Origin of the sequence: Arthrobacter sp. OAP107, from assembly GCF_040546765.1 — a bacterium.
In the GTDB taxonomy this organism is placed as follows: domain Bacteria; phylum Actinomycetota; class Actinomycetes; order Actinomycetales; family Micrococcaceae; genus Arthrobacter.
Genome location: NZ_JBEPOK010000001.1, coordinates 1,418,586 through 1,533,928, shown reverse-complemented (window position 1 = coordinate 1,533,928; position 115,343 = coordinate 1,418,586). Strand labels below are relative to the sequence as shown.

Sequence of the window (115,343 nt, the reverse complement as noted above, 5' to 3'; positions counted from 1 at the left end):
GGGCAAGCGTCCGAACGGGAACGCCGCGGGCCTCGGCCAGCTCCGGGTCGACGCTGGCGAAGCTCAGCGGGCGCCAAATGAAGCACAGCGCCGCCATCACGGCCACCGCGGTCCCGGCCAGAACCTGGAGCTGGACGGTGTCCACCGACACAATCTGACCGGTGAGGAGCCCGAACTTGTTGGCGGCCCTGCCCTCGTAGAGCGAGAGGAAAAGAATCCCGAGGCCCAGGCCGAAGGGCATGATGACGCCGATGATCGAGTTCTTGTCCCGCGCCCGGACGCCCATGAGCCCGAGCAGCAGCGAGGCCGCCACGGACCCCACCAGGGAGCCGAACACCACATCGGTGCCGATGAGCAGCGCGAAGGCGGCGCCGGCGAACGACAGCTCGGAAATTCCGTGGACGGCAAACGCCAGGTCGCGCTTCATCACGAAAGTCCCCACCAGTCCGCCGAGGAGTCCAAGCACTGCACCGGCCCACAGCGAGTTCTGCACCAGTGCCAGCAGTTCGCCATAGTTCTCGAAGTTGAACACCGATTGCAGGATCGATTCCAGGTCCATCAGGAACCCTCCCCCGCAGCGGCGTGCGCGTCGTCATGGTGGTGCGTGGTGGCGTCGGGCAGGCCGACGACGACGATCCGGCCGTTGGCATGGATCACTTCCACGTTGCTGTCGTAAAGGTCGGAGAGGACCTCGGTGGTCATCACCTCATGGGGCGTCCCCACGCTGAACCTGCCGCCGGCCAGGTACAGGATCCGGTCCACGTAGTCGATGATCGGGTTGATCTCGTGGGTCACGAACACCACGGCGCTCTTCCGGTCATGGCACTGCTTGTTGATGAGTGCGCTGACGGCCTGCTGGTGGTGCAGGTCCAGCGACAGGAGCGGCTCGTCGCACAGCAGCACCTTCGGGTCAGTGGCAAGGGCCTGGGCCACGCGCAGGCGCTGCTGCTCACCGCCGGACAGCTGCCCGACCGGAACCTTGGCGTAGTCGCTTGCCCCGACGAGCTCCAGCAGTTCGTCAATCTTGCGGTTGGCCTTGGCGGTGCCGAGCCGGATTCCCCAGCGGTGCCCGTCGACGCCGAGGCCCACCAGGTCACGGGCGCGCATGGGGGTGTCGGGCGGGAACGGCTTCTGCTGCGGGATGTAGCCGATCATGTGGCTTCCCCGCTCCACGGGGTGCCCGCCGAGGTTGGCCTGGCCGGAGTGCAGCTCCTGCAGTCCCAGCAGAACCTTGAGGAAGCTGGTCTTGCCGCTGCCGTTGGGCCCCAGCACCGCGAAGAACTCCCCCGGATTGATGTCCAGGTTCAGGTCTTCCCAGAGCGCCCGGCGGCCGAACTTCAGCGACGCCTGCTTCAGGCTGATGACTGGGTTCAACGCTGGCTCTTCAGTGCGTTGCCGACGTTTTCCACGTTGTCCGCCATCCATTGGAGGTACGTCTTGCCGTCCGGAAGCGTTTCAGTGAAGTTCACCACCGGCGTTCCCGCGGCACTGGCGGCGTTTTTGACGGCCTGGGTCTGCGGGCCTTCCGTCTGCTCGTTGTAGGCGAGGAAACTGGTGTCCTTGGCGGCGGCTGTCGAGGTGGCCGCCCTCAGGACTGCCGGCGGAACGTCGGCGCCTTCCTCGACGGCGGCCGTGTACTCGGCAGGGGTGCGGTTCTCCAGTCCGGCCGCTTCCAGCAGGTACAGGGGCACCGGTTCGGTCACGGCGACGCCGGCACCGCCGTGCGAGGTCTTCATTGCCGAAATTTTACTCTCCAGCTTCGCGAGACCGGACTTGAACTCCGCTGCGTTTGCCTTGAACTGGGAGGCCGAGGCTGCGTCGAGCGCGCCGAGGCGGGCTGCCACGGCATCCGCGAGGTGCGTCATGGCGTCAAAGCTGTACCAGACGTGCTCGTTGAAGTTGCCGTGGTCATGGGAGTGCCCGTCCGCTGCGTGGGCAGTCTCCGAATGGGCGGGGGCGGTGGCTCCCGGTTCCGGCGCCAGTCCCGACACCTCAACGGCACTGATGATGTTTTCGTGCGGTACGTTGCTGTCGTCCGCCAGGGTGTGGATGAAGTCGTCATAGCCGCCGCCATTTTCCACCACCAGCTTGGCCTTGGAGACCGTCAGACGGTCCTGGGCGTTGGCCTCGTAGGAATGCGGGTCCTGACTTGGACGGGAGATGATGGCCGACACGTTGACCTTGTCCCCGCCGATGGCCTCAACAATGTCCCCGTAGACGTTCGTGGACGTGACGACCGCGATGCGTCCGCCGGCGTCTGCGCCCGCAGTCTGGGCCGCCGGCGAGCCACAGCCGGTGAGGAGCAGGCCGAAGCCGGCCACGGCGGCGGTCAAAAAAGTGCGCGCGTTGCTGGGCACGAAAATACCTCGGTTCTGGACAAGTCAGGTTGCGGGGAGGGGGCAACCCCTAGTCGAGTGTAACGCTAAATGGGAATGATTCCTATTTAGGATTTACGACGGCGGTTGGGCCGCCGGGCGCGCGGGCGGTTACTCGCCGTCGGGCCTGCCCAGCCGTCGGATGCCTTTGGCCTGGGTGGCGTCCCGGATCTCGCCGACAAGCTGCTCGATCACGTCCTCCAGGAACAGCACGCCTTCGGTCTGGCCGCCCGGTCCGATGACGCGTGCCAGGTGCGAGCCTGAGCGCTGCATCACGGACATCGCCTTTTCGATCTCGTCGTCGCGCGTGAGGTTGGCCAGTGAGCGGATGCGGCTCTCCGCGATGGGCAGCTCGTAACCGGATTCCGGGATGGCGAGCACGTCCTTGATGTGGAGGTAGCCGGCCAGCAGGCCCTCGTCGTCCAGCATCGGAAAGCGGGAGAAGCCGGTGCGGCTGACAGCCTTTTCAAACTCCAGCGGGGAAGTCGATGACCGCAGCATGACGAGCCGTTCCAGCGGCACCATGACATTGCCCGCGGTGTACTCCGAAAATTCGAGGGCACCGGTGATCAGGCCGGCATCGTCATCCACCAGGCCATGCCGCGTGGACTCCTGCACGATGGACTGCACCTCCTCCAGCGTGAACGTGGAGCTGACCTCGTCCTTGGGCTCGATCCGCATCAGCCTCAGGATGTGGTTAGCGGACCAGTTCAGTGCGGCGATGACCGGGTTGACGAGCCTCGCAATGAACATCAGCGACGGAGCCAAAAGCAGCGCCGCTTTATCGGCAACGGACACGGAAATGTTCTTGGGCACCATCTCGCCAAAGGTCACATGCAGGAACGTCACCAGCATCAGGGCCACGGCGAACGCCGAGACGTCGGCAATTTCGGTCGGCACGCCCAGCCCGGCAAGCGGCACTGCCAGCAAGTGGTGGATCGCCGGCTCCGCCACGAGCAGGATCAGCAGCGAACAAACTGTGATGCCCAGTTGCGCGCACGCCAGCATCAGTGAGACGTTCTCCATCGCCCGAAGGGTGGTCTGCGCGCGCAGGACCCCTTCGTCCGCCAGTGGCTCAATCTGGCTACGGCGTGCGGACATGACGGCGAACTCCGCGGCCACGAAGAAGGCGTTGCCCAGGAGCAGCAGCACCAGCCAGAGCAGTCCTGCCCAGTCGCTCATGACCGGCCGCCGTTCCCGGACCTGCCGTTGCCCGGCTTGCCGTTGCCCGATTTACCGTTCCCTGACTTACCGTTCCCTGACTTACCGTTGCCCGGCTTACCGTGGCTGGCTGCCCCGTGCTTTACCGGTGTGCTCCTGCCGGGCTGGTCCGCGGCGGCGCCGTCCTGCGGTTGGCGGTGCGGCCTGAAGCAGATCCGGTCGATGCGGCGGCCGTCCATCCTGGTCACGCTGAGCGTTCCGCCGCCCGCTTCCACCACGTCCCCCACCACGGGTATCCGTCCAAGCTCGCTCATGACATACCCGCCCACCGTCTCGTACGCGGCTTCGTCGGGAACTGTGAGGCCCGGAATCTGTTCAGAGAGCTCGTCCGGCCGCATCAGGCCCGGAAAGTACCAGTCACCGGAAGCGCTTTGCAGCAGCCCGGGCCGGACCTTGTCGTGCTCGTCGGCCACCTCGCCCACGATTTCCTCGACCAGGTCCTCCAGCGTGGCGATCCCGGCAGTGCCGCCGTATTCATCGAGGACGACGGCAAGCTGCAGGTTGCCCTCCCGCAATTCGGCAAGCAGGGCGTCGAGGTGGATGGTTTCGGGCACCCTCAGGACGTCAGTCATGATCGCGCCCGCCTCAAGTTTTCGCCGCCGGTTCGGAGGAACCGCAATGGCCTTCTTAACGTGCACCAGCCCGCGGATGTCGTCCGCCGATTCTCCGATGACGGGGAAGCGCGAATATCCGCTGCGGCGGGCCGCGTCGATGATGTCCGACACCGGCTGGTCGGCATCGATGGTTTCGACCCGGATCCGCGGCGTCATCACGTCAGCGGCACTGCGGCCGGAGAAGTTCAGGGTGCGGGCGATGAAGTTCGCCGTCCCCGGGTCGAGCGTGCCCATGGCCGCGGACCTGCGCACCAGGGAGGCAAGCTCCGCCGGCGTCCGCGCTCCGGAAATCTCCTCCTTGGCCTCCAGCCCGAAGACGTTCAGGACCTTGTTGGAAAAACCGTTCAGGACCACGATGGCGGGCTTGAAGATGGCGGTGAAGACCAGCTGCGGCCGCGCCAGGGTGCGGCCGATGCGGAACGCGAGGGCAATGGCCATGTTTTTGGGAACGAGCTCGCCCAGAAGCATGGACAGCCCGGTGGCGATCACCATGGCGATCACAAGGGAGACGGACCCGGCCACCGGCTCCGGGATGCCGACGGCGGCAATCGGCACCTCGAGCAGTGCCCCCACGGACGGCTCCATCACGTAGCCGGTCAGAAGCGTGGTCATGGTGATGCCGAGTTGGCAGCTGGACAGCTGGGTGGACAGGGATTTCAGGCATTTGAGCAGCGGCACTGCCGCTGCGTCGCCGTCGTCAACGGCACGCTGCACTGTGGGCTGGTCCAGTGCGATGAGGGAAAATTCGACGGCGACGAAGAAGCCGGTTCCGAGGATGAGCAGCAGGCCGGCGGCAACAAGGAGCCACTCCATCATGGGTGGATGCCCCCAGGCCGGCACCTGGATTTACCGTCCATGGCACCTATATTCGCTGTCCATAAGGATTGCAGTCTACAGGAGCAACGTGCTGCCAAGGAGGACCGAAGCTCCCCGTCCGGCCGGTCCGGACCGGCGTCCGCGCTTGGCGGAAATGACAGCTTTGGGGGCCCGCCCGGACGGCCATTTCGCCACAATTCGGGAGGTACATGATTTGGGTCACGGTTATTGGCAATTAAGCCGAAACGGTCACTAGACTGGCAATGGTCTGGGTTCATAGGACACAGAAAAAACTGGTTCGATCGTTGTGCCGTGGCACCTTAGGCGACCAGAGGGAAATCAAACTCATGGAAGAGGCGTATTTCAAGTGCCAGAGCAGCCTAGCCACCGTCTGCCAGAGGAATTTGGTGGAAACGAGTGGCTCGTTGACGAACTGTACGAGCGTTACCAACAGGACAAGAATACGGTCGATGCCAAATGGTGGCCCCTGTTCGAATCATTCGACAGCGGCAACGGTCCATCTTCCAACGGCGTTCCGGCCGTAAAGGCCCCGGAGGCCAACCCGGCCACCCGTGAGCTGCCCATTGTCACTCCCCCGGCGCCTGCGCAGGCACCGGCATCCGCTACTCCCGCGGCCAAGGCGCCTGCGGCAGCACCGGCACCGGCGCCGGCAGCAGCCCCCGCCCAGCCCGCACCTGCCAAGAAGGCTCCGGCAACGGTAGCCCGTGACGGCGCCAGGAAGACCGAGGCGGGCACCGGCGCCCAGCCCATTCCGGCCCAGCTGCCGAAGAATGTCAAGGCTCCCACCGCCCCCGAGGAAGACGTCGTGTCCGTCCTTCGCGGACCGGCCAAGGCCATTGCGTCCAACATGGTCACTAGCCTTGAGGTCCCCACGGCCACCAGCGTCAGGGCAATTCCTGCAAAGCTCCTGATCGACAACCGGGTGGTCATCAACTCCAACCTGGCCCGCGCACGCGGCGGCAAGGTGTCCTTCACCCACCTCATCGGCTACGCCGTTGTCCGGGCGCTCTCCCAGTTCCCCTCCATGAACGTGTACTACGACGAGGTCGACGGCAAGCCCGTGGCAGTCCAGCCGGCACACGTGAACTTCGGCATCGCCATTGACATGCCCAAGCCCGACGGCACCCGCCTTCTGATGGTTCCCAACATCAAGAAGGCCGAAACCATGAACTTCGCAGAGTTCTGGCACACCTATGAAGACCTCATCAAGCGTGCCCGCAACGGCAAGCTGACCGCAGACGACCACGCCGGCACTACGGTCTCGCTGACCAACCCGGGCGGCATCGGTACCGTGCATTCCGTGCCCCGCCTGTCGAAAGGCCAGGCCGCCATCATCGGCGTCGGTGCCCTCGACTACCCGGCCGAATGGCAGGGCGCGAGCGAGAAGATCATCGCGCAGAACGCCATCAGCAAGATCCTCACCCTGACCTCCACCTATGACCACCGCGTCATCCAGGGTGCAGGCAGCGGCGAATTCCTCAAGCTCGTCCACTCGCTGCTCCTGGGCGCGCAGAACTTCTACGACGAGATCTTTGAAGCCCTGCGCATCCCGTACGAGCCCGTGCGCTGGAGCCCGGACCTGCAGGTGGACCCGTCCGACCAGATCAACAAGGTCGCCCGGATCCAGCAGCTGATCCACTCCTACCGCGTTCGCGGCCACCTCATGGCGGACACCGATCCCCTCGAGTACGTCCAGCGCAAGCACCCCGACCTCGACGTCCTCACCTACGGCCTGACCCTGTGGGACCTCGACCGCGAGTGGCCCACGGGCGGCTTCGGCGGCAAGCCGATGCTCAAGTTCCGCGACATCCTCGGCGTGCTCCGTGACGCCTACTGCCGCACCACCGGCATCGAGTACATGCACATCCAGGACCCGGCCGAACGCAAGTGGTTCCAGGACCAGCTGGAGCACCCGTATTCCAAACCGAGCCGCGACGAGCAGCTGCGCATCGTCTCCAAGCTGAACGCCGCAGAGGCTTTCGAGACCTTCCTGCAGACCAAGTTCGTGGGCCAGAAGCGGTTCTCGCTTGAGGGCGGCGAATCGCTGATTCCGCTGCTGGATGCGATCATCTCCGACGCTGCCGACGACGGACTGGACGAGGTTGCCATCGGCATGGCCCACCGCGGCCGCCTGAACGTGCTGACCAACATCGCCGGCAAGACCTACGCCCAGGTCTTCCGCGAGTTCGAAGGCACCCAGGACCCGCGCTCCGTGCAGGGTTCCGGCGACGTCAAGTACCACCTCGGCACCGAGGGCACGTTCACGTCGGACAACGGCAAGGAGACCAAGGTCTACCTCGCCGCCAACCCGTCCCACCTCGAGGCCGTTGACTCGGTCCTGGAGGGCATCGTCCGGGCCAAGCAGGACCGCCTGGACCAGGGACAGTCGTTCCCCGTGCTGCCCATCATGGTTCACGGTGACGCTGCCTTCGCCGGCCAGGGCGTTGTGGCGGAAACGCTCAACCTGTCCCAGCTGCGCGGCTACCGCACCGGCGGAACCATCCACATCGTGGTCAACAACCAGGTCGGCTTCACCACGGCCCCGTCCTCGTCGCGTTCGTCCACGTACTCCACCGACGTCGCCAAGATGATCCAGGCTCCGGTGTTCCACGTGAACGGCGACGACCCCGAGGCAGTTGTCCGCATCGGCCAGCTCGCCTACGAGTTCCGCCAGCGGTTCCACAAGGACGTTGTCATCGACATGGTCTGCTACCGGCGCCGTGGCCACAACGAGGGCGACGACCCCTCGATGACCCAGCCGCTGATGTACAACCTCATCGAGGCAAAGCGCTCCGTGCGCAAGCTCTACACCGAGTCGCTCATCGGCCGCGGTGACATCACCGAGGAAGAAGCAGAGCAGTTGCTCCGCGACTACCAGGAACGCCTCGAGCGTGTCTTCGCCGAAACGCACGCGGCCCAGACCTCGCCCATTCCGATCATCACCGCCGACTCGGCAGCGGTATCGGACATCGAGCGGCCCCAGGCACAGCAGTCGGACATCGGAACGAACGCCCCGGCGTCGACAGCCATCTCGGCCGACACGCTTGCCCGCATCGGCAAGGCGCACGTGGAAATCCCCGAGGGCTTCACCGTCCACGCCAAGCTCAAGCAGCTGCTGGAGAAGCGTGAACAGATGTCCCGTGAAGGCGGCATCGACTGGGGCTTCGGCGAAATCGCCGCCTTCGGCTCGCTGATCATGGAGGGCGTGCCCGTCCGCCTTGCCGGCCAGGATTCACGCCGCGGCACGTTCGTGCAGCGCCACGCGGTGTTCCATGACCGCGCCAACGGCAATGAATGGCTGCCGCTGGGCAACCTGTCGGACAACCGGGCCAAGCTCTGGATCTACGACTCCCTGCTGTCCGAATACGCGGCCATGGGCTTCGAATACGGCTACTCCGTGGAGCGCCCCGACGCCCTCGTCCTCTGGGAAGCGCAGTTCGGTGACTTCGTCAACGGCGCGCAGACCATCATCGATGAATTCATCTCGTCCGCCGAGCAGAAGTGGGGCCAGCGCTCGTCGCTCGTGCTGATGCTTCCGCACGGCTACGAGGGACAGGGCCCGGACCACTCCTCCGCCCGCATCGAACGCTTCCTGCAGCTGTGTGCCGAGGAAAACATCATCGTCGCCAACCCGACGACAGCGGCCTCGCACTTCCACCTGCTGCGCCGCCAGGCCTACAGCCGGCCCCGCAAGCCGCTCATTATCTTCACGCCGAAGCAGCTGCTGCGCCTCAAGGCCGCTGCCTCGTCCGTGGAGGACTTCACCACCGGCGGTTTCCGCCCGGTGATCGGTGAACACGAGCTGCTGCAGGCGGACGCCGTCGAACGCGTGCTCCTGGTCTCCGGCCGTCTGTACTACGACCTGCTGTCCACGCGGCAGAAGACGGGCGACAAGTCGACGGCGATCATCCGCGTCGAGCAGCTTTACCCGCTGCCGCAGGCGGAGATCGAAGCCGAGCTGGCCAAGTACCGGAACGCGGAAGTTGTGTGGGCGCAGGACGAGCCCGCCAACCAGGGTCCGTGGCCGTTCATGGGTCTGCACCTGCCGACCGCCCTGGACCGGAAGGTGCGCCTGGTTTCACGCCCGGCCTCAGCTTCCACCGCGGCCGGTTCCATGAAGCGCCACGCTGCGGAGCAGGACGCGCTGCTGAAGCAGGCTTTCGCACGTAAGTAGCAGAAAAGCTGCCCGGCCGGACGGTGACATACCGTTCCAGCCGGGCAGTTCTGTTTAATCGGCGTGAGTTAATGGACCTTTAGTGTTGGCATGCAAACGGTCCGTATCCGGGACACGCCCTCCCAACAAGTGAAGAGGTAGTAGTGGAAGACAGGAAGCTGCGGATTGCAGCTGTTGGAGATGAACTGCTCGCCGGGCTCGGCGATCCCCGGGCGCTGGGGTGGCTGGGCCGGGTGCTCGCCCGCACTCCGCAGGACGGCGTCACAGTGGAGAGCTTTTCCCTTCCGTGCCCGCAGGAAGGCACCGAGGGCCTGTCTGCACGCTGGCTGGAGGAGGCCGGCCGCAGGTTCAGCGACGCCCACGAGAACCGCCTGGTCATCGGGCTGTCCGGCCGGGACATTGAGTTCGGCCTGTCCACCGCCCGGAGCCGGCTTAACCTCGCCAACATCCTGGATTCGGCCACCCAGAAGCGGCTGGAGGTCTTCGTCGTGGGGCCGCCGCCCACGCTGGATCCGGTGCAGAACCGGCGCCTCGGCGAGCTGAACACCGCCTTTGCCGACGTGACCACCCGGCGCAAGCACCTCTACGTCGACACGTTTTCACCGTTGCTGAACCATGAGCAGTGGCGCCAGGACCTCGCTGCCAACGGCGGCACCCCCGGGCAGGCAGGCTACGGGCTGATGGCCTGGCTGGTGCTGCACCGGGGCTGGTTCCAGTGGCTGGGAATGGACACGCCCGAGTAGGAAAATCTACTCGCGATATATCTTGATCTTCCGTCGCCGGCGTACTAGCGTGGCTTTCACAGTCACGATATATCGCAAGTGGAGGGGATCATGGAAGAGAACTCCTGGACCGTCACCGGCCCGCAGACCATAGATGTCGACGGCGTCTCCCACCTCAAGGTGGGCATCGTGCGGGGCAGGCTGGACATCGTCACGCACGACGAGGCGGTGGTCCGCATGGAGGTGTCGGAGGTGCTCGGGGATCCGCTCGCGGTCTCCGTGACTGGCGGGCGGCTCGAAGTCCGCCACCAGCTGCACGGACCGCAGGGCTGGTTCAAGAACCTGATGGAGTCGGTCAACAACAGCAGCAACAACTCCGTAGTCATCAGCATCGCGGTCCCTGCCGGCGTGGAAGTCGAGGCGGGCACCGTCAGCGGGGACGGCCTGGTCTCGGGTGTCCGCGGACGGACCCGGCTGAACACCGTGACCGGCTCGCTGCTGGCCGACGGGACCTCCGGTGAACTGCACGTCAACACCGTCAGCGGAGAAGTGATTGCCCGCAACCACAGCGGCGTCCTGACGGCCAAGAGCGTCTCGGGCGAGGTCACGGCGTCCGGCCAGTTCACCAACATCCGGGCCAACACCGTCAGCGGCGACATGAGCTTTGACCTGCACGGCTACACCCACGACTTCGGCGCGAACTCGGTGTCCGGCGACCTGACCGTCCGCGTGCCGCATGACGTCGGCGTGGACATCGTGGCCCAGTCGGCCAGCGGGCCGGTGGTCATCGACGACCGGAGGTACGGCCACCCGGGCGGCAAGGTGCAGACCATCTCGGGCCCGGACGCCAAACTCATGCTGGTCCGGACCAACTCGGTATCCGGGAAGACGTCCATCTTCCATGGCCACGCACCGGCCACCGAGGAACAGGCGCTCTGATGCCTCCCGTCTTTGCCCATGGCGCTCTCCGGCTCTATCTGCTGGCACTCCTGGAGGCGGGCCCCAAGCACGGGTACGAACTCATCAAGGAGCTCAGCGACCGGTTCGGCGGCACCTACTCCCCCAGTGCCGGCACCATATATCCGCGCCTCGGCAAACTGGAGGAGGAGGGCCTCGTGGCCACTGAAAGCCAAGGGCGCCGCACCAACTACCGCATCACCGCTGCGGGCCTGGCCGAACTGGACAGCCGGCGCGAGGAGCTGGAGACCGTGGAGAACGACATCTCGGCATCCGTCCGCCGGCTCGCCGACGACCTCCGCGCCGACATCCGCAGCAACATGCGCGGGCTGCGCGCGGACCTCGCCGCGACCGCCGAAGCCGCACGCACCGCTGTTCGATCGGCGGACCCGTCCGGCCACGGCCGCTACACAGCCGACGGGCAGCGCATGCTCAGGGAAGCGGAGATGCTGCTGCAGGCGTTCCGCGACGACATGCGCACCGAGCTTCGCCTGCACACCGGCGCCCGGCCCATGACGCCCGTCGCCCTGGAAACGGTGCGGACTGTCCTGGACCAGGCCCGCGTGTCCATCCGCAACTCGCTGTAGGGCAACCCGCCCGGTTCGCGGCCTGTCCGCTGATATGGGAGACTGGAGGGCAACTCTTTTGGGTAACGAAATTAAGGAGGCCAGCTATGAGCAAGCGTGCACGTAAGCGTCGTGACCGTAAGCGTGGCGGCGCGAACCACGGGAAGCGCCCCAACACCTAAGCCACGGCTTGAACCGAAGCTTAAACGCGATGCCCCCGCTACCAGCAAGGTAGCGGGGGCATCGCGTTTAAGCCGGGAACCCCGTCAGGCCTCCACCGGCCTGATGGCGTGGATCCGGTCCAGAATCGCGTTCTTCAGGTTCTCCGGCGCCGCCTCGGTGCAGGAGCGCTTCACCACTTTCCGGATGACGCACTCAAAATCGTACTGCTGCGCGCATTCCGGGCACTCGTCGAGGTGGTGCTTGATCTCCGCAAGGTCGCTGCGGGTCAAAGCTCCGTCCAGATACTCGTAGATGCGCTGCATCCTGGTGTCATCGCAATCGCCCAATCCCTGGCAGTCGCTCATTTCCCGTTCTCCTGTTTGTTGCTTTCCGTTGCCGCCGTGGCGTCTGCAGCAGCCTTGAATCCCCGTTCGGCGGCGTAGTCCGCCAGCATGTCCCGCAGCATCTTCCGGCCCCGGTGGAGCCGGGACATCACAGTGCCGATGGGGGTGTTCATGATGTCCGAAATTTCCTTGTACGCGAAGCCCTCGACGTCGGCGAAATACACCGCCAGCCGGAACTCCTCCGGGATGGCCTGCAGGGCCCGCTTAACGTCCGAATCCGGCAGGTGGTCCAAAGCCTCGGCCTCCGCGGACCGCAGACCGCTGGAGGTGTGGGACTCGGCACGGGCCAACTGCCAGTCCTCGATGGTGTCCGAATTGGACTGCAGGGGTTCCCGCTGCCGCTTCCGGTACAGGTTGATGTAGGTGTTCGTCAGGATCCTGTACAGCCAGGCCTTCAGGTTGGTCCCCGGCTTGTACTGATGGAACGCCGAGAACGCCTTTGTATACGCCTCCTGCACGAGGTCCTCGGCATCGGCCGGGTTCCGGGCCATGCGCATGGCCGCTGAATACAGCTGGTCCACGTACTGCATGGCGTCGCGCTCAAACCGGGCCCGGCGCGCTTCGGCACTCTCCGAGCCGACGTCGATAGCCTCTGCCGCTTCAGCGGCGGGTGACGTGCCATTGTCCGGGATGCCGTCGGCGGCGTCCTTCTGTGTGGCCTGTAAGGCCGGATCCACGGTGCTCATTGCCTTCAAGTCTACGTTGATCAGCGCCGTCCGCCCCTGACGGCGTGCCGTGCCGTATCCGGGGTCCGGGAAAGCACTCCCGGCCTCAAGCGCGTCGGCTTCCGGCACTACAAACGGCCCCATCCTGGCGGTACTTCGCACCCCCACAGCTTCCTTCACCAAAGTCAATGCTCCATCTCCACTCCGCCTGATAAGACCTGCCTGATGAGACCCGCGTTCGTGCGGCGGTCCGTGCTCGTGCCGGTTTCCGGCCATGCCCCAGCCGCCGCTGAACACCGGAAACTGCCCAGAACGCCCCCTGCAGACTGCTTCCGGCCTGATGTGCACAACGACGCACGGTGGGCAAATATTCCGCAAAAGTGCAAGACTAGAACCGACTCCGCCGCGGCCACCGCGGCTCGGCTATCCAGGAGGAAATTCATGTCCTTAGTCCGCTTTTTTGCCCGGCCGATGCTGGCCTCAAGTTTCATCCTCGCCGGAACGGACAAGCTCAGGAATGCGGACGACACCGCACAGCAGCTGTCGCCCCTCCTGCGCCGCGCCTCTGAAGCCCTGCCGTTCCAGACGGACGAGAAGGTCCTGGCCCGGATCATCGGCGGCACGCAGGTGGGCGCCGGCGTCCTCTTCGCGCTCGGCAAATCCGCGCGGCTGGCGGCTTCGGTGCTGGCCGTCATCTCGGCGCTGAACGCCTTCGTTGAATGGCGCAGCGCCGACATCAGCACCAAGGAGGGCCGCGAAGCCCGCCGCACCCAGCTGCTCAAGAACATCACCCTCACCGGCGGTGTGCTGCTCGCGTCGGTGGACACGGCCGGCAAGCCAAGCCTCGTCTGGCGCGCAGAGCACCTCGCTGCCGACGCACGGAAAACCGCCGGCCACCTCGCCGCCGACGCACGCAAGACCACCGGCAAGAAGCTGCACAGCGCCGACAAAGCAGTCCGCAAGGCTGTTGACCACGCGGTGGGGGCATAAACAGGAATGACAGCATCACCCATGGGCGCGTCCGTTGACACCTCCGGCGCTGCTCCGCACTGGCCCGCGCCGTTTGCGGAGCAGCCCGTAGACGCCACGATCCGCGTGCCGGGCTCCAAGTCGCTGACCAACAGGTACCTGGTGCTCGCCGCGCTGGCCGACGGGCCATCCCGGCTCCGGGCGCCGCTGCATTCCCGCGACTCAGCGCTGATGATTGCCGCCCTGCGCCAGCTGGGCGCGGACATCCGGGAGGTGCCGGGCGATGGCGCCTTCGGCCCCGACCTGGAGGTGACGCCGATTCCGGCCGACGCCGGCGGTGCCGAGGTCGCCATCGACTGCGGCCTGGCCGGAACTGTCATGAGGTTTGTTCCGCCGCTGGCCGCGCTCCGCAGCGGCTCCACGGTATTCGACGGCGATCCCCACGCCCGGGAGCGCCCGATGGGGACCATCATCGAGGCGCTAGCGGGCCTCGGCGTACCCATCAGCGGTGAGAACGGCGGAACGCCGGCTTCGCTGCCGTTCCGCGTTGAAGGCACCGGGCAGGTGCGCGGCGGGCACCTCGTCATTGACGCCAGCGCCTCCTCCCAGTTCGTCTCCGCGCTGCTGCTGGTGGGGGCACGGTTCACGGACGGCCTTCATCTGGAGCACTCCGGGAGCACCGTGCCGAGCCTGGACCACATCAACATGACCATCGCCACACTGCGCGGCGCGGGCGTGGCGGTGGATGACTCCACGCCCAACCACTGGATCGTGAGCCCCGGCCCGATCCGCGCCTTCGACCAGCGGATCGAGCAGGACCTGTCCAACGCCGGCCCTTTCCTGGCGGCCGCGCTGGCGACCGGCGGCACGGTGCGGATTCCGGACTGGCCGGAGCACACCACGCAGGTGGGTGACATGTGGCGCAGCATCCTCAGCGACATGGGCGCAACCGTCACCCTGCAGGACGGCACCCTGACCGTGACCGGCGGCAGCGAAATCAAGGGCGCGGACTTCGCCGAAACCAGCGAACTGGCGCCTACCGTGGCCGCGCTCTGTGCGCTGGCATCCGGGCCCTCGCGGCTGAGCGGCATTGCCCACCTCAGGGGCCATGAGACGGACCGGCTCGCCGCGCTCGTCACGGAAATCAACCGCCTCGGCGGCGATGCCGAGGAAACCGCCGACGGACTCCTCATCCGGCCCGCGGAACTGCATGCCGGTGTGGTGCACAGCTACGCGGACCACCGGATGGCCACCGCCGGAGCCATCCTCGGCCTGGCGGTCAGGGGTGGTGGCAGTGCAGGACATCGCCACCACGTCCAAGACCATGCCGGACTTCCCCAAGCTGTGGGCGGACATGCTCGGCCAGCGGGCCGGCGCTGTGACAAACACAGCAATGACCAACACCGCGGGGACCACCGGTGGCACGCAGCACTGATTCCTGGGACGAATCCGATGTCAGGATCCGGCCGAACAAAAAAGGTTCCCGGCCCCGGACGAAGGACCGTCCCAGCCATGAGGACGCCGTCACCGGGCGGATCATCACCGTCGACCGGGGGCGTTACACGGCAGTCGTCGGCGAGGACTCCGGGCATGAGCGGACGGTCATCGCCGCCCGCGCCCGGGAACTGCGCCGCTCCCCCGTCGTCGCCGGCGACTTCGTGTCCCTCGTGGGCGACGTGTCCGGCGAGCCGGACACCCTCGCCCGGCTCGTAAAAATCCAGGACCGCAAGACCCTGCTGCGCCGCAGCGCCGACGACACGGACCCCGTGGAACGCGCCGTGGTGGCAAACGCGGACCAGCTGGTGGTGGTGGTCGCCGCCGCCAACCCCGAACCCCGCACCGGCTTCATCGACCGGGCGCTGGTGGCGGCCTACGACGCCGGGATCGAACCGCTGCTGCTGGTCACCAAGGCGGACGTCAAAGACCCCACCGAGCTGCTGGCCAACTACCGCCACCTCGACTTCCCGGTCATCATCAGCCGCACCGCCGATTCCGACGCATCCGGCATCGACGCCCGGTCCGACGACGGCCTCTCCGCCCGGCTCGACGTGGCCGCCGTGTCCGAACTCCGCGCCCACCTGGACGGCAAGGTGACAGTGATGCTGGGCCATTCCGGCGTCGGAAAATCCACCATGGTCAACGCGCTGACCGGCGCCGAACGCGCCACCGGCGGCGTCAACGCCGTGACGGGCCGCGGACGGCACACGTCGTCGTCGGCCCTCGCCCTCAAGCTCGCTGACGCCCCCGCCGGGAGCTGGATCATCGACACGCCGGGCATCCGCTCCTTCGGGCTGGCCCACGTGGACCCGGACCGGATCCTGCATTCCTTCCCCGACCTTGAGCCTGGCACCGAGGCGTGCGAACGCGGCTGCAAGCACGACGCCGCCGCCGTCAACTGCGGCGTGGATGCCTGGGTCGCCGCCGGCCATGCCGGGCCCACCGGAGCTGCCAGGCTCGCGTCCCTGCGCCGCCTGCTGGGCACCGACCCGCGCGCGGAGGGCCAGGAAACCAAGGAACTCGGCAGCGTCGGCTAGCCTTCCGCGGCGCAGCCCGGCAGCTGCCTCCCCGCCCCGCCGGGCCTTTGAGGGTAGTTTGGAACCATGACCCAACCCGCTTCAACGTACAACGATGACCTGCGTCTGGCCCATGTGCTGGCCGATTCCGTGGACGACCAGACCATGAGCCGGTTCAAGGCGCTGGACCTCCAGATCGAGACGAAGCCTGATCTGACGCCGGTCACCGATGCGGACAAGGCCGCCGAGGAGTCCATCCGCGGCCAGCTGTCCCGTTCCCGTCCCCGCGACGCCGTGCTCGGTGAGGAGTTCGGAAGTTCCGGCCACGGTTCCCGCCGCTGGATCATCGACCCCATCGACGGCACCAAAAACTTCGTCCGTGGGGTACCGGTGTGGGCCACACTGATCGCCCTGGTCGACGAGGGCGAACCCGTCGTGGGCGTGGTCAGCGCCCCGGCGCTCGGCAAGCGCTGGTGGGCCGCCAAGGGCGCCGGTGCCTACTCGGGCCGTTCCCTGGCCGCCGCCACCCGGCTCAAGGTATCCAACGTGTCCAGCCTCGCCGACGCCTCGTTGTCCTATTCCAGCCTCGGCGGCTGGAAGGACCGCGGCAACCTCGATGAGTTCCTGCAGCTCACCGAGGACGTGTGGCGCACCCGCGCGTTCGGGGACTTCTGGTCCTACTGCATGGTGGCCGAAGGTGCGGTGGACATCGCCTGCGAACCGGAACTGAACCTCTACGACATGGCGGCGCTGGTGCCGATCGTCACGGAGGCAGGCGGCCGCTTCACCTCCCTCGAAGGCACGGACGGCCCGTTCGGCGGCAACGCCCTGGCCACCAACTCGATCCTGCACTCGGAAGTCCTGAAGCGGCTGAACCCGCAGCTGGACGATTTGCTCTAGCTTCCCCCCGGAGCCGGCCCAGCGCCTCTGGGCTGAATATAACGACGGTGGTCGCCTCCTTTTGGTGGCGGCCGCCGTCGTTTATTCGACCGAAAGCCAGAAATCCGGGTTGCGTAATATTCCGCTTAACATTCCGGACCGGCTTTTTCATCGCCCGCCCGGATGTCCTAGTCTCGTAACAGGTCACGAGTGCCAGCGCTAAACCCCGGTTAGCTGGCCGGCAACCCTCCATTCGCGGTGGGGTGCCCCGGGTGACGACCAGGCCGATCCGGAACGGACCCGGCAAGCGCGGATCCCCGTCACACGGGGTCCTTTCTCAGTGAGGTCCCATGACGACTGCAATCATTTCTTCCACCACCGACGCTGACGTGCTGGACGGCCGATTCGCTGCCGCCGGCCGTCCCCTGGCCGCCGTCACCGGCGCGGAAATCCAGGCTCCGCTGATCCAGGGCGGCCACGTCCGCTACGCCAACCTCGACTACGGCGCCTCCGCGCCTGCGCTGTCCGTGGTGTCCGCGTACCTCAACGAGATCCTGCCGTACTACGCGAGCGTGCACCGCGGCGCCGGCTACGCCTCGCAGATCAGCACCTCCGTGTACGAGAACGCGCGCGACATCGTGCGGCAGTTCGTGGGCGGCCGCGCCGATGACGCCGTCATTTTCACCAGGAACACCACCGATTCCCTCAACCTCCTGGCCGGCTGCCTGCCGGTAGAGGACCACCACCACACCGGTGAAGTGCTCTACCTGGACATCGAGCACCACGCCAACCTGCTGCCGTGGCAGGGAGTGCCGCACCGCAGCGTGGTGGCCTCGGAAACCCTGGAAGCCACCATCGGCAGCCTGCGCACCGAACTTGAGCATGGCGATGTCAGCCTCCTTGCCGTGACCGGTGCATCCAACGTCACGGGCGAAATCCTTCCCATCCGGCGCCTCGCGGCACTGGCCCACGAATACGGCGCACGGATCGTGGTGGACGCCGCCCAGCTCGCGCCGCACCGCCGCGTCAACATCGCCGCGGACGACGTCGACTACCTCGCCTTCTCCGGCCACAAGCTCTACGCCCCCTTCGGCGCCGGCGTGCTCATCGGACGCCCCGACTGGCTCGACGCCGGAACCCCGCACCTCGCCGGCGGCGGAGCCGTCAGCGAGGCAAGGCTCGACGGCGTCAGCTGGGCCACCGGCCCCGCCCGCCACGAGGGCGGCTCACCCAACGTGCTCGGCGCAGCCACCCTGGCCCGCGCAACCCAGGTCATCGCCGCCCTGGATCCGCAGAGCTGGCACGCCCATGAGGCTGCCATCCGGTCCTTCCTCGTCGAGGGGCTGCGCAGGATCGACGGCGTCACCGTCCATCAGATCTTCGAGGACAGCAACCCGGACGATGCCATTGGCGTGGTCAACTTCTCCGTGGAGGGTTACGACGCCGGGCTGGTGGCCGCCTACCTGTCGGCCGAGCACGGCGTGGGCCTGCGCGATGGCCGCTTCTGCGCGCACCCGCTGCTGAAGCGCCTCGGCCTGCCGTCCGGTTCCCTGCGCGCCAGCTTCGGCGTGGGGTCACGGCTGGAGGACGCCCAGCGGCTCCTCGCCGGCATCGAGGAGCTCCGCCGCTCCGGCCTCGGCTGGGACTATGTGGTGGACGCCGGGCGCTGGGTTCCGGAGAACGACTCCCGCACCTACCCCGAGTGGGCCCCGAACACCCCGGGCACCGCCGGCGCCGCACCCTGCATCCAGGACTAATCGGCACGCCGACGAAGCGCCACCCACGATCCCCTGCCAGCGGCCCCCGTACGGTAAATTCGAAAGGTAATTTCCGACGTCGGACTAAGGAGACTGTGCGTGGCACGGGGCGGCCCCAAACTTCATCACGTGCGGCGGCAGGAGCTCGGGCAGAGCTTCCAGGACGGCGGCGAGCACTATCACCGCGTCCGTCCCGGCTACCCTGACGATTCCGCGGACTGGCTCATTCCGGCGGAGGCCCGCACGGCCGCCGACATCGGCGCTGGAACCGGTAAATTCACGGCCCTTCTGGTGGAACGCGGGCTCAGCGTCAGCGCCGTGGACCCTTCCGTGGACATGCTGGACCAACTCAGCCGAGTGTTTCCAAGCGGCGCCTACCCCGGTGTCCAAATTCTGGAAGGGACCGCGGAGGCGACCGGACTGCCCGGGGCCGCGTTCGACGTCGTCAGCGTTGCCCAGGCGTGGCACTGGTGCGACCCACTGCTGGCCAGCACCGAGATTGCGCGGATCCTCAAGCCCCGCGGGGTGCTGGGCCTCATCTGGAACCAGCTGGACACCTCAGTGCCGTGGGTGCACCGGCTGTCCCGCATAATGCACGCCGGCGACGTCCACAAACCCGATTTCCGCCCCAAAATCGGCCCGGAATTCACGTCCCTGGAAAGCCACCTGACGCGGTGGGAGGATCCTGTCACCCCGGACGACATCCTGGAACTGGCCAAGTCGCGCAGCTATTACCTCGCGGCCAACGACGCCACCCGGGCCAAGGTGACCCACAACCTGACGTGGTACCTGCACGAGCACCTTGGGCATGCCGAAGGTGAACTGCTGCAGCTCCCCTACCTCACCCAGACCTGGCGGGCGGTTCGGGCTGAGCCCCGTGGCGGCAGCAGGTAGGCTTGAAGCTGTGAAGACCAGTACGCCCTCCTCCTCGATCGAGGACTACGTTAAGGTCATCTATTCCTTCACGGAATGGCAGGACAAGCCAATCACGTCCACCCAGCTTGCACAGCGCCTCGGCGTGGCCAACTCCTCCGTCTCTGAAATGGTGCGCAAGCTCAAGGACCAGGGCCTGGTCCTCCACAAGCCGTACAGCGCCATCACGCTCACGCCCCAGGGCGTCCGGCTTGCCGTCTCCATGGTCCGGCGGCACCGCCTGATTGAGACATACCTGGTCAAGGACCTCGGCTACAGCTGGGACGAAGTCCACGACGAAGCGGAGCAGCTGGAACATGCGGTCTCGGACACGTTCATTGAGCGGCTGGCGGCCCGGCTGGGCAACCCGTCGCGGGACCCGCACGGCGATCCCATCCCCGCGGCCGATGGAACTGTGCGGATGCCGTCCGCGCACCGGATGATCGAGCTCGACGACGGCCACACCGGCAGGATCACCCGGATCAGCGACGAAAATCCCGAGCTGCTGCGCTACCTCGCCGCGGAAAGGATCAGCCTGGACGCCGACGTGGAGGTGCGCGGCCGCAAGCCCTTCGGTGGCTCGCTCGTGGTCCGGATCGGTTCCCCCGGGACCAGCCGCGAAGTGGACCTCGCCGATGAAGTGGCCGCCGCGCTCTGGATCCACAGCGATTCGGCGCATCCCGGCTGCCGCATGGCCGGCCTGTAGGCACAGGTGCGCGCACCCCTCGCCGGCCTCACCGGCACCGCTTCCAAGCCGGGCTCCGGCTACGGCTGGCGGGTGTGGACGGCCGTGGCCGCCGGCGGGCTGCTGGGGACGGAACTCCGGTACGTGCTGGGACTGCTGGTTCCGGACCAGCCCGGCGACCTGCCGTGGGCAACGCTTTCCATCAACGTCGCGGGCAGTTTTGTGCTGGCGGCCCTCACCACCATCTGGATCGCGCGGCCGCACACTGCGTTCTGGCTCCGAGCCGCCATCGGGCCGGGCGTGCTGGGCTCGTTCACCACCTTCTCCGCCGTCGTATTTTCCACGGACCAGCTGGCCCGCGGCGGGGTCCCCAGCCTCGGTCTGCTTTATCTGGGGCTGTCCGTCGTACTGGGCCTCGCGGCCGCGGCCGCGGGCTGGCGGACCGGCAAGCTGCTCGGCGCTCCTTATGCTCTCGGCGGCACCGGCGGGGGGCGTCCGTGACGGCGCTCCTGGTGGGTTTGTTCGGCATCGCAGGAGCCCTTCTCAGGTTCGCCGTGGACGGCTGGCTGGCCGGTTTCCCGTCGCCGCGGCGGCACTGGCCCTGGGCAACACTGCTGGTTAATGTGGCCGGCTCATTCGTGATCGGCGTGTCCGTCGGCGTCACCGCGGTGTTCGGCCCCGAGTGGCACGCTGCCCTGGCCACCGGGTTCGCCGGCGGCCTCACCACTTTCAGTTCCTGGACCACCGCCACGGTGCGGCTGGCCAGTGAACGGCGCTACCTCGCAGCCGCTGCCAACATCCTCGCCAACCTGCTGCTCGGGCTGGCTGCGGCCGCGGCAGGAATCGCGGTCAGCGGCGGCTAGCCGGCAAGGGGTTGCGGATTCCGACGGCGGAACTGGCCGCGCCCAGCAGCAACAGCGCAGCCGTCGCCAACAGCGCGCGGTGCAGACCCGGCGTCGTCAGTTCCGGACCGACGATGAAGCCCGCGAACGCAATGCAGACCAGGCCGGCGATCCTCGAAACGGCGTTGTTCACCGCGGATCCCACGCCTGCCTGCCTTTCCGGGACCGATCCCAGGATGGCCGCCGTCAACGGTGCCACGGTCATGGAAAGGCCGAGGCCGAAGACCAGTTGCCCGGGCAGGACCTGCGTCCAGTAGTTCAGGGAGCCGCCAACGGACAGCGTGAGCAGGAAGCCGGCCGCACACAGCACCGGCCCGGCAGTCATGAACCACCGCGGCCCGTACTTGCCCGCGAGGCCGCCGAAGAAGGATGCCAGCAGCATCAGGATCACCGTTGAGGGCAGCAGCGCCAGGCCGGCGGTGGTCGCCTTCATGCCGCCGACCTGCTGGATATAGATGCCCAGCGCAAAGAACCCTAGCGAAAATCCGCCGTAGATCGCGGCCGTGGCAATGTTGCCCCAGCCGAAGTTCCGCACAGTGAACATGCCCAGGGGCAGCAGCGGCGCGGCGGTCCGCGATTCATGGAGAAGGAAAAGCACCGCGGCCGCGGCACCGGCGGCCAGCGGCAGCCAGACCTGCGGGCTGCCCCAGCCTGCAGATCCCTGTTCAATCAGCGCGTAGACCGGACCGCCCAGCGCGACGACGGCAAGGAGAGCCCCCGCAATGTCGATGCGGCCGGCAGCGTGCGGGTTGCCGTCGGCCTTCCGCAGCCTGGCCAACACGGGCCAGATGGCCGCCGCCGGCAGGACGTTGACGAAGAAGATGACCCGCCACGAAAGCAGGTCCACCGATACCCCGCCGATCAAGGGGGCCACAATGGCGGCGGCGCTTGTCCACGCCGACCATTTGCCGATGGCCGCCCCCTGGGCGGCGCTGTCGAAGTGGCTGACGATCAGCGCCAGCGAGCTGGGCACGAGGAGCGCTCCGGCCACTCCCTGCAGCCCCCGGCTGACCACCAGTATTTCGGCGGTCCAGGCTGCTCCGCAGAGAACCGAGGTGAGGGCAAACCCGCCCAGTCCCCACTGCAGCACGCGCACCCGCCCGAAGTGGTCCGAGAGCGAGCCGGCCGCCAGGATGAGTGCGCCCAGCGTCAAGAGGTAGGCGTCCACCACCCACTGCTGGATGCGGAGTCCGCCGCCGAGTTCCCGGCCGATGGCGGGCAGCGCCAGGCTGACGACAAAGCTGTCAAGGATCGCCATGAAGGAAGCCACGATCGCGACGGTCAATACCTGTCGCTGGAGGCGCGTGGGCGCGGTGGTCTGGCTGGCATCGCTCATGACTTACCGTATCGTGGACTGGATGATCAGCAGACGTGATGCGGCAATTGCCCTGGATGTACCACTGGAAATGGCCCAGCGCCACGGCATTCCGAAGCTTCTGACCGAAGCCGAGCTGGGCGAGCTGCTGGACAATCCCCCCGCCTGGCTCGTCCAGTCCCGCGCCAACCGGACCGGGAAAAGGCCGGTGTGGGTGCACCTCGTCTGCGCGGTCTGCGGTTATGAGGAGGCTGCCCGGCCCAAGAAGTGGTGGCCCGAGTTCACGTACGTCGTGTGCGGCCATCACCGCCCCTCCGAAGTTCCGCCGGCGGCACCCGGATTCATACGGAGCGAGTTCGACGGCGTGGGCACCAGGTTCGTCGGAATCGCCGACGTCGCGGGCTGACAGGGCAGTTACATTTAGGCTGCAACAGGCGTAATTTACGTAGGGAGGGGCACCCTCCTGCCCCTCGGACGAGGGAGCACGCCATGCCGGACAAGTCGCCGCACCAGCAGCAGCAGAAAAAAGCAGGCAAGACCATCAAGCAGAAACGCGCGGACAAGAAGGCCAAGGCCCCGCATGAGGGAGCTGCGGACCCTGTGGCGCATCTGAAGAAACGCTGATGGCCTAACAAACACCGGACGGGGTGGCCAGGGATTTCCTGGCCACCCCCTCGTTTATGCCTATCCCCAGTCCGCCATTTCGCCGGGCACAGCAGCGATGTCGGTTACGTGTCCGTCGCGCAGGACGGCGATATTCATCGGGACGCCGATGGCCTCGGCGAAGAGCAGTTTCTGCAGGCTCTCGGCATTGCTGACAGCGCGGGAGCCGGCCCGCAGCAGCACATCGCCGGTCCGGAGGCCGGCCTGCTCCGCCGGGGAACCGGACAGGACCTCCACCACACGCAGCCCCTCCCGCTGGCCCGTGCGGACCACATCACTGGCGCCCAGCCGGATTGGTGTGCTGACCACGCCGAGGTAGGCGCGGCGCACGCGGCCGTCCGACAGGAGCGCGGAGATGATCCGGCGCGACGTACTGTTGACCGGAACAGCCAGCCCCAGCCCGGCGCCGGCCACCGCGGTGTTGATTCCCACGATCCGGCTTCGCGAGTCGGCCAGAGCCCCGCCGGAACTGCCGGCATTCAAGGCGGCATCGGTCTGGATGACGTCCTCAATCACCCTGCGGTTGCGTCCGGCCCAGACCGGGATGGCGCGGCCCAGTCCGCTGACCACCCCTGCCGTCACCGAGCCGGAGAGCCCCAGCGGGTTCCCGACAGCGATCACCAGCTGACCCACCTGCAATGACTCGGCGTCCCCGAACTCCGCGGGGACGACGTGCGGTGCACGGCCCCGGACCACCGCCAGATCGGACAACGGGTCCGCACCCACCACCTCAAGATCGGTGCCGGAACCGTCTGCGAAGACAGCACGGCCCTTCTGGGTCCCGGCAACCACGTGGGCGTTGGTCAGGAGGTAGCCGTCCTCGGTGAACAGGACCGCGGATCCGGCGCCGACCCGGAACCGTCCGTTGCGCCGGTTCCCCGTCATCTCTATGGCGGCCACATGGGGTGTGACGCTTCTGGCCACCCGGATAACTGTCTCCGAATAGGAGTCGAGAGCCGCGCCGTCGTCGACGGGACCCGGTTCGTTTGCAGCCGCCGTGGACATGGAGGCCTCCTTAGCAATTAGTACCCGTGAATACCGGGTGTTATTCAACACAACAATCAGCTCCCGCTGCCTAGTCCAGCAGTGGCTACGCCTTGGGTGAACGGGGGGCATAGCCCTGGGTAACCGGAGGTGAAAGCGTCCGCCCCCCCATTTTGGGGGGAGGCGCCCCAACCTCGACCTGCTACTTTCTGTGCTCCAGGTCATGTCCGTGGCCGTGCGGAGCAAACGGAAGAGCTGTAACGCGTCACACGTTGCCAGGCGCTGGCGCCGTCAACAGGACGCAGTACGGGGGAAGCAAGAGATGTTAGTCGGACTACGCCCAAGGACTTTTATGGGCATCCTGATCGCCAGCGCGCTCGTCATCATTGGCCTCCCGTACCAAGCGCAGGCTGCTTCACCGGCCCTGACAATCGGCGTGTCCGCGCTTCAGGTGGGTAGCCGGGGGACCATCACGGCCACGCTCAGAAATGTTCCAAGCGGCCAAACTGCGCGAATCGCCGTCACCGGCCCATCCGGGACGACCTGCGCCAGCACCAGATGGACCTCCCCCGGAGTCGCGGTCACGTCCTGCACCGTTGTGCCACGCCTAGCCGGCGGGTACACGATCACCGCCAAGGCCACCCGCCTCTACAACGGACGGACCGTCGCTATCCAGACCACCTCTCTCCGGGTCGTGGCCAAGCCCGCGCCGCCTACCCTGACCATAGCCTCATCCCTAAAGGTCAACAATCGCGGAACCATCACTGCGACACTTACAAACGTTCCCGCAGGGCAATCTGTACGCATCCTGGCCAGCGGCCCAACTGGAATGACCTGCGGTAGCACCCTTTGGGTTTCCACCGGTGTTGCTAGGACAACCTGCACCTTCCTGCCACTCGCCGCCGGCGGCTATACGGTCACCGCAGCAGCCACACGTTTTTCCAATGGGCGGTCCGTCGCTACCCACACCGCCTCCTCCCGCGTTTCGGCGCTTGGCGTAACGGCGTTCGTTCCGGAGACAGTCCGCCGCGGCGAAGTGACCACTGTTCGGTTTACAGTCGGGGGCCCGTTGTGGTCACCCGGAGCAGTGCTGCGCATCGCTCCCGGTGTGGCCGGCGCCATCGGATGTCCTGCCGAATTACGAGTGGTGCTCAGCACGGACCGGACGGCATCAGCAACATGTAAGGTGACACCACAGCCCACCCGCTTCCTCACGGTGGCGCCCGACCTCTGGGCGGGCAAGAACCGCATTGGCGGCAGGTCCGTGACGGCAGGGATCGCCGACGCTCCTTTGCTTGACGCCACACTGGCTTCGACCATGTGGGATCAGGAGTCGGAAACGCTGTGGGAACTTGCTCAGGGTATGACCGCAGGCTCGCACGACGCTGCATCAACCGGCTTCGAGATCATCCTCTACGCGCACAGGGAAGGCTGGGCCGGGCCCACCGTTGCTTCGCTCGTACAGCATCTGCTCGACGTCCGAAAGCCTGACGGCGGGTGGGGCATTGAAAGTGCGTGGGACGCGTTCAGCGATGGAACAGTCAATCCAGAAAGCACAACCTACACCGTGTCTACCGCCGGGCATGCCGGTCCTGCGTTGCTTGCTGCCTGGCAGAACAAGCTCGTAACGGACGAGGAGTTGAGGGCAGCCGTCGACAGCCTCCTGAGCACGCCCCGGGTCAGCGTTGCCGGCGGAACCTGCCTCGCCTACTCGAAGTCGGGCAGTGACCTTCCTTGCGTCCCCAACGTCAACCTTGGCGCCGGCGCCTGGCTCAAGCAGGTACGCGAAGTCACGGGGTGGAGCATCCCCCTGCTCGATGACATCGTCGCCCAGATAACCGCGGCGGACCGGTACCTCTTCAATGCGGACACGGGCTACTGGGGCTACAGCGACCTGCCTTTCCAGCTCGGCAAGCCACAGGACGCGCCGCACCAGGGATACACGCTTCAGTCCGCCCTCATCCTCGAACCTGAATTCGGGAAGGCTGCAACGCTGCAGTTCCTCAGTAATCCCTGGTGGGACCAGGCCACGGGCGGAGCGCTGCGGGATTACGGGAATGGACTGTCCCAGGTGGCGTTCGCGGACTGTCAGGGGGCCGCCAGGTCCCCCAGCGTGCTGGAAGCGTTCTCAGCCATCAAGGAAACCTCGGCAGACCAAATGACCAAGTTCCTGGCGCTGCAGGGAACGCTCTACGGATTCCGCGCGTTGGGCGCCTGCTTCAGGGGCGAGACGTGGTGAGTCGCGTCCAGTTTCACGACAGAGTAGTCCACTTCGGGAAGGATGGAGTCACAGCTGAAACGCCGGGCATGGACTCCACCCGAAACTACTAATCCAGACAAAGAAAAACACCCCGGTCCGAAGACCGGGGTGTAACCGATGACCCGACTCATCCGTGAAGGATGTCTCGACTCATCACAGCGGTGGAGATGGGGGGAATTGAACCCCCGTCCGATGTCGTGTTGTCAGGGCTTCTCCGGGCGCAGTTTGCGTCGGACTTTCTCGGCCCCAGCCGTCCTGCAAACAGGCGGCTGATCCGGGCCCAGTCATCTAAGAGTCCCGTTTACTCCGATGACGGGAGCAAACAGCAGTGGCTATCTAAATGACGCCAGGATCCGGGGCGATAGCATCCCCGGGCTGACGGACTGAACTACTGCTTAAGCAGCGAGTTCGAAGTCAGTGCGCTTAGATTCGGCACTTATTGGTTTGCAGACAGCGTTTACGAGATAATTCTGCATCCTCGGCCCGCTTCACCTGTCGCGACTAACATCGTCGAAACCGATCATCCCCGTATTTTGTTACCAAACCGGCCAAGCGCAGGTTCACAACCTGATCCCTGCCGGACTACCAATCATAACGCATCAGGGCGGCAATTCATTCCAGCCGGCGCACCGCGCGTCGGACCTGCCGCACTAGCGCCGGTTGCGCTCCCGCATGACGCGCAGGGCCTCGCGCTTGTCCTGCTGCTCCCGCAGCGTCTGGCGCTTGTCGTAGTCCTTCTTGCCGCGCGCGACGCCAATCTCCACCTTGGCCCGGCCGTCCACGAAATACAGCTGCAGCGGCACAATGGTGAAGCCCGACTCACGGATCTTGTGCGAAATCTTGATGAGCTCCTCGCGGTGCAGCAGGAGCTTACGGCGCCGGCGGGCCGCATGGTTGGTCCAGCTTCCCTGGTTGTACTCAGGGATGTGGATGCCCTCCATCCATAGCTCGTCGTTGTAGAACGTGCAGAACCCGTCGACCATGGATGCGTGGCCCTCGCGGAGGGACTTCACCTCCGTTCCCATGAGCGCGATGCCCGCCTCGTAGGTGTCCAGGACGTGGTAGTCGTGCCGGGCCTTCCGGTTGGTGGCCACGACTTTACGGCCACTTTCTTTGGGCACGGTTCAACTCCTCAGTTCTCAGTACTGGCTGTTCCGGCGGCACCGGAACAAAGTCTTACTATTCTACGGCAGGTGCGCCGCCTGGCCCGCGTCGCCAGGCGGCAGGGCGGCAGGCGCCTCCTGGTCAGAGCAGGCGCATCGGGTCAACCGCTTCACCGTTCAGCCAGGTCTCAAAGTGCGAGTGGCAGCCGGTGGAGTTTCCGGTGGTGCCCGAGTAGGCGATGAGCTGGCCCTGGCTGACCTGCTGCCCCACCGAGACCACCACGCTGGTGTTGTGGTAGTAGATCGTGGTCAGCGAGTTGCCCTGCACCACGCCGTGCGAGATCTTGACGTTGTTTCCGCCGCCGTCGTCCGCCCAGCCCGCTGAGAACACCGTGCCGGCGGCGGCCGCGTACACCGGTGTGCCGCACGCGGCACCGAAGTCAATGCCCGTGTGCATGTAGCCGCCGGTGCCGTAAAAGTCGATGGTGCCTGGCGGCGTCGAACGCCATCCAAAACCGGAGGTGATGGGAACGCTGTCGGGGAACGGGTGGCGGAGGCCAAAGGCCGACGGCGGCCCCGCCACCGGCGGCACATAAGGCGCGGGCTGCTCCCCCTTGGCCTTCGCTGCCGCGGCGGCAGCGGCTGCGATCCGCCGCTGTTCGGCGAGCCACGCCTCGCGCAGCTTGCGGTCGCGCTCCTTGATTTCGGCGGCGACGGCGTCCTGCCGCGCCTTGACGCCAGCCAGTTTCTTCTGAATTCCGGGCCTGGCCGCCTCGAGTTCGTTGTTCAGGCGGGTGGTGTCGGCGATGAGCTTGTCCACCTTGGCCTTCTTGGCTGCGGCCTCGTCGCGGGCGGCCTTCTCTTTAACGAGTGCCGCGTCGGCCTTGGCCTTGAGGTCCTTGATCTCGGCTTCGACCGCCTGCAGCCGGGCCTGCGAGTTCACGTTGGTGGCGTTCTGCTGGGTGAGCTTGTCCATCGCGGAGTTCTGGCTGCGCAGCGCCTGGTCCGCCATGTCCATCGTGTCCGTGAGGCTGCCTGTGTTGTTGGAACCGAAGAAGAGGGTGAGGTCTGAGGGAACGCCGCCGGACTTGTAGGCCTGGGTGGCAATTTGGCCGATCAGCTTCTTCGTGCTGGCCATCTTCTGCTTGTCCGCATCCAGCTGCTGGGTGATCTTGGCCTTGTTCTGCTGGGCGAGATCCACCCGGGCGGCGAGGGCCTCCACTTCCTTGACGGCACTCGCCACCCGGCCCTGGGCCTCGAGCAATGCCTGCTGCGCGGCCGGAAGCTGTCCCCGGTAGATCACGAGGTCCCCGGCTGCTTTGGAAATTTTTGCATCGACGAATTCAAGCGATTCCTGGACCCGGGCGGCTTCAGCCTTCAGCGCGGCCTGCTGGTCCTCAAGGTCGTCCGCGTAGGCGGCCGGGGCCGACGCGCCCAGGCTCGCGGCCAGCACCAGCGCCACTGCGGCACTCAGAATCCTGCGCTGGCGCCCTGCCGGGCTCTTTCGCATGGGCCTGCCGGAACTCATCATGGGCATTCCTTCGGTGGGCATGGCCTACACCCTCAAGTATCGGCGGAGCGTGAGCAGAGATGAAGTGCCCGCCAGAACAACACCCAGCCCGACGAGGGCCGGGGCGAGGAGCAGGGTTTGTGCCGGCGAGATGAACGCTGTGTCAGGATACTGCTTGGACAGGTATTCGCCCAGGAAGAAGTGGGCCACGGCCCACAGAGTTCCGGACGCGAGGGCGGCGCCGATGACCGCTGCGATCACGCCTTCGAGGATGAAGGGCAGCTGGATCACTGTCTTGGAGGCTCCCACGAGCCGCATGATTCCGGTTTCCCGCCGCCGGCTGAACGCCGAGAGCCGGATGGTGGTGGCGATGAGCAGGATGGCGCACACCGTCATCACACCGGCGATGATTACCGCGACGAGGGACGCCGCGTTCATGACGGAGAAGAGCCGCTCCAGGACCTGCCGCTGGTCGATGACAGTTTCCACCCCCGGCTGCGAGGAAAAGGTCTCGCTGATGATCTGGTACTTCTCCGGGTCCTTCATGTTGATCCGGAATGAGGCGGGAAGCTGGTCCGGCGTCACCGAATCGACGATGGGAGAGTTCGAGAACTGCTCCTTGAAATGCTTGTAGGCGTCGTCTTTGGACTCGAACTGGAAGTCGTTGATGTACTGGGCCACTGCGGGCGATTGCAGCAGGGTCCGCACGTTGTCCTGCTGCTCGGCCGTCACCGGTCCCGAAGCGCAGCCGGCCGCCGTCGACCCTTCACCGCACAGGAAGATGGCCACCTGGACTTTGTCGTACCAGTAGCCCTTCATCTGGTTGATCTGCAGCTGGAGCATCCCTGCGGCGCCCACGAAGGTCAGGGACACGAACGTCACCAGGATGACGGAAACCACCATCGACAGGTTGCGCCTCAGGCCGCCGCCGATCTCGCCGAGGATAAACTGGAGCCTCACAGCCGGCCCTCCCCTGCCTGGTCGCGCGTTGCCTGGCCGGGTGCTGCCGCGTCATCGCGCCCGCTGGCGTCCTTGAGCCTTCGGGACTGGCCGACCACGGGGATCATCGACGTGTAGAGGGCCCGGGCTTCGTCGCGGATGACCTTGCCGTTCTTGAGCTCCACCACACGTTTGCGCATCTCGTTGACGATGTCGTCGTCGTGCGTGGCCATGACCACGGTGGTGCCGTTCTGGTTGATCTTGTCCAGCACCCCCATGATGCCCATGGACGTCGTGGGGTCCAGGTTGCCGGTGGGCTCGTCGGCCAGCAGGATGCCGGGGCGGTTGACCACGGCACGGGCGATGGCCACGCGCTGCTGTTCACCGCCGGAGAGCTCGTGGGGCATGCGCTTTTCTTTGCCCTCGAGGCCCACGGTCTTGAGCACCTCCGGGACTGTGTCGCGGATGACGCTGCGGCTCTTGCCGATGACCTGCATGGCGAAGGCGACGTTGGCGAAGACGTTTTTCTGCGGCAGCAGGCGGAAGTCCTGGAACACCACGCCGATGCCGCGCCGCAGGCGGGGTACGCGCCAGCTGGAGATGTTGGCGACGTTCTGGCCGGCGACATACACGGTCCCGGAGGTGGCGCGGTCTTCTTTGAGGACCAGGCGCAGGAACGTGGACTTGCCTGATCCTGACGCGCCGACGAGGAAGGCGAATTCACCACGGTCAATTTCAAGGCTGACAGAATCCAGGGCGGGCCTGGCTTTCTGGTCGTAGACCTTGGTGACATTTTCGAAACGGATCATGACCCTAAAACCCTGCAGGACACGGCTTTAGGGGCATGGTCTGCAACCGGTGCGGGGGCTTTCGCTAGGGGGAAGTAGAGCTCCGGCCTCTCGACTATACGCACGGGCTGCCATGCTCAGGCGGGAGTCAGAGGGGCGTGTCGCGGGATTGGGTCCCTTGCCTTGGCGCGTCTAGCGTTCGGCGTTGCGGTTGTCGGTGCGCCAGCGGATCCCGGCTTCGATGAAGTCGTCAATGGCGCCGTCCAACACGGCATTGGTGTTTCCCACCTCATGCTCGGTCCGGAGGTCCTTGACCATCTGGTACGGGTTCAGGACATAGGAGCGCATCTGGTCGCCCCAGGACGCCTTGACGTCGCCGGCGAAGGCCTTCTTCTCGGCGTCCTCCTGCTCCTTCTTGAGCAGCAGGAGCCGCGACTGGAGCACCCTCATCGCCGCCGCACGGTTCTGCAGCTGCGACTTTTCGTTCTGCATGGACACCACTGTGCCCGTGGGTATGTGGGTCAGGCGGACGGCGGAGTCGGTGGTGTTGACCGACTGGCCACCGGGGCCGGACGAGCGGAAGACGTCCACGCGGATTTCGTTGTCGGGGATGTCAATGGAGTCTGTCTGTTCGATCAGGGGAATGACTTCCACGGCCGCGAAGGAGGTCTGGCGGCGCCCCTGGTTGTCGAACGGGCTGATCCTGACCAGCCGGTGTGTTCCCGCCTCGACACTCAGCGTGCCGAACGCGTACGGCGCGTTGACCTCGAAAGTCGCGGACTTGAGTCCCGCTTCCTCCGCGTAGGAGGTGTCCATGACGGTGGTGGGGTATCCGTGGCGCTCCGCCCACCGCAGGTACATTCGCAGGAGCATCTCGGCGAAGTCGGCGGCGTCGACGCCGCCGGCGCCGGAGCGGATGGTGACCACGGCCTCGCGCTCGTCGTACTCGCCGGAGAGCAGGGTGACGACTTCAAGGTCCTTCAGCGACTTGCGGATGGACTCCAGCTCCGCCTCTGCTTCCCCCATGGAGTCGGCATCGTCCTCGTCCTGGCCGAGTTCCACCAGTACCTCGAGGTCATCGATGCGGGAAGCCAGGGTGTTCAGCCGCTCCAGCTCGGACTGGCGGTGCGACAGCCGTGAGGTGATGACCTGCGCAGCAGCAGGGTCATCCCAGAGGTCCGGCTCGCCAGCACGCTCGCTCAGTTCTGCGATCTCTTCCTTGAGCGCCTCGACATCGGTGACGTTTTCGATGGAGGTATAGGTGCCACGCAGCGCGCGGATTTCTGCAGCAAAATCAATTTGAGCCATGGTTGTTTAAGCGTACGCTATCCGCCCTAACCGGCTGCGCCGATGGCAGGTGCGGCGTCGACCGGCCGCACGGGGGAAGCGGTGGCTCGGGGGCGCCGGCGGACCGGGGCGTCGGCGACCCGGTCAGCGGGTCAGCCGCGAGCGTGCGCTGGATGAGGCCGCTATGGTGATGCCGTCCGGGATGAGGAAATTGACCACCGGCGGGTGCACGGTCGCACTGAGAACCACGACGGCGGTGGAACCGTCGGGCGTCCCCGTTCCGGCTGCGACGGCCAGCCCGGCGACCCGCCCGAAGGCCCCGTTGCGGCTGAGATAGTCGGCTGCGACGTTCCGGACCCTGTCACCGTTCAGCAGTGCCGAAGGAGTGCCGCCGGCGGTTTCAACCTGGCCGAGCGTGTAGGAGTCGGCGGCGGCCACCGAGGCGCCGTCCGCGAGCGACAGGAGTTTCTTGTGCTCGATGTAAAGGCTGGAGGCGGCCATGACCACGGTGCTGACCAGCAACGCCAGCATGACGAATCCGGTGATGAGGACCGTCATTTGCCCGGCCTCATCACGGCCCGTCCGCGCTGATACGGCGGAGGTGCGGCCAGCCACAGGAAGCATCAACGGAACCTGCCCACGACCTGGGTGGCCGAAGAGCTCAACTGGCCGGCGTTGAGCCGAAGCGCTTCCCCAAATGGCACGAAAGGCAGCGGCACCGTCAGCCGTACGGTGACGGTGACCGCGGAGCCTGCCGCCATGCAATCGCCGCCGGAGTCACAATGGATCTCGACGCTGGCGTTCCCAGCGGGATGGCCGTAATCGGCAAGGGCCACCATGGTGGCCTGCTCTGCTGACGCCCGGCCCGACGATGCATCGGGCCGGGTTACGAAGACCTTGGCTGCCTGGTCAGCTGCGCCCACCACGGCGAAGGAGCCGCCCTGGATCTGGCCAACCGTGATGATGAAATAGACCACGGGCACCATGAGGAGCAGTCCAAGGAACGTGAACTCGACGACCGCACTCCCCCGCTGCCCGTCGTCGTTCCCTACGCTTTCCGGGCTGCAGGCGCCGTGGGCGCCGGGAGTGCTAAGAGTGCCGGGGCTCCCCCGGCCGTCAAGGCACAGCGCCTCCCGGAGCCTGCCCGCAACGCTGCTGGTGAGGTGCCGCGGCTCGCGGTCAGCCGGTGATCGCTGCATGTCCGGTGACCTCCAGGCGTTCGCGGGGACCGATCAGACCGATGACCGGCAATGGCGCCCTGACGGTCACTTCCAGCGTCCGCAGCCCTTGGAATGTGACTTCGCGCGTTTCGATGTCGCGGGCAAAATCCGCGTTGAGCGCCGTACCGATGAGCTCGCCGGTGCGGCGTCTGGCGTCCTCCGCGTTGCGGTCGGCCAGGGTCCCGTACCGGGCGCCGGACGCCGCAGCGTCTATGAGTGTGTTCCGGACGTGCAGGATGAGCGCGAGCTGGATGATGGACACAAGAAACATGGTCAGCAGGGCGCCCACGAGCACAAAGTCGACCACAGCAGCACCGCTCTCGCGCCCGGAGGTGTCCGCGCCGGTCCCGTCCACAGGCTACTTTCCGACCGTGTCCATTGCCTGGTTGAACATGGCTTCCAGGGCAGGACCGGCCAAGGCCAGCAGTGCGGCAACAAGGACAGCCGACATCAGGGTGATCATGACCCAGCCGGGCACATCCCCGCGCTCAGGATGGTCCGCCAACGTCGCGATCTTCCGAGGGCGCGGGACCGCAGCCAAGGAGTGACCGATCAGCGCCGTCACCGCGGCGACAAGTGCTAGTCCGTGCCTGGCCATGAATGTCATGTGCTTTCCTTACCTACGAGTTTGTTTGTTATTGGGTATGGCCACTGCCGGCGGTTGCCGAAGCAGCGGGGTCAAAAATTCAAGCTGAGTGCCGCTATTCCGGGGAACACGGCAAACACCACCGTCAGGGGCAGCACGCCAAAGACAAGCGGCACCATCATTGCGATTTCCTTCTTGCCGGCGGACTCCATCAGCTCGCGCTTGGCCGTATCCCTGACGTCCTGGGCCTGGGCTCTCAGGACTTCGGCCAGTGGCGTTCCGCGCTGCACCGCCACGATGATGCCGTCAACAAACCGGATAAGCGGTCCGAGATCCGTGCGGGCGGAAAACTCCTGAAGCGCCTCCACCAGAGGCTTCCCCGCCCGGGTTTCGGCCAGGACCCTGCTGAATTCCTTGGAGAGCTCGCCCCTGGCAGCCCTGCACACGCGGTCGAGAGCGCCGGTGGCGCTTTCCCCGGCGCCCACCGCGAGCGCAATCATCTCCGCCAGGCTCGGGAACTCGGCCAGCATCCGTTCCTCCCGCCGCCGGATCTGCACGCCCAGCCAGTAATCACGGAAGAGAAAGCCGCCGATCCCGCTGCCGACTGAGACTGCCACGGCCAGGACGGGACTGAACCTCCCGGCCAGCGCTGCCACCACGATGATGCTGACGGCAGCAATGAACGCGCACAGTGCCCAGACGAGCTGCTGGGCCCTGAAGTCGAGCAGCGACTTGTCGATGCGTGCCTGAGCGAGCCTGCGGCTGAGGGCTGCGGAGCCAAGGTTGAACCGGGCCAGTTTGGCGGTGCCCTCACTGATCAGCGGGCGGAGTATGCGTTCGAGGGGACCAAACGGAGTGAGGACGTGTTCCTCCGCCCGCAGCAACCTTGATTCCAGGTTTTGGGACCTGAGCTGCGGTTCGATGCGTTCCACGAAACTGACGGACCGCATGAACGGGAGCCTGATAAGGAGCAGCCACAGACCGGCACCGAGGAGTGCGCCGCACACTATCGCGGCCGCCGGCACAGTGGTCATCGCAATACCCTCTCTTCCTCCGGAAGGGCTCCGATCTTCAGCATGACCGAGTAGCACACCAGCGACACCACAAGGCCTCCCAACAGCACAGCCGCTCCGACGGGGGTGTTGTACGCGGCCACGGCCTCCGGGCGGCTGACCAGAAGCAGCATGACAATCCATGGGGCCGCGACTGCCAGCCGGGCAGCGTTGACTGTCCACGACTGCCGCGCCTCAAGCTCGCTGCGGGTCCGGGCGCTTTCGCGCAGGAACTCTGCGAGCGTCCCGAGTAGCTTGCCGAGATCGGAGCCGCCCACTTCCCTGGTAAGCCGGAGTGCCTCGATGATGCGGTCGGCGACCGGGTCCGCGAGCCGTTCTTTGAGCCTGTTGAGGGATGCGTCGAACTGGCCGCCCGAGCGGTAATCCGAGCCGAAGTCGCGGAACACCTGCCGCAGCTCCTCGGGTCCCTTATCGCCCAGCTGTGTCAGTGCTTCAGGCAGTGACAGCCCGGCGCGGATGGCTGACCGCAGGTGATCGACGACGTCGGGCCACACCCGGCGGAGGACGGCGGTGCGTCGCTTGGCCCGCCATTTGACCACCACCACGGGAAGCCAGCCGCCGAACAGGCCAAAGCATACGGAAATGGGCCAGGAGCCGCTTACGGCGAAAAAGGCCAGAGTCGCAAAAGCGCCGAGGCCCAGGCAGCTGCCGATGAGACCGGCGCCGGTGACTTTTTCAATGCCGGCAGACAGCAAGAGGTCATGGAGACGGCTGGTCCGCGGTCCACGCCTGGCGCGCGCGGGCTGGTCCCAGGCAGACCACCAGATGAGGAACAGCCCGGCACCTGTCAGAACCCCCAGCAGCGCAGCCATCAGCGCGGGTCCAAAAGTGCCGCAACCTCATAGCCTGCCCTCGCGAATTTTTCCTCCGCCGGCATGGTGTTGGCCGTCGGTTCCAGCAGGCCGCCGATGATCGAAAAGATCATGGAGGACTCGATGATCCCGTTCTCGACCCGTCTGCCCAGGGAGAGGATTTCCGTGACCTGCCGCCGCCCGTTCGCGAGGCGGCTGCAGTGAACCACAAGATCGATGCATGAGGCCACGGTGGGAACCACAAACGCGCTGGAAATGTTGTCCCCTGCAAGCAGAGGGAGCGTGCACATCTTGGTCACGGCGTCATGCGCTGAATTTGCGTGGACGGTGCACATCCCCGGCAGACCGCTGTTAAGGGCGATCAGCATGTCGAGGCTCTCGGCTTCCCGAACCTCGCCCACCACCAGGCGGTCAGGCCGCATCCGGAGGGCTTCCTTGACCAGCCGGCGCAGCGGAATCTCCCCTTCGCCTTCCAAATTGGGTTGCCGGCATTGCAAGCCGACAACGTCGCGGAGCGGAAACTGCAGTTCGAAGATCTCCTCGACCGTAACGACGCGCTCCCGGCTGCCGATGCTGGCTGCGAGGCAGTTCAGCAGCGTGGTCTTTCCCGCCTGGGTGGCACCCGAGACCAGGATGTTGAGGCCGCTCGCGACGGCGGCACCAAGAAAGCGGCCGGATTGCGGGGTCAGGGTGCCGAGGTCCACGAGGTGATCCAGCCGGGTCGCCTTCACAACGAACTTGCGGATGTTGACGGCCCAGTGGCGCCTGGTGACGTCGGGGATGACCACGTGCAGGCGGGACCCGTCGGGCAGGGCCGCATCCACGAACGGCGATGAGATGTCCAGCCGTCTGCCCGAGCTCTTCAGCATGCGCTCAACCAGGTCCCGGACCTGTTGATCCGTCAGACTGAGTGATGTGAGTTCGGATTCACCGTTCCGCGCAACGTAGATCTCCGTTGGTGCGTTGATCCAAATTTCCTCGATCCCCGGATCATCCAGCAATGGTTGGAGGGCCCCGAATCCGGCAACGGCATCAAAGACAAACCGCCGTGCCGACTCCAGTGGCCCAAGCGGCGGAAGCGGACCCAGGAGGGCGCGCTCGTCATAGTCGGTCACGGCCGCTTCCACGAGCCGCCGGACCTCGGCAGCCTGGTGCAAAGGATCGAGACCCCGCCTCCGGATCAGCTCCCGGACTTCATCCTCGACAATGCGCACAGCATCCATGAAATTCCCCCGAACGACTGCCGGCCCCAGCGGAAGCAGTACATCTGGGTTAAAGCTAAGGGAAGCTCACCCGTGAGCCAAGTCACAGGTCTGAGGATGTGGATAACTTATTGGCGTTCCGGCGAGCTTACGTGGAAACGATCGTCGCAAGTTCGGCAGCTTCTGCACCGGCATAGCCGTAGGGATTGGCGCTCTGCCAGCGCCAGTGATCAGCGCACATCTGTGCCAGGTCACGGTGCGCGGACCATCCCAGATCCGCCAAGGCTGCGGAAGCATCGGCGTAGCTGACGGCAGCATCCCCCGGCCGCCGGGGTGCAAATTCGTAAGGCACAGGGTGCCCTACAGCCGCACCGAAGGCCTCGATGACCTCCAGGACGGACGAACCACGGCCGGTCCCAAGGTTCCAGCGGAACGCGCCTGTCTTCGTCTGCAGATAGTTCAGCGCCGCCAGGTGGCCAGCTGCGAGGTCCATGACATGGATATAGTCGCGGACGCCCGTGCCGTCGGGCGTGGGGTAATCGTTGCCGAATACCATGACCTTTTCGCGCCGTCCCACCGCGACCTGCGCAACGAAGGGCAAAAGGTTGTTGGGGATACCGTGGGGGTCCTCGCCGATGCGACCTGATTCGTGCGCGCCGACGGGATTGAAGTAGCGCAGCAGCGCGATACTCCACCGCGGGTCGGCGTCGCTCAGGTCGGACAGGATGTCCTCGATCTGCTCTTTGGTCCTGCCGTAGGGGTTCGTTGCGTCCAGCGGCGACTTCTCGATCAGGGGAACGTGCTCGGAGGCGCCGTAGACAGTGGCCGATGAGCTGAAGACCAGCCGCCGAACACCGGCCTTCTCCATGCTCTCAAGGAGATTGAGCGTGCCCACTACGTTGTTCTTGTAGTACCAGAGCGGCTTCGCCACGGATTCACCCACAGCCTTCAGGCCGGCGAAGTGAATGACGGCGTCGAACCCGCCCTCTGCGAAGACTTGGTCGACAGCCTCAGCGTCGAGCAGGTCGGCCTCGCGGAACTCCACCTTCTTACCGGCGAGCTCTTCAACACGGCGGACCGCCTCCAAGTTCGAGTTCATGAGATTGTCCAGCACGACGACGTCGTGTCCGTCCTCGAGCAGGCAAAGAGCCGTGTGTGATCCGATGTAGCCGGCGCCGCCGGTAACCAAAACCTTCATAGGCTCCAGTCTAGAGCCGCTACACTCTGGCCCGTAATCGACGTCTTAGCTGCTGGCCAGAACCCGGCGAAATCAGATACGCACGCTTCTCGCTGATTCATGCACAGGCTCGGATTCTCTCCGAACGGGCACACCCAGAAGGACTGGGGCAAGACCGGTTCTTAGAATCAGCAGGGCGAGCAGCCAGGGACCGGCCAGCGAACCGGCAAAGACCAGCCACGGGGCAAGGCCGAGCTTTGTCATCTCAGCCAGCACAACGGCGTGGGTCAGTACAACCATGAACCCGCAACTGGCCAGCGTGCTCAGCTCATTGTTGACGCGTGGCCCGAGCCGAGGAATGACATGCTCGGCAATCAGGAGCAGCGAGGCGCATATTCCAATCGCCACGAGGACCGTGATGACGGACGAACCAAGCTGCGCATACTTCAGGTCGAGATGGGTGGACCAGCCGGACAGTATGGCGGCGGCGCAGCCGCAGAGGATGACCAGTCCAGTTATTAGCGGCCGGCGGATCCTCTGGCGGTTGCGCCTAAATTCCCGGCCTGCCAGAACGAACACGACGCATGCGACCCCGATGCCGCCCGCAAGCGGGACCCGCGCCACGAAATCGGGCTCGCGCATAGTGACAACCAACGCGGCCACGGCCAACGTCCACTGAAGCCAGTTCGGGAAGCGCTGGATCGCGCGAACAGCGACTACAGCGAAGAAGAGGGCCGTCACAAACCAGAACGCCGCGAGGGGGCCGCGGACATACCAGCCCCCCAACATCAGCTTTCGAAGGTCAGCGCCGTGGATGACATCCATCTGCGATAGCCACCAGGCGCCTACCAGGACCAGCCAGACAATGTAAGGAAGGAGGAGCGTTCTTGCCCGCTTATTCATCTCCTGAACTACGCTACGGCCCTCAGACCACAGATAACCCGAAAGGAAGAAAAAAAGAGGCACATGCCACGTGTAGACAGTTTCCCGGACGACAGGCCCTGACCAGGCTCCTACGTGCCCGGCAACCACCGCCGCGATCCCCAGAATGCGCAGAAAATCAATAGCCCCGGAGCGCACCTGACGGGGGCGGTCAAGGGACGGTTGTGCAAGCAATGCTCATCGTTCCTTTGCTTGGTCGGTTGGGGATTCCCGAGGAGGGGCACGGGATCAGCCCCTCAGTCTAGCTCCGCACCACGACGGCCAGAAATCGGACGACATGTCCGCCCCAATAGTGCTCATACATCACATTGGTCACACAAGCACCTCCAGTGCTACACTAAACCGCTCACCCGTGCGGGCGTAATAGGGGGCCAAAACGGTGAACGACTCTGCCATCAAGCCACCGTCTGCCAGCAGTTCAAGGCTACGGAGTATGACATGAATCATTCCTCGAATAGCAGAATCGCCACGCCCCTTGAGCTGGGCGTGAAACGCCTAGGTCTTTTGGCCACAACCGCGTTATTGTCTGCCACACTTTCCATCGGCGGCGGGCTGCCTGCCCAGGGCGCCCCCATACAGCCATCGGTTCCCTCCCCCTCCGAAACCCCGGACCCCACAACGTCGTCCACGTCGGCGCCGGTCGACATGGATGCCCTTCGGGCCGAAATCGGAAAAGATGGCTCCTATATGGGCCAGGGTCTCAAGAGCCGCGAGTCCACCCTCGTCAGGAAGTCATCGCCGTCGTCGGCAGCTGCCATTACCGAAGCGGCCAACACATGGATGGCACCAGGCATCCAGGGCCTGGACGTCAGCAGTCACCAGGCAAGCGTCAATTGGGCCGCGCAATACAGTCTCGGTGCCAGGTTCGCCTACGTTAAGGCCACCGAGGGAACAACCTATGCCAACCCGCTTTTTGGCTCCCAGTACGGCGGCGCGCTGGGCGCCGGAATGATCCGTGGCGCCTACCATTTCGCGCTTCCCGGTGTTTCAACTGCAGCAGCCCAGGCCGATTACTTCGTCAACAACGGGGGCGGCTGGAGCGGGGACGGCAACACGATGCCGCCGCTGCTGGACATCGAGTACAACCCTTATGCGTCGCTGGGCAACACCTGCTACAACATGAGCCAGGCATCAATGGTCAACTGGATCGCGGCTTTTTCAAACCGTGTGCTGGCCCGGACCGGCCGGCTGCCGATGATCTACACAACCACCGACTGGTGGACAACCTGTACGGGAAACTCCAACGCGTTCAGCAGGCAGCCCCTGCATCTGGCCTCATATTCCCGTTATGTGGGTGCCATGCCCAACGGCTGGGGAACCTACAGCGTGTGGCAGTACAGCGCGACGGGTCCGTTCGCCGGTGATTCCAATGCCTGGAACGGAACGATGGACAGCCTGCGGCGGTTCGCGTCTCAAGCCGACGGCGCCGTACCAACGCCCTCCATCACATCCTTGGGCGACGTGGTCGCGGCAGACGCCTCGGGTATTCTCTGGGACTACCCGGCGACCGGCAGCGGGACCTTCCGCGCCCGCAAACAGATCGGGCAAGGCTGGACTAACCTGCGGTCGATCAACGTCATCGACTGGAACGCCGACGGCGTACTGGACATCGTGGCCCAATGGATGTCAGGCCGCGTAAATGCCTACCTCGGCCTCGCAACCGGCGGATTTTCTGCCGGTCCGGTTCTCGCAGAGTCCGGCTGGGAAAATTACCAACTGACAATCGGCTATTGGCTCAACAGCAGCTATTACCCCCACATCATCACCCGCGACTCCTCGGGCGGCCTCCGCCTGTGGCGCAACGCCTCAGGAACCGGCGTCAGCACCGGAACATCGGTTGGCCAGGGCTGGAGCGGATTGAACCTGACCATGATTGATTTCGACGGCGACGGCAACCAGGACATTCTGGCCCAGGACTCTTCCGGTGCGCTTCGGCTCTACAGGTCCAACGGCGCCGGCTCCTTCCTGGCGGAGGCACGCAAAACCATAGGCAACGGCTGGAACAAAATGACCAGCGTCACGGTAACCACGAACTTCAAGGGCGCCGGGACCAACGGCCTTCTGGCCCGCAACACGAGTGGCCAACTCTACTACTACCCTGTGCCCGGAAACGGCACCTGGGGCGTGGCCACTGCGCTCGGCGCCGGCTGGACCCCTTACCTGATTGCCGGCGGCGAAAACGTCAATCTGGTCCCTGCAACACCCGCCCCGCCGCCCCCGGGATCTCCGTCAATCCCCTCGGCCACAGACGTGGTCACCGTTGACGCCGCCGGTGGTCTCTTCCGCCGTTCAGCCAGTTCGGGAACTTTCGGCGCCGCCACCAACATCGGCGCAGGGTTCACCGGTCTTGCTTCCGTTCACGTCACCGACTGGAACGCAGACGGCGTCCAGGACCTCGCCACAGTCAGTACCGCGGGAGCGCTCGGCATCCGGACGGGCTTGGCATCCGGAGGTTTTGCCGCCAGCAAAACCCTCCTTTCCGGAGTGGCGGGCGCCGACGTTACGATTGGCCCCTGGCACAAAACGTCCAAATACCCGGGCGTCGTAGTGCGCAGGACCAACGGAGCACTGCAGTACTACGCCAACCCGTCAGGAGGCGCCTTAGGGACCGCCACGGGCATTGGTTCAGGATTTGTCCGAATGGACGTTTCCATGACGGATGCGGACGGGGACGGCAACCAGGACATCCTCGCTGTCGACTACCTGGGACGGATGTGGCTCTTCCGCTCTGGCGGTGCGGGCTCTTTCATCGCCGAGACCCGGAAAGTCGTGGGGAACGGCTGGGCCACGATGAACAGCATCAGCCCGTTGAACGGCTTCGTGTCCGCGTCCTCTACCGGAATTCTGGCGCGCGATGGTGCGGGCACAGTCAGCTACTACCCAGTGACCGGCGGCGTCGTGGGCACCAAATCCGTGGAAGGGACCGGCTGGGCCGGTGTCCTGATCTCGGGAAGCTCCCTCGTCACGCGCGGACGGGCCATCCCCAGCACCGCAGATGTCCTCACGGTGGATGCCGCGGGAGGGCTGTGGAACCACCCGGAAACCAATGCCTCCACAATCGGATCCCCCTATCAGATCGGTGTGGGCTGGTCAGGAATGAAGTCCCTGAACGTCGTTGACTGGAACAGCGACGGCATCGCCGACGTTCTCGCCCAAAAGTCCAGCGGCGCGCTCACACTCTATGCAGGCTCTGCCGCAGGCGGCTTCGCTGCCCCCATTACGGTCGCCGCCTCGGGTTTTGCTCAAACCAGGCTCCTGGCCGGCAAATGGATCTCAGGCGCCAAATACCCCGGAATCGTGGGCTACGGCGCCGACGGAGCGTTGAATTACTGGGCCAACGCCTCCGGCCGGGCGCTCAGCGCGCCGGTGCGGATCGGGAGCGGGTGGGCAGGACTGAAACTCGCCATGGTCGACTTCGACTCCGACGGGAAACAAGACCTGTTGGCGGTGGACGCGCGGGGCACAATGCTTCTCTACCGGTCCACCGGCACGAACAGGTTTGTGCCGGAAACCAGAAAGACGGTCGGCACCGGATGGCAGTCCTTCCGGCAGTTCGCGGCCACGGCCGGCTTCGCCGGCACGGGAAGCAAGGGCGTCCTGGCGCTCCAGACCTCAGGGCAACTGCGCTACTACCCCATCCTTGCCGGCAGCAAATGGGGCCCGTCTTCGACGGCGGGGGTGGTGGGCACGGCGCCACTGGTGGCTGCCTCATCAGGAGCGAACTAGAACACCGCCAGAATGCGCTGCCTGAAAACGACGTTTGACTGCCTTCACTATCCCGGCCCCGATGACAGCTTCGCCGTCGCTGGCTTGTATCCTGAACTCTTTGACGGAAACTAGGAGACTCGCCTGATGAGCTGGATGCAGACCATCCCAACGATCATTGTCGGCCTGCTGGTGCTCTTCATTCCCGGTGCGCTGTTGGCCCGGACTATGGGCGCACGCGGTCTGACACTCTGGAGTGCATCGGCGCCTTTGACCGTGTCCATTGCCTCTGTGGGGGCCGTGCTGCTCCAAATGCTGAACATCCGCTGGTCTGTGGCGTCCATGGTCCTGGTTACTCTCCTACTGACCCTCGCAGCTGCCGCGCTAAGGGTCCTGTGGTTGCGCCGCGCCTCCGGGCACTGGCCACGGCCAGAGATCGGGCGGCTGCCAGGAATCCTACGCTCCGCTGGGTACCTGATGGCCATGGGCATCCCCGCGGCAATCATTTCCGTCAGGTTCAGCAAGATCTTCGCCGGCCCGGAACATATCTCCCAGACGTATGACAATGTATTTCATCTGAATGCACTGCGGGTGATCGCGGACAGCGGCCGGGCCTCGTCGCTGACCCTGGCGTCACTGGACGCAAATTCCAACCGGCTCAGCTTTTATCCCGCAGCGTGGCACGACGTGGTTGCGCTGGTGCTGGATGCCAGCCAAACTTCCATTCCCGTGGCCGTCAACGTGTCCAACATGATCATCGCAGCGGTGGTCTGGCCGTTGTCCGCGATGTTCCTGATCTCAACGCTGACAGGGCGCCGTCCGGTCCCCATGATGGTGACCGGGGCCCTGGCCGCAGGCTTCGGCTCTTTTCCGTATCTTATGGTCGATTTCGGGGTGCTCTATCCGACCCTGCTCGCTATTTCGATGCTCCCCTTTTGCCTCGGCGCTGTTGTCGAACTCCTGGGCACTGGACGCGACAGACGAGCCTCCACCATCTTGTATGCCGGCCTGCTCGGCGTGGCATCAGTCGGGCTGACCCTGGCCCATCCCAGCACGACGATGACTCTTATTGCCTTGGCTGTTGCGCCGTTGCTGGTCTGGTTCGTCACACGCTCTTTTCACCTTCGGGGCCAGGAGCACTGGATCCGCAAGTCGATGATCGGCTTCGCGGCCGTTGTCGCCTACGGCGCTGTTACGTGGATCCTCTGGGTCAAAGTACGCCCAAGTGAGGCTGCTTCCTTCTGGCCGCCGGTGACCACCCTCCCCCGCGCAATCGGCGAAGCCATCACCAGCGCACCGCAAAGCCGGGATGTGCCTTGGCTCATCTTTGCCCTGACCATTGTGGGCATTGTCATCCTGTGCGCCCAGCGGAAGCTCTGGATTCTTGGATGCTTCGTGATCTCTTTGGGCTTTTACGCCGTAGTGGCCGGCTACCCTGCAGGCCCCACGCGAAGTTTCTGGACCGGCGTCTGGTACAACGACACCTACCGCCTGGCGGCCCTCCTGCCCATAACCGCCCTTGTCATCTCGGCCATTGGCGGAAGTTGGCTAATCGAGCGCTCCCTGCAGCTGGCGCAACGGCGGCTGGCCCCCTCCAGGAGGCCAGCCCTCCACGTCGTCAGCTTCGCCGTATCAGCGGTACTGGTTCTTACGGCCGCAGCGCTGACGCAGGGGCGGTCAATCAACACTGAACAGGCAAAAGCGGCCCAATCGTATAGTTCCACGGACGCTTCCCCGCTGCTTTCATCCGACGAAGAAGCCCTGCTGCGGCGCCTTGATCAGCATGTCCCTGCTGGTTCTGTAGTGGTCGGGAACCCGTGGACAGGGGCATCTCTCGTTTATGCATACAGCGGCCGGAACGCGATGCTTCCGGCTATCAGCTCTTCCCCGAGTCCCTCCGAGCGTGTCATCCTGAGCCGCCTCAAGGCAGTCGCCAAGGACCCGGAGGTTTGCGAGATGGTCGCCCGGGAGAACAGCTACTACGTGCTGGATTTCGGCGCGAAGGAAGTCCACCAAGGCAAGCATTACCCGGCCTTGACGTCATTGGCGGGAACCCCGGGCCTGCGACTTCTTGACTCGCAGGGCGCGGCGGGCCTGTACGAGGTAGCTGCCTGCCGCTAACAGGCCAAGCTTACCGGGCCAACTCGCGGTAGTGACGGGAAAGTTCGAGGCAACTCTTTGCCAGGCTTCTTTCCGCCACAGCAAATTCCCGGGCTGAGTCACGCAGCCCGTCCCAGGAATCTGAATCCATCCGAAAATAGTCCTCCATAGCCCTGCGCAGCGAGGTGACGTCGTCCTCGGGGACGAGCCGGCCCGACTCAGGCCCTGTCATCTCCGGCGTGCCGCCGCTGGCGTAGGCAATTACTGGAGTCCCACATGCTTGGGCCTCCAGAAGGATCAGACCGGCCGCCTCCCGTGCACCGTTGTGCATGCGGCTCGGTGCAATCACTACATCGGCTTGCTGAAGGTTCTCCAGCACACCCTCACGGCTTAGCGGTCCAAGGAAGGATATCTGCTGGTTCTGCGCTGCCGCCTGGGTAACTTCAGGCTCCAGGGGACCTTTCCCAGCGACAAGCAGACGGTGCGGAATGGTGCCGATCAACTGGTTTGAGGCTTCCACCAGGTGGCTGATGCCCTTCTGGTGGTTCAATGCACCGATGAACAAGGCGGTTGGCACGGGATTATTACGGCGCCAGGGGTCGGGGACGAAGATATCGGTGTCCACTCCCTGGTAATGGACGTCAACCTTTTCGGCAGGAAACCCATTGCGTACGGCAAGTCCCGCGAGATATTCGCTGACCGCCAGTATGCGCCGGCTTCTATTCATCGACGCGCGGAGATTGTGCTTGTGCCATCGCTCCATGGCAGACCGGTGGTTCCTGCCGGCCATGACCACGTCGGCTCCGTGCAGGGTGGTCAACAGCGGAACGTCGCGATGCTTGGAGGCAGCCACGGCCGGCCAGGACCACGTGGCGAAATGCTGGTGGATAACATCAGGGCCGTAGTCCGCAATCGCCTTCGCCATGGCAGGCATGACTATTGGAAGGTATTTTTCCCGCTTTTTGAAGGGCAAATCCCGCCGCGGCGCAAAATCCGTGACGGGCAGGGTGACAGACTTATCGCGTATCTCCGCAGCCATGGTGAAGAAATGAAACCGGGTTTCTTCGTCTGCCATGCGCACGGCGTGCGCCACTGCGAAATAGGTCGGCGGAACAAGCAAGGAACTCTTGGTGAGAGCGATTTTCATGTGGAACCTGGAAACACTTTCGCAGAATTTGGAGTCGGAGTGCGGCTCAAGCAACGGACGGCAGAGCACTTTCAAGGAGCCATGCGTCCTGCCCGTATGCTATCAATCACCCGCCGGCGCAGCCCTACGCCGCCGGTTCGACCTGGCCGCCAGGACGCAGGAACGTCCGCACTTCGACTAGACTGTGACACTGGAATCGGCGGAGCCTGGAGTGCGACGACGGGGAAATGAGCGAACTGCTCGAAAACGGAGGCACTAAATTGACAGCACGAATTCTCTGCATCTCCTTCTCGGACATAATGGCTGACTCCCGTGTGCTGCGACAGCTCGAGGTGCTGTCCGAATTTGGCGAGGTCACGACACTCAGCTACGGGGAGAAGCCGGCCAAGACCACCCATCACCTGCGGATCAACTCAGCATTGCCGTCACTCCCCCAGACCGTCCCGGGTGTACTCGCCCTTGCGCTGCGGAGGTTCAAGGCTGTGGCCTTGTCCGCGCCCGCGGTCAAAGCGGCGGCCGCGCTGGCCTCTGGCCAGCAGTTTGACCTGATCGTTGCCAACGAGGCAAGGGCCTTGCCACTGGCGCACCACCTTGCTGCTCAGATGGACGGTCCTGTTTCCGTTTGGGGCGACATGCACGAATGGGCACCGGAGGAACGGGCCCACGTCCTCTCGTGGCGCCTTCTTGTGAAGCCATTCATGACACATGTGTGCCGCGAGTACCTGCCCCGCACCCAAGCCGTCAGCGCTGTGAACGGCTCCATCGCCAAACTCTATGAGGACCGGTTCGGTCTTAAAGTTCGGGTGGTCCGCAATGCCGGCGCATTCCGTGATCTCCGCCCCAGCGAGCCCGTGCCGGGGACGGTTCGGCTGGTCCACAGCGGGGCAGCAATACCTGGCCGCAATCTTGAGGGTATGATCGCTGCCGTTCTGCAGCTGGACGAGACTTACACACTTGATTTCTACCTCGTCAAGGCCCGGGACGGAGGAAAGTACTGGGCGGAGCTGAAGAAGCTGTCGGCCGGCTCAGACCGGATCCGGTTCCATGACGCCGTTGCTCCCGATGACCTTCCCCGGACACTGAATCAATACGACCTGGGCATCTTCAGCCTCCCGCCGCGGACCACGAACCACAGGCTCATGCTGCCCAACAAGTTCTTCGATTTCGTACAGGCTCGGCTCGGTCTTGTGTTCAGCCCATCACCCGAGACGTCCGCGCTCATCGACCGTCATGACATCGGTGTGGTGACGCGCGACTACTCTTCCGAAGCGCTGGCAGACGCAATCCGGGTGTTGTCCCCCGGGGATGTGGACCGCTTCAAGAAGAATGCAGACGCTGCGGCGAGGGCGCTCAGCTCGCGGGAAGACGAGGACGTCGTGCGGGACATCGTTCAGCGGCTGCTCCTTGAGACGGCCGTCTGAGCTGCCCTATTTGTTGTTGCTTCCGTCCCGCCCGTCACCGGACAGCCTGCTCTGACCCGGATCCGCATGATCGGTAGCCGGCTGCGGTTTGATCTTCGCGGAGCGGATCCGCTGTACGTCCGCGCGGCAGATCACAGCCCAGACCACTACGAAACCCAGGGCGAGAAACGGCCCGGCTGTGTCCGGCAGGGATGCGGCGCGGGTGTAGACGAGGCCACCGACGATGAGCAGGACCCCGACCATGGCCTTGGCGAACAGTCCCCTCCAGTCCTGGTTGTCCAGCCGCCAGCTTCGCACAATCGATACCGTCGCAGTGGCGAGTGTGGCGACCAGGTAACCCGCGGCAACTCCCTCCAGGCCCAGGAAACCTGACAAGGGGAACCAGAGGATTACGGCCAATATCAATCCGCCCATGGCCGTCAGCGACACAAAGCGGGCACCGCGGGTGCCGGTGGAGTTGAGCCGGTTGATGCAGGCCACCGGCAGGGTGGTGAACATGACCGCTATGAGCAGGACAGAAAGCAGGCCCTTTGCGCCGGCGTACCTCTCGCCGAAGAAAAGATCGACGACGAGGGGACTCGCCAGTGCCAGGGCGCCGAAGACGGCGACCATGGTCACCACGAGGCCTCTGGTCATCAGGTCGGTCTGGCGTCGCAGCGACGTCGGGTCCTCCCGTCCCCCCGCCTCCGCCATCGAGGGAAAAAGAACCTGGCTGACGGTCCTCGCGAGCATGGTCGCCGGCGTTGCAAGGCTGAGTGCCGCTGCATAGAACCCGGCCTCGATGTCCGACCCGAAAAACTGGGCCGCGATCATGGACAGCTGCAGCAGTCCCGTGCTGGAGAGGGTGCCCAGGACGCCGTAGCGAACAAAGCTGTTCATCTGAGCTGTCAGTGTCTTGTCTACTTCGACTGTCGACTTTTTAGGCCAACAGATGACCCCGTACAGACCATAGGCGACTGCCATCGGGACCAGCAAGACTGAATTCCAGCCAAGCAACAGTACAAGTACCAGTAGGCCGATAGCCAGGATGGAGCCTCCCACGTCCCACAGCGCCGCCCGTGCAATCTGGCCCCCGCCGTACTGAACACCCCGGGCAAAAGACCACGATGCGTAGCCCAGCAGCAGGAGCGCGCAGCAGGCAGCCGTGACCAGGTCGGTTCGCAACAGGAACGCACAAGCCCCGAAGGCGGCCGCAGCCAGGGCGAACGAACTTAGGAGCATGCGGCGGCCGAGGTAGTTGGCCACGGCCTGGGCCTGGTCATCCCTGCCGGCGCCCCGCATTTGGGCGACAAATCGGGTGGCGCCCTGACCCGCGGAGGTTGGCCACAGGAGGCTCAGAAGCAAGGCCACGGAGATGGCCGAATTCACGGTTCCCAGGGCTGCTACCCCGACGAAGCGACCCACGAGCACGCTGTATAGAAAACGGACCAAGCCCTGTGCCACGCTGCCCGCCAGCGCGAAGATCCACCTGACCGAGAGGCTCCTGCTGTCCGCGGCGGTCACGTCTGTTGTTCGAAAAATTGGCAAGTCTGCCGACAACCTCTCATTGATAACCAGGAGCAGAAGCGTGCTTCCTACCGGACACGGGGCAGCCACCGCAGCGGTCCCCCTTCACCTGGCACCTCTGCAGAGTGACGGGCAGGATCTCAATGGATCAGAGCCCGAGAGCAGGCGCTCCGGCTAAAGCCCCTTCGGGCGGCGTTCCAGCTCTGAGCCAGCCCATGGCTTCTCGGCTTCATCGAGGGCGATGCGCCGGGCCAGCTTCGTGAATGTGGTTTCGAGGTGGCGGAACCGCTGATACGTCGTTGCCATGAAAACCAGAAAGCTCACGGTCAGCGCATAGAGAACGAGGTCGGTTCCCCGGCCGATGCCGAAGAAGCGCGCCACTTGGGTGAGCAGTTCCGGAAAAAACACCGAAAAAGCCGCGACACAGGCAAACAGCACGAGCATGATCCGCCGGATCGCGAGATGCCTGGCATTTGACCCGCCCCGCATGAGCGCCAAGGAGACGAGAACTACCGACAGGACAAGAACTAATTGGACAACAATCTGCACAATCTCACCTAAAGAACAGGTCCGCAACGATATTCACGGAGTTCAGGAGCGATTGCCCCTTGGACCGCGAATAGTCGGTGTAGATGATTTCGACCGGATGTTCAACCCAACGCGGGTTGATCGCCGCTATCTGATGTATGAGCTCTGAAGCGTGTGCCATGCGGTTCTGCGTCAGATGGATCTTTCCGGCCGTCTCGGCATTAAAGGCCCTCAGTCCGTTGTGGGCGTCAGAGAGCTCCAGCCCGGTGGACATGCGCGATTGCAGCGCCGCCGTCCTGAGCACGATCCGCTTCGCAAGTGACAACTGGGTGCGGTCATCGAGGAAACGCGACCCCAGGACGACGTCGGCTTCGCCCGACTTAATCCTCGAAACCATCGCTTTGGCATCTTCCACACGGTGTTGTCCGTCAGCATCGAAAGTGACGATGCAGTCCACCTCAGGATCGCTGAGCGCGAACTCGATGCCCGTCTGGAGAGCGGCACCCTGTCCCAGATTAACCGGGTGCTGCACTACTACCGCACCGGCCTGGCTGGCGACGCCCTGGGAGCCATCAGAGCTGCCGTCATCGACACACACGACGTTAGGAAATTCCGGCAGCAGGCCTCGAATGACGTTGCCGACGACGGAAGCCTCGTTGTAGACGGGCATGACAATCCAAGTACGACTCACTGATTCAGTATCCCATAGCTAGTAACTACGTTTATCGATGAACAGGGCTGCCCGTAAGTGGCGGATGATGCCGGGCACCCTTTTACCGGATCCGGATCCACGCTAGTCATTGCCCTTCACACAGGAGAGAACCCGCTCCGCGGCGGCCCGACCTACCGACCGGAGGGAGAAGTTCTCTTCTGTCCACGCTGAGAGCCTGGACCGGTCTGCCTCGGCAACCGGGGTGGCGATCATCGCTTTCATCGCCAAGGCAACGCTGGCAGGATCCCACTCAGACGCAATGCCGAGTTTATTCTCTTCAATCAACTCCACCATAGGTCCCACGCCGGCATAAATTGCCGGAGCGCCGGCGGCAAGGCCGGCCAGCGACTTGGTGGCGAAAGCAAAGTCATACCCCTTTCCAGGCCGCACGGACGCCAGGCTCGCAGTGGCACTCCTGAAGTAGGATGCAACCTCGGATCCTGAGGTTGGCGGCCTGAACTGCACCTGCGGACCGATTGACTCGGCACGGGCCTTCAACGCTTCCAGTTCAACGCCCTGCCCGAACATCAGGAGCCGGACGTCGGGATTGTCCTGCGCTATGAGGGCGAAAGCATCGACAAATACCCCCGCCCCCTGGATCTCGGACATGGTGCCCGCATATATGAAGAAATCGCCCTCTTCGGGTTTGGCCTCGCCAACAGGAGAAAACGTGTCAGTATCGACCCCCGTCCCCACCATGTGGATGCCCTGCCCTCGTCCCGTCAGGGCCTCCACCTCCTGGCGCACACCATCGGACACAGCCAGGATGCCCGCCGCCGACCTGAGAACTGAACGCTCCATCCAGGTAAGCAGACGGAGAGCGGGTCCCTTCACGCCGATGCCCTTCGCGGCTGAGGATGAAACGTCGGCGGAAAAGTAGACGTACGGAATTCTTCTCAGACGGCAGACCGTCTTAACAATGAGCCCGGTTGTGGGCGGCGGTTCAACGACCACCACGTCCGGTTTAGGCGAGAGCAGCAGTCTGAAAAAGAGCGGAACGTCAAAGCTGAGGTACTGGATGTAACCCCGGACGTTGCCGCCGGCGTCCCGGAGAACCGGCCACCGGCTGACGGCGTAGTCACCGTCGGCGCCCGTCAAACCCCTCGGCGGCCAGGTCGTGATGACCCGGACTTTCGCCCCTCCTTCGGCCAGTCCGTTGGCCAGCGCCTTTAAACGGTATGCCGCTGCCCCGGTCTCCGGGGCGAACAGGCGACTGGCGATGGTAACGCGGGGAGCCTGCTGATGGGTCACGAAGCAGGAACCTTGACAAGCTGCCGGCTGGTGGCGGACTCCAGCACGGCTTCGGCCACGCGGAGCGTGTCCAGGCCTTCACGCATGGTGACGACGTCGCTGCGCAGCCCGAGGACGGCGTCGCGGAACGCTTCGTGCTCGGTCCGCAGCGGCTCCGGCTTGGCGATGGCGAGCCGTGTGACATTGCCTTCGGAAACGCCACGGAACGCGGCCATGGACTCCCATTCGGTGGCGACAGTGCCGTTCTCAAAGAACGTCAGATCTGCCGTGATGGTGTCAGCCACGAAGGCGCCCTTTTCGCCGGTGACGATGGTAAGGCGTTCCTTCATGGGTGAGAGCCAGTTGACCAGGTGATTGGTGATGACGCCGTTGCCCAGCTGGCCTGTCGCGGCCACCATGTCCTCGTGCGGGCGGCCGCTGCGGGTGGTGGTGCGGGCGAAGATCGACTCAAAGCGGCTCTGCGCCAGCCATGCGGTCAGGTCGATGTCGTGCGTGCCGAGGTCCTTGACCACGCCGACGTCGGCGATCCGGGCCGGGAAGGGGCCCTGGCGCCGTGTGGCGATCTGGTAGACGTCGCCCAGCTCGCCGGCTTCGATCCGCTTGCGCAGGGACTGCAGTGCCGGGTTAAACCGTTCGATGTGGCCCACCGCGCCGACCAGCCCCTTGGCTTCGAAGGCGTCGACGAGGCGCTGGCCGGCCTCCGCACTGGAGGCGATCGGCTTCTCCACCAAGGTGTGGACGCCAGCCTGGGCCAGTGCAAGTCCGACTTCTTCGTGCAGGCCGGTGGGGACGGCCACCACTGCCATGTCGATGCCGGCGGCGATGAGCTCCTCCACGGACGACAGGACGCCAAGCTGGCCGGCGACGCCGTGCGGGTCGCCGAAGGAGTCGGCGACGGCTACCAGGTCGACGCCGTCGAGCTCCCGCACCACCCGCGCGTGGTGGCGGCCCATCATGCCCAGTCCAATGAGGCCGACACGCAGGTTAGCCATCAGGCACCTGCCTGGACGAGCTTGTTGACCGCGGTGACGATGCGGTCCAGGTCGTTCTGGCTCAGGGACGGGTGAACCGGCAGGGACAGGACTTCCTTGGCAGCGGTTTCCGTGTTCGGCAGGTCCTCGGTACGGTTGAACGAGGGCAGGCGGTGGTTCGGAACCGGGTAGTACACGCCGGTACCGATGTTGTATTCCTCGCGGAGCGCCTTGGCCAGTCCGTCGCGGTCCTCCGGCACACGGATCGTGTACTGGTGGTAGACGTGGGACGCGCCCTCGGCGACCTTCGGCGTTCCGACGCCCTGGAGGTTGGCGGTCAGGAAGGCGGCGTTCTGCTGGCGCTGTTCGGTCCAGCCGAGGACCTTCTTGAGCTGGACCCGGCCGATGGAGGCGTGCAGGTCGGTCATCCGGGCGTTGAAGCCCACCAGTTCGTTTTCGTACTGCTTTTCCATGCCCTGGTTCCGCAGCAGGCGCAGGTTCCGCTCCACACCGGCGTCGGATGTGGAGACCATGCCGCCCTCGCCGGAGGTCATGTTCTTCGTGGGGTACAGGCTGAACATGGCGAACTTGCCGAACGTTCCGACCTTCTGGCCGTTGAAGCTGGCACCGTGGGCCTGGGCGGCGTCCTCGTACAGGTCGATCCCGCGCTCTGCGGCGAGCTTGCTGAGACCCTCGACGTTGAACGGGTGGCCGTACAGGTGCACCGGCATGATGCCCTTGGTCTTGTCCGTGATCAGCGAGGCGACGTGGTCCACATCCAGGGTGTAGTGGTCCAGTTCGATGTCGGCAAACACGGGGGTGGCCCCGGCCAGCGCCACGGAGTTGCCGGTAGCGGCGAAGGTGAACGAGGGAACGATGACTTCATCGCCGGCCTTCACGCCGGCGGCCAGGAGCCCGAGGTGCAGTCCCGAGGTGCCGGAGTTTACGGCCACGGATGAGCGGCCGTCGAGGAGTACCTCGGAGAATTCTTTCTCGAATTCGGCGACCTGCTGGCCCTGGGCCAGCATTCCGGTGGCCAGAACGGCGTCGACGGCGGCCCGCTCGTCGTCGCCGATGATCGGCTTCGCCGCGGGGATAAAGTCGTAGCTCATGCGTTCTCCTCAGACTCTTTCAGGGAATTTCCGTCTTCAATGTATTTGGCTCCGGTGGCAGGGCAGACCCAGAAGCCGCCTTCCTGGCGCAGCGGCTCGCCGGCCTTGCCCACCCAGCCAAGGCGGCGGGCAGGGACACCGGCCATCAGGGCAAAGGCCGGCACATCCTTGGTGACGACGGCGCCGGCCGCAACCGTTGCCCACCGCCCCACGGTCAGAGGGGCAACGCACACGGCGCGGGCTCCGATGGAGGCGCCGTCCTCGATGGTCACGCCCACCGGCGTCCAGTCGTGGGCGCTCTTGAGGGAGCCGTCGGGGCTGACCGACCGCGGGTAGGTGTCGTTGGTCAAGACAACGGCCGGACCGATGAAGACACCTTTGCCGAGCTTGGCCGGCTCGTACACCAGGGCGTAGTTCTGGATCTTGGTGTTCTCGCCGATCTGCACGCCGGTGCCGACGTAGGCGCCGCGTCCCACGATGCAGTTCGCGCCGAGGTTCGCCTGTTCGCGCACCTGCGCCAGGTGCCAGATCTTCGTTCCGTCGCCGAGGATCGCCTGGTCCGAAACGTCGGCGCTCGGAGCAATGGTCGTCGTCATACTTTGTGGTTCCTCTCAGAAGTGCCGCTGCGGCCGGGCCGCAGCCGCAAAGGCTGCCGCGAAGGGCTCTTAGGCCTTGCCGATAACGCGGTAAACGACGCCGTTCCACTGGTCGGCGGAGCTCATCCGGCGGCCGTCGATGAAGGCCTTGATGCCGGGCAGGTCGGCCGGGGACAGCGTGCGGTATTCGGCGTGGTCGGCCTGGACGATGGCCGCGTCAACGGGTTCGCCAACGTGGTACGCGGTGAAGCCGAGCTTTTCGAGTTCGGCGTCCGTGTAGAGCGGATCGTGGACCGTCACCACGGCACCGCGCTTCTCGAGGCTGGAAACGGCGTCGAAGACACCGGAGAACGCAGTCTCCTTCACACCGCCGCGGTAGGCGGCACCCAGCACCACCACACGGGCATCGGTGAGGTCGCCGTAAGCGCCTTCAAGGAGGCCCACCGTGTACTCCGGCATGTCCGCGTTGGCGGCACGGGCAGCCCGCACCACCGTCGCCTCGGGGTCGTTCCAGAGGTACAGGCGCGGATAGACCGGGATGCAGTGACCGCCGACGGCGATGCCCGGCTGGTGGATGTGGCTGTACGGCTGCGAGTTCGAAGCCTCAATGACCTGGTAGATGTCAATGCCCGCGGTTCCGGCGAACCGGGCGAACTGGTTGGCCAGCCCGATGTTCACATCGCGGTACGTGGTCTCAGCCAGCTTGGCCAGCTCGGACGCCTCAGCGGATCCCAGGTCCCACACGCCGTTCGGCCGGCGAAGGTCAGCACGCTCGTCGAAGTCCAGCACGGCTTCGTAGAACTCAACGGCCTTGGCCGCCCCTGCTTCGGACAGGCCGCCCACCAGCTTGGGGTACTTTCGCAGGTCCTCGAACACCCGTCCGGTCAGCACGCGTTCCGGGGAGAAGACGAGGTGGAAGTCCTGTCCTTCAACCAGCCCGGAGCCCGCCTCGAGAGCGGGCTTCCAGCGCGTGCGCGTGGTTCCCACCGGCAGGGTCGTCTCGTAGGACACCAGGGTGCCCGGGGTCAGGTGCTTGGCCAGCTCGGCGGTTGCGCCGTCCATCCAGCCGAAATCAGGCTTGGCGTCGGCGTCCACGAACAGCGGGACAACCAGCACGACAGCGTCGGCGCCGGGAACAGCCTCGGCATAGTCCGTGGTGGCACGCAGCTTGCCCGCCTGCACCAGTTCGGAAAGTTTCTCCTGCAGGTGGGCCTCGCCCGGAAACGGCTCGGTCCCCGCGTTGATAAGCTCCACGACCTGCTGGTTGACGTCGACGCCGACGACATTATGGCCCTTGGAAGCAAACTGGACGGCCAGGGGCAGCCCGATTTTTCCCAACGCAATTACAGCAATCTTCACGGATACTTCGCCTCTTCTGTAAGTGGATTTCCCACGCCCCTCGGCGGCGCGTAGAAGTTCTTGGTCTAGCCTAACGAGTTTCCGGCACGCGCTCGTATTTAACCGGGCACCGCTACAACTTCAGCGCACGCTTCAATGGGCCGCTCAGCGTCCGGGCGAACGTGGCCGTGAGATGGTTGTCACGGTAAACCAGTACGTTGCCTATGACGGGAGGACACCTTCCATTCCTGCAAAAATAACTGCCCAGATCCACCACAGCCACACTGCCCACCTCATGAGCGGCAACCCTAAGGGGATCCTCATGGCGCTGGTCCGGCTCGTGAGCCACCGAGCATTCTGGGGCGGTAGGCCCGCTCCTCTCAACACAGTCCGGGACTGAGAAAGCAGGGAAAGGCGTATCCAGGATCACAGCAACTTCGATCCCTGCCTCGACCAAAGGCCTCAGCATCGCCGTGTAGCCGGAGATGAGCTCCCGGTCGCTTTTCCACTCCCAACCCAGGGCTGATTGATAACCTGCCGGGGTCATGCCGGCCACCACAACCTTGTCCGGTTTCAGGCGCAGCAGTTTCCGGAGAGAAGTCCGGTTTTGCTCCGGGCAATTGCTGAAGACCGTGTCCTTGGACGCTGGCGGGGCCGCCGTGAACGGACATCCGTTCCTTACCATAGCCCTGACTTTCCAGCCGTTCCTCACGCCGATGTACGCCAGAGGATCCACGTACTGGCTGGCGTGGGAGTCGCCAATAATCACCAGCGTACGCTGGGCTCCCAAATCCCCGTATGTACAACCAGTGTCCGGTGACTTGACCGGATCGTAGACGTTGCAGCCATCTTTGTTGGTCAGTGGCACATCTTTTGTGGCAACCGCGGGGTCAGGAAGGACAGCCTTCCCCTGCGGCACGTGGGCAGGCCGGCTCGGGTCAAAGGCGAGGGCGCCAGGATAGTCCGCATCGGAGATCTCATAATTCAGCGAAGCCGATTTTGCCTCCACGACGGCCCACGGCACCGTTGCGGTTAGGCAAGTAGCGGTCACCATCGACGCGCCCAAAGCGTAGTCCCGCAATGTGCGGGCGCGTCCACGAGACCGGCGGCCCACCGGAAGCTTCCCCTTTCTGGCCTGCCTGAAGAAGGGCTGTTCAACGAAGCGATAGGCCAGCGCTGCCATCAGCACGCTGGCTCCTGCCAGCGCAACGGCCGTGGCAAGATTCGGCGTCCTGCCGGCCAGGTAGACGTAGAAGACGATCACTGGCCAGTGCCATAAGTAGAGCGAATACGAGATGTCACCGAGGTATTTCATCGGGGCAACACTCAGATATGTCGCTGGATGAAAACCCGGGCCGTAGCCGTGTCGGAGTGAACCAGCCGGCGCGGGGCCGTTCACGAGAATGAGCACGGCACCGGTGACAGGCATCAGCGCCACAAAACCAGGAAATTGCATCCGGGTGGAGTAAAAAACTGCCGCGGACAGAATCAACGCCAGTCCCAGCCACGCCAGAACAGCACTTGCGCGGGGCCGGGGACGAACGACAGGAAGCAGCAGTGCGCCCAGCCCGCCCAAGCCGATTTCCCACATCCGCGTGGTGGTGGCGAAGTAGGCCAGGTCATGATTCGATGCCGTGAATAGGACGGAATGGACGAGGGAAGCAGCCACCATGAGGCCCAGAAAATAGGCACAGCAACGTCCGGCTGGGAGCCCCCTAAGGCGCGCTACCAGTCCAGCGGCACCCAGGAGCAAAGGAATAACGATGTAGAACTGCTCTTCAACAGCAAGAGACCATAAATGCTGAACGGGCGAGACGAGTGCGTTGGCCGACTCGTAGCTCACGGAACCGAAGGCTTGGTTCCAGTTTTGAACTTGGGCCGCTGACATCATGACGTCAAGAGCAATCGACTGCCATCGGTCCTGGGGCATCAGCAAGACTGCCCCGGCCATGGTGGACATAAGAACGACCGTCGAGGAAGGGAGCAGGCGCCGGATGCGGCGGGCATAGAAGACCAGCATCCCAATGCGGCCGCGGGCGATGATCTCACGCACAAGTGAACCAATAATCAGAAATCCGGAGATAACAAAAAAGACGTCAACGCCGACGAAGCCGCCCGGCAATAAATCAGGACGGAGATGGTAGGCAATGACGATTCCAACGGAGAGGGTTCGAAGGCCCTGTATGTCCGCTCTCTGGCCACTTTTGCTAGTAGGTGACCCCTCAGGCATGACCCCGCAACCGCGCTATGCCGTCCGAGATTGGTCCGTCGAAAATCACGTTCCCGCGCTCCAATAGCACGCCACGATCGCAGATCCGTGAGACAAGGTCGAGATCATGGCTAACCACCACGAGAGTCTTCCCTTCCGCGGCGAGTTGCTGAATCTTGTCGATGCACTTCCGCTGGAAGGGCTCATCGCCGACAGCGAGTATTTCGTCAACAAGAAAGACTTCGGGATCTGTGTGGACTGCTACGGAGAATGCCAGGCGAAGGTACATTCCTGACGAATAGAACTTCACCTCGGTATCGATAAATTTCTCGATCTCGGCGAACTCGATGATGGAGTCGAAGCGCTCGTCGATGTCGGTTTCGGACATGCCAAGGATGGCACCATTGAGGTAAACGTTGTCCCGGCCGGAAAGGTCGGGGTGAAAGCCTGCCCCAACCTCAATTAGGCCGGCCACCCTCCCGCGTGTGCGGACCGTTCCTTCGTCGGGAACGAGAACGCCGGAGATATGTTTGAGCAACGTTGACTTACCCGAACCGTTGAGCCCCAGAAGCGCAACCGCCTCTCCTGTGTCGATTTCCAGGGAGACGTTGCGGAGTGCGTGGAACTTTTCCGACAGGTCGCCCTTCCGCCCCTTCAGGAGCCACACAATGGCTTCCTTAATGGAGCGAGTGTGGCGAAGCACGAACTGCTTGTTGATGTTCTTGACTTCAATGGCTGTAGTCAACTCAAAGCTCCTGAGCGAAGCGGCCCTCAAGCCGGCGAAATGTTATCTGGCCTAGAAGCAGCAAGGCCCCCGAAACCAGCAACGCGTAAGGCAACCACACTGACAGAAGGTTCGGTGGCAATTCGAAGCTGCCATCAGTCGTCGGCACCCAAAAGGCAAAATGAAACGCCTCTACCCCCACCGTGATGGGGTTCAGCTGGTACACGCCGAACCAGAACTGGCCGAGCTTATCGACCACCATGGTCCAGGCGTACATGACGGGTGACGCCCATGTGGCGACCATGAGCAGCATGTCCACAAAGTTTTCGGAGTCCCGGAAATAGACATTCACGGCTCCGAAAAGCAATCCCAGCCCGGTGGCCAGCAGCGCTACTACGACAAACCCGCCGGCGGCGGCCGCCAACTGCAGGAAGGACGGATGCCATCCTGCGAAAAGACAGGCCACCACCAGGATGACCAACTGCGGAAAAAAGTGCACTGCCGAGACCCACACAGAGGCAACCGGGAAAAGTTCCCTCGGAAGATAAATCTTCTTGATCAATCCTCCGTTATTGACGATGGACCGCGACGCATTGCCAAGCGCCTCGGAAAAGAAATTGATCAGCACAATGCCGGAGAACAGATAAATTGCGTAGTTCGGCAGGCCGTCCGGATTACGGGGGCTGTTTTCCAATCCGAGAAATACGCCAAGGGCGATGTAGAACACCAGGAACTGCATCCCCGGCTTGACATAGGACCACATCAGCCCGAGTACGGAACCCCGGTACCTTACTTTAAGTTCCTTGCGGACCAGCAGATGCAGCAGAAAGCGGGTGCGAAATACCTCCGTCAATCCCCCGCCAACACCTGGCCGGGTAAGCTCCTCGACGCTGGTGCTCATTGTTCGTTTTCGCTGTGACGGTCAAACGTCTTCTTCCACGCTTCAAAGGAGCAAATCTCCTTCGAGGCTTCTTTGTATTCGGCACTCAGCTTCTGCCAGTCCCTTAGGAGCATGGCATGCAGCCGGGCACTCTCGGCCAGCATCTTGCGCAGCTGCTGCGGATTGCGTTTGTACCAGGACGCGCCGGTGCCTTCGGCATTGGACACGACAGCAGAGTCGTACTGCGACATCCGCCACCAGCGGTTGTCCTGATGGGCGATGTTGGCCTGCGGCCGGTCGACGCTGGATGGCGCCACCGGCTGCACCAGCTGCCGTACCACGGTTTTCGCCGCCAGGGGAATCAGTCCAAGCTTCGATGGCTGGCGAACGCCGTGCCCGTGCTTCGGAGGCTTGTCCAGCTTGGGGGCCGGGTAGGAGTCCGGGTCGGGCGATATGACCGAGTCAGGGTACTGCTTCATCATGTTCCGGATCTCAGGCAGCTTGCTCGGAAGCAGGTCATGAAGCCCGTTTGGGCCGCGCAGCAGGTCACGCAGTGCCATGTTGCGACCCTCGGCGGTGGCATACTGCATGGACACCAGATGTTTGATGTCGGCGTACTGGGACTCCCTCACCACACGTCCGCCGAACTCGTAAGGGCTGTGGATCAGGGCAGCGATAAAGCGGTTGCGGGCGTGGAAGTACGCCTGCCAGCCAACGAGGTCGTCCTTGTCGATCCACGACACATGCCAAACGGCAGCACCAGGGAAGGACACCGTCGGGTACCCATGTTTCTTGGCACGCAGCCCATATTCGGCGTCGTCCCACTTGATGAAGACAGGCAGGGCAAGCCCGATTTCCCGGATGATCTTGGTTGGTATGAGGCACATCCACCAGCCGTTGTAATCCACGTCGCACCGCCGGTGCAGCCAAGAGGATTCGCGCAGGTTGGAGGAGAGGAAGTCATGTCCCAGCGTCATGTCCTCGCTCGGCAGATCCGGCTGGAAGCGGTAGGGATTGACGATCTCGCCGAACGTGTGCAAGACGGTCCGGTTGTAAAGGTCGAACATGTGGCCGCCGACAATTGTCGGGGTCTTGCACATGTCAGCAAAAGTCAGGAGGCGGGTAATGCTTTCCGGCTCGACGACGACGTCGTCATCCATGAGCAGCGCGTAATCGCTTCCATTATTCACGGCTTCGTACATGCCCCTCGCAAAGCCGCCGGATCCACCGAGGTTGTCCTGGTTGATGATCCGCAGTTTGCCCTCGAGGGCCGCGGCGACCTCAGCAAAACCGGCCGCATCAGCGACCTTCTGCGTGCCCTGGTCGACGATGATCAGTTCCTTGACGTGCTGCAAAGCGTCCGGCGCCTCCGCGAGGATCCGCAGGTTGTTGATGCAGAAATCAACCTTGTTGAGCGTCGTGATCTCGAGCGTGATCGAGCCCGGAGTGTGCTCCTCCCCCTCGCCGAGCCAATTGGCTTCGGTGAGGACCAGTTCCTTTGAACCGGCGACGAGATCAAACCAATACCAGCCACCGTCACCGAACGGCGCCAGCGACAGATCAAACGTGTTTGTGGTGACCCCGTCAACATTGCGGGAATCCACGCGCTGCAGCGCCCCTCGGGCATTGGACTTGTAGACGATCACCGAGCCCATTCCCCGCGTGGCAACCGACAGCCGCACGCTCTTCAAGTTAGTCCAGCGCCGCCAGTAGCTGGCGGGGAAGGCATTGAAGTAGGTGCCGAAGGAAACGCGCTCGCCCGGCCGAACCGACGTGGAGTGCCGTGTGAGGAAGTCCTCGACGTGGACTTCCTTGTTCAGTGTTCCACCCGAAGGCGTCCTAACCTTGCCGCCGGCTTCGATATTTGACGTCGGCAGTTGTTTGCCGGTCGCGTTGCCCGTGTCGATGTACAGGGGCACGGTATCCATCTGGCTCTGGCTTGGCAGGATGACCCTCTGCAGCGTGCGCCAAGCCTGGCCGCCCTTGCCGGACTGCAGGGCCTCAGTACTGATAGTCAGGCTCACTCGTCGACTCCTCCGCTTACTAACGTCTTCCCGTCCTCGAAATGAGGACGAATCTTGTTGTCGAACATCGTCAGGGCCGATCCGATGGCCATGTGCATGTCAAGGTACTTGTACGTTCCCAGCCGTCCTCCGAAAAGAACGTTCGGCTGTACAGCTGCCAGATCCCGGTACTTCAGGAGACGTTCGCGATCCGCTGCCGTATTGATGGGGTAGTACGGCTCGTCCCCCTTCTCAGCGAACCGGGAGAACTCCCGCATGATGACGGTCTTTTCCGTCTGATAATCGCGCTCTGGGTGGAAATGCCTTGGTTCAATGATGCGCGTGTACGCGACGTCGTCGTCGTTGTAGTTCACAACTGAAGTGCCCTGGAAGTCACCGACCTCGAGGACTTCTTCTTCGAAATCGATGGTGCGCCAAGAAAGGTCACCCTCCGCGTAGTCGAAGTAGCGGTCAACTGGACCTGTGTAGATCACCGGAATCCTTCCGACAACCTTTTCCTTGCTGTATTCGTGTGAGTCGTCAAAGAAATCCGTGTTGAGGCGCACATCGATATTGGGGTGCTCGGCCATCTTCTCGATCCATGCAGTGTAGCCGTTGGTCGGGAGGCCCTCGTACTTGTCGTTGAAGTACCGGTTGTCGTAGTTGTAGCGCACCGGAAGCCGGGAAATGATTCCTGCGGGCAGGTCTTTCGGGTCGGTCTGCCACTGCTTGCCCGTGTAGTGCTTGATGAACGCTTCGTAAAGCGGGCGGCCGATCAACTGGATGCCCTTGTCGTTGAGGTTCTGGGGATCGGTCCCGGCGAGCTCTCCGGCCTGCTCCTGAATTAGCGCCTTGGCCTCTCCTGGCGTCAGGTTGGCTCGGAAGAACTGATTGATGGTTGCCAGGTTGATTGGCAGGGAGAAAACCTCCCCGCCATGCACGCCGTAGACCTTGTGCACGTAGTCTGTAAAGGTAGTGAAGCGGTTGACGTACTCCCAGACACGTTCGTTCGACGTGTGGAAAAGGTGCGCACCGTAGCGGTGAACCTCGATCCCGGTCTGCTCTTCCTTCTCGCTGTAGGCATTGCCCCCGATGTGGTGGCGGCGGTCGAGGACGACCACCTTCAAGCCCAGCTCACTGGCGGCCTGTTCTGCGATCGTCAGGCCAAAAAAACCTGATCCTACGATGACGAGGTCAGCAGTCACTAAATCTCCTGGTTCGAATTCGGGCAGCCCAATGTTGTGCATTGTCTGCTGCTCTAGCCTACCCGAGACTGCTGGGTCGGCCATGTCGCCCTCCGGCTGGCGGGTTATCCACATACGGGGGTGGGCCGAAGCCATGAGACTTCAGCCGGCGCTAGCGTGTCTATCAAGACGGCCAGAAGAAGGCGGTAACCGATGGAACTGCAGTGCACCCTCGTCCGCGGCCCCGGCGCCGTTTCCGCCGCGTCCGGTTCCCCTGCCGGGCCAGTTGAACTGACCGTGGCGGCCCCGGACGGTTGCCCGGGGGCCGACCTCGAGGCAGAGCTTTCGCGCAGCTTCCTGACGCGCCGGCTGGCCGTAGCCGGCCTGCCGCTCAGGGGCCTGACACTCGGCAGACCGCCCCTGGTCAACGGGGCTGTCCTGGTGGACGGCCATGGCGACGGGTCGAGCCCGGGGGCTGCCTGCGAGCCGCCGGCGGCCGTGCTCCTCGCGGTGGACAGCGGCCCCGCCGCCGGGACTGTACTTCCGCTGCGCCGGGGAAGCTACCGGATCGGCCGGACCAACGCCGAGCTGACTATTCCTGATGCGGATCTTTCGCGTGAGCACGCCAGAATTGAGGTGTCGGATACAGCGCTGACCCTTGTGGACCTTGGCAGCATCAACGGGACCGAGGTGGACGGCGAACGGGTGTTCAAAAAGGCCGTCGCGATCGGTTCCCGCATCCGCTGCGGCAACTCCTCCATGTCAGTTGTGCTGGCTGCGCCGCCGGAGCCGGGGAATGCTGGCCTGGGATTTGCCGGGAGCCCCGTGGCGGACCCCCTGACCGTCTCGCGCGCGGCCGCGCCGGCTGGCCGGTCAGTGCTGATTCTTGGGGCCGTTCTCCCCGTGGTCATGGGTGTGGGTCTGGCCCTGGTGACGGGCTCGTGGATGTTTCTGGCCCTCACCGCCGTATCGGCCGCGACGCTCCTTGTCCCTGCCGTCTCAGGCACCCGGCAGCGCCGTGAACTCAGAGCGGCAGTAGCGGCAGCAGCTGCGCAGGATCTGGATCGACGACGGCGGTCGGCACCGTCCGCTGCCGTCCTCGCGCTGGCCGCTGCGTTTCCCCCGCGTTCCGCTGCCGGCACCGCCCGGAGCAATGCCGCACCCCGCCGATGCCCTGACGCTACCGGCAGGGCGGCCGAACGGGAAACGGCAATGTCCACGGGAGAGCCAGGGCCGGGAGGTGTGCCCGGCGTCTGGCTCCGCCTTGGCCTGGCCGACCAGCCGGCCAACGTACGTCTCGAGCCGGATCAGCCGGGCTTCAAACCGCCTCGGCTGGGGCCGGTGCCGCTGCTCCTTGACCCGGACCAAGCGGTCGTTTCCATCCGGGGGCCGGAACCCGAGGTTCACGGTCTGGCCCGATCGTTCCTCATGCAGCTCACTGGGTATCCACTGGCCTGGGGTACCCGGATCGCGGTCCATGGGCCGGCTTCCGTCCTGCCGCTCGCGGCGCGGTTCCTTCCCGGCGTCTCACTCCATTCGAGGACTCCTGACGCCATATCAGCCCTGACGGACACGTCCGGCGGGACGGGACTGCCCCGCGTCCTGCTGCTCTTCGGCGAAACAGGATCCGACGAAACAGAAACAGGATCCGACGAAACAGGAGTCAAGGAAACAGCGTTCGCCGGAACAGCAGACGGCGCCCCCGAGTCCGGCATCATCGCAACTGCCCGGGGCCTGGGCTGGCGGGTAATCCATCTCACGGGTCGGGGACAGCAGCCATCGGAAGCCGATATTGAGCTCGGCGAGCGCGGGGCCGTGATTCGGAGCCGCGGTTCATGCTCACGCTTCGTGGCAGACGTGGTGCCGTCCGGCGTTTTCGACCGGTACTGCCGGGCGTACCGGCAGTACCTCCCTGACGAGCCGGCCGACTCCCAATCGGTGCCTGCGCGTTGCGGGCTCCGCGATCTCCTCGACACGTCGCCCGCCGCAACGGCCGGGCGCTGGGGGGCAGGCAGGCTGGAGCCGGGACTCACCATTCCCCTGGGCCGCACCGCTGGGGGCGTGCGCGTCCTCGACCTTGAAGCAGATGGCCCGCATGTCCTCGTTGCGGGCACCACAGGTTCCGGGAAGTCGGAGCTGCTTCGCACCATTACCGCCGGGCTGGCGCTGTGCTATCCGCCGGACCGCGTCAATGTCCTCTTCTTCGACTTCAAGGGCGGGTCCGGACTCAGTCCGCTGACCGGCATCCCGCACTGCGTCGGCATGCTGACGGACCTTGCCGGCAGCCAGCTGGAGCGCACGATTGTGTCCCTGCGGGCAGAAGTCCGCAGGCGTGAGCAGCTGCTGGCCGCCGCGAACGCCCCGGACCTGGCGACCTACCGTCTGTCCCCGTCCGGCGGTCCGCCCCTCCCCCAGCTGGTCCTCATCATCGATGAGTTCCGAATGCTCGTCGAGGAAGCTCCCGGAACCCTGACCGAGCTGATGAGGATTGCGTCCATCGGCCGGTCACTGGGCATCCACCTGATCATGGCCACCCAGCGCCCGCAGGGCGCTCTCACGGCGGACATCCGTGCGAACGTCACAACGAGCATCGCCCTCCGGGTGCAGTCCAGTCACGAATCGGCCGACGTGATCGGCAGCAGTGCGGCCTCGGCGATACCCGTCAACCGGCCCGGCCGCGCCTACCTGGCCAGGGGCACCGAAGCTGCCGAAGAGTTCCAGTCTGCTTCAGTTGGTGCTGTTAACGGCGAGGACTCTGCGTCATGCCGGGTCAGGGTGCTTGAGGCCACGGTGGCCCTGGCGATGCAGACTTCTGTCAACGGCAGCAGACCTCCTGCGGAGTCCCCGGCGGACGCCGCCAGGCCCGTGGTGGAGCTGGTTGCCTCCCTGTGGGCCGGGATGGGCGGTTCCGCGGCGCACCGCCCGGTGGCTCCGCCGCTGCCGGATGTGCTGGCGGGCCCCGATGACGTGGCCACACTCACCTCAGATGGCCCCGTTCCTGCAAGTCACGTCCCCGAAGGTCCTGTCCCGGAAGGCACCCTCTCCGGAGAACCCGTTGCTGCAGGCACCATGCCGGGAGCGGACGGAGACTGGGCGGTAGGGATGGGTTTGCTGGATCTGCCCGAGGAGCAGCGGCTTGCAGCCCTCACCTGGCGGCCGGAAGCCGATGGGCATCTCGCGTTGATCGGCGCGGGATCCAGTGATGCCGCCCAGGCAATGTCAACGGCAATGCATCAGCTCCTATCGCATCCCGCAGAATGCCACCTCTACGTCCTCGACGCGGATGGGTCCCTGGCTGGCTTTGCCGGTATGCAACGCACCGGATCTCTTGTGAACCTGCACGACGTCCGCCGCGGCGTCCGCCTCCTGGAGCGCGTGGCGTCCGAAATGTCCCGGCGGCTGAGCCGGCTCCCGGCAGCTGCCGGTCCGCCGCTGATGCTGGTCATTTCGGGCTGGGGCTCGTGGCTGTCCGCCCTCCGCGCCGGCCCCCTGACCCGCGCCGAAGACCATCTCCAGGACATCATCCGGGACGGCCGCGCCGCCCGAATGACCGTGGTGATCTCCGGCGACCGCGAACTCGTGATGTCGCGGTTCTTTCCTGCCATCCCCAACCGCATCTACTGCCCGCGGGGCGCCAGCGCCGAGAGCAGGCTGGTATGGCCCACAATGCCCGAGGTCCCGCCGCTCAGGGGCCGCGCCGTCGCATCCGGTGCTTTCTCCGCAGGGCGTCAGGCGGTCTGCCAGCTCTATGCCCCGGAAGGGGGATGTTCCGGTCCCGGGAAAGCCTCGGCCCTCCGCGGCGAGATGCTGGGTCCGGTGCGGGTCAGGCCGTTCCGCGTGGACCCCCTTCCGGTGCGGCTCTCCGTAGCGGACGTGCTGTCCCGGATGCCTGAGGCCAGAGGTGCAGCTCAGCCTATGCGTGAGGCCGCCCGGCGCCTGGTCGTGGGCATGGGCGGGGACGAACCCGCCCCTGCCGCGGTGCGCCTGCCGCCAGGGTCTGTCCTTGCCGTGCTCGGCAGCGCCGGTTCGGGCAAGTCCTCGTTTTTGGCATCCCTGCCGGCGCTTAACCCGTCCGTATCCGGATGGCAGCACCCTGGCCGGGGGCCGGGTCCTGGTGACTTTTGGAGCGAGGTCCACCGCGACGCCGTGGAAGGACGCCTGCCAAAGGACGCCATACTCCTCGTCGATGACGCCGACCTGCTGCCTGCCGCCCCACAGCAAAACCTCATGGACCTGAACAGCCGCGGCTGGGCGGTAATTTTCTCGGCCGCGTTCAGCCAGTCACTGGTCCAGCGTGTCCCGCTCGCGCTGGCAGCCCGCAGTGGCGGCAGGGGCATCCTCATTGCGCCGCGCAATCCCCTGGACGGCGACATCTTCGGTCTGCGGATAGACCCGGATTCCCATCCCCCGCCAGGGCGCGCCCTGTTCGTGGCGGACGGCGCGGCGATGCCCGTTCAGCTGGCCATGGCCGAGGATGTCAGGAGGCTCTAGAGTGCAGGCGGATCGGACGCGGCGCGGGAGGCGAAGCGAATCACGCGTTTGTCGAACAAGAGGACGATCGCCGTGGCGGCAGGGATCAGCATCGCGGCGCCGGCCAGCGGGAGTCCGCCGGTGAGCGTGGGGAAGCCGATGGTCAGCGCGAACAGCTGGGCCACCAGCGCGCCGGCCCTCGGCCAGCGGAAACCACGGAACAGGAACACGGCAACGGCATAGAGCCACGCCGCAAACGCCAGAAGCAGGCCGAGCGTGAAAACGGCACCCCAAAACGACATGACGGGTGCCCCGCTGGCCAGCTGGAATCCGTACCAGGCCGCTGCGGCCAGCAGGGCCGTGGCCTCGGCTGCCACAATCCCCGAGATCACGGGAACGGCGCGGGGACGGACGCGACTCGAAGGCTCTGTTCCGCCTGGGCCCCGGTCCTCCGCCATTCCACCGTCTCCGGCGTCAGCGTGTGGTCCGGACGGGTCTTTTGGGGGTCTTGACACACTGGCACACTACCCGACATAGTCGACACACGGCGGGGCAGCCCGCTGATGTGATGCATCGCTCACGTTTCTCGGCGATTTCGTGGCCCACTACCCCTTGTTTACACAGCGTTAACATGAAACGCTTGATCCAGATGACCAAGGGGGCCCTGCAGGGCCCCTTTCCTATGTAAGCCCTAGTGAATATTTTCACAAAGGGCATTGACTTCCCAGGAATGGAGTGACTGATCAGCATGGATTGGCGTAATCGCGCGGCCTGCCTCGACAAGGACCCGGAGCTGTTTTTCCCCGTGGGCAACACCGGCCCCGCTCTTTTGCAGATCGAAGAAGCGAAGAGCGTCTGCCGCCGGTGCCCCGTCGTTGACACCTGCCTGCAGTGGGCCTTGGAGTCCGGACAGGATGCAGGCGTGTGGGGCGGCATGAGCGAGGACGAGCGCCGTGCACTGAAGCGCCGGGCCGCCAGGGCCCGCCGGGCTTCCTGACTCCGACAAAAAGCAAAAGGCGACGGCCGCGGACCTATGGTCCGCGGCCGTCGCCTTTTTACGTTTTAGCGGCTCGCCAGGCTCAGGACAATCTGCACCGCAGTGCCGCCCCCATCCCGGGGCTTCCACTGGATGGTGCCGCCGAGTTCGCTCGTGACCAGCGTCCGGACAATCTGCAGTCCGAGGCCCTCCACGTGGGGCGTCTCCGGCAGGCCAACCCCGTCGTCCGCCACAGTGACGGTGAGCAGCTCCTCGCCGTCGTCGCCTTCAGAGCGGTCGGCAAGCAGCCACACCGTGCCCGTGCGTCCCTCCAGTCCGTGTTCGACGGCGTTGGTGACAAGCTCGTTGATGACCAGCGCCAGCGGCGTCGCGAAGTCGCTGGGAAGTTCGCCGAACAACCCGGACCGCTGGGTCCGGACCTGCTGGGACGGTGAGGCGACTTCCGCGGACAGGCGGAACTGCCGTCCGATGAGCTCATCGAAGTCGACACTTTGAGTCAGCCCCTGCGAGAGGGTTTCGTGCACGAGGGCAATCGTTGCCACGCGTCGCATGGCCTGTTCGAGCCCCTGCTTTGCCTCGTCGCTGACCATTCGGCGGGACTGCATGCGCAGCAGTGCGGCAACAGTCTGCAGGTTGTTCTTGACCCGATGGTGGATTTCCCGGATGGTGGCATCCTTTGTGACCAGCTCCATCTCGCGGCGGCGCAGTTCGGACACGTCACGGCAGAGGACCAGCGCACCGAAGCGCTGCTGCTCATCGCGGAGCGGGATGGCACGCAGCGACAGGCTGACGCCGCGGGATTCAATCTCACTGCGCCAAGGCATCCGCCCGGTGACAACCAGCGGCAGCGTCTCGTCCACCATGCGGCGGTCCTTCAGCAGACCCGCCGTGACCTCCGCCAGCGAGCGCCCTTCCAGTGATTCGCCATCACCGAGGCGCCGGAACGCCGAGACCCCGTTAGGGCTGGCATATTGGACGATCCCCTCGGCGTCGAGACGGATCAGGCCGTCGCCCACGCGCGGGGCTCCGCGACGGGAGCCGGTCGGCGAGGCGAAGTCCGGCCAGAGCCCCAGGGTGCCCATGCGCAGCAAGTCATAGGCACACTGGCGGTAGGTCAGCTCCAGCCGGGACGGCATCCGTGAACTCGAAAGGTCCATGTGGGAGGTGACCACAGCCAGCGTCCGGCCGTTCCTGACCATCGGCACGGCTTCGACCCGCAGGGCCATGTCACTGCTCCAGTTGGTCTCGCTGGATCGCTCAATGCTGCGGCTCTCCCACGCTTTGTCCACCAGCGGCTGCAGATCCGACCGGATGCCCTCCCCGACGAAATCGGCGTGGAACACCGTATGCGTCGTGGAGGGCCGGACGTGTGCCAGGGCAACGTAACCGTGCTCCGGATGGGGAAACCACAATGCCAGGTCGGCAAACGCCAGATCGGCCACCATCTGCCAGTCGCCCACCAGGAGGTGCAGCCACTCGGCATCCCCCGGCCCGAAATCAGCGTGTTCCCTGATGGGGTCCGTAAAGATTGCCACTGCACCTCCAGTTTTTCGACGGCGGGACCGGTGTCCTAGCGTCGGACGATTGACCTCAAGAGCCTCAATGCTACCGAGAGCGAGGCCATGTCGTCCGCCTCGAGGGCATTGACCTCATCGAACATGCTCTTCGCACGGCCCAGATGTTCGGCATTGAGCTGCTCCCAGGCCTTGAGCCTGTCCTCGGCCGGCGACCCTTCGTCGGTCGAGTCCAGGACCGCCGTCGTCATGTCTGAGACGGTCGAGTAAAGGTCATCGCGCAGCGCGGCACGGGCCAGGGCCTGCCAGCGGTCCTTCCGCGGCAGGGAACTGATCCGCTCCAGCAGGGAGTCCACGTGGAACCGGTTGAACACCGTGTAGTAGACGTTGGCGATGTCTTCCACGGGCTCCTTGCGGCTGTGCGCGATTTTCGCGATATCCAACAGGACAAAGCTCTCGAACAGCTCGGCCCAGCGGTGGCCCAGATCCTCGGGCAGGCCCCAGGACCGCGCCTTCTCAAGCCACGAGGCAACGCGCTTACGGTCGTCACCGCGCAGGTAGTCCAGCAGCCGCGCCCGCATGGGTTCCATCGGCGGCTGGAACTCGGCGACGATGTCGGCGATGGGCCGCGACGCGCTGCCCTGGGCCAGGACCCAGCGCACTGCACGGTCCAGCAGCCGCCGGATATCGAGGTGGACGGTGCTCCAGTGCTCAGTGGGGAAGGACGCGGGAAGCTCGTTGAGCTCGGACACCATGACGTCGAGATCGTAGATTTCCCTCAGTGCCACGAACGCCTTCGCCACAGCCACCTCGCTCGCCGAGGTCTCCTCCATGGTCCGGAAGGCAAAGGTGATGCCGCCCAGGTTGATCATGTCGTTGGCCACGACCGTGGCGATGATCTCCCGGCGCAGCGGATGGGTGTCCAGTTCGGCGTCGAATTTCTCCCGGAGCTGCACCGGGAAGTATTTCCGAAGCGTCTCACGGAACCACGGGTCATCCGCCAGGTCACTGTCGCGCAGGGCTGTCGCGAGTTCAATCTTGGCGTAGGCGGCCAGCACGGACAATTCAGGTGACGTGAGGCCCTGCCCCTGTTCCAGCCGTTCGCGCAGGACAGCCGTGGAGGGCAGCGCCTCCAGGTCACGGTTCAGGTCCGCCGTCTTCTCCAGCCAGTCCATCAGCCGCTCGTAGCTCGGGCTCCACTCGGCGACCTTCTGCCGGTCGTTCAGGAGCAGGATGTTCTGGTCGATGTTGTCTTCCAGGACCAGCCGCCCGACTTCGTCGGTCATGGCCGCAAGGAAGTCCGAACGCTCGGCGGCCTCGAGCTTGCCGGCGGCCACCATCCGGTCCACGAAGATCTTGATGTTGACCTCGTGGTCGGAGCAGTCGACGCCGGCGGAGTTGTCGATGGCATCGGTGTTCAGGATGACGCCCTGCAGCGCCGCTTCGATGCGGCCCCGCTGCGTCATTCCGAGGTTGCCGCCCTCACCCACGACCTTGACCCGAAGGTCGCGGCCGTCCACCCGGATGGCGTCGTTGGACTTGTCGCCCACCATGGCGTGCGTCTCGGAACTGGCCTTCACGTAGGTGCCGATGCCGCCGTTGTACAGCAGGTCGGCGGGGGCCAGCAGGATGGCCCGCAGGAGTTCGGGCGGGCTGAGCTGGGTCGTGTCCTCGGCCAGGCCAAGGGCAGACCGGACCTGCGGCGAGACCGGGATCGATTTCGCCTGCCGCGGGTAGACCCCGCCGCCTTCGCTGATCAGGCTCTTGTCATAGTCGTCCCAGGATGACCGGGGCAGCTCGAACAGCCGCTGCCGCTCGGCATAGGAGCTTGCCTCGTCCGGGTTCGGGTCGAGGAAAATGTGCCGGTGGTCAAACGCTGCGAGCAGCCGGATGTGCTTGGACAGGAGCATCCCGTTGCCGAACACGTCCCCGGACATGTCGCCGACGCCGACCACGGTGAAGGGCTCGGACTGCGTGTCCAGGTCCAGCTCGCTGAAGTGCCGCTTGACCGACTCCCAGGCACCCCGGGCCGTGATGCCCATGGCTTTGTGGTCGTATCCCACCGAACCGCCGGAGGCGAAGGCGTCGCCCAGCCAGAATCCGTACTCGGCGGCCAGGCCGTTGGCAATGTCAGAGAAGGTTGCCGTGCCCTTGTCCGCTGCGACCACAAGGTACGAGTCGTCGCCGTCGTGCCGTACAACGCTCGACGGCGGGACCAGCCGTTCGCCGTCGGCTCCCGTCACGAGGTTGTCCGTGACGTCAAGGAGTCCCCGGATGAACGTCTTGTAGCTTTCGATGCCCTCCGCCATCCAGGCCGACCGGTCCTTCGCGGGATCCGGCAGCCGCTTGGCGAAGAAACCGCCCTTGGCGCCCGTTGGAACGATTACTGCATTCTTGACCGTCTGTGCCTTGACCAGGCCCAGGATCTCCGTCCGGAAGTCTTCCCGCCGGTCCGACCAGCGGAGACCGCCCCGGGCCACCTTGCCGAAGCGCAGGTGAACGCCCTCCACCCGGGGAGAGTAAACCCAGATTTCGAACATGGGCCGCGGGAAGGGCAGCCCCTCGATGGTTGCAGGGTTGAGCTTGAAGCTCAGGTGCGGCTTGTCCTGGTAGAAATTGGTGCGCAGCGTTGATTCGATCAGGTTCGTGAACGTACGCACCACGCGGTCGGCGTCCAGCGTGGCGACACTATCGATCGATGCCGTCAGCTCAGCGCGGACTTTTTCCTGCCGTTCGGTCCGCTCCAGCTCGGTCAGATCCGGATCAAAGCGTGCCTCAAACAGGGCACTGAGCCCGCGGGTGACCTCCGGATTGGCCAGCAGGGTGTCGGCCATGAATTCAAACGAATTGGTGTTGCCCATTTGCCGCATGTACTTTGCGTAGGCCCGCAGCACGATGACCTGCCGCCATGTCATGCCCTCGCGAAGCACCAGCCGGTCAAAGCTGTCGGATTCCACCGCACCGGAGACGGCGGCGCCGAAGGAATCCGCCAGCAGCCGGCCCGTGGACACCGGGTCCACCCCGGCAGGGTACTTCAGTCCGAGGTCGTACAGGAAGAAGTCCCGGCGGTCGGCGGTTTCGATCTCGAACGGCCGCTCGTCCAGTACTTCCAGCCCCAGATTGTGGAAGTAGGGCAGGATCTGGCTCAGGCTCTTCGGCTCCAGCATGTACAGCTTGACCCTGGCGTCCTCCTCGAGGGTGGCGCCTGCGCCTTCGGGAAGGTAGACATGGACCCCTGGCCGCTCCTGCCGGGCGCCGGTCACGCGCTCGGCTTCGGCCCCGTACTGTTCAAACCGGGCGATGTCTTCGAGCGCATCTTCGATTTCATAGTCGACGCGGTAGCTGGCGGGGAAGGCCTCGGCCCAGATGGCTGCCAGTTCGTTGGCACCGTCGTCGGCGCTGCGCTCGCGGAGTACCTCGGCGATCCCTTCACTCCAGGACCGGGCGGCACGGACCAGCCGCTGTTCCAGCGCGTCGGTGTTGACGTGGCTGACGTCCGCGCCCTTGGGCAGGCGGATCCGGAAGAACAGGCGGGCGAGGGCGGATTCGGTCATCCTCGCCTCATAGTCGATGGACTCGGCGCGGAAGGTCTCGCGGAGTTCCTGCTCGATCCGCAGCCGGACGTTGGTGGTGTAGCGGTCGCGAGGGAGGTAGACGACGGCGGACATGAACCGTCCGTAGATGTCCGGCCGGAGGAAGAGCCGGGTCCGGCGCCGTTCCTGCAGCCGCTGGATTCCCGTTGCCGTCGCGGCAAGGTCGGGAACTTCGATTTGGAAGAGCTCGTCGCGGGGGTATGTCTCCAGGATGCCGAGCAGGTCCTTCCCGGAGTGCGAGTCGGGCGGAAAACCGGCGCCGCGGAGCACGGCCTCGACCTTTTCCCGGACTATCGGGATATTGCGCACGGAGTCTGTGTAGGCGCTGGTGGCAAACAGACCGATGAAGCGCTGTTCACCGTTGACGTTGCCTGCCGCATCGAAGCTTTTCACGCCGATGTAGTCCAGGTACGCGGGCCGGTGAACTGTTGAGCGGGAATTTGCCTTGGTGATGACCAGGGCACGCTTTTCCCGAGCCTTGCGCCGGCCCGCGTCGGTGAGGTGCTGAACCTGGTGGGTATCGTGGTGCGCCCGCAGCAGGCCCAGGCCGCTGTCCTCGCGCAGTTCCAGGACATCCTCGCCTTCCTCGTTGACCAGGTCGTATTCCCGGTAGCCGAGGAAGGTGAAGTTGCCCTCGTCCAGCCAGCGCAGCAGCTCCTGGGCCTGGCGCAGCTCTGCGATCTGGGTGGGATGCGCCACCTTGTCCAGATCCTTGGCGATCTGCAGTGCCTTGTTGCGCATTTTCGGCCAGTCTTCGACGGCGGCCCGAACGTCTCCGAGGACCCGCTCCAGTCCTTCCTGCAGCTGCTCGGCCGCTTCGTCACTGGCGCGGCCGATTTCGACGGCAATCCAGGACTCCATGTGGGACGCGTTGTCGCCCTGGGCAATCAGGTGGGACAGGACGGGCAGCGCCGCGGTGTCACCGCTGGAGATGCCGATGCTGGACGGGACCCTGTCCACCTTCACGAGCTCGTTGGTTTCGCGGTTGCGCGTGACCACGAACATCGGGTGCTGCACAAGATGGATGGCCGAATTCTGGCGGACCAGCTCGGCGTTGACAGAATCCACCAGGAAAGGCATGTCGTCGGTGACGATGTAGACAACACTGCGGTCGCCCTCGGGAACGATGGAGATGTTGGCGGTGCCCGGCCGGCGTTCAAAACCGACGCCGCGGTGGGTCTCAGCCCGGGCGATCAGCAGCTCGTGCGGATAAGCGCGCGCATCCTCCTCTGCCAGATGCTCGTAGTAGTCCGCAAAGAAGCCTTCTTCGGCTCCGATTGAACGGGACTGATCCTCCACGCTGGACCCAGACGACATCGACACACGCCTCCATCACACAGTTTGCGGCTGCTTCCTTGCAGCCCTCACCGTGAGCCTAGCCCGTCAGCCTGCGCCTTGCTGTGGAAGAGAACACAGAGGATCGGCGTTTTTGCTGGACAGGTGCACAAACGATTTCCGCGATGGCCGCCCGAAGCCGGGATTCCGGTGCCGATTCGAGCAATAACGAGCCGGACAGCAGAGCCGCGTCTGTTGCGTCAGGATCCCACGGAAGGAAGGCTCTGATGACCGACGACGGGCCGAACCGGTCCCACGCCTCGCGGAGCTGACGTTCCGGCGAACGGCCCACGGCCGAGGCCCGCACTTTGTTGAACACCACCTCGGGGCTGACCCCCGGCAGCGAACCTTCGAGTTCCGCCAGCCCCCTGACGAGGCGTGGAACACCGATGGGATCCGCGGACCCCACGGCGATCACGGTATCGGCCAACTCCAGGCTCCTGAGAGTGGCAGCGTTGCGCCGCGGTGCCATCGTGTCGAAACTCAGCTCCTCGTCTGTCTCAAGGCAAAAGCCTGCGTCGACCACAACGACGTCGGCCATCTCCCGCGCCCGGCCCAAAACAAGCGCCAGCGCGGCCGCGCGCAGCTCGGTCCAGCGGTCCGCCCGGGTTATTCCCGTCAGTACCCGGAAAGTCCCGCTCGAGGCACTTACCGGAACGGCGACGCGGAGCAACGCTTCCCGGTCCAGCAGCCCCTGGTCGGCCAGCCGGCAGGCCTGTGCCAGCCCCGCCGCCTCATCGAGGAGCCCGAGGACGCCGGCGACGCTGGCCCCATAGCTGTCGGCGTCAACCAGCAGGACAGACTTGCCTTGCGCAGCCAGCTCCCCTGCGATGTTCACGGCCACCAGTGTTCTGCCGGGCGCGCCGGCCGGCCCCCACACCGCCACGACCCTGCCTGTTCCGGCCTGCGCCGGCTCCGGTTCGGTATCGGCAGCCTCCGGGCGAAGGGCCGCTCCGGCGTCGGCGAAGCCTGTGCCGTAAGCGGGAGCGGAGCCGGGATTCAGCCCTGCCCGACCCGGGCCTGAATGCCTGCTGACGGCGTCGGCGATGCTCTCCGCCAGCACCGTGGATTCAACGGTCGAAGGGGCTGCCGTGACTCCAATGCCGCGCAGCCTCAACCGCTCCTCGGGGCTGTCGGTCAGGGCGATGATGACCACGCCCACGGCGGCGAGCCTGTCCACCAGCGAGGCAGTCAGTTCCGGACTTCCCTCGGCAACAACGGCGGCCCGGGCCAGTCCGCTCTGGCAGGCGGCCAGCAGCTCCGCGAGCTCCGCGCAGCGCCGGACCACTGTGACTGGACCGTGGAGCCGCTCGAGTCCGCCAACCAAGTCTTCCTGCGACTCACCGACTGTGACGACGGGGATGCTCACTTGGCGGCCCCGCCTGGATTCCACACCACGGAGATTTTGGCCTCGTTCGCCTGCGCGCCGAGGAGGGAGGCCATCTGCCCGTCCCCCACCAGGACCATCAGGACCGTGGATTTCGAAGCGCCAAGTGCTGTGGATCCCTGTGAGACCTCCGCGATCTCCGCGCCGGGAAGCAGCAGCTTCGGCTGTGCAAAGCCGTTCCGGGCGTCGGGCATGGAGACCCACACGTGCACCCGGGTTCCCGCCACCGCCTGCTCGGGCAGGGCCTCCTGTACGCTGACGGCGACCGGCTTTCGGTCCAGGGCGTCGACGCTGCCCAGGCTTTCCCGGGGAACCAGCTGGTCCTTGGCGATCCGCTGGACGGCTACCTGCCCTTCGGGAATACCTGACTCCGCCGGGAAGTAGTGCGCCTCGACGTCGCCCAGGCGCACCTTGACCCGGCTGATGTTTTCCGGTGTGAGCTTCTGGCCGACGGCGATGGGCTCGCGGGCGGCAAATACCTCTGTGGTGCGGTCCGCGCTGCCGACGAGGGCAACGACACCGACAACAGAGGCAAGGACCAGGAGCACACCCACCAGAAGCCTCGGATCCTTCCAGGAAGGCTTCTTCAGCCGGGCTCCGGTGGCCGCCGTGCTTGCACTCATGCGTACTGCTCCCCCTTGACGCCTGGGCGCTTCGATCGCGCCGGTCAAGATCATTGTTACGGCATGCCTGCTCAAGCGGAAGGGTACGCAAGCAAACAACATCAAACTGTGGACAACCGCATCATCCACGCCGACCGGTGGCACAATTGGACTATGCCCCGATTCCTTACGCTTGCAGATGTAGCCGAGCAGCTTCAGATCAATGCGCCGGCAGCGTATGCCCTCGTCCGCAGCGGCGAGCTGAAGGCCATCCAAGTGGGTGGCCGCGGCCAGTGGCGGGTTGAGGAAAAGATGCTTGAGCAGTACATCGAAGAGCGCTATGCCGAGGCAAGCCGCATGATTCAAGAGGCCAAGTCCAAGTCCGTTTGAGCACGGAAGGTCCCGTCAGACCTCCCCGCTGCGCCGTGAGCGGAGGGCACCCAGCGACCGGAACGGGACGGTAGCCACGTCGGCAACCCGGCCGGCCCTGCGCGCTTCGCCGGGCCATGTCATCGCGAGGTCAAAAAAGTCCCGCCCCACCCTGTCAATCACACCCGGAAGCTGCATGTCCGGTGACCGGCCTGCCAGCAGGACAGTGAGTTCGGCCCTGTCCCTTGCCAGTCCCCGCAGTGCGCTGGCAAGTCCGAGCTTCCGGCGCACTGGGGACGTCTCGGCGACGGCGAACCGGCCGAGTCCGGTGTAGTGGCCAACGGCAGCATAAGGTATCAGCACCTGGTGCGCCGCCTCGTCAAGGACCAGGCTTTCGGATCCTGCATGGCTGAGGGCGCCGGCAAAGACGGGTCCCGAATTCAGATGGACGCCAATATGGCAGCCTAGGGATCCACGCAGCCTGTCATCGAGTGCAATGGCAGCCGTGTCTGCACGGGAACGCTCCGCAATCTCGGACTCCAGGCCCAGGACCCCGGCCTCGGCAAGCTGCTGCTCGAGATCCTGGAAAAGTGCATTCCATCGCATGGCGTCAGCGTAGGCCCGCCCACGAATGCGGTCAATTAATCCACAAACTTTCCTTTCTCCATAGACAACCCCATTACAACTGCTGCAAACTATCTCCAACAAAGCCAGATACATCAAAGTGGATCAAACTGCATCGAACAGGGGTCGGGGGAAGTCATGGGGGAAACAGTCCAGCGTCCGGTGAGGGCAGAAGCCGGCCTGGCGGTTGTCATTCTGGGGCTCGGGGTCTTCCTGGCGTTCGCCGGGGCCGGGATCGTCGATCACTGGAGGCGGTCCGCTGCGCGCCAGCAGGCGCTGCTCTTCGACGACCTGCTTGGGCTGCTGGCCCTCGCGGCCGGGCTGGCCGTCATCCTCTGGTGGTTGCTATCCCTGGCCACCGCCCTTGCAGCGGCACTGCTGGAACGGACAGGGCACCACGCTGCGGCCCGCGCCACGGGGCGGTTCAGCCCTGTCTTCATGCGCCGGCTGGCGCTGGCCGCCGTGGGGGTGCAGCTCCTCGGCGCACCGCTTGCCCAAGCGGATGAATTGCCGGCTGCAGCCCATGCCTCGAGCAGCGGATCGTCCGTCTCCGCAGCGTGGGCACCCCTGGCAGAGCCGGGGCCGGACCTGCCCGCCGGCCATTCCGCAGACTCCGGCGAACTCCAGCCCCAGTGGATGCCGCGCGTCCCGATGGTGCAGCCCGGCGTCGTCAGCTCATTGCCCGCGCGGGCAACGGCTGGGCCGGCAAGTACCCGCAGTGAGATTCCCGTACGTGCCGGCGAATCATTGTGGACCATCGCCGCACGCGAACTGGGGCCCGGTGCTTCCGAGGTAGAAATAGCAGCCCGCTGGCCACTCTGGTATCAGGTCAACAAAAACATCATCGGTGCCGATCCCAACTCCCTTCTCCCGGGCCAGCTCCTCAGCCCGCCGCCACCGCCGTAAGCGGCGCCGGCACCCGTTCCTTCCACGCCACCGACATCCGCGGCCGCGTCCTTGCACGGCCGTCCCAAGCCAGCCCCATCAAAAGGACCGATCATGACTGCACTAACTCCGATGCGGCGTGCAGGAAGCGCCGTTCTTGAGTCCGTCCCGGCCGCGCCGGAACGGACGGCGGCTGCCCCCGTGCCCGCAGAGCAAACTTGCCCGGCGCACGTCCGCCCCAAGCAAACCGTGACTGACGAAACGCGGCTTGCGGTTGTTCCCTCCCCTGGCGACGAGGCGCGCGAGATCTGCGCCATCACCAGGGCCACAGTCCAGGCCGCCATTGAAGTCCTGGCGGGAACGAGGCCCATCCACCAGCTGGCACGGCGGCTGGACCAGCGCTGCCTCACCGTGCTCCAGCACCGGGCGACCCTGACCCGGCGGATGGCTGCCCGGGCTCCCCGGAAGATGGGGCTGCTCCACCGCAACGCGTCGGTCCGCTCGGTCCGGGCGTGCAGTGTGACGCCTGACGTTTACGAAGCCAGCGCGGTGGTGATTGATGAACTGCGGGTCCGGGCAGTCGCCGTCCGGCTGGAACGCAGCAAGAACGTGTGGCGGTGTCACGGCCCTGGAGATCGGCTGACGGGAAAACAGGAAAGGACCGGAAGCAAGCTCCGGTCCCTTCCAGTCATATCCGCTGGCTAGCGCTTTTTCTTCTTGTCACGCCGGTCCTGCGATGCGGCCTTGGCCGGGTTGCCAGAACGGCCCGCGGCTCCGCTTTCGATCCGGGTCTCGGCTCCGCCGTCCTCCCGGGGCGCCGTGTACTGGAGCTGGGCGGGCTTTTCCGGCGCTTCCAGACCGGCGGCCCGGATTTGCGGCTCGTGGTGTTCGGTGTGGCCGCCGGCGGCATCAGCCACCACGACGTCCTCCGCCGGGGTGACTTCCACTTCGAGGTTGAAGAGGAAACCGACGCTCTCCTCCCGGATGGCTTCCATCATGGACTGGAACATGGTGAAACCTTCACGCTGGTACTCCACCAGCGGGTCACGCTGGGCCATGGCGCGCAGGCCGATGCCTTCCTTCAGGTAGTCCATCTCGTAGAGGTGCTCCTGCCACTTCCGCCCGATGACGGAGAGCACAACACGCCGCTCGAGCTCGCGCATGCTCTCGGAGCCGATGGCTTCCTCCCGTGCCTGGTACACCAGCTTGGCGTCAGACATGATTTCTTCCTTCAGGAACTCCACGGTGATGCGCGACTTGCCGCCTGCCTCGTCGATGACATCGTGCGGCGTCACTGTGACGGGGTACAGCGTTTTAAGGTTGGTCCAGAGCTGGTCGAAGTCCCAGTCGTCGCCGTTGCCTTCGGCGGTGGCTTCGTCGATGAGTGCGTTGATGGTGTCTTCCAGGAAGAACTGCACCTTTTCGTGAAGGTCGTCGCCTTCCAGGATCCGGCGCCGGTCGCCGTAGATGGCTTCGCGCTGGCGGTTGAGGACGTCGTCGTACTTCAGCACGTTCTTCCGCTGCTCGGCGTTGCGGCCTTCGACCTGTCCCTGGGCCGAGGCAATGGCACGCGAGACCAGCTTGGATTCGAGCGCCACGTCGTCGGGCACGGAGCTGTTCATCAGCCGCTCCGCCGCACCCGAGTTGAACAGCCGCATGAGGTCATCGGTCAGCGAAAGGTAGAACCGGGACTCGCCGGGGTCGCCCTGGCGGCCGGAGCGGCCGCGGAGCTGGTTGTCGATGCGGCGGGATTCGTGGCGTTCCGTTCCCAGCACGTACAGGCCGCCCAGGCCCAGTACTTCCTCGTGCTCGTCCTTGACAGCCTTTTTGGCAGCTTCCAGCGCCCCGGGCCAGGCGGCCTCGTACTCGTCCGAGTTTTCCTCCGGGTCAAGTCCGCGCTGCGCCAGTTCGGCGATGGCGGTGAACTCGGCGTTGCCGCCCAGCATGATGTCGGTACCGCGGCCGGCCATGTTGGTGGCGACTGTGACGGCGCCCTTGCGTCCGGCCTGGGCAACGATGGCTGCTTCACGGGCGTGGTTCTTGGCGTTCAGGACCTCGTGCCGGATGCCCTCCTTCGCCAGCAGGCGGGAGAGGTACTCGCTCTTTTCGACGCTCGTGGTGCCCACCAGGACCGGCTGGCCGGCCTCGTGGCGTTCGGCGATATCCCGGACCACGGCCTCGAACTTCACGACCTCGTTTTTGTACACGAGGTCGGACTGGTCGATCCGCTGCATGTCGCGGTTCGTGGGGATGGCCACTACGCCGAGCTTGTACGTGCTCATGAATTCGGCGGCTTCGGTCTCGGCCGTGCCGGTCATGCCGGAGAGCTTGTCGTACATGCGGAAGTAGTTCTGCAGCGTCACCGTGGCGAGGGTCTGGTTTTCAGCTTTGATCTCGACGCCTTCTTTGGCTTCGATCGCCTGGTGCATGCCTTCGTTGTAGCGGCGGCCGGCCAGGATACGGCCGGTGTGCTCGTCAACGATGAGGACCTCGCCGTCGAGGATGACGTAGTCCTTGTCCCGCTTGAACAGCTCCTTGGCCTTGATGGCGTTGTTGAGGAAGCCGATCAGCGGCGTGTTGGCGGATTCGTAGAGGTTCTGGATGCCGAGGTAGTCCTCAACCTTTTCGATGCCGCCCTCGAGTACGCCGACGGTGCGCTTCTTCTCGTCGACTTCGTAGTCCTTCTCCGGCTGCAGCCGCAAGACCACCTTGGCGAACTCGCTGTACCACCGGTTGGTGTCACCCTGGGCCGGGCCGGAGATGATCAGCGGTGTGCGGGCTTCGTCGATGAGGATCGAGTCCACTTCATCGACGATCGCAAAGTTGTGGCCGCGCTGCACCAGCTCGGACTTGTCCCAGGCCATGTTGTCGCGGAGGTAGTCGAAGCCGAATTCGTTGTTGGTGCCGTAGGTGATATCGGCAGCGTATTGCTCGCGGCGCACAGACGGGTCCTGGTTGGCCAGGATGCAGCCGCTGGTGAGCCCCAGGAAGCGGTAAACGCGGCCCATAAGCTCGGACTGGTATTCGGCCAGGTAGTCGTTCACGGTGACAACGTGGACGCCATTTCCGGTGAGGGCGTTGAGGTAGGCCGGAGCAGTGGCCACCAGAGTCTTGCCTTCACCGGTCTTCATTTCAGCGATGTTGCCCAGGTGCAGGGCAGCGCCACCCATGAGCTGGACATCGAAGTGCCGCATGCCGAGTGTGCGCGAAGACGCCTCGCGCACGGCGGCGAAGGCTTCCGGCAGCAGGTCCTCGAGCTTCTCGCCGTCCTGGTGGCGGGTGCGGAGCCGGTCTGTTTCTTCACGCAGTTCCGCATCCGTGAAGGTCTGGAACGAGTCTTCAAGGGCGTTAATGGAATCAGCATAGTTCCGCAGTTGCCTCAGGAGCTTCTTGTCACCTGTGCGGAGAATTTTTTCGATTAGTGATGCCACGTGAAGTTGCTCCCAGTCTCATGCCGCCGAATTCTGGCGTGATTTAGTCTACGGGAGAGACGCATGGCACGTTGTCCCTGTTCCCTCACAGCGGATAGCCGTTGCCGGCAGCCGCAACCGCGGGCGCAAGGTCCCCCACCGGTGAGACGGCTACGCCGTCCAGTCCCAGCCAATCTGCCATCAGCTCCAGTTCGGCGGCGAGTTCGACGGCGGTGTCCGCCGGAGCATCCGGCTCACCGAAGCACGCCTTGGCAAGCAGCAGGCCCGCGGCCCGGTCTGTCTTCAGGTCCACCCTGGCCACGATGCGGTCGCGGAGCAGGAACGGAAGCACGTAGTAGCCAAAGCGGCGCTTGGCCACGGGGGTGTAAATCTCGATCCGGTAATGGAATCCGAAGAGTTCTTCAAGCCTGCGCCGCTCAAACACCAGCGAATCGAACGGGCTGAGCAGGGCCCGGCCGGTTGCCTGGCGCGGCAGCCGTGCCTCGGCGTGGCGGTACACGTTCCGGTCCCAGCCTGCCACGGTCACAGGCTCGAGCCGTCCGGCGTCAACCAGCCGCTGCACCGAGGCCGCGGCTGCCTTCACCGGAGTCCTGAAGTAGTCGGCAAAACACCGCACCGTCCCGATCCCGTGGGCCCGGGCCGCCGCGTCGATGAGCCGGTCCATGGCATCCGACGGATCCGGTACCGCGTCGAGGTCATGCCCGGGCAACACCTGGCGGGTGAGGGCGTACTGCCGCTCGAACTGGTCAGTCCTTGACGCCGACGAGACGACACCCTCTTCGAACAGGTGCTCGAGGACCCGTTTGACGGCGTTCCAGTTCCAGCCCCAGTTGACGTGCTTGCGGTCTTCAACATGCCCGAGCCTGGCGGTGAGTTCGGCGGCGGTCATCGGCTTGCCGTCGGCGAGCGCCTCAAGCACCCTGCCCGTCACACCGGAACGCAGCCCGGGGTCCATTGCCGCTGCCCCAACCCACTTCCGGTTCTGCCACACCACCAGGTCGGGGAAATGTTCCGGGCGGATGTAGCTGGCTTCGTGGGCCCAGTACTCCATCATGCGCCGCGGGTGCCTGCCGGCCATTTGCTGGAGGATGGAGCGGTCGTAGGCGCCGAGCCTGGAAAAGAACGGGAGGAAGTGGCTGCGGGCCAGGACGTTGACGGAATCGATCTGTACGAGTTGGATCCGGGCAAAGGTCCGGCCCACCGCCCGTGAGGTCACGGGGCCGGCGGGCCGTCCTTTGTCCAGTCCCTGGGCTGCCAGTGCGATCCGCCGTGCCTGCGAGAGGCTCAGCGATGCACCCATGTCAGCCCTTTCGTTGTCTGGGCTCCATCTTATGCAGTTGCGGCTGCATCATCCGAGCGGTACGCAAGGATTTTCTCCTCGTGCGTGTTCTCGCCGGGTTCGCAGTAATGGTCGAGGGTGATAACCCCGTATGTCCAGCCGCGGCGACGGTACACAACCGATGGGGCGTTCGTGGCCTTGTCCACAAAAAGGTAAAAGTCGTGACCGATAAGTTCCATGTTGTCCACGGCGTCGTCAAGGGTGAGGGACGCGGCCGGGAACACTTTGCGCCGAATCAGTACCGGCGAGTCGCCGGCAGGGATGTCGTTGTCGACGTCGTACGGCGATTTCTCAGCCGGTTCCGGAGCGGCCTGGGTGTTATTGCTCGCTTCGACGTAGATCGGCTGGTTGGAGCTTGCGGGCTCCAGGGTTGCAGTTGCCTCGCGTACTGCCTTGGGCGTGTGCCGCCCGTGGTGGACCTTCTTGCGGTCTTTGGCCCTGCGCAGCCGCTCAAGCAGCTTGTTGTAGGCGAGGTCGAACGCGGCGAACTTATCTGCGGCGCTTGCTTCGGCACGGATCACGGGGCCGCGGCCCAGGACTGTCACTTCAACCGTGAGCTGGTCACCGGTCTGCCGCGCATTTGTTTCCTTTGAAACCTTCGCGTCGACCCGCTGGACCTTGTCCCCAAGCGATTCGATCTTTGAGATCTTCTCGCCGGCGTATTCGCGGAAGCGGTCCGAGACCGTCAGATTCCGTCCGCTGATCATGAACTCCATGGTGCCCTCCAAATGACTTCGGTGACACGACGGCGGCGCTTCCGGGGGACGATCTGATTGACAGTCGAGCCCCTTTCCGAGCCGCTATCGAAAGGTACAACTGATCTTGGTACCCATATCCGACGTTAGTTCATAGCAACCAGTTATTCATCCTTTCGCAGTTTATTTTTTTCTATGTCTCAGCTATCCCCCAGCCACTCCACAGGATGCCGCGACCGCGCCGGGGCGGCTGCCGCATCGGGGGCGCGGGTGGCGGCAAGGACCACCGCGCCGCGGACAATTCCGCCGGCTTCGTGGATGGCCCGGGCAGCTTCCGCCAGGGTGGCGCCGGTGGTCAGGACGTCGTCGATGAGGATGCACTGCCTCCCCCGCAGCGAGCGTCCAGGTGCTCCCCGCGCGGTGCGCATGGAACCGCGGACCCGTCGGGACCTGTCTCCCCTGCCGAGCCCCTTTTGCCCTCCGGTCAGGCCGGCTCCGGCTTCGGGCTTGCGAACCTTGCGCAGGGCATCATTGCATTCCAGGCGGCGGCCGTTGCAGCCACGCACTGCGCCGGCCAGCAGCAGGTGAACGGGGCTGAAACCACGTTTCCGGTACGCGCTGCCGCTGGTCGGGACCGGAACGAGGACCATGCCGTCCGTTCCCGCATATGCCACCCCCAGCGTGTTGGCGAGGACCTTCGACAGCACCTGCCGCAACTGGCCCTGGCCGTGGCGCTTGAAGGCCAGAATGGATTGAGAGAGCTCCTCACGGTAGATGCCCGCCGCAACCACAGGCAGGATCAGCGATCCGTCGGTATCCATCAGCGCAGGCGCCCCTGTCTCCGCCCGGAAGGGACGGCGGGTGAGCATCCGGAGCCTGCGCTCGCACCCGGCACACAGCGCCAGGTCCTCCTTGCCGCAGCAGACGCATTCCACCGGCAGCGCGAGGGCCATAACATCCGTGGCCGCCCCCGCCACCAGGTCCCAGGCACGAAGCACGCGCTGCCGGTGATCCGCGCGGTGGCGGGCATGCCACAGCGGCTGGGGCTGGAGATCTGGATCTGCCGAAGCCCTCTGCCCCTCTCCCGTCCGGTGGCTTCCCACGGTTCAAGACTGCGGCGCTGGAACCGGCCTGCAAAAGAGCGAGTGTCCTCTATGTGGAAAACGCGGCCCACGAAACGCCCACGCGGGAAACGCCGAAGGCAGGAACAACGGAGTTAGTGTTAGCCGGGGAATGACGGGTCCGTGGGTCCCCTGAGCTGCGCCGACCAGCCATTGCCGAGCCGCTGGAAGACGCCGTCCCTGGACTGGGCGTAGATCTCCTCGGGGCCGTTGCCGGCACTGAGGGCAACCAGCCCCGGCCACGGCGCAAGTTTCTGCGGCTGGGACGAGGTGAGGGACAGCAGTTCGGGAGTGACGTTCGCCGTGCCGTCCCCCTTCATGACCACCGCCGTGGTGTCGTTCACCCACACTCCCTGGTCCGGGTTGCCGCTGGCCTGCAGTGTGATGGGCGCCGTCAGTTCCTTGGGAGTGCCGTCAGCACCGCGGATGATCCCGGCCACCTGCACCCGTGTTGTGCCGTTCTGTTCGGAGATCACCAGTGCCCGGACACCCTCCCGGGACACCCGGAAGTCCTTGACCGTGCGGCCGGCCAGCCAGGACGGCGTCAGCGTTACGGAAGGAACCGCCGCCCCTTGCGCGATTCCCGTGGGACGGAAGGCAGCCAGCTCCGTGATGCCCTGCGCCCCGGGCCCCGCGGTCCACAGCCAGTCGTTCAGGCTGAACGACGGGTGCGTCAGCGTGCTGCGGGTGGTGAGGGCGCGCGCAGGCTGGCCGGGCACCATCGAATAGAGGGTGCTGCGGCTGCTGTTCAAAAAGGCCACCGTCTGCGAGACGGGCGACTCGGCAGGCGAGCGTGGTTTCAGCCCCGCCACCGGCTGCATGTCGGGCAGCGGTGACACCCGGTTGTTCTCGTACCGGACCAGCTCATTGTTGCTGACTGCGATCTGGCGCGCGGGCACATTTCTGTTCTGGACCGGCGGCAGCACCGAGCCGTTGTCCTCCACCCGGACGAGGTCCTGGTTCGCCCGCAGCTCCACGTTAATAACGTCCGGCTGGCTGCGGAATGTGAGGGCCAGCTGGGTCTGCATCCTGAGCCTGTCTTCGGTGGAGGCGTCAGTCAGCTCCTTGGCCGACAGGTCCACCTGGGCGGCGCCCGACACAACGGGCACCGACTCCCTGGCAAGCTTCATTCCCGACGGGAAGGCACTGACGACGGCGCCCTTCAGGTACGGGGCGGGCCCGGCGAGCAGGGCGCTCGTCATGGCCTTAACTGTCTTCTTCTTAATGAACCAGCGGACATCCGGGACGGCATACGTGAAGCTGGGGTCGTAGAAGTAGATGGGGTAGGCGCCGTAGATGACCTTGAAGGTCTCTTCGGGAATGGCTGTGCCGTCGGGGATCTTGGAGATGCGCCATTCGCCGTCAACCTGCACCAGCATCACGGGGATGTTTTCCTTGGTTCCCGCCGGCATCTGGGTGGCCACGCCGTCGGAATCCACAGAGTACGCGACATCCAGTTCGTAGTTGTAGACGCCCTCGACGCCGGTCTTCACCACCCGCTCGGAGCGGAACACCAGCGTCCGCTGGTCAGGCTTCCAGGCCACCGAGGACGCCTGCGTGAGGTACTGACGCGCCACGGCGTAGTCGTCCTCATACCCGCTGCCTGCCAGGTAGAAGTCCTCAATGACCGCCTCGGGACTGGACCCGGTGCGCGGGGCGACCGGAAAGAAGACCGGCGCATTCGGATTTCCGGCGCTTTCGTCCGTGCTCTTTCCGACGGGGCCGGACCGCGGGATCTGGGCGCAGGACGCCAGGAACAGCAGTAGGACGGCCAGCAAGCCCGCGGCGAGCCCGCGGGCCGCCGGGCGCACCCGGCTCACGAACGTTCTCCCGTGCGCGCTGCCTCCGGTGTTCCCGGCCGGAGGGCCACTGCAGGATCTTCCCCGGCAGGCGCAAGGCCACCGGCGGAGTCCCTGGCCGCAGAGCCATCGGGCACGGAATCTCCAGCGGCGGAGTCCTCGGGCACCGACGTGGCGCCCGGCCCGAGGACAAGGACGCTGTGGTCGCCGGGCATCCCCAGACCCACGTCTGCAGGATCGAGCGGCAGCGGTGACTTTGTGATCGTCCCGCCCTGCTTGAGCGGAAGGGTCAGCCGGAAGCTGGAGCCGACGCCGGTGTTCCCCCAGGCCTGCAGCCAGCCGTTGTGCAGTTTGGTGTCTTCGGTGGCAATGGACAGGCCCAGGCCGCTGCCTCCGGTGGTGCGGGCCCGGGCGGGGTCGGCGCGCCAGAAGCGGTCGAAGACCCGTGCCGCCTCGGCCGGACTCATGCCGATTCCGTGGTCCCGAACGGTGACGGCGACGGCGTCCGCGTTCGAGGCCACGGAGATATTGACGGGTTGGCCTTCGCCGTGTTCGAGGGCGTTCAGGATCAGGTTCCGAAGGATCCGGTCGATGCGACGGGAGTCCATTTCCACCACAACGCTGCCCTCCGGCGCATTCAGCGTCATCTTCGAACCGTACTCTTCGGCGACAGGTGCCGCGCCCTCCATCACATGCGAGATGAGCTGGACGATGTCCGTTGCCTCGGCGTCGAGCATGGCAACACCGGCGTCGAACCTGGAAATTTCCAGCAGGTCCGCCAGCAATGACTGGAACCGCTCCACCTGGTTATAGAGCAGTTCGGCCGACCTCTTGTTGATGGGGTCGAAATCGTCGCGGGCGTCGTAGAGCACCTCGGCAGCCATGCGGACGGTGGTCAGCGGCGTGCGGAGCTCGTGGGAGACGTCGGAAACGAAGCGCTGCTGCATCTGGGATAGCGTGGCCAGCTGCGTAATCTGCTCCTGCAGGCTCGCGGCCATATGGTTGAAGGACGCCCCCAGACGGGCCACCTCGTCCTCCCCTTTGACCACCATGCGTTCCTGCAGCTGGCCAGCCGCCAGCTTTTCCGACACCACGGCAGCATGGCTGACAGGGCTCACCACGTTGCGGGTGACGTACCAAGCGATCGCGCCAATCATGAGGATCAGCGCAGCGCCGCCGGCCCAGAGGACGTTCTGGATTTCGTTCAGGGTCTGCTGCGCGGTGTTGAGGTCGTAGATCAGGTAGAGCTCGTAGACGGTGCCGTTGAAGGTCACCTTATTGCCGACGGCGATCCCCGGCCGGTCTTCGGTCCCGACCGGGAATTCGGTGGAAGCCCAGAACTGTTCCTTGCCGGAATCCTGGACGGCTTTGCGGAGGTCCGGGGGGATGACGCTGATGGTCAGTTGGTCGGAGGCGCGCGACTCCACCCACCGGTTGCGGGGCTTGGTCTGCTCGGGCATCGCCTCAAACACGTAACGGCGCTGGATCACCGAGCCCTTGCCCTCCACCGCGTTCAGGGTGTCGTAAACGAGGGTGATCACGCTGGACTGGTCGGTGACCTGGGCGCCGTCGAACGTGTCCTGCACCTGCTTGACGTTGTAGCGGGTCTCGGACTCCGCCTGCGTCAGCCGTTCCTGGAACAGGTTGTTGGCGATCTGGTTGGACAGGTAGGCGCCGACGATCGCGAACGAACTGATGGACAGCAGCAGGGTGGTCAGGACCGTGCGGAACTGCAACGATCGGCGCCACCGCCGCTGGAGGGAATGCAGCAAAAACCGGATACCGGGGAATATCCGGTCGACGCCGGTACGCACCAGGCGCGCGACGCGCAGCACCACGATCAGGGCGCGGCGGCGCCAGATACGGGCCTGCGATGGCAGCCTGGCGAGCCCGGCACCAAAGGCGTCGGTGTGCTCCGGGACCGGATGGGAGCCGGCTTTGCGTGAACCATCCCGGGCACGCTCCGCCACGGGAGCGCTGCCGTGGGTTTCGGAACCGGATCCCGCGGGCGTCTCAGGGGGATTCTGGCCCTGCGGTTCAGGACCCTGCTTTGTAGCCGACACCACGAACCGTCAATACAACTTCCGGGGCTTCCGGATCACGTTCAATCTTGGACCGCAGGCGCTGGACATGGACATTGACCAGCCGGGTGTCAGCCGCGTGGCGGTAACCCCAGACCTGCTCCAGGAGCAGCTCACGGGTGAAAACCTGCCAGGGCTTGCGCGCCAGGGCCACCAGGAGATCGAACTCGAGCGGGGTCAGCGAAATCCGCTCGTCGCCGCGGCTCACGAGGTGGCCGGCAACGTCGATGGTGACGTCTGCGATGCGCAGCGTTTCGGGCGCCTTCTGGTCACCGGGGCGCAGGCGCGCCCTTACCCGGGCAACGAGTTCCGCCGGTTTGAAGGGTTTGGGCACGTAGTCGTCGGCACCGGATTCCAGTCCCCTGACGACGTCGGAGGTGTCCGACTTGGCGGTCAGCATGACGATCGGCACGTCCGACTCGGAGCGGATCTGCCGGCACACCTCGATGCCGTCAGTTCCCGGCAGCATCAGGTCGAGGAGCACGAGATCCGGCTTTGACGAGCGAAACACGTCCAGAGCCTGTCCGCCGTCCGCGCAGAAGACGGGCTCAAAGCCGTCGTTGCGCAGGACAATGCCGATCATTTCTGCGAGTGCCTCGTCATCATCAACCACCAGAATGCGTGCCTTCATAGTTATATATTCCCTTATTGCCCTTGCTTTGTCTTATTGATGGAGTTTTCGGCGGGGCGTGCCACGGCGCCTGACACGCGGCCCAGGGGTGCGCGCGGGCGCCAACCGGCCCGGAAGCTAGGATGCCCGACGGCGGAACTATAGGCTGGAGGTGCCTGGCCGTTGGCCGGTGCGCACCTTGGGGAGGAACAGGTTGTCAGATCAGGATCCGCAGCACCCGCCGTCCGGACAAAGACCGCCTGAATACCGCCCGTCGGAACCCTCCTCCACCGAAAACACCTCCCCGCCCCGTAACCCCTGGGCATCACCGCAGCAGCAGTCCTGGGGCGCACCCCCGCAGTGGGGCAGCCCGCAGCCCGGGACCTACCGGTCTGGACCGTACCCGAACGAGCCTTACCAGCCCGGCGCCCACCAGCCCTACGGGCCTCCGCCCGAGTGGGGCGCAGGGCCGAACCCAGCCGTGCCTTATCCCATGTACGCGGCCCCGCCGAAACCCGGCGTGGTGCCGCTGCGGCCGCTGATGTTTGGCGAAATCATGGACGGGGCCTTCCAGACGGTCCGGCGGAACCCCAAGGCGATGCTCGGTGCAGGCCTGCTGGCTCAGGCGCTGGGCGCTGTAATCACCGCCGTTGTCCCGATGATCACGCCGGCCTCCGGTGCTTCCGCGGAGGCCTGGCTGGCGAACCTCAGCACTTCCGAGATCACCGGTCTCTTCGCGGGCGTAGCGGGCGGGTTCATGCTCTTCGGCCTGGTGTCCGTCTTCATCTCCGTGGTGATGCAGGGGGCCATGGTGGTCCCCGTCGCCCGGGCCATCCTCAACCGGCACACCGGGTTCCGGCAGATGTGGCTGCTGGCACGCGGCCGGGCGTGGACGCTGGTCCGGCTGGCCGGGATCGAGGTGGCAGCTGTGCTGCTGGCGGCGGCCCTCATCGCCCTGGCCACCGCTCTGCTGGCCAATTCGATGGGCACAGGGTCGCTGCTCATCGTGCTTCCACTGTTTCTGACCTTCATTGCCGCTGTGATCTGGGTTTCCATCAAGTTGACAGTCGCGCCCGCGGTCATCGTCGTGGAGGACGTGGGAGCACTGGAGGGCATCCGGCGCTCCTGGGCCGTCACCCGGGGAAGCTGGTGGCGTGTCCTCGGCATCGTCCTTGTCGTGTCCCTGCTCGTGGGCATCATCGGCCAGATCGTCCTTATCCCGGTCACCTTGCTCTCCGGCCTGCTCACAACCGTCGCAGGCCCCCAGGACCCTGCCGGCCAGACGGCCACCCTGCAGGTGGTGGCCGGGGTGGCCGCGGCGGTCGTTTCCGCCGCCGTCGGTGCGGTGGCGTTCGCCTTCCAGACGTCGGTCATGGCCCTGCTTTACATGGATTTGCGGATGCGCAACGACGGACTGGATATCGCCCTGCTCCGGCTGCTGGAAGCCGGAAACGACGACGGCGGCATCCCGGGCCGGGGCGTTCCCGTCTACAGCGGAGGCCGGAACAGCACGGGCCGGAACAGCACGGGCCCCATCCAGCCTTGGCCCTACCAACAACCTGGGACTTACCAACAGGGCCCATATCAGCCCGGGCCCCGGCACGAGGGGCCTTACGGAAATTCAGCAGGCTGGCCGCCGCCGCCGGGCCCGCCAACGATGCCGGGATGATCGCCGTCGGCCACTTCGCGGTAATGCAGCACGTCACGGTGCTGCTGCAGCGAACCCTGGAACCGCCGGTACAGCCTGACCGGGAAGAAGCGCGGCGCTGGGCGACGGAGGAGCTCTCCAAACGCGAGTACCGGGACGCGGCACCCGGCTGGCTGGAAACCATCTGGCAGCAGTTCCTCGACTGGCTGCAGTCCATGACCGATGGCCAGTCCGCGGCCGATGGACCTCCGGTCGCGCCCTTCATCGGCCTGGGCATCGCCATCCTGATAGGCGTCGCCATCATCCTGGCGCGGCCCCGGCTGAATGCCCGTCGCCGCGCACCCAAGGAAGTCTTCGACGCCGAGACTGCCGCCACGGCAGCCGACTACCGCGAGCGCGCAAAAACCGCAGCCAACAGCGGCGACTGGGCGGCCGCCGTCGTCGAGCAGTTCCGCGCACTGGTGAGTTCTGCCGAGGACCGGGCCGTCCTGGACCCCAAACCCGGCCGGACAGCCGACGAGGCTGCCGCACAGCTTACGCGCGCGTTCCCGGCGGCCAGCGACAAACTCGACGCCGCTGCCCGCATGTTCGACGCCGTCCGCTACGGCAGCGGAAACGCCGTGGCAGCCGACTACGCCGCGATGGTTGAGCTCGACTCGGCACTGGAGAGGCTCACGCCCTCCTACGCAGAAGCCTCCCCCGGCGGACTGGCGGTGCCCCGGTGACGCCCACGGGTGGCGTCCCGGTCGCGGCCCGGCGCAGGAGAACTGGCTGGATCCGCAGGCACCGGGCGGCAGTGCTCTTTGGCGTTGCCATGGCCCTCGCCCTTGCGGTCATCCTCATACTCCAGTCGACGCAGCGGGCCGACAGCCAGGAACTGTCCATCCGCAACCCGGGTCCGGAGGGTGCCAGGGCAGCAGCCCAGATCCTGGCTGGACAGGGCGTCAGTGTCGACCAGACGGCGTCGTTCGAGGAAACGGTGGCAGCAGCGCGCGCGGCCGCGGGCAGCGGGTCCGGCTCGACAGTCCTGGTCTATGACCGCCGCGGGTTCCTTGCCCCCGAAAGGCTCCGCCGGCTGCTCGCAGAGACAGACCGGCTGGTGATGGTGTCGCCGCGCCTGGCCGCGCTGACCGGCCTTGGCAGCACCGTCCGGCAGGCCGGGGTGGTTCCGGGATCTGAGCAGTCCCTGCAGCCCGGATGCGCCGTTGCCGATGCCCAGGCCGCCGGCGATATCAGCGCTGACGGCGGCTTCCTCTACACCGGCGGCACCGTGTGCTACGGCGCCGGGGGCAGCGGACGGGGCCTTTACGCCGCGGCAGAAAACGGGAAGCTCGTGGTGATGGGCAGCACGGCCGTGATCAGCAACCGGTTCCTGGCCGCCAACGGCAACGCCGCACTCACCTTGCGGACCCTGGGAAGCCAGGCACACCTCGTCTGGTACCTGCCGGGTCCCGGGGACCTCGGAAGCAACCCAGCACCGAAGACCCTTGCCGAACTTGCACCCGCGTGGTCGGCGTTTGTGGCCCCGTGGCTCATTGTGGTGGCCCTGTTTGCCGTGCTGTGGCGCGGGCGCCGCCTGGGCCCGCTGGTCTTTGAACCGCTGCCTGTGGTGGTGAAGTCCACGGAAACGGCCGAGGGCAGGGCCCGCCTGTACCACGAGGCCCACGACGTCGCCCGGGCGGCGGACACCCTCAGGGCAGGCACCATCGTCCGGCTTGCCTCGGCCCTCCGGGTGGGAACAGCGGCCGGGTTCGCCGACCTGTCCGGCTCAGATGTGGCGGCCGCCGCGGCCCGGCATCTGGACCGCAGCCCCGCAGAATTACTGCAGATCCTGCAACACCGTCCCGCAACCGAGGCCCAGCTTGTCCGCTGGGCCCAGGACCTTGTCCGACTCGAGAAAGAGGTAAAGGCCAGATGAGCCAGCTGCCAAACGGCCACCAGCAGGGCACCTACGGCGAGGCGCCGGTGGGCACCATGGCCGCTCCGCGTACTCCAGACCATTCCCCGGATCCTGTCCGGCAGGCCCTGCTGGATGTCCGGCATGAGGTGGCCAAGGCAGTTGTGGGCCAGGATTCGACGGTCACCGGCATGCTGATAGCCCTCTTGTCGCGCGGACATGTGCTGCTGGAAGGCGTGCCGGGTGTGGCCAAGACGCTGCTGGTCCGCGCCCTGTCCGCTGCCCTGAGCCTGGACACCAAGCGCGTGCAGTTCACCCCGGACCTCATGCCCGGCGACGTGACAGGGTCTCTGGTGTACGACGCCGCCAATTCGGAGTTCAGCTTCCGTGAAGGCCCCGTCTTCACCAACATGCTGCTGGCGGACGAAATCAACAGGACGCCGCCCAAGACCCAGGCCTCGCTGCTGGAAGCAATGGAGGAACGGCAGGTGTCCGTCGACGGCGTGTCGCGCCGGCTGCCGGTGCCGTTCATCGTGGCGGCCACGCAAAACCCCGTGGAGTACGAGGGCACCTACCCGCTGCCCGAAGCCCAGCTGGACCGCTTCCTCCTCAAGCTGACCATGCCGCTGCCGGACCGCAACGCCGAAATCGAGGTGGTCCGCAGGCATGCCGCGGGCTTCGACCCCCGGGACCTCGCGGCGGCCGGCATCCGTCCGGTGGCTGGCGCCGACGAGCTGGAACGGGCACGGCAGGCCGTGGCCGCCGTCGAAGTGGCGCCCGAGGTGCTGGGATACATCGTTGACGTGGTCCGGGCCACGCGTGCGGCGCCGTCCTTCCAGCTTGGCGTCTCGCCGCGCGGTGCCACCGCGCTGCTGAACACCTCACGGGCCTGGGCCTGGCTGTCCGGACGGAAATTCGTCACCCCGGATGACGTCAAGGCACTGGCCCTGCCGTGCCTGCGGCACCGCGTGGCGCTCCGGCCCGAAGCCCTGATGGATGGTGTCCAGGTGGACGACGTGCTGGGCAGCATCCTGGCCTCCGTACCGGTCCCCCGCTGATCCCGTGGCGATTTCCGGACGGCTGGTACTTCTGGCGGCGGCCGGGCTGGCACCGGTGCTGCTGTTTCCCCGCTGGCTGACAGTGCTTGCCGTGCTCGTCGTCCTCGGTGCCCTGGTCCTGGTGGATGTGCTGCTGGCCGCGGGGCTGCAGCAGGTCTCGGTGGAAAGGTCGGCGCCCGCCAACGTCACGCTTGGGGGCTCGGCGGACTCTGTGCTGACCCTGCACAACCGGGGCTCACGCAGGCTCAGGGGCGCGGTGCGTGACGCCTGGCAGCCATCCGCCGGTGCTGAAAACCCTGTCCAGGCCGCCGAGGTTCCCGCCGGTGAACGGCGCCGCGTCAGCGTCAGGCTCAGGCCCGTCCGCCGCGGTGACATCCGGGCGCCCCACATCACCGTCCGCTCCTTCGGGCCGCTTCGGCTGGCCGCCCGCCAGAAAACGGTGCAGGCACCGGGATCGCTGCGGGTCCTGCCGCCCTTCAATTCCCGGCGCCACCTGCCCTCAAAGCTACGACGGCTGCGGGAGCTCGACGGGAAGGCCGCAGTGCAGATCCGCGGCGCCGGAACCGAGTTCGACTCCCTGCGCGACTATGTCCGCGGCGATGACGTCCGCTCCATCGACTGGCGGGCGACGGCGAGGCGGTCCGCCGTCGTCGTCCGCACCTGGCGGCCGGAGCGCGACCGCCGCGTGGTGATCATGCTGGACACATCCCGGACCGCCGCCGCGCGTGTGGCCGACGAGCCCCGGCTGGACACCGGCATCGAGGCCGCACTGCTCCTGGGTGTCCTGGCCGAACGCGGCGGTGACCGCGTCGATTTCTTCGCCTTCGACCGCAGGATGCGCGCCCGGGCCGGCACGACGGCGGGAGGCAACCTGCTGGGCCAGCTGGTGCAGGCTGTGGCGCCGCTGCAGGCCGAACTCATCGAGCTGGACTGGGCACGGGTGCCCGCCCAAGTCCGTGCTGTCTCGGCGCACCGTTCCCTCGTGGTCCTGCTGACGTCGCTGGACAGCGGCGCGCCGGAGGAAGGGCTCATTCCGATGGCGGCGCGCCTCGCCCAGCAGCACGTCGTGGTGGTGGCCTCGGTCCGCGACCCGATGCTGGGCGAAATGCTCCAGGACAGGACGACGGCGGCCCAGGTGTTCCGTGCGGCGGCCGCGGAACGCGCCCTGCTCGAGCGGGAAGCCGTGAGTGTCCAGCTCCGCCAGCTCGGCGTGGAAGTGGTGGACGCGGAGCCGCACCAGCTGCCGCCGGCACTGGCCGACGCCTACATCCGGCTCAAGGCGGCGGGAAGGCTGTGATGACTGATCCGATCTACCGCCAGGCCCTGGGTGCGGACTTCTACAGGCTGCAGCCGGAACTGCAGGAGTACTTTTCGCTTGCCCCGGGGTCCGGCACCTTTGGCGTGGGCGAGGGCGTTTTCGAGGTGGTGGGCTGCCGGCAACGGTGGCTGCGGCCGCTGCTGCGGCTGACCGCCGGCGAGCAGGCCTTCTTTCCAGAGTACGGTGAGGGTGTGCCGTTCCGGATCGAAAACCATGCGCATCTGGATCCCTTCGGCCGTTCCAGCCTGACGGCCCGGCGGGAGATCTTCTTCCCCGGCAGGACCAGGATTTTCCAGGACACCACGAGCGTGGAGGCGGGCGGGGCCGGTTCCCATGGCCCTGGCAACCGGGCCCGCCTTGTGGACTATGTGGGCCGGTACCGCCGGCTGGTGACGGACCTGGACCTCAGCGTGACGGTTGGGGGCCGGCTGCGGGGAGTGTCCGAAGTATCCCGCCTGTTCCTTGGCCCGCTGCGGTTGCCGCTGCCGGCGTCCCTCGACGCGAGAGCGTACGCGGAGCAGTGGTGGGACCCGGTCGCGGGGGAAACGGGGCGTCACAGGATCCAGGTGAAAGTGATCCAGCCGCAGCTGGGCCTCGTCCTGGTTTACGCGGGCCATTTCGACTACCGGCTGGAGCCCTATCCGGCCGGAAATTCTTCCGCGGGCTTCCTTCCGGCGTATGCCAGGCCGGACCGCTGGGAGCGACGAAGCTAAGTACGCAGGCCTAGCCCAGCGCGAGCTGGTTCAGGCCGTCGGCAACCTGGGTCAGCCGGGTGAGGACCTCCGTTGCGGCAGCAGGTGACAGGCTTTCAAGGCCGCCCGACGGGGTGACGCGAACCGTTCCGAGCGCCGCCAGCGGAAGGCCGAGCTGCTGCCACGGGCGCCTAACGGATTCCACGACTTCGGACGTTTTCGGCATGCCGCCCGGCGCGTCGGCCTGCAGTGCCCCGGCCCAAAGCCGCTTGCCGGACTCGACTGCCTCCGCGAGCTGTTCCCACTGCCGGGTGGTCAGGGCCCGCAGGGGGACGGCGATGGCGTCAGCGCCCGCAGCGAGGATCCTTTCGAACGGGGCCTCGATCTCGGGCACCGCGATGGCGACCTCGGCGGCGCCGGCCTCGCGGAGGGCATCAATCACCACGCGCCAGAGCTCAGTGACCTCCTGCCCGGCGACGGAGCGCAGGGTCCGGTAGCCGCTGGAGGTGGGAATGGTTCCGGCGAGGACCGAGGCGATGTCCGGTTCGTCGAGCTGCACCACGAGCCTGGCCCCCGGCACCGCAGCAGCCACCTTGGCAAGATGGGCACCTACCCCGGCGGCGAGGGAAGCAGCGATGTCGCGGCGGGCGCCGTAGTCGATCAGGGCACGTTCACCGTTGTGAAGGTGCAGTCCGGCGGCAAGGCTGAGGGGGCCCCGAAGCTGGACCTTGAACTCGTCGGCCGCGCGGTCCTCTTCGCCGGCGATATCGGCCAGCACGTTGATGTCCGTGGACAGGGCGGACTTAGCGCGCACCATGTCCCGCCCGGGCCGGTCAACGATGCGCCAGCCGTGTGGCTGGACGTCCACCGCCAGGTCCACCAGGAGTGACGAGGTGCGGCCAATGGCGTCGGCACCGACGCCGCGGTCAGGCAGCTCAGCGAGGAAGGGCAGGTGCGGGCTGCCGAGCTCGCCGCGGATGATGCGGGTGGCTTCCACGGGGTCCTGGCCGGGCCAGGGTCCCAGGGCAGTTGCCGTTACCTGGGCCGGCGGCCGGGGGTCTGCGTCCAGCACGGCTTAGGCGGTGAGCGGCGCGGAGGGGCTGGCCGTCCCGTTGGCCGTTCCGCCGGCGGCGTTGTGGTCCTCGGCGATCGCCTCGTGGTGACGGATCACTTCGCCGATGATGAAGTTCAGGAACTTCTCCGCGAACGCCGGGTCAAGCTGCGCGTCTTCGGCGAGCCGGCGGAGGCGGGCAATCTGGGCTGTTTCGCGTCCGGGGTCCCCGGCCGGAAGGCGGTGGGCAGCCTTGAGGAGGCCGACTTTCTGCGTCGCCTTGAACCGCTCCGCAAGGAGGTAGACGAGGGTTGCGTCGATGTTGTCGATGCTCGACCGGATTGACAGCAGTTCCGCCATCACCGCAGGATCCACATGCCCGGCCAGTGAGCTGGCGGCGGGATTGTAGGAGTCGGTGTCAGGCAGATCATGGTTTAGCTCGGTCATGGTTCCAGTCTATGGGCAGCGCCGGACTCTCTGCCCGTGTTAAGGATGGTGGCAGAGAATGTAAGTGTTCGCTCGTACCGATGAGGGAGGATGCAGATGAGGATCGCAGTTCTTGGTACCGGAGTGGTGGGCAGGACCTTGGCGGGCAAACTCGTGGAGTCCGGGCACGACGTCGTTCTCGGGTCACGGACCGCCACCAACGAAGCCGCCGTGGGATGGGCGGCGGAAGCGGGGCCGCGGGCCAGGGCCGCGACCTTCTTCGACGCCGCGGCGGAGGCCGAGGTGGTCATCAACGCGACGCCCGGCACAGTTTCGCTTGATGTGCTGGCCGCGGCCAGCACGGGGAACCTCGCCGGCAAGGTGTTGATCGATGTGGCCAATCCGCTGGACCATTCGGCGGGATTTCCGCCGTCGCTGTCCATCTCGAACACCGACAGCCTGGCGGAGACCATCCAGCGCGCGTTTCCCACTGTCCGCGTGGTGAAGGCACTGAACACCATGCGCGCCGATGTCATGGTGGCCCCGGACCGGCTGGCGGGCGGGGACCACGATGTGTTCATGGCCGGGGATGACGCGGAGGCCAAGGACGTGGTGGCCGGACTCCTGCGGGAATTCGGCTGGCGGCCGGAGCACATCAGGGATCTGGGCGCGCTCGAGGCGGCACGGGGCCTGGAGATGTGGCTGCCGCTGTGGCTGCGGATCTTCCTGAAGCAGGGAGACAGCGTGTTCAATATCAAGGTGGTTTCCGGGTAGCCATCCGAAAGCCACGCGTCCCCGTCCTCGGCGGAGGACGGGGACGCGTGGCTGCCTTGCGGTGTCCGGCGTGCGCCGGATACCCAGCGGCTAGATACCCAGCAGGGCGCGGTGGTCCTCCCGGCGCTTGGCCTGCTCGGCGGGATCCGGGACAGGCAGCGATGCGATGAGGCGCCTGGTGTAGTCATGTTGCGGGGCACCCATGACCTGGTGGCCGATCCCCTGCTCCACGAGCTTGCCCTTGTACAGCACCCCGACCCAGTGCGACAGCATGTCCACCACGGCAAGGTCATGGCTGATGAAGAGCGCGGCGAATCCGAACTCCTGCTGGATTTCTTTGAAGAGTTCCAGGACTTTCGCCTGCACCGAAACGTCCAGTGCCGACGTCGGCTCATCTGCGATGAGCAGTTTGGGGTTCAGGATGAGGGCGCGCGCCAGTGAAGCGCGCTGGCGCTGCCCGCCGCTGAGCTCATGCGGGAAACGGTCAGCGTATGACGCCGGCAGCTGGACTGACTCCAGCAGCTCACCGACGCGCTTGCGCGCCTGTGCGGGTGACGGGCTGGTGTGGATGACCAGGGGTTCGGCGACGCAGTCGCCGATGGTCAGCTGCGGGTTGAAGGACGCAGCCGGGTCCTGGAAAACGAACCCGATCTCCTTCCGGAGCGGCTTGAAGCTCCGTTCTTTGAAGTTCAGCATCTCGTAACCGAGCACGTTCAGGCTTCCGCCGGTGGTCCGGTTGAGGCCTGCGATGGCCCGGCCGATGGTCGTCTTGCCCGACCCCGATTCGCCGACGAGTCCGAACACCTCCCCCTCGGACACGGTGAAGCTGACGCCGTCCACGGCCTTGAAGGCGGGACTGCCCAGCCGTCCGGGATATTCGATGGTGAGGCCCTTCGCCTCCACCAGGACCTTGCCGCCCTGGTGCGCCCGTTCCGTCATGCCCTCCGACGCCGAATGCCGGCCAAGGTGCGGCACGGCGGCCAGCAGCTTGCGGGTGTACTCCTGCTGCGGCTCGGCGAAGAGGGTCTTCGCCGAGGCCTCCTCGACGACGTCGCCCCGGTACATCACCACGACGCGGTCTGCAAGGTCGGCCACCACTCCCATGTTGTGTGTGATCAGCACGATGGATGTCCCGTACTTGTCCCGCAGATCCCGCAGGAGCTCCAGGATCTCCGCCTGCACGGTGACGTCCAGGGCGGTGGTGGGCTCGTCCGCCACAATCAGCCCCGGGTTCAGGGCGAGCGCGGCGGCGATGACCACGCGCTGCTTTTGTCCGCCGGAGAACTGGTGGGGGTAGTAGTTGACCCGCGTTTCCGGGTCCGGAATGCCGACTTTGCGCAGGGCTTCGATGGCCCTGGCCTTCGCCTCCTTCGCCGTGACCCGCTTACCGCTGTCCCGGCCTGTGTGGGCGAGGATCCCTTCGGCGATCTGCCAGCCGACGGTGAAGACGGGGTTCAGAGCCGTGGACGGCTCCTGGAAGACCATGGCCACGTCCCGTCCCCGGATCTGGCGGAGCTTCCCGGGGCTGACGCTGATGACGTTGTTACCGTTGATCAGCACCGCGCCGGAGCTGATGGCAGTTTCCGGCAGCAGGCCCAGGATGGTCTTGGCCGTCACAGTCTTGCCGGAGCCCGATTCACCGACGATGGCGAGCACTTCACCGGCCTTCACCTCAAGGCTCACGTCCTTGACGGCGTGGACGTCCCCGGCGTCGGTGGCGAACGTGACCTTAAGATGGTCGATGTCCAGCACCGGTCCGGCGCCAGCCGCGTGCCGGTCAGAAACAGATCCGATATTGATGGTCATGAGCTTCTCACATCTGCTGAAATGGCTGCCTGGGCCGCGAGGGTCGAGTCCGGTCCGCCCTTCGTACCGGCGCGCTTGCGGCCGCGGAGGCGTGGATCGTTGAGGTCATTGATGCTCTCGCCCACCAGGGTGAGGCCAAGCACCGTCCAGACAATGGCCAGACCCGGGAACACGCCGGTCCACCAGATGCCGGACGTGGTGTCCGCCAGGGCCTTGTTCAGGTCGAAACCCCATTCGGCGGCGGATGACGGCTCGATGCCGAAGCCCAGGAAGCCCAGGCCCGCGAGGGTCAGGATCGCTTCGGAGGCATTCAGGGTGAAGATCAGCGGCAGCGTGCGGGTGGCGTTCCGGTAGATATGCCTGCCCATGATGCGGATGCTGGACGCGCCCACAACCTTCGCCGATTCGACGAAGGGTTCCGCCTTGAGCCTGATGGTCTCCGCCCTGATGACCCGGAAGTACTGCGGAATGAACACCACGGTGATGGAGATCGCCGCGGCGAGCACGCCGCCGAAGAGGCTGGACTCGCCGCCGCTGATGACGATGGCCATGACGATGGCCACCAGCAGGGACGGGAACGCGTAGATGGCGTCCGCCACCACCACGAGGATGCGGTCGAGCCAGCCGCCGAGGTATCCGCTCACCAGGCCGAGGATGACGCCGGCGAAGATGGACAGGACGACCGCCACCACGATCACGAGGATGGCGGTCTGGGAGCCCCAGATGACCCGGGACAGGACATCGTAGCCTCCAACGGTGGTACCCAGCAGATGCTTTCCGCCGGGAGGCTGCTGCGTGGGAAAGCTGCCGTCGGCGTCGGAGAGCTGCGCGAATCCGTACGGGGCGAGGAGCGGAGCGAAGATGGCGGTCAGGAGGAAGACGCCGGTCAGGCCGAGGCCCGCGACGAGCATCCCCCGCTGGAGTCCGACGCTCTTGTTGAAGTGGGAGATGACGGGCAGCCGCTTGAACAGCGGGGCCCTGCGGTCCACGGTGGCTTCGACCGGAGTTGCAGTGCTCATGTCAGTACCTCACACGGGGATCGATCAGCGCGGCCACGATGTCCACGATGAAGTTGGTGACGGCGACTATGACGGCGAGGAGCACCACGATGCCCTGGACCGCCACGAAGTCGCGGGCGGTCAGGTAATTGGCCAGCTGGAATCCCAGCCCCTTCCACTCGAACGTGGTCTCGGTGAGCACGGCGCCGCCCAGCATCACGGCGATCTGCAGTCCCATCACGGTGATGATGGGGATCAGGGCCGGCTTGTAGGCGTGTTTGGTGACCAGCCGGAATTCGCTGACGCCCCGTGAGCGTCCGGCCTCGATGTAGTCCCGGCCCAGGGTGCCGATGACGTTGGTGCGTACCAGCCGCAGGAAGATGCCGGCCGTCAGCAGGCCCAGGGCAAGGGCGGGCAGGACAGCATGCGCCATCACGTCGCCTAATGCGGCCGTGTTGCCGCTTCTGAGCGCATCGAGCCAATAAATCCCTGTTGGCGCCTGCAGCCCGGTGAGGGCAAGTTCGCTGGAGGTCTTGGCCCGGCCCGCCACGGGCAGCCAGCCGAGCCACACGGCGAAGGTCAGCTTTAGCAGCATGCCGGCGAAAAACACGGGAGTGGCGTAGCAGAGGATGGCGAAGACGCGCAGCACGGCGTCGGGCAGGTGGTCGCGGCGGTGCGCGGCGATCATCCCGAACGGAATGCCGACCAGCAGCGCGACGATCAGCGCATTGATGGTCAGTTCAAGCGTGGCCGAGCCGTATGTGGTCAGCATCTCCGTGACTTTGCGGTTGTCGGAGAGCGTGGTGCCGAAATTGCCCGTGACAAGCTGGCCCAGGTATTCGAAGTACTGCACGGGAAGCGGGCGGTCATAGCCGGCCGCGTGGATCCGTTCCTGCAGCTGGTCCGGGGGCAGCCGGCCGCCCAGTGCGGCCGTGATGGGATCGCCGGTGATCCGCATGAGGAAGAACACCATGGTGACCAGGATGAAGATCGTGGGAAAGATCAGGAGGAACCTGATCAGGAGGTATTGGCCCAGTCCCCCGCCGGACTTCTTTTTCTTTGTCGGCAAAAGGCCGTCGGCGTCGCTTGGCGGCGCCTCAATGAGAGTTGTCATTACTGCCTGATTCTGTGTTTCCGGGTCGTTGCGAACCCGGAATCGGCTGTTCACTGGCCAGCAGGAAGGCGGAACGCCAGGAAGGCGTCCCGCCTCCTGGCTGGTCAGGACCTGATGGGGTGGAGCCCTACTTCGAGATCACTCCGAGGCGGGTTTTGAATGAGGCGTCCAGGGTCTGGTCCACACCCTTGACGTCTGCCCCCGCCACCATGAGCTGTGCGCCCTGCAGCAGCGGCAGCGTGGAGAGGTCCTTGGCGACGGCTGTCTGGGCCTCGCCCAGCACCTTTTCGCGTTCGGCCTTGTCCACAGTGGTGAGCTGCTTGGTGACCAGCTCGGTGACGGCGGAGTTCTCGTAGTGGTTCTTCAGGAAGTTGCCGGGGACGAAGAACGGCGTGAGGTAGTTGTCGGCGTCGGAATAGTCCGGGAACCAGCCGAGCTGGTAGACCGGGTAGGCATCGGCCGTCCGGGCCTTGGAATAGGTGACCCATTCGGTGGACTGGAGGTCAACCTTGAACAGGCCCGACTTTTCCAGCTGTTCCTTGATCATGGCGTACTCGTCGCCTGAGGACTTGCCGTAGTGGTCGGGGTTGTACTGCAGCTTAATGTTGACGGTGCCGGTGACGCCGGCGTCAGCCAAGGCCTTCTTGGCCTTGTCCAGGCTGGGCTTGCCGTTGCCGTCGCCGTACATTTCCTTGAGCGGCTGGATGGCTCCGTTGAAACCGTCCGGAACAACGGAGTAAGCGGGCAGGTAGGTGCCCTTGTAGACCTGCGTGGCGATGGCCTCGCGGTCCACGATGTCCGCCATCGCCTGGCGTACGGCGAGCGCCTTCTTGGCATCGGCGTCGGCGGTTTTGGCACCGAACGGCATGGTGTCAAAGTTGAAGACGATGTAGCGAAGTTCGCCGCCGGGGCCCTTGTGCACCTTGACCTTCGAGTCCTTTTCAAGGTCAGCGGCGTCGGTGGCCGTCAGGCTGCGGCCGGCGACGTCGATGTTGCCCTGCTGGACGTCCAGCTTCAGGTTGTTGGAGTCGGCGTAGTACTTGATGGTGGCGCCGTCGTTGGCGGGCTTGCCCAGGAGCCCCTGGTAGTCGGGGTTTGCCTTGAGGCTGACGAGCTCGTTCTTCTTGTAGCTCTCGATGGTGTACGGCCCGGCAAACGGCTTGCCCTTGACGATTTCGTCGTCGCTGAGGACCTTGTCCGCCGGGAAGACCTCCTCGTCGACGATCGGTCCGGAGTTGGCGGCCAGGACGCCGGGGAAGACCTGGTCGTTGCCGGCTTTGAGGGTGAAGACCACGGTTGAGTCGTCCTTGGCTGCCACGGACTTCAGGTTCGACAGCAGGGCGGCCGGGCCGTTGGGGTCGGCGATCTTAACCACGCGGTCGATCGAGAACTTCACGTCGGAGGAGGTCAGCGCGTGGCCGTTGGCGAACTTGAGTCCGGGCTTGAGCTTGACGGTGTACTCAGTGGGGGTGGTGAACGACGCCGATTCGGCGATGTCCGGCACAGCGTCGGCGCTGCCCGGCTTGGAGTTCATGAGGAACGGATAGATCTGGTTCATCACCATGAACGAGCCGGCGTCGTAGGATCCGGCCGGGTCCAGGGTGACAACTTTGTCCGTGGTGCCGTAGGTGATGGTGCCCCCGCCGGCGCCGCCGGTGGACGTGCCGCCGCCTCCGGACGGTCCGGTGCAGGCTGTGAGTGCGAAAGCGGAAACGCCTGCCAGCGCGATAGCGCTCCGCAAGGCCCTCTGATTCTTTGCCATCTGTGAACTTTCTGTTCGTTGAGTACGCGCGGGGTGCCCGATCCGACTCGTGTGCGGGCAGCCCGCTGATGCCTCTGATTCAACCAGAAGGTTGTCCGGTGAAACATTGCATCGTGTGAGTTGAGACACAAAATTTACCAGAAGGATTTCCATTCCGCTGACCGAACGGTCGGAAACCCGGAAATGGCAACAAAAACGGCCGGCGGAACAAATCCGCCGGCCGTCCTCATTCCGGAATCCGGAGCATGGTCAAAGTTGCGCCCGCTGCAGGGATCGGGCAGCGTCGATGGTCGCTTGGCCCAGGACCCTGCTGCCCTGGTACAGGACCACGGTCTGGCCCGGCGAGACACCGCGCAGGGGATCCGTCAGGATCACCACAAGGCTGTCGCGCTCGATTCCGGAGTCGTCGGCAACCCACTCGATTCGCGCAACGGCAGGAACGGGGTCCCCGTGCGCGCGCACTTGGGCATGGCAGTCAAAGTCGGCACCGGAGCCAACCTCGCTAATGGGCAGGCCCGCCCAGGAAACCTTGATGCCGCGGATCTCGTCGATGGCCAGCAGGGCTTCGGGCCCTACCACCACCTTGTTTTCCTTCGGCCGGATCTCCAGCACGAACCGCGGCTTGCCGTCGGCCGCCGGCCGGCCGAGCTTCAGGCCCCGCCGCTGACCAACCGTGAACGCGTTCGCGCCGGCATGTTCCCCCACTTTGGCGCCCGTTTCATCCACAATGTCGCCCGTGGTCATGTCGATCTTTTCCGCGAGCCATCCGGCGGTGTCACCGTCCGGGATGAAGCAGATGTCATGGCTGTCCGGCTTGTTGGCCACGGACAGCCCGCGCCGTTCGGCCTCCGCACGCACCTCCGCCTTCGAGGGGGTGTCCGCCAGCGGGAACATGGAGTGCTTCAGCTGCTCATGGGTAAGCACACCCAGGACGTAGCTCTGGTCCTTGGCCCAGTCGGCGGCGCGGTGCAGCTCGCGGTTTCCGTCGGCGTCCTCGATGACCTTGGCGTAATGGCCAGTGCAGACGGCATCGAACCCGAGGGCGATCGCCTTTTCGAGCAGGGCGGCAAACTTGATGCGCTCATTGCAGCGCATGCAGGGGTTGGGCGTACGCCCGGCGGCGTACTCATCGATGAAGTCCTGGACCACATCCTCCTTGAACCGCTCCGAGAAATCCCACACGTAGTAGGGAATCCCCAGGACGTCGCAGGCCCGCCAGGCGTCGCGTGAATCTTCAATCGTGCAGCAGCCCCTGCTGCCGGTACGCAGGGTGCCCGGCATCCTCGACAGCGCGAGGTGAACGCCGACGACGTCGTGCCCCGCCTCGACGGCGCGGGCGGCTGCAACGGCGGAGTCAACGCCGCCGCTCATGGCTGCTAGAACTCGCATTATGGCTTTCTGTTGGATTGGCCCCATGACGCACGGGTTGCCGAACCATTCTACTGCCCGGCGGAATCAGGGCATAAATTTCCTTGACGGGCTCATCCCGCCCTTCTAAAGTCACGAGTACCGTTTTTAGAAAGCAGGCCCGCAGCCTGCCGTGCGAATCGAGTAGCGCCATGACCCCTGAAAGCATTGTCATCGCCGGCGCCGGGCTGGCCGGAGCGACGGCGGCCCGCACCCTGCGCGCCGAAGGGTATGCCGGGAACATCACCATCGCGGGGACCGAACCGCACCCTCCCTATCTCCGGCCGCCGCTGTCCAAGGAGTACCTGCTCGGCAAGGCCGCGGAGGACGCCGTCGAGGTTGTGCCGGAGAGCTGGTACGCCGACAACAATGTCAGCCTCCGGCTGGGCAGCCCGGTGGCGTCAGTCGATCCGGCGGCACATACCGTCCGCTTCGCGGACGGGACGGTCCAGGGGTACGGGGCACTCCTGCTGGCGCCCGGCGCCACGCCCCGGACGCTGCCGCTGACCGGCGCCGAACTGGACGGCGTCACCACGTTCCGCACGATCGATGACAGCCGGCGCCTGCGGGAGCAGCTCGCATCCGGCGGCCGGAACGTCGTGCTCATCGGCTCCGGCTGGATCGGGATGGAACTGGCTGCAGCGGCAAGCACTTACGGCAACCAGGTCACGCTGCTCGGGCTTGAGGATATCCCGCTCGCTGCGGCGATCGGGCCGGAACTCGGCAGCTTCTTCCGCACCCTCCACGAGGAGAACGGAGTCCATTTCCGGCTTCCCGCCTCAGCCAAGGAGATCACCGGACACAACGGGAAGGTGACCGGTGTGGTGACCGACGCCGGTGAGCTCCTGCCGGCGGACATCGTGGTCATCGCTGTGGGGGTGGTTCCGGAAACTTCACTTGCCTCCGCGGCCGGGCTGGAGATCCGCAACGGGATCCTCACCGACGCTTCGCTGCGCACCAGCGCGCCGGATATCTTTGCGGCCGGCGACGCCGCCAATGCGATGCATCCGTTCACGGGCGAGCACCACCGCAGCGAACACTGGTCCAACGCACTCAACGGCGGCAAGGTGGCGGCCAAGGCCATGCTTGGCCAGGACGTTGCCCTGGACATGGTTCCCTACTTCTACACCGACCAGTTCGACGTCAGCATGGAGTACTCGGGCTTCCCGTCCCTGGCGGCAAAAGCGGCCCCGGTCATCCGCGGTTCACTGGAACGCAAGGAGTTCGTGGCGTTCTGGCAGCAGGACGGCCGGGTGGTGGCCGGCATGAACGTCAACTGGCCGAGGTCCGTCAAGCCGAGTGCCCAAAAGACCATCAAGGCGCTCATCACCGCCCGCGTCGAGGTCCCTGCCGAGCGGCTGGCTGACGGGAACGTGACGTTCGATCAGCTGATGCCCGAACCCTGACGGGCAACGGTGGCAGCCGTCTGAATGGAGGATTCGTGTCCGGCCATTCCGGCCTGCCGCGCCCGGGCATAAGCGCCGGGCAGGGCGGCAAGGAGGGCGTCCACGTCCGCTTCGGTCGAAGGATGCCCCAGGGTGAAGCGCTGTGCCCCGCGTGCCGTCTCCTCGTCCAGGCCCATGGCCAGGAGGACGTGTGACGGACGCGGAACGCCTGCCGTACACGCCGAGCCGGTCGATGATTCGACGCCGGCGAGGTCCAGGAGGAACAGCAGGGAGTCGCCTTCGCAGCCGGGGAACGTGAAGTGGGCATTTCCGGGCAGGCGCCCGTCCCCCTCCGGACCGCGCAGCACCGCCGCCGGAACCGTATTGCGGACCCCCGCGATCAGCCGGTCGCGCAGCCGGGAAATCCGCGCAGCTTCGGCGTCGAGGTTCTTTGCCGCGGTGTCAGCTGCGGCGGCAAAGGCCGCGATGGATGCGGTGTCGAGCGTTCCCGAGCGGACGTCACGCTCCTGGCCGCCACCGTGCTGTACCGGCGTGAGCTTCACCGACCTCCCCAGAATGAGCGCCCCGACGCCCACCGGACCGCCGATCTTGTGGCCTGAGATGGACATGGCGTCCAGCCCGGAGTCGCGGAAATCCACGGGGAGGGAACCGAATGCCTGCACCGCGTCCGAATGCACCGGGACCCCGGCGTCGTGCGCCAGCTCCACGACGCGGCGGACGGGCTGGATGCTCCCCACCTCGTTGTTGGCCCACATGACCGTCACCAGGGCAATGGATTCGGGCTCACGCTGCAGTTCCGTCTGCAGCGCTTCCAGGTCCAGCACGCCGTCATGGTGGACGGGCAGCCACGCAACCTCCGCCCCTTCGTGGCGTTCCAGCCACTCAACGGTGTCCATGACGGCGTGGTGCTCGACGGCGGAGCACAGGATCCGGCGCCGGCGCGGGTCTTCAGCCTGCCGGGACCAATACAGGCCCTTGACGGCCAGGTTGTCCGCTTCTGTGCCGCCCGAGGTGAAGATGACCTCCGAGGGATGGGCGCCTGCCGCAGCGGCAAGGGTTTCCCGCGCATCCTCCACGGAACGCCTCGCCCGGCGGCCGGAGCCGTGCAGGGACGAGGGGTTCCCGGTCCGGGACAGCTCGCGCGTCAGGGCAGCCAGCGCTTCGGCGGCAATGGGTGTGGTGGCGGCATGGTCCAGGTAAACAGGCACGCTTAGATTCTAGACGCCGCCGGATTTCCGGTGCAGTCAGGCTGAAGTGGCTTTCACGGCCTGATCCTGGCGCAGCAGCGCCCGACCGTCCGGTCCTCCACCACCTTGTCCTCCGGGATCCCGCAGGCTGCTGCGGCGCCACTCAACAAGGCGCCGTTCATGGCACACACCACGTCTGTGTGCCCGTCGGCGAGCCGGTGGAACGGACAGTTCATGAGGATTGTTCCGCCCTCGCCGTCCTGTTCCGGCATGTAGCCGATAGTGCCGAGCACTTCCTCCAGCGATACCCCGCCGCCGCCCAGGGCATGGCCGCGCGAGTAAGAGGCATCGGTCAACGCCTCGCGGACCCCTCCCCCGTCGGCTATGGAGGATTCAATCGCGGTAGCCATCAGCTCACCGGCCAGGTCGTAGCTCCGTTCCGGTACTGATACGCCGACCTCGTCCAGCGCCGGGCGGTAGAGCTTCGCCGGGCGGCCCGACCCCGGTCCGGCCTTTCCGCCGAGTTTGCGGAACTCTACGGCCAGCAGCCCGTCCCGGACCAGCTTGTCCAGGTGGAACGACGCCGTGGACCGGGGCATGTCCAGCGCAGCCGCCGCATCGTCCCTCCCCACAGCCGACGGTTGCCCGGTGACGTACTCAAAAAGGCGCCGCCTGCTCGCATCACCCAGCGAGGCCAGGGCGGCCAAACGGCCGGTCCACGAGAGGGCGGTCCTTGGTTCGCGGTCTTCAGGTTTGCGGCTCATAAATCCAGCGTAACTCTAAAATCAAGATCTGTTGCTAAAGAAGGATCCGCGGTTCTAAAATCAAGCTATCTACTTTTAGAAGGGAGTTCGTCATGAAAACCACAACACTCAGGGAGTCGGCAAACCCGAACACGCTCGCCGCGGATCCGGCCCGCCAGGCGTTCCTGCTCCTGCGCACCGTCTTCACTGTGGCGCCCATCCTGTTCGGCCTGGACAAGTTCACCAACCTCCTGACCGACTGGACCGGCTATCTGGCACCGATCGTTCCGGATACCCTGCATTTGCCGGCCCAGACGGTGATGTACGTCGTCGGCGTCGTCGAGATCATCGCCGGGATACTGGTAGCCCTGCGGCCGCGTATCGGCTCGCTCGTGGTGGCTGCCTGGCTGTTGGGGATCATCCTGAACCTGGTCATCCTCGGCGCCTTCTTCGACGTCGCCCTGCGCGACTTCGGCCTGTTTGTGGGCGCGCTGGCTCTCAACCGGCTGGCCACGGCCGCCGCGGCCCGTCAGTCCGGCGGAACCACCGTCAGCCATTGAGCAATGTCTGCCCGGGCGGCGGCGAGCGCCGCCGCCGTCGGGCACGACGCCGATACGTACACCGAGGAGCCGGCCTCGCCAAAAACCCGGGCCAGCACCGCGGTGGCCTTGCCGGCTCCCCGGCCTGTTGATTTGGCGGCACGTTCCAAGACCAGTACATCCACGGCCGGCGCGGGCTTACCCCGTTCGCCGCCCCACCGCAGCGACGCCGGCTTCAGGTACGCCGGCAGGATTGTGGGGTCCAGGTAAGCGAATAGCGCCGCTGTGGAGGCCCTGTCATCATCAGCCACCAGGGGCCACTGGTTCTGGCGCACCCCGGCCGCAACCTGGCAGCCGTCGGACTTTTGATAGCGGCTCGTACCGCCGGCGTTACGGACCACCTGTTTCCATTGCGGCGCTTCGGCCAGGTCCTCCGACAGCCCGACGGGAACGCCGTGCGCCAGCGTGGGCCCCGCCGAGAAGGGCATGTCCCGGGCAGCCACCGCACCGGCGTCGTGCCCGGGGGTGATGCTCGGTGTGCCGGGTCCACTGGTGACAGGCCGGTTGCTTGGGGCCGCAGGATCCGGGACACCGATGCTGCAGCCGCCCAGGAAGGCCGTGGCTGCGACGGCTGCCACCACCACGCATGTAAGGCGGGCACCGCCGCGACCTGTCCGAACTCCCATTCCGAAAAGTCTAGACGTCCCGCGTTTCCACCGGCGGGAACCGGCTGCCCTGCTGCGGTCGTTGATCCAGAAGACCGTCAAGACCGGCTTATATGCTTGGCTCACCGGGCCGCGCATGCGCGCCGGCAACAACGACTTAAGGATCATGCTTGACCAAGGGCAGCAGTTCCCACTACGAAGTGCTCCGCGTGGCGGTGACCGCGACGGAGAGGGAGATCAAGGTGGCCTACCGCAAGGCTGCCCGTGCTTCGCATCCCGACCACGGAGGCGACGCCGCCAGGTTCCGCCAGGTGACCCTTGCCTACGAAACCCTTATCGACCCCCAGCGGCGGGCCGCCTATGACCGTTCCTACGCCGCCGGCCCGCGCAGGAGCCGCGCAGAGAGCGACGAGGCCCACTTTGACGCCCCCGCTGCCGGCAGCCACGCCTCCGCGACGATCCACAAGCCGGGAACGCCCCGGAACACGTCCGGCGATGCCCCCGTCTACGTGCCGCCCTTCGACACGCCCGGAGCCGTCCCCCTGCTGCCGCCGGAAATCGCCGGCCAGCAGGTCCACGGAATGCCCAGGAAGCGGGGCATCTTTGGCGCTGAGGCCCGGATCCAGCGGGAGCTGCGCACGGTCCAGCTGATCAGCAGGCAGGTCCTGCCGGCGATCCCTGCGGCGCGCCTGATCAACGGGCTGCAGTCCCCGGCGGACAACAGCCATATTGACCACGCCCTGCTCTCGGGCTACCGGCTGGCGCTGATCGGCTCCATGCTGCTGCCCAAGGGCGCCTACGCGTGGGACGGAAACACGCTGAACCACGGCGGCAGGTCGATCGCCCCGCCGCAGCTGGCCCAGGTGGTCCGGCGGATGCAGGACATCTTTCCGGAGCTCAACGTGACCGGCTGGACAGTGGTCCACAGCCCGGACGGCAACCTCCACGAACCCGTCATCGACCGCCACCGCCGGTCCCGCGGCGGCTCCGACATTGTCCAGGTGGTCAATGCCGCGGGCCTGGCCCGCGGGCTGAAGGATTTCCTGTCCTCCGGCCCGGCGCCGAACACCGTCAACGTCCCCGTGCTCGCGCGGCTGCTGAGGGGCATGCACTGAGGCCAGGTCCGGAGCGCTGAGGCCGTGACCGAAATCCTCCGCCCAGGCCGCCGCTAGGATGGAAGCGTGTTCCGCATCCTCTTCCACACGCCCGAAATTCCCGGCAATACGGGCAACGCCATCCGTCTCGCCGCCATCACCGGCGCCGAACTCCACCTAGTGGAGCCCCTGGGCTTCGACTTCTCCGATGCCAAGCTCCGCCGTGCTGGCCTGGACTACCACGACCTGGCAGTGGTCACCGTCCACCCCAGCATCGAGGCCGCCTGGGCGGCACTGCAGCCGGAGCGCGTCTTCGCCTTCACCGCCGACGGCGAGGTGTCCTACACGGACATTGCCTACCGGCCCGGTGATGTCCTGATGTTCGGCCCGGAGTCGGTGGGCCTGCCTGAGGACCTCAAGCGCGATCCCCACGTCACCTCCCGGGTCCGCCTGCCCATGCTGCCGTCACTTCGGTCACTGAACCTGGCGAATGCGGCATCCATCGCCGTCTACGAGGCTTGGCGCCAGCAGGGTTTCACCGGCGCCAAGCTCTGAGTGCAGCGCTCCTGGACTGCCACCCATCCAAGGCCCGTGCCGCACCGAATCCCTCTTGGGCGCAGCCAAAGGGCATGCACATCCACCACATCCACAGGGCGTAAGGAGCGGCAGGTGAGAACACAGAGGCCGGGCAACACAGCTTTCCGTTTTGCCCGGCACGATGCTGCCGTGGCCGGTTATGGTGTGCCGCACCCGCAGGCAGGCCACCTATGCTTGAGAGTGATGGAAACTCCCAACGCGCCGAACTTTGACGCCACCGCGCCGCCCGGCACCGCCGTCGACCTTAGTCAGCAGCTGGCACAGCTGCTGGAGCGTATTGCCCAGGGCGACCAGGCGTCTTTCGCCGAGTTCTACCGGCTCACCTCGCGGCGGGTGTTCGGCATGGCGCGCCGTGTGCTGATCGACCCGGAGCTCAGCGAGGACACCGTCCAGGAGGTCTTCCTGCAGGTCTGGCAAAACGCCGCGAAGTTCGATCCGGCCAGCGGAAGCCCCCTGGCCTGGCTCATGACCATCTCGCACCGCCGGGCAGTTGACCGGGTCCGGTCATCGCAGTCCGCGAGCGAGCGTGAGGCCAGGTACGGGGCCAACAGCCAGGACATAGACCATGACTCCGTGTCGGACGAGGTGGACAGCCGGCTCGAGGCGGAAGCAGTGGTGCGCTGCCTGGGGACGCTGACCGAAACGCAGCAGGAATCCGTGCGGCTCGCCTATTACGGCGGCCTCACCTACCGCGAAGTGGCCGAGAAGCTGAACGCGGCCATTCCAACCATCAAGTCCCGCATCCGCGACGGACTGATCCGACTCAAGACCTGCCTGGGGGTGAGCTGACAATGACCGATACGAATGATTCCCGCGGCCGCCAGTTGCCCCGGGCATTTGCCGCAGACATTCCCACCGACCTCGCGGCCGGCCGGGCAGTCGAGCTCGCCGAGATCTACGCCCTCGACGCCATCACCGACGCGGAGCGGGAAGCCATCGACGCCTACATCAGCGGCGCTCCCGAGGCGGAACGCGCATCCTTCAACGAACGCGTCCGCCAGGCCAGGGAGACCCTGGCCATGTCCTTTACCGCCGAGGAGGAGCCGCCCGCGGACCTGTTCGCCCGGATCTTCGCGCAGCTTCCCGCTGCAGCACCGGCCGCGGAGGCGGCCAAACCCCATGCGGACGCAGATGCGCTGGCTGAACCGACGGCCGACGAGCTTGCCGCTGCCCGCCAGCGCCGTGAAGCACGACGCGGGCCGGCCGGCCTCCGCAACTGGCTGATCGGCGTTGCGGCTGCTGCCGTGATCGCGCTCGGCGGCGTGGGGATCGGCGCCTACGTCGCCAACCAAAACGATCCCTTCAGGCAGGTCATCGAGGCGCAGGACGCGAGGCAGGCGACCGTCGACGTCAGCGGCGGAGGCACGGCCACGGTTTCGATTTCGCCGTCCCATGATGCCCTGGTGGTGCGGATGAAGGATGTGCCACCGCCGCCCGCGGGCAAGGTGTACCAGATGTGGCTGATTCCGAAGGATGGGTCCACCCCCGTCTCCGAGGGGCTGATGGATGCAGAGGCATTGTCGAAGCCGGCCCTGGTCAAGGGCATCGGCTCCGCTGCCTCGCTCGGCATCACTGTCGAGCCCGTCGGCGGATCGGCGACCCCGACGCTCCCCACCGTGGCTGCCGCCCCGCTCAACACCTGACTCTCGGCGCCGGGCGCTTGACGTTGACGATGCGTCAACTTCCACGCTGCAGGCATGAAGCAGGAAGAACTCCGGAGCTGGTCCATCGCCGAGCCGGCGAAGCTGGGCAGGGTCTCGTCCAGGACCCTCCGGCACTACGACCAGGTGGGGTTGCTGCCGCGTGGAAGCCCGCCAGCGGTGGGACGACGCGGCCGTCGAGGACAGTAAGGCGCGGCACGCAGCACTCAGCGCTGCCGACAAGCAGGCCTACCCGCGGTTCACCGCCTTCTACGACAAGAGCCGCGCAGGCCTCGCCGCCTACCTGCTGGAGTGATCAAGGTCTACGCGGCGTCGCAGTTCCGCCCGGCCGCCGGCTGACGCCCAGGGCAGAGGGGCAGCCTAGAAGCCGGCGATCGTGCCGGGCCCATTGACCATGACAACGTGGAATGCCTCGACGCTCCGTCCGTCGGGGAGGCCGGCACGTTGGGCATTTGCCCGCATGCCGCTCCGGACGGTGGCCTCCATGGCCTCGGCGTCGGGATGCTGGCTGACGTGAACGTGGATCGCCTCGAGCTTGCTCTCCACATGGTCCGTGACGTCCACAAAGTGGTTTTCCCGCTCCTCCGGACCCGCGTAGAGCCACAGCCACGGAAGCTTGAAGGCCTCCAGGCCGGCCTCGGCGAGGTCCGGGTATGCGAAGGGGTTCTCCACGGCCGGGTAGACGGCACGGGTCACCGCCTCCCCCACCGCCAGGTGGTCCGGATGGCTCTTCTGGATTCGCTTCCAGTTGCGCTCCGGGTGCATGGAAAGCACGACGTCGGGCCGGACTTCGCGGATCAGTTTCACCACCCCGCGCATCACCTCGTGGTTCGGCTCAAGGTACCCGTCGCGCTGGTGCAGGTAATGGATGTCCGTCACGCCGACGAGGGCCGCGGCACGTTCCTGCTCGGCCGCCCTGAGGGCGATGATTTCTGCGCGGTGCGCAGGGTCGAAGCCGCCGGCGTCGCCGTCGGTCATGATGCAGTAGCTGACCTCGACGCCGGCCGACGTCCACGCGGCGATGGTGCCGGCGGCGCCGAAATCGATGTCGTCCGGATGGGCTGAGAAACAGAGCACCCGCTCAATCCGGTGCTGTTCCGGATTGAACGGGCTCTGCGCTGGTGCAGCGTTTTGGGTCAAGGGTTCAGCCCTTGCGCTTCTTGATCTCTTCGGTTGCCTGCGGCAGCACCTGGAAGAGATCGCCCACGATGCCGAAGTCGGCGATTTCGAATACGGGCGATTCGGCGTCCTTGTTCACGGCGACGATCACCTTGGCGGTCTGCATGCCGGCCTTCTGCTGGATGGCGCCGGAGATGCCGGCGGAAATGTACAGCTGGGGCGAGACGGTCTTGCCTGTCTGGCCGACCTGCGCGTCGTGGCTGATCCAGCCGGCGTCCGTTGCCGCGCGGGATGCGCCCACGGCCGCACCCAGTGCATCCGCCAGTTCCTCCACGGGGCCGAAGTCGCCGTCGAGGCCGCGTCCGCCGGCCACCACGATGCGCGCATCGGTGAGGTCCGGGCGTCCGCTGGCGACCTTCTGTTCGCGGGAGGTGATGCGGGCAGCGGCTGCGGTGGCGTCAGCAGGGGCGTCGACGGTGACCGTTTCGGGTGTGACGGGCGCCGCCGCGGGTTCGGGGTCCACGGAGTTTGCCTTCACGGACAGGACGGTGACCGGGGTGGTGGCCTTCGCCGTCGTGGTGTAGGAACCGGCCAGCACCGACTTGTGGGCGGTGCCGTCGGCGTCAACGGCGATGACGTCGGTGATGACGCCGGCGCTCAGCCGGATGCCGAGCCGGGCAGCGATTTCCTTGCCTTCGGGTGAGTTCTCCAGCAGGACCGTGGTGGCACCGGACTTGTCCGCCACGGCAGCCAGGAAGGCGGCCTTGGGGGCGACGAGGTAGTCGTCGAGGTCCGCTGCGGCCGGCCGGAAGATGCTGGCGGCACCGTAGGCACCCAGGGTGCCGGCGGCGTCGTCGGACAGTTCGCCGTTGACCGCCACGGCGGTCTCCCCGAGGGAGCGGGCGATGGTGAGGAGTTCCAGGCTGCTCTTCTTGAGAGCCTGCCCGGGGTTGTCAATGAATACCAG

101 protein-coding genes, 1 other RNA gene, 1 pseudogene and 1 riboswitch (2 of these 104 cut by a window edge) are annotated in these 115,343 nt (G+C 65.5%); of the genes and pseudogenes, 40 read left to right on the top strand and 63 right to left on the bottom strand.

The genetic code is table 11. The annotated features are described in order from the left end of the window. From ABIE00_RS07145 to ABIE00_RS07125, 5 genes are all read right to left on the bottom strand, one after another. Nucleotides 1-559, bottom strand: the 5' portion of a protein-coding gene (locus tag ABIE00_RS07145; RefSeq protein WP_331574957.1) for a metal ABC transporter permease. Its footprint begins 317 nt before the window's first position; only the first 559 of its 876 coding nucleotides appear in the window; its start codon is at nucleotides 557-559; the stop codon falls past the left edge of the window. Next, nucleotides 559-1,374: a metal ABC transporter ATP-binding protein gene (locus ABIE00_RS07140; RefSeq protein WP_331574958.1), complete on the bottom strand. Its 816-nt coding sequence runs from the start codon at nucleotides 1,372-1,374 to the stop codon at nucleotides 559-561. The genes ABIE00_RS07145 and ABIE00_RS07140 overlap by 1 nt, the downstream gene beginning before the upstream one ends. Beyond that, entirely contained in the window at nucleotides 1,371-2,357 is a 987-nt protein-coding gene (locus ABIE00_RS07135; protein WP_354258507.1) for a metal ABC transporter solute-binding protein, Zn/Mn family, read from the bottom strand. Before ABIE00_RS07135 ends, ABIE00_RS07140 begins: the two co-directional genes overlap by 4 nt. Nucleotides 2,358-2,486: 129 nt before the next feature. Next, nucleotides 2,487-3,557, bottom strand: coding sequence for a hemolysin family protein (locus ABIE00_RS07130; protein ID WP_354258504.1), 1,071 nt, complete (start codon nucleotides 3,555-3,557; stop codon nucleotides 2,487-2,489). Next, nucleotides 3,554-5,023, bottom strand: coding sequence for a hemolysin family protein (locus tag ABIE00_RS07125; protein WP_354263295.1), 1,470 nt, complete (start codon nucleotides 5,021-5,023; stop codon nucleotides 3,554-3,556). The genes ABIE00_RS07130 and ABIE00_RS07125 overlap by 4 nt, the downstream gene beginning before the upstream one ends. A gap of 370 nt (nucleotides 5,024-5,393) precedes the next feature. Between ABIE00_RS07125 and ABIE00_RS07120 the strand changes: the two genes are divergently transcribed. The 5 genes from ABIE00_RS07120 to ABIE00_RS25940 all read left to right on the top strand — a co-directional run bounded on the left by ABIE00_RS07120 (nucleotide 5,394) and on the right by ABIE00_RS25940 (nucleotide 11,648). Beyond that, complete coding sequence (locus tag ABIE00_RS07120) at nucleotides 5,394-9,221, top strand: multifunctional oxoglutarate decarboxylase/oxoglutarate dehydrogenase thiamine pyrophosphate-binding subunit/dihydrolipoyllysine-residue succinyltransferase subunit (protein ID WP_354258501.1); 3,828 nt, start codon at nucleotides 5,394-5,396, stop codon at nucleotides 9,219-9,221. A gap of 143 nt (nucleotides 9,222-9,364) precedes the next feature. Beyond that, nucleotides 9,365-9,964, top strand: a complete 600-nt coding sequence (locus ABIE00_RS07115; protein ID WP_331574962.1) for a GDSL-type esterase/lipase family protein — start codon at nucleotides 9,365-9,367, stop codon at nucleotides 9,962-9,964. A 90-nt stretch (nucleotides 9,965-10,054) separates the two neighbouring features. After that, entirely contained in the window at nucleotides 10,055-10,882 is an 828-nt protein-coding gene (locus ABIE00_RS07110) for a DUF4097 family beta strand repeat-containing protein (RefSeq protein WP_354258498.1), read from the top strand. Further along, entirely contained in the window at nucleotides 10,882-11,487 is a 606-nt protein-coding gene (locus ABIE00_RS07105; RefSeq protein WP_354258495.1) for a PadR family transcriptional regulator, read from the top strand. Before ABIE00_RS07110 ends, ABIE00_RS07105 begins: the two co-directional genes overlap by 1 nt. Before the next feature lie 86 nt (nucleotides 11,488-11,573). Beyond that, nucleotides 11,574-11,648: a 50S ribosomal protein bL37 gene (locus ABIE00_RS25940; RefSeq protein ID WP_369299106.1), complete on the top strand. Its 75-nt coding sequence runs from the start codon at nucleotides 11,574-11,576 to the stop codon at nucleotides 11,646-11,648. An 84-nt stretch (nucleotides 11,649-11,732) separates the two neighbouring features. Here the strand turns inward: ABIE00_RS25940 and rsrA are convergent, their stop codons facing one another. Together rsrA and ABIE00_RS07095 are read right to left on the bottom strand one after the other, a co-directional pair. Further along, the gene (gene rsrA, locus ABIE00_RS07100; protein WP_331574965.1) at nucleotides 11,733-11,993 is read right to left on the bottom strand and encodes a mycothiol system anti-sigma-R factor; all 261 of its coding nucleotides are present in this window, start codon (nucleotides 11,991-11,993) and stop codon (nucleotides 11,733-11,735) included. Continuing rightward, on the bottom strand, nucleotides 11,990-12,718 hold the full coding sequence (locus ABIE00_RS07095; protein WP_354258491.1) for a sigma-70 family RNA polymerase sigma factor: 729 nt from the start codon (nucleotides 12,716-12,718) through the stop codon (nucleotides 11,990-11,992). The genes rsrA and ABIE00_RS07095 overlap by 4 nt, the downstream gene beginning before the upstream one ends. 420 nt (nucleotides 12,719-13,138) lie before the next feature. On the opposite strand from ABIE00_RS07095, the gene ABIE00_RS07090 reads away from it, so the two are divergent. The 9 genes and pseudogenes from ABIE00_RS07090 (at nucleotide 13,139) to ABIE00_RS07050 (ending at nucleotide 21,275) form a co-directional block, all read left to right on the top strand. Further along, a complete protein-coding gene (locus ABIE00_RS07090) occupies nucleotides 13,139-13,687 on the top strand; it encodes a DoxX family protein (RefSeq protein ID WP_354258488.1) in 549 nt (182 codons plus the stop codon). 6 nt (nucleotides 13,688-13,693) lie between these two features. Further along, a pseudogene (gene aroA, locus ABIE00_RS07085) lies at nucleotides 13,694-15,101 on the top strand (3-phosphoshikimate 1-carboxyvinyltransferase). Beyond that, nucleotides 15,085-16,200, top strand: a complete 1,116-nt coding sequence (gene rsgA / locus ABIE00_RS07080) for a ribosome small subunit-dependent GTPase A (protein WP_331574969.1) — start codon at nucleotides 15,085-15,087, stop codon at nucleotides 16,198-16,200. Before aroA ends, rsgA begins: the two are co-directional and overlap by 17 nt. 66 nt (nucleotides 16,201-16,266) lie before the next feature. Next, on the top strand, nucleotides 16,267-17,079 hold the full coding sequence (gene hisN, locus ABIE00_RS07075) for a histidinol-phosphatase (protein ID WP_003804863.1): 813 nt from the start codon (nucleotides 16,267-16,269) through the stop codon (nucleotides 17,077-17,079). Nucleotides 17,080-17,260: 181 nt separating this feature from the next. Then, nucleotides 17,261-17,374, top strand: a riboswitch (SAM riboswitch). 34 nt (nucleotides 17,375-17,408) lie between these two features. Then, nucleotides 17,409-18,815: an aminotransferase class V-fold PLP-dependent enzyme gene (locus ABIE00_RS07070; protein WP_354258484.1), complete on the top strand. Its 1,407-nt coding sequence runs from the start codon at nucleotides 17,409-17,411 to the stop codon at nucleotides 18,813-18,815. A gap of 99 nt (nucleotides 18,816-18,914) precedes the next feature. Then, entirely contained in the window at nucleotides 18,915-19,709 is a 795-nt protein-coding gene (locus tag ABIE00_RS07065; RefSeq protein ID WP_354258481.1) for a class I SAM-dependent methyltransferase, read from the top strand. A 10-nt stretch (nucleotides 19,710-19,719) separates the two neighbouring features. Beyond that, entirely contained in the window at nucleotides 19,720-20,433 is a 714-nt protein-coding gene (locus ABIE00_RS07060; RefSeq protein WP_354258478.1) for a metal-dependent transcriptional regulator, read from the top strand. Between the two features lie 6 nt (nucleotides 20,434-20,439). Next, nucleotides 20,440-20,913 (top strand): fluoride efflux transporter FluC, encoded by a 474-nt coding sequence (locus ABIE00_RS07055; RefSeq protein ID WP_354258475.1) that lies wholly within the window; start codon nucleotides 20,440-20,442, stop codon nucleotides 20,911-20,913. Then, nucleotides 20,910-21,275 carry a fluoride efflux transporter FluC gene (locus ABIE00_RS07050; protein ID WP_331574974.1) on the top strand — a complete coding sequence of 122 codons (366 nt, stop codon included), beginning with the start codon at nucleotides 20,910-20,912 and terminating at the stop codon, nucleotides 21,273-21,275. Before ABIE00_RS07055 ends, ABIE00_RS07050 begins: the two co-directional genes overlap by 4 nt. Here the strand turns inward: ABIE00_RS07050 and ABIE00_RS07045 are convergent. Then, nucleotides 21,262-22,650, bottom strand: coding sequence for an MFS transporter (locus ABIE00_RS07045; RefSeq protein ID WP_354258472.1), 1,389 nt, complete (start codon nucleotides 22,648-22,650; stop codon nucleotides 21,262-21,264). The two genes, ABIE00_RS07050 and ABIE00_RS07045, sit on opposite strands and share 14 nt — an antisense overlap. A 22-nt stretch (nucleotides 22,651-22,672) precedes the next feature. On the opposite strand from ABIE00_RS07045, the gene ABIE00_RS07040 reads away from it, so the two are divergent. Beyond that, entirely contained in the window at nucleotides 22,673-23,035 is a 363-nt protein-coding gene (locus ABIE00_RS07040; protein ID WP_354263294.1) for a hypothetical protein, read from the top strand. A gap of 83 nt (nucleotides 23,036-23,118) precedes the next feature. Further along, the gene (locus ABIE00_RS07035; protein ID WP_258006495.1) at nucleotides 23,119-23,253 is read left to right on the top strand and encodes a hypothetical protein; all 135 of its coding nucleotides are present in this window, start codon (nucleotides 23,119-23,121) and stop codon (nucleotides 23,251-23,253) included. Between the two features lie 60 nt (nucleotides 23,254-23,313). Here the strand turns inward: ABIE00_RS07035 and ABIE00_RS07030 are convergent, their stop codons facing one another. Further along, nucleotides 23,314-24,297 carry a S1C family serine protease gene (locus ABIE00_RS07030; protein ID WP_354258469.1) on the bottom strand — a complete coding sequence of 328 codons (984 nt, stop codon included), beginning with the start codon at nucleotides 24,295-24,297 and terminating at the stop codon, nucleotides 23,314-23,316. Between the two features lie 331 nt (nucleotides 24,298-24,628). Here ABIE00_RS07030 and ABIE00_RS07025 point away from each other — a divergent pair, with 331 nt between their 5' ends. Continuing rightward, nucleotides 24,629-26,515, top strand: a complete 1,887-nt coding sequence (locus ABIE00_RS07025; RefSeq protein ID WP_354258466.1) for a hypothetical protein — start codon at nucleotides 24,629-24,631, stop codon at nucleotides 26,513-26,515. 180 nt (nucleotides 26,516-26,695) lie between these two features. Here the strand turns inward: ABIE00_RS07025 and ssrA are convergent. The 15 genes from ssrA to ABIE00_RS06950 form a co-directional block, all read right to left on the bottom strand. After that, nucleotides 26,696-27,064, bottom strand: a transfer-messenger RNA (tmRNA) gene (gene ssrA / locus ABIE00_RS07020). A 122-nt stretch (nucleotides 27,065-27,186) separates the two neighbouring features. Next, entirely contained in the window at nucleotides 27,187-27,657 is a 471-nt protein-coding gene (gene smpB / locus ABIE00_RS07015; RefSeq protein WP_354258463.1) for an SsrA-binding protein SmpB, read from the bottom strand. Nucleotides 27,658-27,781: 124 nt separating this feature from the next. Next, complete coding sequence (locus ABIE00_RS07010; protein ID WP_502914276.1) at nucleotides 27,782-29,149, bottom strand: peptidoglycan DD-metalloendopeptidase family protein; 1,368 nt, start codon at nucleotides 29,147-29,149, stop codon at nucleotides 27,782-27,784. 45 nt (nucleotides 29,150-29,194) lie between these two features. Further along, on the bottom strand, nucleotides 29,195-30,109 hold the full coding sequence (gene ftsX / locus ABIE00_RS07005) for a permease-like cell division protein FtsX (RefSeq protein WP_331574978.1): 915 nt from the start codon (nucleotides 30,107-30,109) through the stop codon (nucleotides 29,195-29,197). Continuing rightward, on the bottom strand, nucleotides 30,106-30,897 hold the full coding sequence (gene ftsE / locus ABIE00_RS07000) for a cell division ATP-binding protein FtsE (RefSeq protein ID WP_354258459.1): 792 nt from the start codon (nucleotides 30,895-30,897) through the stop codon (nucleotides 30,106-30,108). Before ftsE ends, ftsX begins: the two co-directional genes overlap by 4 nt. 171 nt (nucleotides 30,898-31,068) lie before the next feature. Continuing rightward, entirely contained in the window at nucleotides 31,069-32,184 is a 1,116-nt protein-coding gene (gene prfB, locus ABIE00_RS06995) for a peptide chain release factor 2 (RefSeq protein ID WP_354258456.1), read from the bottom strand. Between the two features lie 123 nt (nucleotides 32,185-32,307). Beyond that, nucleotides 32,308-32,721: a pilus assembly protein TadG-related protein gene (locus tag ABIE00_RS06990; RefSeq protein ID WP_354258453.1), complete on the bottom strand. Its 414-nt coding sequence runs from the start codon at nucleotides 32,719-32,721 to the stop codon at nucleotides 32,308-32,310. A gap of 65 nt (nucleotides 32,722-32,786) precedes the next feature. Beyond that, the gene (locus ABIE00_RS06985; protein ID WP_354258450.1) at nucleotides 32,787-33,362 is read right to left on the bottom strand and encodes a hypothetical protein; all 576 of its coding nucleotides are present in this window, start codon (nucleotides 33,360-33,362) and stop codon (nucleotides 32,787-32,789) included. Next, complete coding sequence (locus ABIE00_RS06980; protein WP_354258447.1) at nucleotides 33,343-33,738, bottom strand: TadE family protein; 396 nt, start codon at nucleotides 33,736-33,738, stop codon at nucleotides 33,343-33,345. The genes ABIE00_RS06985 and ABIE00_RS06980 overlap by 20 nt, the downstream gene beginning before the upstream one ends. A gap of 3 nt (nucleotides 33,739-33,741) precedes the next feature. After that, entirely contained in the window at nucleotides 33,742-33,990 is a 249-nt protein-coding gene (locus tag ABIE00_RS06975) for a hypothetical protein (RefSeq protein WP_354258445.1), read from the bottom strand. A gap of 71 nt (nucleotides 33,991-34,061) precedes the next feature. After that, on the bottom strand, nucleotides 34,062-35,003 hold the full coding sequence (locus tag ABIE00_RS06970; RefSeq protein WP_354258442.1) for a type II secretion system F family protein: 942 nt from the start codon (nucleotides 35,001-35,003) through the stop codon (nucleotides 34,062-34,064). After that, nucleotides 35,000-35,854 (bottom strand): type II secretion system F family protein, encoded by an 855-nt coding sequence (locus ABIE00_RS06965; protein WP_354258439.1) that lies wholly within the window; start codon nucleotides 35,852-35,854, stop codon nucleotides 35,000-35,002. Before ABIE00_RS06965 ends, ABIE00_RS06970 begins: the two co-directional genes overlap by 4 nt. Next, nucleotides 35,854-37,077: a TadA family conjugal transfer-associated ATPase gene (locus tag ABIE00_RS06960; RefSeq protein WP_354258437.1), complete on the bottom strand. Its 1,224-nt coding sequence runs from the start codon at nucleotides 37,075-37,077 to the stop codon at nucleotides 35,854-35,856. Before ABIE00_RS06960 ends, ABIE00_RS06965 begins: the two co-directional genes overlap by 1 nt. A gap of 127 nt (nucleotides 37,078-37,204) precedes the next feature. Then, entirely contained in the window at nucleotides 37,205-38,254 is a 1,050-nt protein-coding gene (gene galE, locus ABIE00_RS06955) for a UDP-glucose 4-epimerase GalE (RefSeq protein ID WP_354258434.1), read from the bottom strand. 72 nt (nucleotides 38,255-38,326) lie between these two features. Further along, complete coding sequence (locus tag ABIE00_RS06950) at nucleotides 38,327-39,349, bottom strand: acyltransferase family protein (RefSeq protein WP_354258431.1); 1,023 nt, start codon at nucleotides 39,347-39,349, stop codon at nucleotides 38,327-38,329. A gap of 348 nt (nucleotides 39,350-39,697) precedes the next feature. Here ABIE00_RS06950 and ABIE00_RS06945 point away from each other — a divergent pair, with 348 nt between their 5' ends. Next, on the top strand, nucleotides 39,698-42,901 hold the full coding sequence (locus tag ABIE00_RS06945; protein WP_354258428.1) for a GH25 family lysozyme: 3,204 nt from the start codon (nucleotides 39,698-39,700) through the stop codon (nucleotides 42,899-42,901). A 126-nt stretch (nucleotides 42,902-43,027) separates the two neighbouring features. Continuing rightward, entirely contained in the window at nucleotides 43,028-45,001 is a 1,974-nt protein-coding gene (locus ABIE00_RS06940) for a DUF6541 family protein (RefSeq protein ID WP_354258425.1), read from the top strand. A 10-nt stretch (nucleotides 45,002-45,011) separates the two neighbouring features. Here ABIE00_RS06940 and ABIE00_RS06935 read toward each other — a convergent pair whose 3' ends face one another. Further along, nucleotides 45,012-46,127 carry a glycosyltransferase gene (locus tag ABIE00_RS06935; RefSeq protein WP_354258422.1) on the bottom strand — a complete coding sequence of 372 codons (1,116 nt, stop codon included), beginning with the start codon at nucleotides 46,125-46,127 and terminating at the stop codon, nucleotides 45,012-45,014. A 260-nt stretch (nucleotides 46,128-46,387) separates the two neighbouring features. Between ABIE00_RS06935 and ABIE00_RS06930 the strand changes: the two genes are divergently transcribed. After that, nucleotides 46,388-47,548, top strand: coding sequence for a glycosyltransferase family protein (locus ABIE00_RS06930; protein ID WP_354258419.1), 1,161 nt, complete (start codon nucleotides 46,388-46,390; stop codon nucleotides 47,546-47,548). A 6-nt stretch (nucleotides 47,549-47,554) separates the two neighbouring features. Here the strand turns inward: ABIE00_RS06930 and ABIE00_RS06925 are convergent, their stop codons facing one another. From ABIE00_RS06925 to glf, 13 genes are all read right to left on the bottom strand, one after another. Beyond that, nucleotides 47,555-49,051, bottom strand: coding sequence for a lipopolysaccharide biosynthesis protein (locus ABIE00_RS06925; RefSeq protein WP_354258416.1), 1,497 nt, complete (start codon nucleotides 49,049-49,051; stop codon nucleotides 47,555-47,557). Between the two features lie 177 nt (nucleotides 49,052-49,228). Beyond that, a complete protein-coding gene (locus ABIE00_RS06920; protein WP_354258413.1) occupies nucleotides 49,229-49,603 on the bottom strand; it encodes a DUF2304 domain-containing protein in 375 nt (124 codons plus the stop codon). A gap of 4 nt (nucleotides 49,604-49,607) precedes the next feature. Beyond that, nucleotides 49,608-50,252, bottom strand: coding sequence for a glycosyltransferase family 2 protein (locus ABIE00_RS06915; protein WP_354258410.1), 645 nt, complete (start codon nucleotides 50,250-50,252; stop codon nucleotides 49,608-49,610). A gap of 123 nt (nucleotides 50,253-50,375) precedes the next feature. Beyond that, a complete protein-coding gene (locus ABIE00_RS06910) occupies nucleotides 50,376-51,545 on the bottom strand; it encodes a glycosyltransferase (RefSeq protein ID WP_354258407.1) in 1,170 nt (389 codons plus the stop codon). Next, complete coding sequence (locus tag ABIE00_RS06905; RefSeq protein WP_354258404.1) at nucleotides 51,542-52,537, bottom strand: Gfo/Idh/MocA family oxidoreductase; 996 nt, start codon at nucleotides 52,535-52,537, stop codon at nucleotides 51,542-51,544. Before ABIE00_RS06905 ends, ABIE00_RS06910 begins: the two co-directional genes overlap by 4 nt. Beyond that, nucleotides 52,537-53,628 carry a DegT/DnrJ/EryC1/StrS family aminotransferase gene (locus ABIE00_RS06900; protein ID WP_354258401.1) on the bottom strand — a complete coding sequence of 364 codons (1,092 nt, stop codon included), beginning with the start codon at nucleotides 53,626-53,628 and terminating at the stop codon, nucleotides 52,537-52,539. Before ABIE00_RS06900 ends, ABIE00_RS06905 begins: the two co-directional genes overlap by 1 nt. Then, nucleotides 53,625-54,224: an acyltransferase gene (locus tag ABIE00_RS06895; protein WP_354258398.1), complete on the bottom strand. Its 600-nt coding sequence runs from the start codon at nucleotides 54,222-54,224 to the stop codon at nucleotides 53,625-53,627. Before ABIE00_RS06895 ends, ABIE00_RS06900 begins: the two co-directional genes overlap by 4 nt. 69 nt (nucleotides 54,225-54,293) lie before the next feature. Continuing rightward, nucleotides 54,294-55,583 (bottom strand): nucleotide sugar dehydrogenase, encoded by a 1,290-nt coding sequence (locus ABIE00_RS06890; protein ID WP_354258395.1) that lies wholly within the window; start codon nucleotides 55,581-55,583, stop codon nucleotides 54,294-54,296. Between the two features lie 112 nt (nucleotides 55,584-55,695). After that, nucleotides 55,696-57,792, bottom strand: a complete 2,097-nt coding sequence (locus tag ABIE00_RS06885) for an acyltransferase family protein (protein WP_354258392.1) — start codon at nucleotides 57,790-57,792, stop codon at nucleotides 55,696-55,698. Beyond that, nucleotides 57,785-58,516, bottom strand: a complete 732-nt coding sequence (locus ABIE00_RS06880; RefSeq protein ID WP_354258389.1) for an ABC transporter ATP-binding protein — start codon at nucleotides 58,514-58,516, stop codon at nucleotides 57,785-57,787. Before ABIE00_RS06880 ends, ABIE00_RS06885 begins: the two co-directional genes overlap by 8 nt. A 1-nt stretch (nucleotide 58,517) precedes the next feature. Next, nucleotides 58,518-59,396: an ABC transporter permease gene (locus ABIE00_RS06875; protein WP_354258386.1), complete on the bottom strand. Its 879-nt coding sequence runs from the start codon at nucleotides 59,394-59,396 to the stop codon at nucleotides 58,518-58,520. Beyond that, nucleotides 59,393-61,303 carry a glycosyltransferase gene (locus tag ABIE00_RS06870; protein ID WP_354263292.1) on the bottom strand — a complete coding sequence of 637 codons (1,911 nt, stop codon included), beginning with the start codon at nucleotides 61,301-61,303 and terminating at the stop codon, nucleotides 59,393-59,395. Before ABIE00_RS06870 ends, ABIE00_RS06875 begins: the two co-directional genes overlap by 4 nt. A 92-nt stretch (nucleotides 61,304-61,395) precedes the next feature. Beyond that, nucleotides 61,396-62,583 carry a UDP-galactopyranose mutase gene (gene glf / locus ABIE00_RS06865; RefSeq protein ID WP_354258384.1) on the bottom strand — a complete coding sequence of 396 codons (1,188 nt, stop codon included), beginning with the start codon at nucleotides 62,581-62,583 and terminating at the stop codon, nucleotides 61,396-61,398. 192 nt (nucleotides 62,584-62,775) lie between these two features. On the opposite strand from glf, the gene ABIE00_RS06860 reads away from it, so the two are divergent. Further along, the gene (locus ABIE00_RS06860; RefSeq protein WP_354258381.1) at nucleotides 62,776-67,053 is read left to right on the top strand and encodes an FtsK/SpoIIIE domain-containing protein; all 4,278 of its coding nucleotides are present in this window, start codon (nucleotides 62,776-62,778) and stop codon (nucleotides 67,051-67,053) included. On the opposite strand, the gene ABIE00_RS06855 is transcribed toward ABIE00_RS06860, so the two are convergent. Next, the gene (locus tag ABIE00_RS06855) at nucleotides 67,050-67,490 is read right to left on the bottom strand and encodes a hypothetical protein (RefSeq protein WP_354263291.1); all 441 of its coding nucleotides are present in this window, start codon (nucleotides 67,488-67,490) and stop codon (nucleotides 67,050-67,052) included. The two genes, ABIE00_RS06860 and ABIE00_RS06855, sit on opposite strands and share 4 nt — an antisense overlap. Nucleotides 67,491-67,780: 290 nt before the next feature. Between ABIE00_RS06855 and ABIE00_RS06850 the strand changes: the two genes are divergently transcribed. After that, nucleotides 67,781-68,029 carry a WhiB family transcriptional regulator gene (locus tag ABIE00_RS06850; protein WP_003804966.1) on the top strand — a complete coding sequence of 83 codons (249 nt, stop codon included), beginning with the start codon at nucleotides 67,781-67,783 and terminating at the stop codon, nucleotides 68,027-68,029. A gap of 65 nt (nucleotides 68,030-68,094) precedes the next feature. On the opposite strand, the gene ABIE00_RS06845 is transcribed toward ABIE00_RS06850, so the two are convergent. From ABIE00_RS06845 to ABIE00_RS06830, 4 genes are read right to left on the bottom strand one after another with little or no spacing between them, the layout of a single operon-like run. Continuing rightward, a complete protein-coding gene (locus ABIE00_RS06845) occupies nucleotides 68,095-69,564 on the bottom strand; it encodes a sensor histidine kinase (protein WP_331575910.1) in 1,470 nt (489 codons plus the stop codon). Nucleotides 69,565-69,599: 35 nt separating this feature from the next. Continuing rightward, a complete protein-coding gene (locus ABIE00_RS06840) occupies nucleotides 69,600-74,453 on the bottom strand; it encodes an NAD-glutamate dehydrogenase (RefSeq protein WP_354258377.1) in 4,854 nt (1,617 codons plus the stop codon). A 58-nt stretch (nucleotides 74,454-74,511) separates the two neighbouring features. Further along, entirely contained in the window at nucleotides 74,512-75,840 is a 1,329-nt protein-coding gene (locus tag ABIE00_RS06835) for a CpaE/TadZ family protein (RefSeq protein ID WP_354258374.1), read from the bottom strand. After that, nucleotides 75,837-76,481, bottom strand: a complete 645-nt coding sequence (locus ABIE00_RS06830) for an SAF domain-containing protein (protein WP_354258371.1) — start codon at nucleotides 76,479-76,481, stop codon at nucleotides 75,837-75,839. The genes ABIE00_RS06835 and ABIE00_RS06830 overlap by 4 nt, the downstream gene beginning before the upstream one ends. Nucleotides 76,482-76,634: 153 nt before the next feature. Between ABIE00_RS06830 and ABIE00_RS06825 the strand changes: the two genes are divergently transcribed. Continuing rightward, on the top strand, nucleotides 76,635-76,850 hold the full coding sequence (locus tag ABIE00_RS06825) for a helix-turn-helix domain-containing protein (RefSeq protein WP_043419585.1): 216 nt from the start codon (nucleotides 76,635-76,637) through the stop codon (nucleotides 76,848-76,850). 15 nt (nucleotides 76,851-76,865) lie between these two features. Here the strand turns inward: ABIE00_RS06825 and ABIE00_RS06820 are convergent, their stop codons facing one another. Beyond that, entirely contained in the window at nucleotides 76,866-77,435 is a 570-nt protein-coding gene (locus ABIE00_RS06820; RefSeq protein ID WP_354258368.1) for a hypothetical protein, read from the bottom strand. Between the two features lie 156 nt (nucleotides 77,436-77,591). Here ABIE00_RS06820 and ABIE00_RS06815 point away from each other — a divergent pair, with 156 nt between their 5' ends. Further along, nucleotides 77,592-78,359 carry a LysM peptidoglycan-binding domain-containing protein gene (locus ABIE00_RS06815; RefSeq protein WP_354258365.1) on the top strand — a complete coding sequence of 256 codons (768 nt, stop codon included), beginning with the start codon at nucleotides 77,592-77,594 and terminating at the stop codon, nucleotides 78,357-78,359. 93 nt (nucleotides 78,360-78,452) lie between these two features. Then, complete coding sequence (locus ABIE00_RS06810; RefSeq protein ID WP_354258362.1) at nucleotides 78,453-79,043, top strand: Rv3235 family protein; 591 nt, start codon at nucleotides 78,453-78,455, stop codon at nucleotides 79,041-79,043. Here ABIE00_RS06810 and secA read toward each other — a convergent pair. From secA to mtrA, 7 genes are all read right to left on the bottom strand, one after another. Continuing rightward, the gene (secA, locus tag ABIE00_RS06805; protein WP_354258358.1) at nucleotides 79,040-81,769 is read right to left on the bottom strand and encodes a preprotein translocase subunit SecA; all 2,730 of its coding nucleotides are present in this window, start codon (nucleotides 81,767-81,769) and stop codon (nucleotides 79,040-79,042) included. The two genes, ABIE00_RS06810 and secA, sit on opposite strands and share 4 nt — an antisense overlap. A gap of 85 nt (nucleotides 81,770-81,854) precedes the next feature. After that, on the bottom strand, nucleotides 81,855-83,069 hold the full coding sequence (locus ABIE00_RS06800; protein ID WP_354258355.1) for a winged helix-turn-helix domain-containing protein: 1,215 nt from the start codon (nucleotides 83,067-83,069) through the stop codon (nucleotides 81,855-81,857). A 29-nt stretch (nucleotides 83,070-83,098) separates the two neighbouring features. Continuing rightward, a complete protein-coding gene (hpf, locus tag ABIE00_RS06795; protein ID WP_102971985.1) occupies nucleotides 83,099-83,824 on the bottom strand; it encodes a ribosome hibernation-promoting factor, HPF/YfiA family in 726 nt (241 codons plus the stop codon). A 179-nt stretch (nucleotides 83,825-84,003) separates the two neighbouring features. Then, nucleotides 84,004-84,906 (bottom strand): ComF family protein, encoded by a 903-nt coding sequence (locus tag ABIE00_RS06790; protein WP_354258351.1) that lies wholly within the window; start codon nucleotides 84,904-84,906, stop codon nucleotides 84,004-84,006. A 119-nt stretch (nucleotides 84,907-85,025) separates the two neighbouring features. Further along, nucleotides 85,026-86,735, bottom strand: coding sequence for an LpqB family beta-propeller domain-containing protein (locus ABIE00_RS06785; RefSeq protein WP_354263290.1), 1,710 nt, complete (start codon nucleotides 86,733-86,735; stop codon nucleotides 85,026-85,028). Between the two features lie 5 nt (nucleotides 86,736-86,740). Further along, complete coding sequence (gene mtrB / locus ABIE00_RS06780; RefSeq protein ID WP_502914275.1) at nucleotides 86,741-88,603, bottom strand: MtrAB system histidine kinase MtrB; 1,863 nt, start codon at nucleotides 88,601-88,603, stop codon at nucleotides 86,741-86,743. A gap of 157 nt (nucleotides 88,604-88,760) precedes the next feature. Further along, entirely contained in the window at nucleotides 88,761-89,435 is a 675-nt protein-coding gene (mtrA, locus tag ABIE00_RS06775) for an MtrAB system response regulator MtrA (RefSeq protein ID WP_076801713.1), read from the bottom strand. Between the two features lie 460 nt (nucleotides 89,436-89,895). Between mtrA and ABIE00_RS06770 the strand changes: the two genes are divergently transcribed. From ABIE00_RS06770 to ABIE00_RS06745, 6 genes are read left to right on the top strand one after another with little or no spacing between them, the layout of a single operon-like run. Then, the gene (locus tag ABIE00_RS06770) at nucleotides 89,896-91,083 is read left to right on the top strand and encodes a DUF7847 domain-containing protein (RefSeq protein ID WP_354258347.1); all 1,188 of its coding nucleotides are present in this window, start codon (nucleotides 89,896-89,898) and stop codon (nucleotides 91,081-91,083) included. Continuing rightward, a complete protein-coding gene (locus tag ABIE00_RS06765) occupies nucleotides 91,080-91,787 on the top strand; it encodes a DUF4129 domain-containing protein (protein WP_354258344.1) in 708 nt (235 codons plus the stop codon). Before ABIE00_RS06770 ends, ABIE00_RS06765 begins: the two co-directional genes overlap by 4 nt. After that, entirely contained in the window at nucleotides 91,784-92,980 is a 1,197-nt protein-coding gene (locus ABIE00_RS06760) for a DUF4350 domain-containing protein (RefSeq protein ID WP_354258341.1), read from the top strand. Before ABIE00_RS06765 ends, ABIE00_RS06760 begins: the two co-directional genes overlap by 4 nt. Nucleotides 92,981-93,036: 56 nt before the next feature. After that, nucleotides 93,037-94,017 carry an AAA family ATPase gene (locus ABIE00_RS06755; protein WP_354263288.1) on the top strand — a complete coding sequence of 327 codons (981 nt, stop codon included), beginning with the start codon at nucleotides 93,037-93,039 and terminating at the stop codon, nucleotides 94,015-94,017. Nucleotides 94,018-94,021: 4 nt separating this feature from the next. After that, entirely contained in the window at nucleotides 94,022-95,314 is a 1,293-nt protein-coding gene (locus ABIE00_RS06750; protein ID WP_354258338.1) for a DUF58 domain-containing protein, read from the top strand. Beyond that, nucleotides 95,314-96,048, top strand: a complete 735-nt coding sequence (locus tag ABIE00_RS06745; protein ID WP_354258335.1) for a DUF4166 domain-containing protein — start codon at nucleotides 95,314-95,316, stop codon at nucleotides 96,046-96,048. Before ABIE00_RS06750 ends, ABIE00_RS06745 begins: the two co-directional genes overlap by 1 nt. Before the next feature lie 10 nt (nucleotides 96,049-96,058). Here ABIE00_RS06745 and ABIE00_RS06740 read toward each other — a convergent pair whose 3' ends face one another. Together ABIE00_RS06740 and ABIE00_RS06735 are read right to left on the bottom strand one after the other, a co-directional pair. Continuing rightward, nucleotides 96,059-97,099, bottom strand: coding sequence for a uroporphyrinogen decarboxylase/cobalamine-independent methonine synthase family protein (locus ABIE00_RS06740; RefSeq protein ID WP_354258332.1), 1,041 nt, complete (start codon nucleotides 97,097-97,099; stop codon nucleotides 96,059-96,061). A 3-nt stretch (nucleotides 97,100-97,102) separates the two neighbouring features. Beyond that, complete coding sequence (locus ABIE00_RS06735; protein WP_354258329.1) at nucleotides 97,103-97,525, bottom strand: chorismate mutase; 423 nt, start codon at nucleotides 97,523-97,525, stop codon at nucleotides 97,103-97,105. 96 nt (nucleotides 97,526-97,621) lie between these two features. Here ABIE00_RS06735 and ABIE00_RS06730 point away from each other — a divergent pair, with 96 nt between their 5' ends. Further along, complete coding sequence (locus ABIE00_RS06730) at nucleotides 97,622-98,278, top strand: NADPH-dependent F420 reductase (protein ID WP_354258326.1); 657 nt, start codon at nucleotides 97,622-97,624, stop codon at nucleotides 98,276-98,278. A 90-nt stretch (nucleotides 98,279-98,368) separates the two neighbouring features. Here the strand turns inward: ABIE00_RS06730 and ABIE00_RS06725 are convergent, their stop codons facing one another. The 5 genes from ABIE00_RS06725 to mnmA all read right to left on the bottom strand — a co-directional run bounded on the left by ABIE00_RS06725 (nucleotide 98,369) and on the right by mnmA (nucleotide 105,347). Continuing rightward, nucleotides 98,369-100,084, bottom strand: coding sequence for an ABC transporter ATP-binding protein (locus ABIE00_RS06725; RefSeq protein ID WP_354258323.1), 1,716 nt, complete (start codon nucleotides 100,082-100,084; stop codon nucleotides 98,369-98,371). Beyond that, the gene (locus ABIE00_RS06720; protein WP_354258320.1) at nucleotides 100,081-101,103 is read right to left on the bottom strand and encodes an ABC transporter permease; all 1,023 of its coding nucleotides are present in this window, start codon (nucleotides 101,101-101,103) and stop codon (nucleotides 100,081-100,083) included. The genes ABIE00_RS06725 and ABIE00_RS06720 overlap by 4 nt, the downstream gene beginning before the upstream one ends. A 1-nt stretch (nucleotide 101,104) precedes the next feature. Continuing rightward, nucleotides 101,105-102,196, bottom strand: a complete 1,092-nt coding sequence (locus ABIE00_RS06715) for an ABC transporter permease (RefSeq protein WP_331575846.1) — start codon at nucleotides 102,194-102,196, stop codon at nucleotides 101,105-101,107. A 127-nt stretch (nucleotides 102,197-102,323) separates the two neighbouring features. Beyond that, nucleotides 102,324-103,958: an ABC transporter substrate-binding protein gene (locus tag ABIE00_RS06710; RefSeq protein WP_354258317.1), complete on the bottom strand. Its 1,635-nt coding sequence runs from the start codon at nucleotides 103,956-103,958 to the stop codon at nucleotides 102,324-102,326. A gap of 249 nt (nucleotides 103,959-104,207) precedes the next feature. Then, nucleotides 104,208-105,347, bottom strand: coding sequence for a tRNA 2-thiouridine(34) synthase MnmA (gene mnmA, locus ABIE00_RS06705; RefSeq protein ID WP_354258314.1), 1,140 nt, complete (start codon nucleotides 105,345-105,347; stop codon nucleotides 104,208-104,210). A gap of 170 nt (nucleotides 105,348-105,517) precedes the next feature. Here mnmA and ABIE00_RS06700 point away from each other — a divergent pair, with 170 nt between their 5' ends. Continuing rightward, on the top strand, nucleotides 105,518-106,771 hold the full coding sequence (locus ABIE00_RS06700) for an NAD(P)/FAD-dependent oxidoreductase (RefSeq protein ID WP_354258311.1): 1,254 nt from the start codon (nucleotides 105,518-105,520) through the stop codon (nucleotides 106,769-106,771). Here the strand turns inward: ABIE00_RS06700 and ABIE00_RS06695 are convergent. Both ABIE00_RS06695 and ABIE00_RS06690 read right to left on the bottom strand, forming a co-directional pair. Next, on the bottom strand, nucleotides 106,750-107,979 hold the full coding sequence (locus ABIE00_RS06695) for a cysteine desulfurase family protein (RefSeq protein WP_354258308.1): 1,230 nt from the start codon (nucleotides 107,977-107,979) through the stop codon (nucleotides 106,750-106,752). The genes ABIE00_RS06700 and ABIE00_RS06695 overlap by 22 nt on opposite strands. A 53-nt stretch (nucleotides 107,980-108,032) precedes the next feature. Next, complete coding sequence (locus ABIE00_RS06690; protein ID WP_354258305.1) at nucleotides 108,033-108,722, bottom strand: helix-turn-helix transcriptional regulator; 690 nt, start codon at nucleotides 108,720-108,722, stop codon at nucleotides 108,033-108,035. Nucleotides 108,723-108,814: 92 nt separating this feature from the next. Between ABIE00_RS06690 and ABIE00_RS06685 the strand changes: the two genes are divergently transcribed. Then, a complete protein-coding gene (locus ABIE00_RS06685) occupies nucleotides 108,815-109,261 on the top strand; it encodes a DoxX family membrane protein (protein ID WP_354258302.1) in 447 nt (148 codons plus the stop codon). Here the strand turns inward: ABIE00_RS06685 and ABIE00_RS06680 are convergent. Further along, nucleotides 109,231-109,926: a hypothetical protein gene (locus ABIE00_RS06680; RefSeq protein ID WP_354258299.1), complete on the bottom strand. Its 696-nt coding sequence runs from the start codon at nucleotides 109,924-109,926 to the stop codon at nucleotides 109,231-109,233. The genes ABIE00_RS06685 and ABIE00_RS06680 overlap by 31 nt on opposite strands. 149 nt (nucleotides 109,927-110,075) lie before the next feature. Here ABIE00_RS06680 and ABIE00_RS06675 point away from each other — a divergent pair, with 149 nt between their 5' ends. The 6 genes from ABIE00_RS06675 to ABIE00_RS06650 all read left to right on the top strand — a co-directional run bounded on the left by ABIE00_RS06675 (nucleotide 110,076) and on the right by ABIE00_RS06650 (nucleotide 113,552). Next, nucleotides 110,076-111,020, top strand: coding sequence for a J domain-containing protein (locus tag ABIE00_RS06675; RefSeq protein WP_354258296.1), 945 nt, complete (start codon nucleotides 110,076-110,078; stop codon nucleotides 111,018-111,020). Between the two features lie 66 nt (nucleotides 111,021-111,086). Beyond that, the gene (locus tag ABIE00_RS06670) at nucleotides 111,087-111,554 is read left to right on the top strand and encodes a tRNA (cytidine(34)-2'-O)-methyltransferase (RefSeq protein ID WP_354258293.1); all 468 of its coding nucleotides are present in this window, start codon (nucleotides 111,087-111,089) and stop codon (nucleotides 111,552-111,554) included. 225 nt (nucleotides 111,555-111,779) lie between these two features. Then, nucleotides 111,780-112,385, top strand: coding sequence for a sigma-70 family RNA polymerase sigma factor (locus tag ABIE00_RS06665; protein WP_354258290.1), 606 nt, complete (start codon nucleotides 111,780-111,782; stop codon nucleotides 112,383-112,385). A gap of 2 nt (nucleotides 112,386-112,387) precedes the next feature. Then, entirely contained in the window at nucleotides 112,388-113,239 is an 852-nt protein-coding gene (locus ABIE00_RS06660; RefSeq protein ID WP_354258287.1) for an anti-sigma factor, read from the top strand. Between the two features lie 54 nt (nucleotides 113,240-113,293). Next, on the top strand, nucleotides 113,294-113,446 hold the full coding sequence (locus tag ABIE00_RS06655; protein ID WP_354258284.1) for a MerR family DNA-binding transcriptional regulator: 153 nt from the start codon (nucleotides 113,294-113,296) through the stop codon (nucleotides 113,444-113,446). Then, a complete protein-coding gene (locus ABIE00_RS06650) occupies nucleotides 113,400-113,552 on the top strand; it encodes a hypothetical protein (RefSeq protein ID WP_354263520.1) in 153 nt (50 codons plus the stop codon). The genes ABIE00_RS06655 and ABIE00_RS06650 overlap by 47 nt, the downstream gene beginning before the upstream one ends. A 65-nt stretch (nucleotides 113,553-113,617) precedes the next feature. Here the strand turns inward: ABIE00_RS06650 and ABIE00_RS06645 are convergent, their stop codons facing one another. After that, the gene (locus ABIE00_RS06645; RefSeq protein ID WP_354258281.1) at nucleotides 113,618-114,397 is read right to left on the bottom strand and encodes a PIG-L deacetylase family protein; all 780 of its coding nucleotides are present in this window, start codon (nucleotides 114,395-114,397) and stop codon (nucleotides 113,618-113,620) included. A gap of 4 nt (nucleotides 114,398-114,401) precedes the next feature. After that, a protein-coding gene (locus ABIE00_RS06640; RefSeq protein WP_354258278.1) for an electron transfer flavoprotein subunit alpha/FixB family protein crosses the window boundary here: on the bottom strand, nucleotides 114,402-115,343 show its 3' portion. Its footprint extends 12 nt past the window's final position; the window shows 942 of its 954 coding nt (coding positions 13-954); its start codon lies beyond the right edge, outside the window; its stop codon occupies nucleotides 114,402-114,404.

Bases quoted from the DNA above. Each gene is read 5' to 3' on its own strand.
- ABIE00_RS07130 (WP_354258504.1), bottom strand. From the start codon at position 3,557: ATGAGCGACTGGGCAGGACTGCTCTGGCTGGTGCTGCTGCTCCTGGGC.
- ABIE00_RS07125 (WP_354263295.1), bottom strand. From the start codon at position 5,023: ATGGAGTGGCTCCTTGTTGCCGCCGGCCTGCTGCTCATCCTCGGAACC.
- ABIE00_RS07110 (WP_354258498.1), top strand. From the start codon at position 10,055: ATGGAAGAGAACTCCTGGACCGTCACCGGCCCGCAGACCATAGATGTC.
- ABIE00_RS07105 (WP_354258495.1), top strand. From the start codon at position 10,882: ATGCCTCCCGTCTTTGCCCATGGCGCTCTCCGGCTCTATCTGCTGGCA.
- rsrA (WP_331574965.1), bottom strand. From the start codon at position 11,993: ATGAGCGACTGCCAGGGATTGGGCGATTGCGATGACACCAGGATGCAG.
- ABIE00_RS07095 (WP_354258491.1), bottom strand. From the start codon at position 12,718: ATGAGCACCGTGGATCCGGCCTTACAGGCCACACAGAAGGACGCCGCC.
- ABIE00_RS07090 (WP_354258488.1), top strand. From the start codon at position 13,139: ATGTCCTTAGTCCGCTTTTTTGCCCGGCCGATGCTGGCCTCAAGTTTC.
- hisN (WP_003804863.1), top strand. From the start codon at position 16,267: ATGACCCAACCCGCTTCAACGTACAACGATGACCTGCGTCTGGCCCAT.
- ABIE00_RS07070 (WP_354258484.1), top strand. From the start codon at position 17,409: ATGACGACTGCAATCATTTCTTCCACCACCGACGCTGACGTGCTGGAC.
- ABIE00_RS07045 (WP_354258472.1), bottom strand. From the start codon at position 22,650: ATGAGCGATGCCAGCCAGACCACCGCGCCCACGCGCCTCCAGCGACAG.
- ABIE00_RS07040 (WP_354263294.1), top strand. From the start codon at position 22,673: ATGATCAGCAGACGTGATGCGGCAATTGCCCTGGATGTACCACTGGAA.
- ABIE00_RS07035 (WP_258006495.1), top strand. From the start codon at position 23,119: ATGCCGGACAAGTCGCCGCACCAGCAGCAGCAGAAAAAAGCAGGCAAG.
- ABIE00_RS07030 (WP_354258469.1), bottom strand. From the start codon at position 24,297: ATGTCCACGGCGGCTGCAAACGAACCGGGTCCCGTCGACGACGGCGCG.
- ABIE00_RS07025 (WP_354258466.1), top strand. From the start codon at position 24,629: ATGGGCATCCTGATCGCCAGCGCGCTCGTCATCATTGGCCTCCCGTAC.
- ABIE00_RS07010 (WP_502914276.1), bottom strand. From the start codon at position 29,149: ATGCGAAAGAGCCCGGCAGGGCGCCAGCGCAGGATTCTGAGTGCCGCA.
- ftsE (WP_354258459.1), bottom strand. From the start codon at position 30,897: ATGATCCGTTTCGAAAATGTCACCAAGGTCTACGACCAGAAAGCCAGG.
- prfB (WP_354258456.1), bottom strand. From the start codon at position 32,184: ATGGCTCAAATTGATTTTGCTGCAGAAATCCGCGCGCTGCGTGGCACC.
- ABIE00_RS06990 (WP_354258453.1), bottom strand. From the start codon at position 32,721: ATGACGGTCCTCATCACCGGATTCGTCATGCTGGCGTTGCTGGTCAGC.
- ABIE00_RS06985 (WP_354258450.1), bottom strand. From the start codon at position 33,362: ATGCAGCGATCACCGGCTGACCGCGAGCCGCGGCACCTCACCAGCAGC.
- ABIE00_RS06975 (WP_354258445.1), bottom strand. From the start codon at position 33,990: ATGACATTCATGGCCAGGCACGGACTAGCACTTGTCGCCGCGGTGACG.
- ABIE00_RS06970 (WP_354258442.1), bottom strand. From the start codon at position 35,003: ATGACCACTGTGCCGGCGGCCGCGATAGTGTGCGGCGCACTCCTCGGT.
- ABIE00_RS06965 (WP_354258439.1), bottom strand. From the start codon at position 35,854: ATGGCTGCGCTGCTGGGGGTTCTGACAGGTGCCGGGCTGTTCCTCATC.
- ABIE00_RS06960 (WP_354258437.1), bottom strand. From the start codon at position 37,077: ATGGATGCTGTGCGCATTGTCGAGGATGAAGTCCGGGAGCTGATCCGG.
- galE (WP_354258434.1), bottom strand. From the start codon at position 38,254: ATGAAGGTTTTGGTTACCGGCGGCGCCGGCTACATCGGATCACACACG.
- ABIE00_RS06940 (WP_354258425.1), top strand. From the start codon at position 43,028: ATGAGCTGGATGCAGACCATCCCAACGATCATTGTCGGCCTGCTGGTG.
- ABIE00_RS06935 (WP_354258422.1), bottom strand. From the start codon at position 46,127: ATGAAAATCGCTCTCACCAAGAGTTCCTTGCTTGTTCCGCCGACCTAT.
- ABIE00_RS06915 (WP_354258410.1), bottom strand. From the start codon at position 50,252: ATGCCCGTCTACAACGAGGCTTCCGTCGTCGGCAACGTCATTCGAGGC.
- ABIE00_RS06905 (WP_354258404.1), bottom strand. From the start codon at position 52,537: ATGGCTAACCTGCGTGTCGGCCTCATTGGACTGGGCATGATGGGCCGC.
- ABIE00_RS06900 (WP_354258401.1), bottom strand. From the start codon at position 53,628: ATGAGCTACGACTTTATCCCCGCGGCGAAGCCGATCATCGGCGACGAC.
- ABIE00_RS06895 (WP_354258398.1), bottom strand. From the start codon at position 54,224: ATGACGACGACCATTGCTCCGAGCGCCGACGTTTCGGACCAGGCGATC.
- ABIE00_RS06885 (WP_354258392.1), bottom strand. From the start codon at position 57,792: ATGCCTGAGGGGTCACCTACTAGCAAAAGTGGCCAGAGAGCGGACATA.
- ABIE00_RS06875 (WP_354258386.1), bottom strand. From the start codon at position 59,396: ATGAGCACCAGCGTCGAGGAGCTTACCCGGCCAGGTGTTGGCGGGGGA.
- ABIE00_RS06870 (WP_354263292.1), bottom strand. From the start codon at position 61,303: ATGGATACCGTGCCCCTGTACATCGACACGGGCAACGCGACCGGCAAA.
- ABIE00_RS06860 (WP_354258381.1), top strand. From the start codon at position 62,776: ATGGAACTGCAGTGCACCCTCGTCCGCGGCCCCGGCGCCGTTTCCGCC.
- ABIE00_RS06855 (WP_354263291.1), bottom strand. From the start codon at position 67,490: ATGGCGGAGGACCGGGGCCCAGGCGGAACAGAGCCTTCGAGTCGCGTC.
- ABIE00_RS06850 (WP_003804966.1), top strand. From the start codon at position 67,781: ATGGATTGGCGTAATCGCGCGGCCTGCCTCGACAAGGACCCGGAGCTG.
- ABIE00_RS06840 (WP_354258377.1), bottom strand. From the start codon at position 74,453: ATGTCGTCTGGGTCCAGCGTGGAGGATCAGTCCCGTTCAATCGGAGCC.
- ABIE00_RS06830 (WP_354258371.1), bottom strand. From the start codon at position 76,481: ATGAGTGCAAGCACGGCGGCCACCGGAGCCCGGCTGAAGAAGCCTTCC.
- ABIE00_RS06825 (WP_043419585.1), top strand. From the start codon at position 76,635: ATGCCCCGATTCCTTACGCTTGCAGATGTAGCCGAGCAGCTTCAGATC.
- ABIE00_RS06820 (WP_354258368.1), bottom strand. From the start codon at position 77,435: ATGCGATGGAATGCACTTTTCCAGGATCTCGAGCAGCAGCTTGCCGAG.
- ABIE00_RS06815 (WP_354258365.1), top strand. From the start codon at position 77,592: ATGGGGGAAACAGTCCAGCGTCCGGTGAGGGCAGAAGCCGGCCTGGCG.
- ABIE00_RS06810 (WP_354258362.1), top strand. From the start codon at position 78,453: ATGACTGCACTAACTCCGATGCGGCGTGCAGGAAGCGCCGTTCTTGAG.
- ABIE00_RS06800 (WP_354258355.1), bottom strand. From the start codon at position 83,069: ATGGGTGCATCGCTGAGCCTCTCGCAGGCACGGCGGATCGCACTGGCA.
- hpf (WP_102971985.1), bottom strand. From the start codon at position 83,824: ATGGAGTTCATGATCAGCGGACGGAATCTGACGGTCTCGGACCGCTTC.
- mtrA (WP_076801713.1), bottom strand. From the start codon at position 89,435: ATGAAGGCACGCATTCTGGTGGTTGATGATGACGAGGCACTCGCAGAA.
- ABIE00_RS06765 (WP_354258344.1), top strand. From the start codon at position 91,080: ATGATCGCCGTCGGCCACTTCGCGGTAATGCAGCACGTCACGGTGCTG.
- ABIE00_RS06755 (WP_354263288.1), top strand. From the start codon at position 93,037: ATGGCCGCTCCGCGTACTCCAGACCATTCCCCGGATCCTGTCCGGCAG.
- ABIE00_RS06745 (WP_354258335.1), top strand. From the start codon at position 95,314: ATGACTGATCCGATCTACCGCCAGGCCCTGGGTGCGGACTTCTACAGG.
- ABIE00_RS06735 (WP_354258329.1), bottom strand. From the start codon at position 97,525: ATGACCGAGCTAAACCATGATCTGCCTGACACCGACTCCTACAATCCC.
- ABIE00_RS06730 (WP_354258326.1), top strand. From the start codon at position 97,622: ATGAGGATCGCAGTTCTTGGTACCGGAGTGGTGGGCAGGACCTTGGCG.
- ABIE00_RS06725 (WP_354258323.1), bottom strand. From the start codon at position 100,084: ATGACCATCAATATCGGATCTGTTTCTGACCGGCACGCGGCTGGCGCC.
- ABIE00_RS06720 (WP_354258320.1), bottom strand. From the start codon at position 101,103: ATGAGCACTGCAACTCCGGTCGAAGCCACCGTGGACCGCAGGGCCCCG.
- ABIE00_RS06715 (WP_331575846.1), bottom strand. From the start codon at position 102,196: ATGACAACTCTCATTGAGGCGCCGCCAAGCGACGCCGACGGCCTTTTG.
- ABIE00_RS06710 (WP_354258317.1), bottom strand. From the start codon at position 103,958: ATGGCAAAGAATCAGAGGGCCTTGCGGAGCGCTATCGCGCTGGCAGGC.
- mnmA (WP_354258314.1), bottom strand. From the start codon at position 105,347: ATGCGAGTTCTAGCAGCCATGAGCGGCGGCGTTGACTCCGCCGTTGCA.
- ABIE00_RS06700 (WP_354258311.1), top strand. From the start codon at position 105,518: ATGACCCCTGAAAGCATTGTCATCGCCGGCGCCGGGCTGGCCGGAGCG.
- ABIE00_RS06690 (WP_354258305.1), bottom strand. From the start codon at position 108,722: ATGAGCCGCAAACCTGAAGACCGCGAACCAAGGACCGCCCTCTCGTGG.
- ABIE00_RS06685 (WP_354258302.1), top strand. From the start codon at position 108,815: ATGAAAACCACAACACTCAGGGAGTCGGCAAACCCGAACACGCTCGCC.
- ABIE00_RS06680 (WP_354258299.1), bottom strand. From the start codon at position 109,926: ATGGGAGTTCGGACAGGTCGCGGCGGTGCCCGCCTTACATGCGTGGTG.
- ABIE00_RS06665 (WP_354258290.1), top strand. From the start codon at position 111,780: ATGGAAACTCCCAACGCGCCGAACTTTGACGCCACCGCGCCGCCCGGC.
- ABIE00_RS06660 (WP_354258287.1), top strand. From the start codon at position 112,388: ATGACCGATACGAATGATTCCCGCGGCCGCCAGTTGCCCCGGGCATTT.
- ABIE00_RS06655 (WP_354258284.1), top strand. From the start codon at position 113,294: ATGAAGCAGGAAGAACTCCGGAGCTGGTCCATCGCCGAGCCGGCGAAG.